The 111518-nt window shown below is 38.6% G+C and carries 75 protein-coding genes, 25 pseudogenes, 1 riboswitch and 3 other annotated features; of the genes and pseudogenes, 80 read left to right on the top strand and 20 right to left on the bottom strand.

The annotated features are described in order from the left end of the window. Window positions 1–382: 382 nt before the first annotated feature. From JCM21531_RS01955 to JCM21531_RS01855, 25 genes and pseudogenes are all read left to right on the top strand, one after another. On the top strand, window positions 383–940 hold the full coding sequence (locus JCM21531_RS01955) for an NAD(P)H-dependent oxidoreductase (RefSeq protein WP_243467071.1): 558 nt from the start codon (window positions 383–385) through the stop codon (window positions 938–940). Between the two features lie 22 nt (window positions 941–962). Continuing rightward, window positions 963–1262 (top strand): hypothetical protein, encoded by a 300-nt coding sequence (locus tag JCM21531_RS01950; RefSeq protein WP_038286983.1) that lies wholly within the window; start codon window positions 963–965, stop codon window positions 1260–1262. A gap of 81 nt (window positions 1263–1343) precedes the next feature. Beyond that, window positions 1344–1961, top strand: coding sequence for a HEAT repeat domain-containing protein (locus tag JCM21531_RS17550; protein WP_054846965.1), 618 nt, complete (start codon window positions 1344–1346; stop codon window positions 1959–1961). Between the two features lie 35 nt (window positions 1962–1996). Beyond that, window positions 1997–2440, top strand: coding sequence for a GNAT family N-acetyltransferase (locus tag JCM21531_RS01940; protein WP_038286981.1), 444 nt, complete (start codon window positions 1997–1999; stop codon window positions 2438–2440). A gap of 81 nt (window positions 2441–2521) precedes the next feature. Continuing rightward, window positions 2522–3112: a GrpB family protein gene (locus JCM21531_RS01935; protein ID WP_038286980.1), complete on the top strand. Its 591-nt coding sequence runs from the start codon at window positions 2522–2524 to the stop codon at window positions 3110–3112. 19 nt (window positions 3113–3131) lie between these two features. Then, window positions 3132–3581, top strand: a pseudogene (locus JCM21531_RS01930) (response regulator transcription factor); the annotation flags it as partial. 106 nt (window positions 3582–3687) lie between these two features. Next, window positions 3688–4407 carry a histidine kinase dimerization/phospho-acceptor domain-containing protein gene (locus JCM21531_RS20105; protein WP_243467070.1) on the top strand — a complete coding sequence of 240 codons (720 nt, stop codon included), beginning with the start codon at window positions 3688–3690 and terminating at the stop codon, window positions 4405–4407. A gap of 24 nt (window positions 4408–4431) precedes the next feature. Further along, window positions 4432–4941, top strand: coding sequence for an ATP-binding protein (locus JCM21531_RS20100; RefSeq protein WP_243467069.1), 510 nt, complete (start codon window positions 4432–4434; stop codon window positions 4939–4941). A 183-nt stretch (window positions 4942–5124) separates the two neighbouring features. After that, window positions 5125–5568: a pyridoxamine 5'-phosphate oxidase family protein gene (locus JCM21531_RS01920; protein WP_054846964.1), complete on the top strand. Its 444-nt coding sequence runs from the start codon at window positions 5125–5127 to the stop codon at window positions 5566–5568. A gap of 117 nt (window positions 5569–5685) precedes the next feature. Continuing rightward, window positions 5686–6495 carry an amino acid ABC transporter substrate-binding protein gene (locus tag JCM21531_RS01915; protein WP_038286977.1) on the top strand — a complete coding sequence of 270 codons (810 nt, stop codon included), beginning with the start codon at window positions 5686–5688 and terminating at the stop codon, window positions 6493–6495. 80 nt (window positions 6496–6575) lie between these two features. Further along, window positions 6576–7237, top strand: a pseudogene (locus JCM21531_RS01910) (amino acid ABC transporter permease). 14 nt (window positions 7238–7251) lie between these two features. Then, on the top strand, window positions 7252–8037 hold the full coding sequence (locus tag JCM21531_RS01905) for an amino acid ABC transporter ATP-binding protein (RefSeq protein WP_038286975.1): 786 nt from the start codon (window positions 7252–7254) through the stop codon (window positions 8035–8037). A gap of 276 nt (window positions 8038–8313) precedes the next feature. After that, window positions 8314–8685, top strand: coding sequence for a zinc ribbon domain-containing protein (locus JCM21531_RS01900; protein ID WP_038286973.1), 372 nt, complete (start codon window positions 8314–8316; stop codon window positions 8683–8685). A 409-nt stretch (window positions 8686–9094) separates the two neighbouring features. Then, a complete protein-coding gene (locus tag JCM21531_RS01895) occupies window positions 9095–10357 on the top strand; it encodes an AAA family ATPase (protein WP_038286971.1) in 1263 nt (420 codons plus the stop codon). Next, the gene (locus JCM21531_RS01890; protein WP_038286970.1) at window positions 10350–10937 is read left to right on the top strand and encodes a hypothetical protein; all 588 of its coding nucleotides are present in this window, start codon (window positions 10350–10352) and stop codon (window positions 10935–10937) included. The genes JCM21531_RS01895 and JCM21531_RS01890 overlap by 8 nt, the downstream gene beginning before the upstream one ends. Window positions 10938–11013: 76 nt before the next feature. Further along, window positions 11014–11142, top strand: a complete 129-nt coding sequence (locus JCM21531_RS23430) for a hypothetical protein (RefSeq protein ID WP_279378955.1) — start codon at window positions 11014–11016, stop codon at window positions 11140–11142. A gap of 42 nt (window positions 11143–11184) precedes the next feature. Next, on the top strand, window positions 11185–12108 hold the full coding sequence (locus JCM21531_RS01885) for a DUF2935 domain-containing protein (protein WP_038286969.1): 924 nt from the start codon (window positions 11185–11187) through the stop codon (window positions 12106–12108). Window positions 12109–12485: 377 nt separating this feature from the next. Continuing rightward, window positions 12486–12845, top strand: coding sequence for a BlaI/MecI/CopY family transcriptional regulator (locus JCM21531_RS01880; protein WP_038286967.1), 360 nt, complete (start codon window positions 12486–12488; stop codon window positions 12843–12845). Window positions 12846–12971: 126 nt separating this feature from the next. Next, window positions 12972–14150 (top strand): M56 family metallopeptidase, encoded by a 1179-nt coding sequence (locus JCM21531_RS17545; protein ID WP_094184716.1) that lies wholly within the window; start codon window positions 12972–12974, stop codon window positions 14148–14150. Continuing rightward, on the top strand, window positions 14123–14848 hold the full coding sequence (locus tag JCM21531_RS01870) for an SH3 domain-containing protein (protein WP_038286965.1): 726 nt from the start codon (window positions 14123–14125) through the stop codon (window positions 14846–14848). The genes JCM21531_RS17545 and JCM21531_RS01870 overlap by 28 nt, the downstream gene beginning before the upstream one ends. Beyond that, complete coding sequence (locus tag JCM21531_RS18845; protein ID WP_157833636.1) at window positions 14845–15000, top strand: hypothetical protein; 156 nt, start codon at window positions 14845–14847, stop codon at window positions 14998–15000. The genes JCM21531_RS01870 and JCM21531_RS18845 overlap by 4 nt, the downstream gene beginning before the upstream one ends. A 35-nt stretch (window positions 15001–15035) precedes the next feature. Then, window positions 15036–15392, top strand: a complete 357-nt coding sequence (locus JCM21531_RS01865; protein ID WP_038286963.1) for a hypothetical protein — start codon at window positions 15036–15038, stop codon at window positions 15390–15392. 44 nt (window positions 15393–15436) lie between these two features. Further along, window positions 15437–15598, top strand: coding sequence for a hypothetical protein (locus tag JCM21531_RS19110; protein WP_162149293.1), 162 nt, complete (start codon window positions 15437–15439; stop codon window positions 15596–15598). A gap of 148 nt (window positions 15599–15746) precedes the next feature. Continuing rightward, the gene (locus tag JCM21531_RS01860; RefSeq protein ID WP_038286961.1) at window positions 15747–16337 is read left to right on the top strand and encodes a hypothetical protein; all 591 of its coding nucleotides are present in this window, start codon (window positions 15747–15749) and stop codon (window positions 16335–16337) included. 155 nt (window positions 16338–16492) lie between these two features. Then, window positions 16493–17266 carry an SDR family NAD(P)-dependent oxidoreductase gene (locus JCM21531_RS01855; RefSeq protein ID WP_094184715.1) on the top strand — a complete coding sequence of 258 codons (774 nt, stop codon included), beginning with the start codon at window positions 16493–16495 and terminating at the stop codon, window positions 17264–17266. Between the two features lie 205 nt (window positions 17267–17471). On the opposite strand, the gene JCM21531_RS01850 is transcribed toward JCM21531_RS01855, so the two are convergent. The 3 genes from JCM21531_RS01850 to JCM21531_RS20095 form a co-directional block, all read right to left on the bottom strand. Beyond that, the gene (locus JCM21531_RS01850; protein WP_038286959.1) at window positions 17472–18053 is read right to left on the bottom strand and encodes a hypothetical protein; all 582 of its coding nucleotides are present in this window, start codon (window positions 18051–18053) and stop codon (window positions 17472–17474) included. A gap of 104 nt (window positions 18054–18157) precedes the next feature. After that, the gene (locus tag JCM21531_RS01845; RefSeq protein ID WP_243467068.1) at window positions 18158–19432 is read right to left on the bottom strand and encodes a hypothetical protein; all 1275 of its coding nucleotides are present in this window, start codon (window positions 19430–19432) and stop codon (window positions 18158–18160) included. After that, the gene (locus tag JCM21531_RS20095) at window positions 19414–19836 is read right to left on the bottom strand and encodes a hypothetical protein (RefSeq protein ID WP_243467067.1); all 423 of its coding nucleotides are present in this window, start codon (window positions 19834–19836) and stop codon (window positions 19414–19416) included. The genes JCM21531_RS01845 and JCM21531_RS20095 overlap by 19 nt, the downstream gene beginning before the upstream one ends. A gap of 445 nt (window positions 19837–20281) precedes the next feature. On the opposite strand from JCM21531_RS20095, the pseudogene JCM21531_RS01840 reads away from it, so the two are divergent. The 3 genes and pseudogenes from JCM21531_RS01840 (at window position 20282) to JCM21531_RS01830 (ending at window position 23584) form a co-directional block, all read left to right on the top strand. Beyond that, window positions 20282–21306, top strand: a pseudogene (locus JCM21531_RS01840) (DUF4474 domain-containing protein). Window positions 21307–21334: 28 nt separating this feature from the next. After that, window positions 21335–22231 carry a metallophosphoesterase gene (locus JCM21531_RS01835; RefSeq protein WP_038286957.1) on the top strand — a complete coding sequence of 299 codons (897 nt, stop codon included), beginning with the start codon at window positions 21335–21337 and terminating at the stop codon, window positions 22229–22231. Between the two features lie 25 nt (window positions 22232–22256). Further along, a pseudogene (locus JCM21531_RS01830) lies at window positions 22257–23584 on the top strand (glycoside hydrolase family 1 protein). On the opposite strand, the gene JCM21531_RS01825 reads toward JCM21531_RS01830, so the two are convergent. From JCM21531_RS01825 to JCM21531_RS01810, 4 genes and pseudogenes are all read right to left on the bottom strand, one after another. Continuing rightward, window positions 23565–23867 carry an AzlD domain-containing protein gene (locus JCM21531_RS01825; RefSeq protein WP_038286955.1) on the bottom strand — a complete coding sequence of 101 codons (303 nt, stop codon included), beginning with the start codon at window positions 23865–23867 and terminating at the stop codon, window positions 23565–23567. The pseudogene JCM21531_RS01830 and the gene JCM21531_RS01825 sit on opposite strands and share 20 nt — an antisense overlap. A 4-nt stretch (window positions 23868–23871) precedes the next feature. Further along, a complete protein-coding gene (locus JCM21531_RS01820; protein WP_038286953.1) occupies window positions 23872–24606 on the bottom strand; it encodes an AzlC family ABC transporter permease in 735 nt (244 codons plus the stop codon). A gap of 224 nt (window positions 24607–24830) precedes the next feature. Then, window positions 24831–26917 (bottom strand): annotated as a pseudogene (locus tag JCM21531_RS01815) (sodium-translocating pyrophosphatase). Window positions 26918–27249: 332 nt separating this feature from the next. Then, a pseudogene (locus tag JCM21531_RS01810) lies at window positions 27250–28184 on the bottom strand (TspO-related membrane protein). A gap of 393 nt (window positions 28185–28577) precedes the next feature. Here JCM21531_RS01810 and JCM21531_RS24230 point away from each other — a divergent pair. After that, window positions 28578–29683: pseudogene (locus JCM21531_RS24230) on the top strand (AI-2E family transporter). 97 nt (window positions 29684–29780) lie between these two features. Here JCM21531_RS24230 and JCM21531_RS01800 read toward each other — a convergent pair. Together JCM21531_RS01800 and sppA are read right to left on the bottom strand one after the other, a co-directional pair. Then, entirely contained in the window at window positions 29781–30554 is a 774-nt protein-coding gene (locus JCM21531_RS01800; RefSeq protein WP_038286949.1) for an RDD family protein, read from the bottom strand. After that, complete coding sequence (gene sppA / locus JCM21531_RS01795; protein WP_038286947.1) at window positions 30532–31512, bottom strand: signal peptide peptidase SppA; 981 nt, start codon at window positions 31510–31512, stop codon at window positions 30532–30534. Before sppA ends, JCM21531_RS01800 begins: the two co-directional genes overlap by 23 nt. 329 nt (window positions 31513–31841) lie before the next feature. On the opposite strand from sppA, the gene JCM21531_RS01790 reads away from it, so the two are divergent. The 12 genes and pseudogenes from JCM21531_RS01790 (at window position 31842) to JCM21531_RS01745 (ending at window position 53891) form a co-directional block, all read left to right on the top strand. Then, on the top strand, window positions 31842–32408 hold the full coding sequence (locus tag JCM21531_RS01790; protein ID WP_038286946.1) for a manganese efflux pump MntP: 567 nt from the start codon (window positions 31842–31844) through the stop codon (window positions 32406–32408). Window positions 32409–32486: 78 nt separating this feature from the next. Then, window positions 32487–32734, top strand: a binding site (T-box leader). Between the two features lie 65 nt (window positions 32735–32799). Further along, window positions 32800–33983 (top strand): annotated as a pseudogene (gene trpB, locus JCM21531_RS01785) (tryptophan synthase subunit beta). Continuing rightward, entirely contained in the window at window positions 33976–34746 is a 771-nt protein-coding gene (gene trpA, locus JCM21531_RS01780; RefSeq protein ID WP_038286944.1) for a tryptophan synthase subunit alpha, read from the top strand. Before trpB ends, trpA begins: the two are co-directional and overlap by 8 nt. 124 nt (window positions 34747–34870) lie before the next feature. Beyond that, window positions 34871–35818 (top strand): cation diffusion facilitator family transporter, encoded by a 948-nt coding sequence (locus JCM21531_RS01775; RefSeq protein WP_038286942.1) that lies wholly within the window; start codon window positions 34871–34873, stop codon window positions 35816–35818. Window positions 35819–36203: 385 nt separating this feature from the next. Then, window positions 36204–39857: a non-ribosomal peptide synthetase gene (locus JCM21531_RS20075; RefSeq protein WP_243467061.1), complete on the top strand. Its 3654-nt coding sequence runs from the start codon at window positions 36204–36206 to the stop codon at window positions 39855–39857. Continuing rightward, window positions 39788–41845, top strand: a pseudogene (locus JCM21531_RS20070) (SDR family oxidoreductase); the annotation flags it as partial. The gene JCM21531_RS20075 and the pseudogene JCM21531_RS20070, both read left to right, overlap by 70 nt. A 106-nt stretch (window positions 41846–41951) precedes the next feature. Next, window positions 41952–43175 carry an MFS transporter gene (locus JCM21531_RS01760; protein WP_094184714.1) on the top strand — a complete coding sequence of 408 codons (1224 nt, stop codon included), beginning with the start codon at window positions 41952–41954 and terminating at the stop codon, window positions 43173–43175. Then, window positions 43172–47689 carry a type I polyketide synthase gene (locus tag JCM21531_RS18195; RefSeq protein WP_094184713.1) on the top strand — a complete coding sequence of 1506 codons (4518 nt, stop codon included), beginning with the start codon at window positions 43172–43174 and terminating at the stop codon, window positions 47687–47689. Before JCM21531_RS01760 ends, JCM21531_RS18195 begins: the two co-directional genes overlap by 4 nt. A 5-nt stretch (window positions 47690–47694) precedes the next feature. Next, window positions 47695–48453, top strand: a complete 759-nt coding sequence (locus tag JCM21531_RS18190; RefSeq protein ID WP_094184712.1) for a KR prefix domain-containing protein — start codon at window positions 47695–47697, stop codon at window positions 48451–48453. Then, a complete protein-coding gene (locus JCM21531_RS18185) occupies window positions 48399–52361 on the top strand; it encodes an SDR family NAD(P)-dependent oxidoreductase (RefSeq protein ID WP_131464357.1) in 3963 nt (1320 codons plus the stop codon). Before JCM21531_RS18190 ends, JCM21531_RS18185 begins: the two co-directional genes overlap by 55 nt. A gap of 171 nt (window positions 52362–52532) precedes the next feature. Further along, complete coding sequence (locus JCM21531_RS01750) at window positions 52533–52883, top strand: FMN-binding protein (protein ID WP_369347553.1); 351 nt, start codon at window positions 52533–52535, stop codon at window positions 52881–52883. A gap of 43 nt (window positions 52884–52926) precedes the next feature. Beyond that, a pseudogene (locus JCM21531_RS01745) lies at window positions 52927–53891 on the top strand (FAD:protein FMN transferase). A 28-nt stretch (window positions 53892–53919) separates the two neighbouring features. Here the strand turns inward: JCM21531_RS01745 and JCM21531_RS20065 are convergent. The 4 genes from JCM21531_RS20065 to JCM21531_RS01735 form a co-directional block, all read right to left on the bottom strand. After that, entirely contained in the window at window positions 53920–54729 is an 810-nt protein-coding gene (locus tag JCM21531_RS20065; RefSeq protein WP_279378956.1) for a HAMP domain-containing sensor histidine kinase, read from the bottom strand. 85 nt (window positions 54730–54814) lie between these two features. Continuing rightward, window positions 54815–55174, bottom strand: coding sequence for a hypothetical protein (locus JCM21531_RS20060; RefSeq protein WP_243467060.1), 360 nt, complete (start codon window positions 55172–55174; stop codon window positions 54815–54817). After that, the gene (locus tag JCM21531_RS20055) at window positions 55108–55395 is read right to left on the bottom strand and encodes a hypothetical protein (protein WP_243467059.1); all 288 of its coding nucleotides are present in this window, start codon (window positions 55393–55395) and stop codon (window positions 55108–55110) included. Before JCM21531_RS20055 ends, JCM21531_RS20060 begins: the two co-directional genes overlap by 67 nt. 4 nt (window positions 55396–55399) lie before the next feature. Beyond that, window positions 55400–56098 (bottom strand): response regulator transcription factor, encoded by a 699-nt coding sequence (locus tag JCM21531_RS01735; RefSeq protein ID WP_038286940.1) that lies wholly within the window; start codon window positions 56096–56098, stop codon window positions 55400–55402. A gap of 169 nt (window positions 56099–56267) precedes the next feature. On the opposite strand from JCM21531_RS01735, the gene JCM21531_RS01730 reads away from it, so the two are divergent. The 3 genes and pseudogenes from JCM21531_RS01730 to JCM21531_RS24225 all read left to right on the top strand — a co-directional run bounded on the left by JCM21531_RS01730 (window position 56268) and on the right by JCM21531_RS24225 (window position 59624). Further along, window positions 56268–56954 carry a polyphosphate polymerase domain-containing protein gene (locus JCM21531_RS01730; protein ID WP_038286937.1) on the top strand — a complete coding sequence of 229 codons (687 nt, stop codon included), beginning with the start codon at window positions 56268–56270 and terminating at the stop codon, window positions 56952–56954. A 34-nt stretch (window positions 56955–56988) separates the two neighbouring features. Continuing rightward, the gene (locus JCM21531_RS01725; protein WP_038286936.1) at window positions 56989–57675 is read left to right on the top strand and encodes a DUF4956 domain-containing protein; all 687 of its coding nucleotides are present in this window, start codon (window positions 56989–56991) and stop codon (window positions 57673–57675) included. A 39-nt stretch (window positions 57676–57714) separates the two neighbouring features. Beyond that, window positions 57715–59624, top strand: a pseudogene (locus JCM21531_RS24225) (CotH kinase family protein). A gap of 18 nt (window positions 59625–59642) precedes the next feature. On the opposite strand, the pseudogene feoB reads toward JCM21531_RS24225, so the two are convergent. Continuing rightward, window positions 59643–61790 (bottom strand): annotated as a pseudogene (feoB, locus tag JCM21531_RS20040) (ferrous iron transport protein B). A gap of 22 nt (window positions 61791–61812) precedes the next feature. After that, the gene (locus tag JCM21531_RS01710; protein WP_038286933.1) at window positions 61813–62016 is read right to left on the bottom strand and encodes a FeoA family protein; all 204 of its coding nucleotides are present in this window, start codon (window positions 62014–62016) and stop codon (window positions 61813–61815) included. A 195-nt stretch (window positions 62017–62211) separates the two neighbouring features. On the opposite strand from JCM21531_RS01710, the pseudogene JCM21531_RS01705 reads away from it, so the two are divergent. Beyond that, window positions 62212–62684, top strand: a pseudogene (locus JCM21531_RS01705) (metal-dependent transcriptional regulator). Window positions 62685–62756: 72 nt separating this feature from the next. On the opposite strand, the gene JCM21531_RS01700 reads toward JCM21531_RS01705, so the two are convergent. After that, window positions 62757–62999: a hypothetical protein gene (locus JCM21531_RS01700; protein ID WP_243467056.1), complete on the bottom strand. Its 243-nt coding sequence runs from the start codon at window positions 62997–62999 to the stop codon at window positions 62757–62759. 183 nt (window positions 63000–63182) lie between these two features. Beyond that, window positions 63183–63314, bottom strand: a riboswitch (cyclic di-AMP (ydaO/yuaA leader). A gap of 234 nt (window positions 63315–63548) precedes the next feature. Here JCM21531_RS01700 and JCM21531_RS20035 point away from each other — a divergent pair. The 9 genes and pseudogenes from JCM21531_RS20035 to JCM21531_RS20020 form a co-directional block, all read left to right on the top strand. Beyond that, window positions 63549–64506: pseudogene (locus JCM21531_RS20035) on the top strand (glycoside hydrolase family 53 protein); the annotation flags it as partial. Between the two features lie 9 nt (window positions 64507–64515). Continuing rightward, window positions 64516–64740 (top strand): dockerin type I repeat-containing protein, encoded by a 225-nt coding sequence (locus tag JCM21531_RS24735; RefSeq protein WP_243467072.1) that lies wholly within the window; start codon window positions 64516–64518, stop codon window positions 64738–64740. A gap of 111 nt (window positions 64741–64851) precedes the next feature. Then, complete coding sequence (locus tag JCM21531_RS01690; protein ID WP_038286929.1) at window positions 64852–65298, top strand: C-GCAxxG-C-C family protein; 447 nt, start codon at window positions 64852–64854, stop codon at window positions 65296–65298. 437 nt (window positions 65299–65735) lie between these two features. Continuing rightward, complete coding sequence (locus JCM21531_RS01685) at window positions 65736–68162, top strand: dockerin type I domain-containing protein (RefSeq protein ID WP_243467055.1); 2427 nt, start codon at window positions 65736–65738, stop codon at window positions 68160–68162. A 399-nt stretch (window positions 68163–68561) separates the two neighbouring features. Next, a pseudogene (cls, locus tag JCM21531_RS01680) lies at window positions 68562–70108 on the top strand (cardiolipin synthase). A gap of 119 nt (window positions 70109–70227) precedes the next feature. Continuing rightward, window positions 70228–70365: a hypothetical protein gene (locus JCM21531_RS19440; protein ID WP_175577007.1), complete on the top strand. Its 138-nt coding sequence runs from the start codon at window positions 70228–70230 to the stop codon at window positions 70363–70365. A gap of 174 nt (window positions 70366–70539) precedes the next feature. Continuing rightward, window positions 70540–71244: a response regulator transcription factor gene (locus JCM21531_RS01675; protein WP_038286925.1), complete on the top strand. Its 705-nt coding sequence runs from the start codon at window positions 70540–70542 to the stop codon at window positions 71242–71244. A gap of 9 nt (window positions 71245–71253) precedes the next feature. Then, window positions 71254–72003: a HAMP domain-containing protein gene (locus tag JCM21531_RS20025; RefSeq protein WP_243467054.1), complete on the top strand. Its 750-nt coding sequence runs from the start codon at window positions 71254–71256 to the stop codon at window positions 72001–72003. Between the two features lie 44 nt (window positions 72004–72047). Then, complete coding sequence (locus tag JCM21531_RS20020) at window positions 72048–73022, top strand: sensor histidine kinase (protein ID WP_243467053.1); 975 nt, start codon at window positions 72048–72050, stop codon at window positions 73020–73022. A gap of 12 nt (window positions 73023–73034) precedes the next feature. Here JCM21531_RS20020 and JCM21531_RS01665 read toward each other — a convergent pair whose 3' ends face one another. Further along, a complete protein-coding gene (locus JCM21531_RS01665) occupies window positions 73035–73742 on the bottom strand; it encodes a thioesterase II family protein (protein WP_038286923.1) in 708 nt (235 codons plus the stop codon). A 221-nt stretch (window positions 73743–73963) separates the two neighbouring features. Next, window positions 73964–74200, top strand: a binding site (T-box leader). An 83-nt stretch (window positions 74201–74283) separates the two neighbouring features. After that, window positions 74284–74521, top strand: a binding site (T-box leader). Window positions 74522–74608: 87 nt separating this feature from the next. Between JCM21531_RS01665 and JCM21531_RS01660 the strand changes: the two genes are divergently transcribed. Further along, window positions 74609–76141: a 2-isopropylmalate synthase gene (locus JCM21531_RS01660; RefSeq protein ID WP_038286921.1), complete on the top strand. Its 1533-nt coding sequence runs from the start codon at window positions 74609–74611 to the stop codon at window positions 76139–76141. A 115-nt stretch (window positions 76142–76256) separates the two neighbouring features. Here JCM21531_RS01660 and JCM21531_RS01655 read toward each other — a convergent pair whose 3' ends face one another. Both JCM21531_RS01655 and JCM21531_RS01650 read right to left on the bottom strand, forming a co-directional pair. Beyond that, window positions 76257–77186: an alpha/beta hydrolase gene (locus JCM21531_RS01655; protein WP_038286919.1), complete on the bottom strand. Its 930-nt coding sequence runs from the start codon at window positions 77184–77186 to the stop codon at window positions 76257–76259. 49 nt (window positions 77187–77235) lie between these two features. Continuing rightward, window positions 77236–78569, bottom strand: a pseudogene (locus JCM21531_RS01650) (CCA tRNA nucleotidyltransferase). An 838-nt stretch (window positions 78570–79407) separates the two neighbouring features. Between JCM21531_RS01650 and JCM21531_RS01645 the strand changes: the two are divergent. The 9 genes and pseudogenes from JCM21531_RS01645 (at window position 79408) to JCM21531_RS24210 (ending at window position 89820) form a co-directional block, all read left to right on the top strand. Next, the gene (locus tag JCM21531_RS01645) at window positions 79408–79701 is read left to right on the top strand and encodes a YerC/YecD family TrpR-related protein (protein WP_038286917.1); all 294 of its coding nucleotides are present in this window, start codon (window positions 79408–79410) and stop codon (window positions 79699–79701) included. A gap of 122 nt (window positions 79702–79823) precedes the next feature. Further along, window positions 79824–80219, top strand: coding sequence for a hypothetical protein (locus JCM21531_RS01640; RefSeq protein ID WP_038286915.1), 396 nt, complete (start codon window positions 79824–79826; stop codon window positions 80217–80219). Between the two features lie 192 nt (window positions 80220–80411). After that, a pseudogene (locus tag JCM21531_RS24215) lies at window positions 80412–80887 on the top strand (DUF5317 domain-containing protein). A gap of 19 nt (window positions 80888–80906) precedes the next feature. Next, window positions 80907–83637 (top strand): annotated as a pseudogene (gene secA / locus JCM21531_RS01630) (preprotein translocase subunit SecA). A gap of 110 nt (window positions 83638–83747) precedes the next feature. After that, the gene (locus JCM21531_RS01625; RefSeq protein WP_038286914.1) at window positions 83748–85034 is read left to right on the top strand and encodes a bifunctional folylpolyglutamate synthase/dihydrofolate synthase; all 1287 of its coding nucleotides are present in this window, start codon (window positions 83748–83750) and stop codon (window positions 85032–85034) included. A gap of 49 nt (window positions 85035–85083) precedes the next feature. Then, on the top strand, window positions 85084–86241 hold the full coding sequence (locus tag JCM21531_RS01620) for a tetratricopeptide repeat protein (protein ID WP_038286913.1): 1158 nt from the start codon (window positions 85084–85086) through the stop codon (window positions 86239–86241). Window positions 86242–86313: 72 nt separating this feature from the next. Next, window positions 86314–87459: a patatin-like phospholipase family protein gene (locus tag JCM21531_RS01615; protein WP_038286911.1), complete on the top strand. Its 1146-nt coding sequence runs from the start codon at window positions 86314–86316 to the stop codon at window positions 87457–87459. 250 nt (window positions 87460–87709) lie between these two features. After that, complete coding sequence (thrC, locus tag JCM21531_RS01610) at window positions 87710–89209, top strand: threonine synthase (protein WP_038286908.1); 1500 nt, start codon at window positions 87710–87712, stop codon at window positions 89207–89209. A gap of 243 nt (window positions 89210–89452) precedes the next feature. Further along, a pseudogene (locus tag JCM21531_RS24210) lies at window positions 89453–89820 on the top strand (response regulator). Window positions 89821–89924: 104 nt separating this feature from the next. Here JCM21531_RS24210 and JCM21531_RS01600 read toward each other — a convergent pair. Beyond that, window positions 89925–91012 (bottom strand): annotated as a pseudogene (locus JCM21531_RS01600) (Gfo/Idh/MocA family protein). A gap of 310 nt (window positions 91013–91322) precedes the next feature. On the opposite strand from JCM21531_RS01600, the pseudogene JCM21531_RS01595 reads away from it, so the two are divergent. From JCM21531_RS01595 to JCM21531_RS01530, 16 genes and pseudogenes are all read left to right on the top strand, one after another. After that, a pseudogene (locus JCM21531_RS01595) lies at window positions 91323–92841 on the top strand (HD domain-containing phosphohydrolase). 197 nt (window positions 92842–93038) lie between these two features. Then, window positions 93039–93481: pseudogene (locus tag JCM21531_RS01590) on the top strand (ACT domain-containing protein). Window positions 93482–93493: 12 nt separating this feature from the next. Beyond that, window positions 93494–94740: pseudogene (locus JCM21531_RS01585) on the top strand (homoserine dehydrogenase). A gap of 116 nt (window positions 94741–94856) precedes the next feature. Then, on the top strand, window positions 94857–96206 hold the full coding sequence (locus tag JCM21531_RS01580; RefSeq protein ID WP_038286906.1) for an aspartate kinase: 1350 nt from the start codon (window positions 94857–94859) through the stop codon (window positions 96204–96206). 192 nt (window positions 96207–96398) lie between these two features. Further along, window positions 96399–102321 (top strand): annotated as a pseudogene (locus tag JCM21531_RS24200) (RHS repeat-associated core domain-containing protein). A gap of 31 nt (window positions 102322–102352) precedes the next feature. Beyond that, window positions 102353–102832, top strand: a complete 480-nt coding sequence (locus JCM21531_RS01570; RefSeq protein ID WP_038286905.1) for a hypothetical protein — start codon at window positions 102353–102355, stop codon at window positions 102830–102832. A gap of 39 nt (window positions 102833–102871) precedes the next feature. Beyond that, complete coding sequence (locus tag JCM21531_RS01565) at window positions 102872–103339, top strand: hypothetical protein (protein ID WP_038286902.1); 468 nt, start codon at window positions 102872–102874, stop codon at window positions 103337–103339. 316 nt (window positions 103340–103655) lie between these two features. Then, complete coding sequence (locus tag JCM21531_RS01560) at window positions 103656–104000, top strand: histidine triad nucleotide-binding protein (RefSeq protein WP_038286901.1); 345 nt, start codon at window positions 103656–103658, stop codon at window positions 103998–104000. A 171-nt stretch (window positions 104001–104171) separates the two neighbouring features. Then, window positions 104172–105023 (top strand): hypothetical protein, encoded by an 852-nt coding sequence (locus JCM21531_RS19975; protein ID WP_243467043.1) that lies wholly within the window; start codon window positions 104172–104174, stop codon window positions 105021–105023. Window positions 105024–105073: 50 nt separating this feature from the next. After that, complete coding sequence (locus JCM21531_RS19970) at window positions 105074–106231, top strand: S-layer homology domain-containing protein (protein WP_243467042.1); 1158 nt, start codon at window positions 105074–105076, stop codon at window positions 106229–106231. 270 nt (window positions 106232–106501) lie between these two features. Next, window positions 106502–107338 carry a tyrosine-protein phosphatase gene (locus JCM21531_RS01550; protein WP_243467041.1) on the top strand — a complete coding sequence of 279 codons (837 nt, stop codon included), beginning with the start codon at window positions 106502–106504 and terminating at the stop codon, window positions 107336–107338. Between the two features lie 109 nt (window positions 107339–107447). Next, a pseudogene (gene rfbC / locus JCM21531_RS01545) lies at window positions 107448–107998 on the top strand (dTDP-4-dehydrorhamnose 3,5-epimerase). A 32-nt stretch (window positions 107999–108030) separates the two neighbouring features. Continuing rightward, the gene (locus tag JCM21531_RS01540; RefSeq protein WP_038286899.1) at window positions 108031–108594 is read left to right on the top strand and encodes a hypothetical protein; all 564 of its coding nucleotides are present in this window, start codon (window positions 108031–108033) and stop codon (window positions 108592–108594) included. 127 nt (window positions 108595–108721) lie between these two features. After that, entirely contained in the window at window positions 108722–109051 is a 330-nt protein-coding gene (locus JCM21531_RS19965) for a hypothetical protein (RefSeq protein WP_243467040.1), read from the top strand. Continuing rightward, a complete protein-coding gene (locus JCM21531_RS01535) occupies window positions 109036–109932 on the top strand; it encodes an SGNH/GDSL hydrolase family protein (RefSeq protein WP_243467039.1) in 897 nt (298 codons plus the stop codon). The genes JCM21531_RS19965 and JCM21531_RS01535 overlap by 16 nt, the downstream gene beginning before the upstream one ends. A gap of 138 nt (window positions 109933–110070) precedes the next feature. Further along, window positions 110071–111462, top strand: coding sequence for a tyrosine-protein kinase domain-containing protein (locus JCM21531_RS01530; protein ID WP_038286897.1), 1392 nt, complete (start codon window positions 110071–110073; stop codon window positions 111460–111462). Window positions 111463–111518 lie beyond the last annotated feature (56 nt).

Below are 111518 nucleotides of genomic sequence, written 5' to 3'. Positions count from 1 at the left end.
CAAATAATATACATAAAGTTGAACTTTGGAATACATGTGGAAAACCAAAATATTGGACAGTTCTGTTTTTTATATGCGATAAACAAGACTTTCCTGAGCAAATTTCCAAAGTAATGATTTCAGAACCGGATAATGGTCTAAATTAGTTTGTAGATTTTAAGGCAGGTAACGTAAAGTTTATCGTATTTAAGGATAAGATTCTAAAGTATCATATTGGAAATCAGATGGAAAAAGATTATGTATGTAATGAATGCCGCAAAATGGGTATTTCAGACAATGAGATGAATTGGCCGGAATAACGGATAGAGAAAAGAGAGTATCTTTACGGTTCTTTCTAGAGTTGGGTGAAGTAAACTTAAAAATATGGTACAATAAATAAAAATTGAACATAAGAAAAGGAAAATTTTTCAAAGATGGAAAACTATGCCCCCATGCAGAATATACAATGCCTATTTGGAATGCAATGCTTAAGGCTGACTTGCTTGTTTTTGCTGCTCCGGTATATGCTTTGCACACCCGCGCTCAAATGAAAGCGTTGCTTGATCACTTATGTTGTCACTGGATGGTTCATCGGCCTGATAAAGCAATGTTTACAAAGCGTGCCGTTATTCTTATGAACAGCATTGGTGCTTCAAACAGGGAAGCGCAAAAGGATATTGCAACCAGTCTTCAATGGTTGGGAATTTCCGATGTAAGATGTCTTGGATTTGGGCTGATAGAGGGAGTTAATTGGAAAGAATTATCCGATAAGCGGAAAAATAAAATTAATCGAAAGGTCATTAATCTTGCTGAAAAGTACGTTTCGTTTAAACCCGGACACATGGGACTTAAGGTAAGAGTTCTGTTTAATATATGTAAAATGATTCACAAAGGACTGCTGAAAAAAGAAGAAACTCCTTCTGCTGACAATCAGCATTGGATTGATAACGGGTGGATATAATAAAAAAAGTGAGGGAAGTAAAATGAGATCAAAAGAAGACTTTTATTCTGTGGTGCAAGAAATCAGGTCAATTTTAAAAGATCCGGAAAACCTAAAATGTTCCTGTCCGAAAGTGAAATGCGAGTGGCACGGCAAATGCCAAGAGTGTGTGGCATTACACATATACTATAAAGACCATGTGCCTAATTGTTTTCAGCAATTTATAAATGACAAAATTAAGGCGATAGCTCAGATTGGCGAATTAATTGTACACGAAAAAGAAAAAACACCTTCCGAGTATTGGGATTATGTTCGTGAGCAGGATGAGAAAGCGAAAGAATAGGGCGTAGTGCCGGAAGTTTAATATTAAAAGATTTCTTCATTTAGTAATTCGATACACCTATTATAAGGAGCTTAAATAATTATGGACTTTCAACAAGCAGTATTGGAAATAAATACTGATAATAAAAAAGTATTACTTCAAGCACTAAAGGTAATATCAAGAGTAGCTTTTCACAACCCCAATGCGGTTGAAACAATAATTGCTGATATTAAAAATAAGTTACATCATAGTGATGAGGATATTTGCTCATATGCCTGTTGGACAGCCGGCCAAATCGGAAGAAACAGACCGGAGTGGTATAGTGATAAAATACGAGAAAATGCACTATTTGCATTAGGATGGATCGGAAGGGCTGATCCAAGATTAGTAGAGAGCAGAATAGAAGAAATAATACATATGTTTAGAGATAAATGTGCAAAAGTCAGGCACAGTATGATTTGGGCATCTGAAAATATAGCAAATACAAAGCCTGAGATTTTTGAAAAGTACATAGACATTTATGAAAGTTTACTGGATGATCCGGATACTGAGTATGTAAGAGGTGAATCACCGGAATTCTTTAGAGTAATGGGAAAATCAAGACCCGACATAGTAGAGAGATCTATAAAGAAGCTTGAGAAAAAGCTGGAGGATGAAGACAGAGTAACACGTATTCACGCAAAGGGTGCTTTAAAAGTTATTCTTAAAAACATGGAATAATGATTAAAAGGATTTTGACGTGTAGGAGGTCAAGAATGGAAGTTAAACATATTAAGGAAAATAAAAAGGATTTTTTAGATTTATTACTCCTGGCAGATGAACAGGAGGATATGATCGATAAATATTTAGACCGTGGAGATGTATTTGCCCTATATGATGGAGATTTAAAAAGCATCTGTGTTGTAACGCAGGAGGGTGAAAATATATTTGAACTGAAAAACATAGCTACATATGAAAAGTACCGTGGAAAAGGTTACGGAAGATACCTGATAAATTATATATTTGAGTACTACAAGGATAAGTGTAAAACATTTCTAGTTGGTACAGGAGACGTTCCTCGGTCAATTAGATTTTATGAAAGCTGTGGATTTAAAGTATCACACAGAGTTGAAAATTTTTTTACAGATAACTATGACCACCTTATGTATGAGGACGGGGTTCAATTGGTTGATATGGTTTATTTAAAGAAAGAGTTCTGAAGTATGCCTCTTACAGTTGCATAATCCGTAAAGCGGAATTTGAAAAATGTTTACAAAGAAGAATAAAGGTTGATAAGTAAAATGAAAAAACTTTGTGAAATGAACAACGAAGAGTTGAGGAGATTATTTCCGATAACAATTACTGAATACAATAAAGATTGGCCCAGGCTTTATAGCGAAGAAAAATTACATATTGAAAAAGCAATTGGAGTTGAAAACATTTTTAGAATAAACCATTATGGAAGTACGTCAATTCCCGGAATGATAGCAAAGCCAACAATTGATATTTTGCTTGAAGTATTTGAACATGTTGAGAATGACTACATAATAAGAAAGATGGAGTCCATCGGTTATATCTATAGCCCTCAGGTTGATAACCCTCCTCCGCATATGATGTTTCTAAAGGGATATACTCCGGAAGGATTTAAAGGTCAAGCTTATCATGTCCACGTGAGATATGCTGGAGATTGGGATGAATTATATTTTAGAGATTATTTGATTAGTAATCCTGATTTGGCTGAAAGGTACGGTAAGCTCAAGCTGGAACTTAAAAAGATATACGAATTTAATCGTGATGGATATACAGAAGCAAAATCCGAATTTATAAAAGAAGCGACACGGGCCGCGAAAAATGAATTAAAAGGAAAGTATGTACCGGCATTTAATTTATGAATCAAATAGGCCTCCTTATGATTTGCATTTTTTATTTCTCACAGCAAAAACAGAGGAAGCGGATATTATAAAAGGATTGGGCCTGGGAGCAGATGATTATTTGACAAAACCTTTTGGGGTTCAAGAGCTTCGTGCAAGAGTCGATGCCCACATTAGAAGGGAGCAAAGAAAAAAGATAAACTCGATTAGTGTAGGTAAAACTAGATTTTCAATGTCCGGTAAAGAGTGCTTTGTTATGGATAATAAGATTCCTCTTACCAAGAGTGAATATGAAATATGTGAGTATTTAGCCCTTCATCACGGTCAGGTCTTTTCAAAGGAGCAAATATTTGAATATGTTTTTGGATTTGAAAAGGAAAGCAATTTAAGCGCAATTGCTGAGCATATTAAAAATATCCGGGCAAAATTCATGCAATTTGGAGAAAAACCAATTAAAACAGTCTGGGGGATAGGGTACAAATGGGAGTGAAAAAAAGCAAAAATCTTCGAACGATTTTATTGAGTATGTTGTATCTCTTGGGGCTCTGATTATTACTTTGTTTTTAGTCAATTACTTCATGGTTGCTTCAACTTCTATGTTGTATCCCGCAAATTATTCTGAAAAAGTGATTGAAAAAAATTATGAAAAGCTAAAGAATTCCCCCAAGGTAACAATGGAGCTGTTAACACCAATGTGTAGTTTTGGTGTTTATTCAAAAGATGGACACTACTTATATGGAAATTTTTCTCCTAAAAATGAGAAAACGCTTTGGGATGCTTATAGTAAAGGGGACAAAACAGCAGTTTTGTCAAAATATATTGTTGGGATTGTGAGAGAAAACGATATATTGATTATTAGATACCCCTTAACGATGCAATTTAAAAATGACAAATTGAGAAGAGCTTTACCCAATGCAGAACTGGTTACTCTAATTTTGTTTCTGCTTCAACTGGTTACAATAATTGTCTTGTGGTCCAATCGATTTGCCAAAAAGGTCAATGTTGAATTGCAAACCCTTCTTGAAGCTACGGAAAAAATACAGGAACAGGATTTGGATTTTAGCGTGGGTAGCAGCAATATAGAAGAGATAGGTATGGTCCTTAACGGGATTGACAAGATGAAAAGCTCTTTAAAGATTTCGCTGGAGGGACAGTGGTTATTGGAGAAGCAAAAGAGGGAGCAGGTTGCAGCATTGGCCCATGATATAAGAACACCTCTCACTATAGTCAGAGGAAATGCCGAATTGCTTAAGGAAACGGAGTTGTCGGAGGAGCAAAAAAACTACTGCGAGTATATAGTCAAAGGCAGTCAGTAAATAGATGCATATATTCAAAAGTTATTGAGTTTTACAAAAAAGGAAATTGATAAAGAACAACCGGACGAAAATATCAAGGTTACAAAAGTTTTAAATTCTTTAAAAATTCAAAGTGAGGCTTTAAGTCAGGCAAAAAAGATTAACATAGTCTGGAAAGTAGATGTTGAAGACAATTTATATATTAAAGGTTCTGAAAATGAATTCGAACGTGCAATTATGAATATAATTAAAAATGCATTTGATTTTTCTCCGGAGGCCTCAACAATTACGATATATAGTGTTGCGGATAATTCTGAACTGACTGTCAAAGTAACTGACCAAGGCAAAGGCTTTTCTAATAAGGCACTAAAGTATGGAAAAGAGCAATTCTTTATGGAGAATGAAAGCAGGTCAAAAAACGGGCATCACGGGTTGGGATTATTTTTAGCAAATACCGTTATTACAAAATACAAGGGAGAACTTATATTATCGAATGACAAGAATGGCGGAGGGGACGTTACGGTTAAGATTCCTGTATTTCGAAAGGAAGAATAATCAAAGCTTTAATGATTCGTCTGTTTTTATGTGATAAAATAATTTTAAATGGCAGGTAAAAGAAGGTTAGGCTCATCCTTAATTCCTTAGCAATAGAATAAGATAATCCGATTTGAAAGGCATAAATTCAGTCAACGAATGAGTGAAATACTGAGATTTATTAACAAAAGTCAGGAGGTCAGAATGAATCAGGATATACTCAAGCGGGCAGGGGAGATTATTGAAAAAAACACAGGAGAAGGAACATACTGTGTATTGGCTCAGATAGATATGGATGGTTATCCTACAGTATCTACAATTACAGCTTCAAAAGCTGATGGAATCAACTGGATTACTTTCTGTACCGGATTAGGCGCACCAAAAACTAACCGGATTGATAAATGTAACAGGGCCAGTGTTTGCTTTAATTCAGATGACTACAACATTACTTTAGTTGGGGAAATCGAAGTATTGACCGATCCGGAGATAAAAAGAGAGATGTGGTATGACGGTCTTTTAAATCACTTCAGCGGACCGGAAGATCCTTCTTATTGTGTTCTGCGCTTCAAATCAAAACGTTATAATCTATTGGTCGACTGGAAGGAAGCAAGGGAGAATTATAATAAAGCCAATCCATACGAGGCATAGACTCCGGTAGCTATATATGAACATATTACGCTATTATGTGATTAAAAAGTCTTTGCTTTATTATGTTAACGTGATATAATGAAAAAGTATTTTTGATTGAAATTGGGGGAATTAAAGATGAGAAAATTAAAAATGAAGAAACTAATGTCGCTGCTTTTAGCGCTAACAATGGTTTTGGCTTTGGCAGCTTGTGGCAGTAGGGAAGCCAATAAAACACAGGATGGAAGTGATTTGGATTACGTAAAAGGTAAAGGCAAGCTAATCATTGGCTACACCAATTATGAGCCTATGAATTATACAGATGAAAATGGCGTTTTTACCGGTTTTGACACAGAGCTGGCAATGTTGACGTGTGAGAAGCTGGGGCTTGAACCTGAATTTGTTGAAATCAACTGGGATACTAAAGAAGTGGAACTGAATGCAAAATCTATCGACTGTATTTGGAATGGATTGACAATTGATGATGAACGTAAGGCCAAAATGGAAATTACCAAGCCTTATGTAAAGAATGCTCAGGTGGTTTTGGTGAAGGAAGGCACTGCTTATAACGGAACGGAATCCTTAATAGGAAAGACCGTAGTGGCTGAGCAGGGTTCGGCCGGTGAAAACACCGTTAAGGCTGATGATAATTTGAAGCAGGCAAACTTTGTTCCTAAGACATTGCAGACAGATTGCTTGATGGAATTGAAATCCGGTACTGCTGATGCAGCTGTGTTGGACTTAACTTTGGCAAAAACAATGACCGGTGAAGGTACTAGCTATAATGATATTGTTATTGTTGATTACTTGGCTGAAGAGGATTATGGAGTGGCCTTCCGCAAAGGTTCTGATATTTGCGCAGAAGTGAATAAGATTTTCGATGAATTTTTTGAAGATGGTACAATGGCAGCATTGGCTGAAAAGTATGGATTGGAACTTGCAAAATAAGTTTTTTATACATAACAAATTGAGCTAAGGGCAGAGGGATAATCCTCTGTCCTAGCGTTTGTATATTGGGGTAAAAAAGTATGAATGAGATTTTGGTAATTTTCGGTCGTTTGTCTGAGAGCTTTTTGCTCAATTGTAAGCTTTTTATATTAACACTTTTGTTTGCACTGCCTTTAGGATGGTGATTGCTTTTGGTTCAATGAGCCGTTTCCGTCCTCTTCGCTGGGTGGTGCGGACTTTTGTCTGGATAATCCGTGGAACGCCGCTGATGCTGCAACTTATAGTAATTTTCTTTGGGCCGGGTCTTTTGAATATGCCTTTTTCCTGGCCAAGCGGTGAATCGGGACGTTTTGTTGCTGCAACCGTTGCTTTTATTATCAACTATGCTTGTTATTTTTCGGAGATTTATCGAGGCGGTATTGAGAGCATACCAGTGGGACAATATGAAGCGGGCCAGGTTTTGGGCATGAAAAAAGGACAGATTTTCTTTCATGTAACACTGCTGCAAGTAATAAAGCGTATTGTTCCTCCAATCGGCAATGAGGTAATTACCTTGGTGAAGGATACGTCTCTTGCCCGTATTATTGCAAATAAAGAAATTATTATGATGGCTGGAGAATACACCAATAAAGGACTTATCTGGCCTCTCTTTGCTACAGGTATATATTTCCTTGTTTTTGGTGGAGTGTTAACCGTACTCCTTGATTGGGTAGAGAAGAAGCTTAGTTATTTCCGTGTTTGAAAGAAGGGGTTTTGTTGGCTTTTTTAGAAGTAAAAGGTATTGAGAAAAGTTTTGGAACCGTACAGGTTCTGAGAAAGATTGATTTTTCATTGGAAAAAGGAGAAGTAATCTCCATTATAGGTTCATCCGGCAGCGGAAAGACCACATTGCTCAGGTGCCTTAATTTTCTGGAGCGGCCTGATAAAGGAAGCATCATTGTAAATAATGAGGTAATTTTTGACGCAATGGACCCTGCCACTCAACGGGAAAGTGAAGTAAGAAAAAAACGTCTTCATTTTGGATTGGTTTTTCAAAATTTTAACCTGTTTCCTCAATATACAGTTTTAAAAAATGTTACATTGGCGGCAGAACTTTTAGCCAAAGAACGCCCTGACTTCAAACAGAATAAAAAAGCTATTTTGAAGGAGATTCAGGATCGGGGAAAAATGCTTCTTTCCCAGGTCGGTCTATCGGATAAGTTGGACTGCTATCCCCATATGATATCCGGCGGACAGCAGCAGCGTGTAGCTATTGCCAGGGCTTTAGCTCTAGAGCCGGACATTTTGTGCTTTGATGAGCCTACTTCTGCCTTAGACCCTGAGCTTACCGGGGAAGTGCTGAAAGTAATTAGGAATTTGGCGGATCGTAACACGACGATGATTATTGTGACTCATGAGATGGATTTTGCCCGGGATGTGGCAGACCGTGTTATCTTTATGGATGGTGGCGTGATTGTTGAACAGGGGCATCCACAGGAAGTGTTTGGAAACCCTAAAGAAGAGAGAACTAAGCAGTTTCTGGCCCGATATAAAAAAGATTAAGATAATAGCATATAGAATTGATGAATTTATAAGTTTGGATTATTGACGTGGAGGGGATACTTTCACGTCTTTTAATTTGGCCTCTTGGAATGAAATGAGAGAGGCAAAAGAGAAGGGACTCGATGTCCCGAGCTTTTATTTATAATTATAAAAGGAGAAAGTGTTATGGCGTTGTGGATTGCCTCCGATAAAACATTGAAAAATATATAGAAATTATTCTCTTTTAGTGGTTATATTATAAGTATAAAGTAATAATGGAGAGAAAGAGTGAGTCATATGTTCTTTTTCGCAATCTTTGGCATACAGGATAAAGATAAGTATATAGGTACCTACAACAATATTACTTGTTTGTCATGTGGAAGATTGGCCAGATATGAAATTTACAAGTATTACAGATATTTTCATATATTTTTTGTACCTATTTTCAGATGGAATGTTAAATATATTGTTAAAACATCATGTTGCGGCTGTCTTTATGAGTTGGATCCTTTCGTAGGAAAGGAATTTGAAAAAAATCCTTCCACAGAAATCAGGGAGGAAAATCTGCAGAAGATTAACTGTTATTCGCCTTTCAAATATTGCGCAAATTGCAAAACCGATGTACCTGCAGAATATAATTATTGCCCTTATTGCGGAGGGAAATGTTAGTTCTTAAAAGAAGAATAATTGTTGTTCTGCTATATGCAGATTTATACTCTTTCAAAAGAAACAAGATGGGTTCTTACTTATACCGTAGATATTTTTATAGTAAATATTGACTTTTTCACAGCGATTAAATTAATATGTTTATAATTAGTGTTGTACAATAAAAATGTAAATTTTTATACAGCTATCCCAATTTAGTAGTAGCAATATCCAATTATTTGCTTTTTAATACGTGACTCTAGTATCAGTAAATTAAATTTGTCATTTTTCTGTTGATTTGTAGTGTAAATTGAACAGCATGGAATATTGTGCACGCAAGGAGCCTGGGAACCTGCAGTTTACCGTTGATAAAATTGAATTCGCAAGATTTTCGAGTATTGTGTCTTAAAGTATATTGAGGAGGCTGTTTTATATGAGATTAACCTTAAAAAACATATGTAAAATAAAAGAGGCAACGGTAGACCTTAATGGTATTACTGTTATTGCCGGTGAAAATAATACCGGTAAAAGTACTGTTGGGAAGATATTATATAGTGTTTTTAATAGTTTTTATAAAATAGATGATCAAATATACAAAGAAAGAGAAGAAAGTATAAAACATATTTTATCACCGGTATCTTTTAATGCTTACATTAAAACGGAACACGGTAGTTTTATCGAGGCTTTTATAAGCTCCATAATTAACGACGAAGAGAAATATAAGAGCAATCCTGAATTACTAAAACAAGAGTTGAGAGATTTTGTTGTCCAGCTTGATAAACACAATATGCAGTCTTTGGCACAATTTCCTCAAGAAGAAATGGTAAACAGAATATTAGAAGTCATTAGCATTCCTCGTGATGTAATTCTAAAAACAATACTTACAAAAAAAATTAATACAGAATTCAACGGACAAGTTAATAATATTTATGCCAATAGCAAAGGTGGCATAGAACTTATAATTAATAACGAAACGATTTTAATTGAAGTTCAAACTCATAAAGTTCAATCTATTTCAAATGTACTCAATTTAAACACCGAGGTAATATATATTGATGACCCGTTTGTTTTGGATGAAGGTATGTATAGGGGATTTCCGTTAGGACGTTATATAGATCATAGGCACCATTTGAAATTAAAATTGTTTGATAATTCCAAAGATAATGTTATAAATGAGATGTTAACTGCAAATAAACTGGAAAACATCTATTCGAAGATTAACAATATCTGTAGTGGTGAGTTGGTTAAAAATAAGTATTCCAACTATGGATATAAAAAAACTGGAGAAGATGAAGTTCTAGAACTTAGAAACATATCTACCGGATTAAAAACTTTTGTGATATTAAAAACACTTTTGTTAAATAGGAGTTTAGAAGAAAATGGAACAATAATTCTTGATGAGCCGGAAATACATCTACATCCGGAATGGCAGTTAATTTTTGCCGAATTGATAGTTTTATTGCAGAAAGAATTTGGCGTGCGTATTCTATTAAACACTCACAGTCCGTATTTTTTAAATGCTATTGAAGTTTATGCTGCAAAGCACAAAATTGCGGATAGGTGTAAGTATTACATTGCTGATTTGGATGAAGATGCAGCAATTATATCTGACGTTACAGAGAATATTGAAGAAATTTATCGAAAACTAGCCGGACCGCTTCAAGATTTAGAAAATGTGAGGTATAACAATGATTAAGGTTGATGATTATGAAATTTTTAAGATAAATATGACCACATTAAAGGAAACATCGAAAGATAAGCATAATGATGGTTCTGAATATTCCATGACGGATTCATTATTAGAAGTTGTAGATTTTGATAATGTTAAAAATCATTACATTAGAGATTTGGACTTGGCTACTACTCCTAAATCAAATGATGCACTTTTGATTAAATCCGATGGAAAGTCGGTTTTTATTGAGTTTAAAAATGGCTGTGTAAAAGAATATGATATTAGGAAAAAGATATACGATAGTTTGCTTATATTAACTGATATTATTAATAAAGGAATCAGCTATACCCGACAACACACAGACTATATTTTAGTATATAACGGGGAAAAGAATAATACTACCGATGAAGATCCTAAGACCCGGGTGCAAGTATCGGAGTCAAGAGATAGAATTGCAAAAACATTTACTAAATGGGGTAAGACGAATTACATTAAATTTGGCTTACATATTTTCAAAAATTACTGTTTTAGAAATGTATGTACATATACTAAAGATGAATTTGAAAGTTTTCTAAGTTCTTTAAATGACGACAACCATTTTTAATAGCTGTGTATTTTAAAAGCAGGTGACACTACTACAAGAAAGATGATGGGCTAGTATATTTGATAACAGATTTCCGGTGAAACGGATGGGCGCATTGGATAGACTTCTTGCAGACTGCCGGCCTGAATATCCCTATGAAAGCTCGAAAACACTGATGTATTTGACAGAGGAAATTCCCGTAACAATTCACGAAAGGTTAACATAAATTAATACTAGAAATTAACCTTTTTATCGGGAGGCATAAACCATGCTTTCGAGCATTGAATTTATAAAACAGTCTTTAGGTTTACATCTATTCTTTGCAAGGATTATGAAAGAACACTCATTTTTCCTTGAAGTGGGGTTTGCACCGAAAGACTCGAGCTTTATTCAACAGGCAGATGCTTTTCGCAGGGAATTTGACGGAATTTTAGGAGAAACCGTTTCTCTATCAAACGGAGTTGTTAATCCCGAGATACTAAATTCAGGAGAGGTAATAACACCTTTTACTTTGAAAGCAGAAACGGCAACCGTATATTTTACAGGAGTACGTATACCAACTCAACTGACACAGGCAGAAGCAGGACTGGCTGGCGGTGGTATAATAACAGCCAACCCTGTGCTTGAACGATGTGTATCAGTGCTTAACCAAAGGGCAATAAATGCAACTGCTGCGTTAATACAGTTTAAAAAGGATATCTTATCTAATGCTATAAACTGCAAGATGTTTACATTTAACTATCCTTTATTGATTTTACACATAACACGTGAGGCGGAATTATACCTTCTGCAGCTTCGGAGACTTCAAAGAAGAGAAGAGGTAGATTTGGCAAAAGAAGCTTACGGATTGGAGTTTTTCTGGAACAGACAAATGGCAGAACATGCCAAGTTTATCCGAGGTTTGCTTGACCCTACAGAAAGCAATTTGATTAATCAAGCTAATGATTTCGGAAATGAGTTTGATCAATTGACAGCTGAAGCAAAGGCGGCAATGGATGCGACCATTCCACCGGCTAAAGTTACTGAAGAAAGCTTAAAAGCAACCGAGGATTTCCGAAACTTCAAAGCCCAAGGTACGCAAGGCCTGCTTGAGTGTAAAATAAAATCAATTATCATACCTCTTCTGGGTGATCACGTTCTGAGAGAAGCAAACCATTATTTGCGATTACTTAAAATTTTTGAAGGAAGATAATAAAGGTATTTGGAATGAAGTCAATGCCGTGTATTAAGAAAAGTCAAAACATTTTCAGTGGTGCTATATACCTTGAGCAATATAGCACCATTTTGTTTAGCCTCTTGGAATGAAATGAAAGAGGCAAAAGCGAAGGGAGTCGATGTCCTGAGCTTTTATTATTTTTTGAACCTTCAGTGAGATTTTCCTGTTTTTAGGAGAATACATTAAGGCATTATCCGTCAGAATTTCCGCTAACTGCATATGGATTTTTTATTCCCATTCAGGCAAGGCATGCTGAATCAAACACGCAAATTATTATATTATTATTGACATATTAGGTCTAATGCGATAGACTTATATTGGGTCTATCATAATAAACCTATGGAGGTATTTAAATGGAAAAATACAAGCTGTTTGATGCCGAATATAAATTCGTCAGTATTGTCTGGGACAACGAGCCTGTCAATTCCACGGAGCTTGTAAAACTGTGTGCGGATAAACTCGGTTGGAAAAAATCAACCACCTATACTGTTTTAAAAAAGCTTTGCGAGCGGGGTATTTTACAAAACAGGGATGCAACCGTTACCTCATTGGTTAAGCGTGAGGATGTACAGAAATATGAAAGTAGAGCTATGCTGGAGAGAACCTTTGACGGTTCGCTACCAAAATTTTTGACTGCTTTTTTGAGCGACCGAAAGCTTTCTGAGCAAGAAGCGGAGGAACTTAAGCGGATTATAGAGGAGGCGGTGAAATGAGTTTTTTGCAAGATTTATTTTTAGCTGTTGTGAACATGAGTATTACTGCATCCTATGTAGCCATTGGCGTTATCCTTCTCCGTTTTCTTTTTAAAAGCTCCGAAGATATTTTCCTATATTCTTTGGATGCCTCTTCTTTTCCGCCTGGTATGTCCATTTTCCTTTGAATCTGCTCTTAGCCTTTTCAATCTCATAAACTTAAATGCCAAGCCGAAAAGCGGAGTATCTCCGTATGTACCGCAAAATATGGGACAGATTCCGGTACCTTATGTACAGGCCGGTGTAGGAGGTGCTGACAGCGCGGTGAATGCTTCTGTTTCTGTGGCTGCCTCGGCGGCAAGCATAAATCCAATGGACATATGGATAACTGTTTTTAGTCTTGTCTGGATTTCGGGTGTTATTGCGTTGTTGGTTTATAGCATTTTTTCTTATGCAAAAACCAAAAGAAAGCTTGAGACTGCAACTTTAGTGGAGGGCAATGTTTTTGAGACGGATGCCATAGGTACAGCTTTTGTTTGTGGTTTTATCCGTCCGAGAATCTATGTGCCCACAGATATTAGGGGTGCCGATTTGTCGTACATATTGGAACACGAGCGGACTCATATCCGCAGAAAGGATTATCTTATAAAGCTGATTGCTTTTCTTGCCCTCATTCTTCACTGGTTCAATCCCCTGATGTGGTTGTGTTTTGCTCTTATGAACCGGGATATGGAAATGTCCTGTGATGAAAGTGTGCTTCGGAGGCTGGGTGAAGGTGCCAAGGGCGGTTATTCGAATTCGCTCCTGTCGATGTCGGTCAAGGGAAAAGAGGGGTTGGCAGTGGCTCCCTTGGCCTTTGGCGAGAGTAATGTAAAGACCAGGATAAAAAATGTACTCAATTTCAAGAAGCCTAAGTTCTGGGTTGTAATAGTTGCGGTTGCAGCTGTTCTTACTGCTTCGATTGTTTTTGCCACAAATGCATCTAAAGAAGGGAAGATTTCTGCAAAAGACAGAAAAAAACTTACGGAAGTTGTCAGCGAATACTACAAAAAATCGGATCCGGCCAACAACGGTTCTCTTATAATTTATAACATAAAAGATTGTGACAGCGGCTATTTGGTATTAACCGAAAAATATTCTGGAGAAGGAGAAAATTTTTCCCTTTTGTTTTTAATAGATTTTGATTTTAATATAGTGGCTAAAGCTTCGGGAAATATGCCAATAAGTCCGTGTTTTTCGGCAAATTTGGTGGAGCATCAAGGGAAAAGTATAGTATACGGCAATTTTGATAAAAAGAAATGGGAATGGGAAAGCGATACAGTGTAGATGTTGAAATTGACAGGATTAAAATATTCTTTGATGACGGATCCATAATTGAAGAAGCGGTTTCTATGGATAAGGGATATATAGTTGTTGCAGATACCACGGCAGGGATAAAGAATATTGAACTTTACAACAAAAAGGGTGAGCTTCAAAGCAACTTAAATGACACTATTTTAAATCAACAGGATTTAATAAAAGTGGGGAGCGATACTGTTTTTTATAAAGATGATGAATATGATGCAAATACCCAGTTTGACAAAAGCAAGGTGGAGAGTTATCAGCTTGCAACTGTTGTAATTCAGGACTGTCTTGCAAAGGCAGGGCCCGGTGAAAACTACAAGAGCATGGGAGCATTGGAGTATGGTGTTATTGTCAGGATAACAGGCAAATATGAGAATTGGGTTCTTTGTTCTGCTGACAGGATACCGGGAGAATTCTGGATTGAGAAGAGCAATTTAATCGATGAAAAAAAGCACACAGAAAGCAATTTCGGAATCATTATGGCGAATAGTGTAAAAGTAGGTTCGGCAGTGGAAGACAAAGGAAATTTGGTGAGAATATTAATAATAGATGAGGACAGAACATGTGTTGTTGCTTTAGGTACCGATACGGATGTGCCTGAGGTGGATGGATTAAAAACAGGGATTATATTCTTGCTAAAGATATTAAAGAGGGATTTTATTTTAGACAGGCTTTTTTGAAGAAGGGAACGGTAATCTATGATAATCCTTTTTCTCAAGCAAATGCTTTTCGAACAACAGACACAGAACTTTTTGTCAATATTGAAAAAGAGATAAACGGATGGGTTTTAATTCTTGGCGATTATACTTATGACAGAGTAGTCGCTGGGTAAAGAAAGAAGACATCTTTATTCCAACGCCTTACGAAATGACGGATGATGAGCAGAAAGCGTTTCAAGTAGTGCAAGAGTATTTTGCAGCTTTTGAGATAGCTGATTATGATGCAATGCGCATCCTAAGTACGGAAAACCATAATAATAATTTTATTCACGATGGCGACGTATGGGGGATGAAATGGGCTAGAGCAAAGAAAATAGAATTGGTAGAAGATGCGCGTTTTTTACGTATTGAAAATTCCGATTCGGTTTTAGCATTTATTGTATCAGTTGATATGGAGACTGTAGAAACATCTGCTCAATATCCGTCAACGCAAATCACTTTTTATGTTGTGGTTGTTAAAGGTGATGACGGAAAGTGGAGTGTTGACAAATATGAAACCGGATAAAAGCGGGGAGGTGATGTAAGCAAAAGTTTTGAGATGAGAGTACTATGACGAATGTGTATTTTGAAAGGCATGCGAAACCGGATTACAATGTTCATGATGATTTTGAAAAAATGAGAATGATAATGCCTTGGATTGTAAAAAAGCAGTTTGGAAAAAATATTTGTCGAAATATTGCAAAAATAGACATTTTCTTTTTGTTTTGTTAAAAATCCGATATGTGTTGATTTTTCCCCTATAAATGAATATAATTAACTTATAAATGTAATTATTTTAAAAAATATATGTGTTTTTTGGGGGCTTCCTGTCGAATAAAGCGGCGTTTTGCGCATATTCAATCATTTATGGGGGAGTTTAATGGAAAGGTTTTATATTTATATTGTTCTTACAAGGACAAATACAATAATATCCAGGCTCATTCAATTTTTCAAAAGAGATGAATTTACCCACGCTGCTATTTCTATGGATAGAGACCTTGCAAATATGTATAGCTTCGGAAGGAAATATGTGTTCTATCCCTTCATTGGTGTATTTAAGCATGAAAATTTAAATAAAGGGACATATAAGTACTGTAAAGTGTTGCCCGGTGCGGTAATTGAGCTCGAGGTGACAAAACAGCAGTACAAAAGGGCAAAAACCTTGCTGGAGTATTTTATTTCCAATGCCGGACAGTATAAGTACAACTATGTGGGACTTATAAATAGTTTAATAAACAGGGAAGCATGCCACAATTCAAGATTTGTTTGTTCGGAATTTGTATACTATATCTTGAATGAAAGTGGTATTGCAGACTTTAAAATATCAAGAAATCTTGTTAGACCTCAAAGTCTCCTCAAATTAGACGGGCGAATAATATATAAAGGTGATCTCAAAAATTCAAAATTGTTAAATAGATGCTTAAGAGGTCGGGAAATACATGTCAATCAAAAATTATCTGCTGCTTTATGATATGATTTTTAGATATTAATATTCTAAATGTAATCAATGTTTGATATTATACCTATATCTTATTTTGTTATTTTTTTAACAAAATTTAAATTTTTGTCCCAAATGTGGTATTATATTTATAGCAGTTAATCAAATATAGTTTAGAGGTGTTTGATATGCAGAAAAGAGATTTGTTTTCCTTAGAAGGTAGGGTTGCAGTAATAACGGGAGCTTCATCGGGACTTGGTGTTCAAATGGCTAAAGCTTTAGCAGCTCAGGGTGCTGACATTGCTATTTTGGCAAGACGCAAGGAAAAACTTGAGAAGGTAGCGGAAGAAATTCGGGCATTGGGAGTAAAGTGCCTTCCCATAGAATGTGATGTTACAAATATCGATATGATTCGAAGAGCAGCCGAACTTAGTGAGAAAGAGTTTGGAAAGGTTGACATTTTGATAAACAATGCGGGTGGCGGCGGTATAGCTTCGGCAGAAGAAACTACCGATGAAATGTGGTATAACACAATTGGTGTCGACCTCAACGGCGTTTTTATGGTTGCGCGGGAATTTGGCAAAATCATGATAAAGAATAACTATGGAAGGATTATCAACATTTCTTCCATATACGGTATGGTTGGAAATATGGCTCATCCAAGTACTGCTTATCACGCAGCCAAAGGCGGTGTGGTAAATATGACAAGGGCATTGGCTGCCGAATGGGCCAAATACGGTATTACGGTGAATGCGATATGTCCCGGCTACTTTGTTACGGAGCTTACCGAGGATACTCTGAACACCGAATACTTTTCTAATTACATGAAGGCAACTGTGCCGGTAGGACGTTACGGAAAAGAAGGGGAACTGGATTCGACTGCCGTCTATCTTGCATCTGATGCATCTTCATATGTTACAGGAGCCATTATACCTGTAGATGGCGGATACACATGCGTATAAACTTGAATCTCAATTATTTTTACTAATTTGCAAATAATCAAACTCCTTCTTGCTCTGCTATTTACAATTCCAGCCAAGAAGGAGTTGTTTATTTGGCCTCTTGGAATGAAATGAAAGAGGCAAAAGCGAAGGGACTCGATGTCCCGAGCTTCTATTTTATATTACGCAAAATTTTTATATCCTCTTTTCCAAAAGCCTAAGTTGGTTATTCTAAAGAATTAATAACGTTTAGCAAATCATCAATTTCAACCTGTTCTCCAAAGACATTGTAATAAATACCATCCTTTAAGAACATGATCTGGACATTAACAGCATCTTCACACGGGTCATATAACCAAGCCTTTGTTCCGTCTTTAAGCTGTATGCTATGGGTATATGCCAACATATGTTCCGGTAATGAAAACTCTCCATCCCATTCCTTTTGAAATATTTGGATACTTTTTCTTCCGGTATTATCTTTAAATTGCTTGACATAAATCTTGTCAAACTTTCCTCTTGAGCCGTTTTCAAGAAGGCTACTGTCAGTTTCTTTAAATCCTTCGGGAATAAATTTAGGCTCTTTTAACTTAAAATCTGCCCTTTCTTTTATCTCTTCTTTGTCTTTTATTGTTCTTTCCTCATACTTCATATCATATTTAGCGAGGTTGATATTTTGCCCGTCTGCTGATGCCTGAGTTTTTGGTTTCTCATTGATATGTACTCCAAAAGAGTTTATTTTTGTAGCAGCTGTAAACACTGCTGCTGCAAGGCAAAATACAAAAGTAATAACTACTTTTTTACTAATCATTAAGAGCTCCTCCTAATGTTTATATTTTTGTCTTGTATTAGACGTATATTTAATATTTTTGCTTCATAAAATTACGAATATCTAATGAAAATAGCTGTCCAACGCTAATAAATTGAGTAAACGGCAATACCGTTATTGTTGTACTTTGTTACAAAATTTTGACTAAGGAATTCCTCGTTTACTTTGTATTCTTTGCTTTCTCTAAGCTCAGGACTAACCACAATGTAGTCTATGCCTTCCTGTTCCATAATACTTTTTATTTTTTCAAAGCTTTTTTCACCTCTGAATATGATGTCTAGATTATTTAAACGTTCGTCAAGCTTATAAGCTGAGGATGCTGCATTATGTACATATATTTTACCGCCTGCCATAAGTATATTTGATACTGCATTGTCATAATATTGTATAGTCGGGAGGGTAAGGAAAACAGAACCCGGCTCGGTGTTTTCAATAATCCACTGCGTAAAGTCTGATTTGTCTGCTACATCGACTTTACGAAGATTTTTGACCGACATTAAGTCTAGTACACCGGCGAACATAAGGCTGAAACAGAGGGCAACGGACACAATTTTAAATATAAAGGGTTTAAGTTTGAAAAGTTCTACTAAATAGTAGGCAGCCAGACAATTTATAAATATGAGCGTTGAAATCATGAGTTTGTTGTTATCGTACAGTACTACGCCAAGCTGCAGTAAATTGGCCAGTATGAACGGTATTGAGAGAATTAGAAACAGTATTTTTTTTCTGTTGGATATAATAAGAAGCCCTATAACAACGATAATTAGTTTTAAGCCAAGGACCTTAAAATAATATTCTGTCAAATCAAATAAATCAAAGTGATTCAGCTCGTAGCCGATATGAAGCTTGGGATATTCATTAAGGCTTGAGGAGCCTGACTTAAATCTCATTAGCTGCGGCAGTGAAACAAAACCTGCAATGGCAGTAGTGACAAACATTGGTTCGAAGATGTCTTTTTTTCTTATATTTATAATAGTATATAGACCTAAAAAAGAGAGCAGGGCTGTATTTACAACAGAATTCCAATATGGAGTAAGACCTGCTGCGACTCCTATAAAACAGCTTGAAAAAAACCATAAACGATTATTATGTTGGTTTGGTGTAGTGCTTTTAGCTTCCGCAGGTTCTGAATTTTCCGTTTCTTTTTCATATAGAGAAATCACATATGTAACAATAAAAACAAGAAGCGCCAAAGAAAAAGCAAAGTGCCTCTGATTTACGAAAACATTCAGATTAAAAAGCCCCCAGCCTTCAAAATCAGTTTGGGCCAACCATCCGGTTTTTTCGTAAATTTTCTTAAATATATCCCATCCCCAATTGTCAAAAATCCATTTTAATCCGCTTAATGAACTGTGAAACAATAAAAAAGTGCTCCAAGTATTCCTACAGCATCATTTTTAAATACTGTTCTTCCGAACTGAAATATCATTAACAGCAAAAAGGAAAGGCTTAAAGAACACATAAGATTTAAAGCATGAACCGAATGCAAACCTGTTTGAGATATTTTACCCGCATAGTAATTAAATAAAAAATGATATTTTGCAGGGGTGTTGGCATAAAAAACATACTCTACGGGAATGTTTTGACCAAGGCTTGTGGAGCGGACAAATCCGTGGTGAAAGGTTATATCACTCCATGCGCCCCCGGAGATGGTTATATTTCCGTCTGATAACCTGAAGGTATTATAATTAAACCACGTTGAAAACAAAACAAAAGCAATAAAGCAAATTATCGCAACTTTATCACTACAAAACTCTTTTATCACTTTAAATAAATCTTTATGTATTTTTGCCTCTGTCTTGTATATGTATATTATAAAAGCAGCAGATATTATAAGGTAAACTATATTACTGATATAATAGTCGTTCAAAGTTTTAACAAAGAGTATATCCATCCAGTATAGTAGTGTGCCGGAAAAAAGACATCCTAAAAGAAAGGAACCTGAAATCATCATAATTGGCGCTTTTATTTGGGTGAATTTTTTTAACATGCAAAATCCCGTCAAAAATGATGCTATTAAAAGTAAAATGAACATGTTAATCGCACTCCCTGATTAGAATTTTATGAACATAAATATATAATCATTATATCAGAATTAACAGAAAAAATAATATTTTTTTGTCAAATTATATACATGTCAAAATCCATTAACATAATCATCCGGTTAAGAATATTATGTTAGAAAGTAATATTTTTGGGGTGAGATTTTTATGCTTGGAGAGGCAAGAAACTCAGTAGCATTTTTGAATTTTGACGTTTTGCTTATTGTAGGAATTGTAGTTGTATTGATTGTACTCGCTTTACTGATTGCACAGCTAATTAGAAAAAAGCTTTTATTCAAACTTGTCTCTTGGCTAATTGAGCGCATTGATGCACTTCTGTTTCTTATAGGAATAGGCAAGAAAAATGCAGATACGAAAAAACTGGATGAAACCTTTAGTATTGCCGGTTATGCATATGACGAAAAGCAGGATATTTTTTATTCTACCAAAGACGCATGGCAGAGAAAATTCGGCTACTGCCGTTTATATGATGAAGCGGCAGCACCCTTGGGAATGATAGTGGATTGTGACCCGATTTATTTTGAGTATAAAGGCAAAAGATGGTTAATTGAGTTCTGGAAGGGTCAATACGATCTGCTACCGGTGCCGAGGTGGGAATATATGCGACAGACAAACCGGATATAGAAATTCCGGGATTGTTTAAAGGAACTTTCTATGAAAGCATAAGTGATGATGAATTATTATGGATGTCATTTACTTTGAAAAAGAATGGAAAAGTACTTTTTGAGCGGGGAGACAGGCATTGGTGGTTGACAGGTTTTAGGCTTGGCGAATTCTCACAACCATGGGAATTGACTATGGATATTACCATAACGTTAAAAGACTCGGAAATGTGCTCTGCATTTATTAATGGATTAAAGAGGGCAGGATATACGGACAAAGATATAAAAAGATATGAAAACGCCGTAAGAATAACATTTGACAAGCCTCGCACTCCCCAGCCTCTTACACGTACAAAGATAACCGATGAAATCATACAGAAGAAAAACAAACTTTTATGCGACGTTTATAATGAAGTTACAAAAGGATGCGCTACTCTTGAAGAAAAGATGGCTGCGGTTCAAGAAAATGCACCTGAGTTGTATGAACATATTCTGGGATTGGGAAAACCGGAGCAATTATTTAATTCCTTTATGAAAATTCAAAGGCATTTAGAAGAAAAAACAATATAGGGTTTGTTGTACTTGTGGGGTGCTTGATATGTATGAATTCAAGAGATTATCCGAAGTTTTTGAGGCCTCAGAAGAGATTCCTTTTGACGATTTTTCAAAGATTATCATAATGAGTGATTGTCATAGAGGTGATGGAAGCTGGGCAGACAATTTCAGCAAAAACAAAAACATTTACTATGCGGCATTAACTTATTACTATCGCAACAATTACACTTATATAGAACTCGGGGATGGGGATGAGCTGTGGGAAAATGACAATATATGTGACATAATAAGTGAACACAAAGATGTATTTTCCCTATTGGTTAAATTTATTGACGATGGCAGGGCTCACTTTATATACGGCAATCACGATATTGAAAAGAGGAAATATGCATCAAGGTCCGTTAAAAGAAGAGGTTACCGGTATCTGGATGAAAGCGACAAAAGGATTATAAACGCATTTTTAAAAACAAAGGTGCACGAAGGTATAATTTTGCGCCATAGAGTTACAGGAGATAAAATATTTCTTGTGCACGGCCACCAGGCAGATTTTCCGAATGACATGTTATGGATGGTAAGTAGGTTTTTGGTAAGATATTTTTGGAGGCCTCTTGAATTAATTGGAATTCGAGATCCCAACAGCGCCTCCAAAAATGACCGGAAAAAAACGACTATTGCAAACAAGATGGTTGATTGGGTAAAAGTAAACAATCAGATGATTATTGCAGGCCATACTCACAGAGCCGCATTTCCGGAGGTTGGATGTCCGCCGTATTTTAATGATGGATGCTGTGTTCACCCTTATGGCATAACGGGAATAGAGATTGCATCGGGAAAGATAGCGCTTGTCAAATGGAGTGTAAAAACCAAGGAGGATGGTACATTGTACGTAGGCAGGGATGAAATGGAGAAACCGGTGAAATTAAAAGAATTTTTCAAATAGGTTTATAAAGTGTGGGGTGGCGATTATGGTTACATTTAAACTCAATGATGAATTTATGTTTGGAACAGCTACCGCAAGTACCCAAATTGAAGGCGGGGATACGGGCAATACATGGTACAAATGGTGTGAAGAAGGCCGCATTAAGGACTCCAGCAGTTGCATTACCGCTTGTGACCACTGGAACAGGGTAGAGGAGGATACGGAGCTATTGAAGGACCTCGGAGTTCAAACCCACAGGATGAGCCTTGAGTGGAGCAGGATAGAGCCTTCCCGGGGACAGTTTTCCGAGGAAGCTATGAAGCATTACAGAGATGAGATAAAGCTTCTGGTGGATAGCAACATCAAGCCTTTAGTTACGCTTCATCACTTCTCTGAGCCATTTGGTTTCATGATATGGGAGGGTGGAAGAAACCGGGTAATGCAGATATTTTTATAGAATACGCGAAGTATGTGGTTGAAAATTTAGGGGATCTTGTAAGTGACTGGGTAACCTTCAACGAGCCTAATGTCTATGTTGATTTCGGTTATGTAATCGGTATTTTCCCTCCAGGAGAAAGGAGCTTGTCTGATGGGCTTAAAGTTACGGCAGAGCTTATAAACACCCATGTAAAGCTCTACAATTTGATACATAAGATAAGAAAGCAACGTGAATTTAAGGGAAAGACAATGGTAGGAACGGCAATGCATCTTCGCATATTTGACGGAATAAGTACTACCGGAAAAATGATTGCTAAAGTTGTCGATTATCTATTCAATGAAATGTTTATGGAAGGCATGACATTAGGCCGTTTAATGTTTCCTCTTTCCCAAAAGGGTTCAACCCATAAAAAAGGCAGATATGCAGATTTTTTGGGAATTAATTATTATACAAGGAATATTGTTGAGTTTGTATTCGACCCCTCACTTTATTTTCACGAACTTGTGTGTGACAAGGATCTGACCAAATCGGATCTTGGATGGGATATATATCCGGAGGGTATATACAAGGTATGCAAGAAGTATTATGAAAAGTATAAACTTCCCATTTATATAACCGAGAACGGAATAAGCGATAAAAATGACAACAAACGACCGGACTTTATTGCAAATCATCTTTCCTATATTTCGAAAGCAATTAAAGAAGGAATTCCGATAGAACGGTATTATTACTGGACACTGATGGATAACTTTGAGTGGCTGGAAGGGGAGTCAACGAATTTTGGCCTTTACGACTGCAATTTCCGTACTCAGGAGAGGACACCCAGAAAAAGTGCCCGGCTTTATGCACAAATATGCAGAAGAAAGGAATTGACCGAGGAAATGATTGAGGATTTTAAGAATTACGGTAGGACTACTATAAAAACAATCCGGTGACATATACGGTCAATATTGCTCCTAGTGCTACTACAAAGAGACTTTTCTCCATATAAGCAAGAATTAGAGCGACAGCAGTGCCGAACATGGCAGTGCTGTAATTGTTTGTGGAATTAATAATGTCCGGAAAGGTAAGTGCTCCCAATACTGCATAAGGGACGTATTGCAAAAAAGACTTTATATAAGTTGACTTGATTTCTTTCCTAAAGGCAGCAATGGGAAGTACTCTGGGTAAATATGTAACAAGCGCCATTAATAAAGCGGCGATAAAAGCATACGGCATGATTCTATTCCTCCTTTAAAATAGTATTTTCTTCTTTTACAGGCCAGATTGCGGCTCCAATTCCGGCACCAAGTATAGTGGAAATAATAATGCCAAAACCGCTTGAGATAAAACTAAAGATTGGGATATATTTTAAAGCGAGATTTATTGCAACTGAAATAAGCACAATCATTAAAACAGGCTTGGATTTTTTTGCCGGCGGAACTATAATTGCAATAAACATGGCAAACAAGGCAATCCCCATTGCATTGCTGAGGGACTCGGGCAATGCCGAACTGGTGAAGGCCCCTAGAGCTGTCCCAAAACTCCAGCCGAAAATAGGTCCTGCAATAAGCCCCAACATATAGAAATAAGAGAGTCTTCCTTTTTCCATTGAAGCCACTGAAAAGGTTTCGTCGGTTATTCCGAAACCGAAAATAAGGCGCTGGCAAAGGGTAATCTTTGGGTCGATTTTTTGGGACAGGGATAGAGACATCAGCATATACCTGATATTTATAACAAAGGTGGTAAGGGCAATTTCGAGATAACCTGCACTTTGGATAATTAAATTTGTACCGGCAAATTGTCCTGCACTGGTGAGGTTGGACAAGGAAATAAAAACTGCCATAAGCGGTGGAAGCCCGCCGCTGACAGCCATAAGACCGAAGGTAAATGCTACCGGTATGTATCCCAATAGAATCGGTATGCCTTTTCTAAATCCGTAGACGAAATCATTCATCTTTGATTGACCTCTGTTCATAAATACAAACTCCCCAATTTATGACCTATTAAAATTATTTTTAAATATAATTTTCTTATCAAACATTAGGACAGACATTAGAACATTATAATACTAAATCGAAAAATTATCCATAGTATTTTTACTTAAAAATTGCAAAAAGCAAAATGTAAAAAGCCTCCCTTGAAAAAGGAAGGCTTTTATTAACCTACAACGTCCATTGATTGCAAATCCATTTCGGCATTTTAGAAGATTGAATACAGAAGGAACAATGACGAAAGCAGCGAAGAAACCAAGGATACAACGGTAATCTGTGTATTGATGGAAGGACCGGCAGTATCCTTGAAGGGGTCACCTACGGTATCTCCTACAACAGCAGCTTTGTGTGCCGTTGAACCTTTTCCGCCGCAATTTCCTGCCTCAACATACTTCTTGGAGTTATCCCAAAGACCGCCGGCGTTGGACATCAGAAGCGCAAGCAGGAGTCCGGAAGTGATGTTACCGGTTAAGAATCCTCCTATTGCCGATACACCGCCAATAAAACCTACAAGTATGGTCGAAGCTATAGCGACTAATCCGGCAGGTATCAATTCTTTAAGAGAACCTGTTGTAGCGATATCTATACATTTGTCATAATCCGGTTTTGCATTATCTTTTCCTTCTTTAAGTCCCGGAATTGAATCCCACTGACGGTGAATTTCTTCAACCATTCTCTGAGCATTTTTGTCAACGCCCAGCATAAGCATTGCGGAGAATACCGCAGGAATTGCCACACCTACTATGAGTCCGAAAAATACAGTAGGGTTCATAATATCAAAGTTCATAATTCCCTGGATACCAAGCTCTTCTGCAGCAGTGTTTACCTCACTCATGAAAGCACCCAGAAGAGATATAACCGTAAGTCCGGCGGCACTAATGGAGAATCCTTTTGTTACAGCCTTAACGGTATTTCCTGCCGAATCCAGTTCGTCGGCAATAGCGATAACCTTTTCGCCAAAACCTCCCATTTCAGCCAGACCGCGGGCATTATCAACAATTGGACCATAGGCGTCATTGGAAATAATCATTCCGACTATGGAGAGCATACCAAGGGCTGACATTGAAATACCGAACATTCCGTAACCGCTGCCTAAGGGTTCGCAAATATAGTAGGATATTAAAGCAGTTACTGCTATACCAATCAATGAAGGAAGGGTGCTTAACAATCCGTAAGAAAAACCTGAGAGTACGGTAAATGCCGGTCCTGACTTTGAAGCATTTGCGACAGCCCGAACAGGGGGCCTTGCGTCGTTTGTGAAATAGTCGGAGGTGATTCCTATGATGGTTCCGACTATAAGACCTACAGCAGTTGCACCCCAGATACGCCATTCAAAGCCAAAGATATAGGTTGACACAGCTGTAAGTACGGCAAATACGGCAGTGGTCACATAAGTAGAACTGTTGAGAGCTTTTCCGGGATCTCCATCTTTACCGATACGTGCTGTGGCTACTCCAATGATGGAAGACAAGAGACCTATAGCAGCATACGCGAAAACCATGGCTACGTTTTTGCTTTGAAGACCTCCAAGAGCGGTGGCCATAACCAATGCAGCGGCCATTGATGCAACATTGGAGTCGAAGAGGTCTGCGCCCATTCCGGCAACGTCGCCAACGTTGTCACCGACATTATCGGCTATAACCGCAGGATTTCGAGGATCGTCCTCTTCAAGGCCGAGTTCTACCTTACCTACCAGGTCGGCACTGATGTCAGCAGTCTTTGTAAATATACCGCCTCCTGCTTTTGCAAAGAGAGCCAACGAGCTTGCACCAAAGCTGAAGCCGAGAACAGAGCTCGCATCCTTGGTGAGCAACAGAACAAGAGTTACTCCCAAAAGGCTGGTACCGACAACAGCCATACCCATTACCGCGCCTCCGCGAAATCCGGTCATGAAAGCCGGTTTAACACCTTTTTGAGCGGCTTCGGCAGATTTTATGTTTGCAATGGTGGCAATCTGAATACCTATTTTCCGGCCAGTGCTGAAAGTACTGTACCGAAAATATATGATACAGCCATTGTGATATTATTGCTAAAACCGTGACCTGACCAGATTGGTTTTGGAAGAAAAATTACAATCAATACAGCAATAATTGCAGTAAAACGGGCAAGGACAAGATATTCGCGCTTTAAAAAAGTATTGGCACCTTGACGAATATATTCTCCTATTTCAGCGATGCGGGCATTGGATGAGGGTTGGGACTTTACCCATGAATACAACCATGCAGCAACCCCAAGAGAAAGAGCCGATATCAGGATTGCAACAATTTGAATTGTTTGAGTAGTAATTTCAACCATTTAGAGACCTCCTTGGTGATCTTAAATTCTTTCTGTTTTTACACTAAAACAGCAAAGTACATAAACCTTTAATCTTATTTCGGCTTCTCTTTTGAGAAATATAACCATGAAAAGCTAAAATAAGAATAAAGTTTGCTTTTGATTAAGCACCAGAAGCAAAAGTGCGGCCGATATTTTAAAATAAACCTCCCTTCTGTTTTATTATTATGATAAGCTTAAAATTATGATAGAATTAAAAATTATGTCTGCTTTTTTTAAAATTTTTACCATTCGTTATTATATCATAGAGAATGTAAAAATATTATTCAGCGATTATTTTTTTCTATTTCCCGTTATTTTAGTCGTTTAAATAAGCTGAAACTTTTTAACTTTTCTTTGTCGGAAACCAATATGTAAACGTCGGTAATAAGCAATAGAATAATGCTTATGATGAGAACAATAATAATACCGGGATATTTGCCGCCAAAGCCGTTTTCGGAAGTGTGCTTATCAAAATACCGGTGAAAGCCCAGATAATAGAGAGTCCGTAGGCAAAATCCTGATTTTTGAATATTATTATGCCGCAAATTAAAACAGTAAGAATTAAAACCAAAATGGTCCACAGTGATTCGGGAATGCCAAACATGTCCCATCCGATGCTTGAAAGAAATATGATAGCATTAGCAATTGTTGCCATTGTAATCCATCCAAAGTAAATACTGAAAGGAAGTTTCAAGAAGAGTTTTTCTCTAGTTATGAGACTGGCTTTTTTGAGCTTTAGATTAATATAAATCAAGCAAGCGAGAATAATGGCAATTAATATGAGAGACATGCCAATGGCGTTGTAATGCCATGCAAAAATCCATGCCGAATTTGCGATAGATGAAATAGAGAAGAAGATTCCGATATGCTCAATTAAATCTTTGCTGAACACTCTGTCCTTTTTCTTAAATGGGTCAAACTGGTAAACGGTATATGCCGCAAGCAAAAGGTAAATAACTCTCCATATGGAAAATGCCATGCCTGCCGGTGCAAAAAGGTTCGGATAAAGGTCCGATATTTCTCCTGTTGTCATTTTATTAAAAGGAATAGCATTAGCTAAAAAATTTATGAAAACCATTACAATGAATGAAACAGAAGTATGTACTTTTGTAAAAGTACTCACACTATTATTTTCTCCATTGTTGTCTAAGAGGCTTTCCCCGGAATTTTCCAAAGGGCTTTCAACGGTACTGTCCCCATTGGCTTCCAAATTCTTCTCGATTTTACCCTCCATATTTTCTTCCATATTTTACACTCCTTGTATGAACAGCCATATAAAAACATAATAAAACCCTTTTTTATAATTATAGACATAAAATATAATTATCCCGTGCTTATACTAACATATTTTATGATATAATACAATAAAATCGTAATATTTATAAATTTATATTATCCTTATACAGCAAAATTTCATATTATATTATTATTGATTATTTTGTCTGTATTTAATAGAATAGATTTTGAAATTATAGGAGTACATAATTATCTTATTATCCTGTCAAAATTGTTCATAATATAACCGGGCAATAGATGTCATCCGCTTTTTATAAGTGGCGGGTATCAAGTGTTATAATAAGAATAATATATAGGATAACTAGCTTCAATTCTCGAGGAGTTGATTTTATTGAGTGACAAAATGACAAGGAATCTGATAATCGTCATTACTTATGCGGTGGCATTGGTTCTCATTGTCATCAATTTCATTCCGATTATGCGTGGCATATGGAAATTTATTGTTTTGTTCAAACCGTTTTTTATCGGAATTGCTATTGCTTTTGTTTTAAACAGGCCATGCATGGCGGTTGAAAGGTTTTTGAATAAAAAAATATTCAAAAACCGGTTAAAGAGTGTTGCGAGAGGAATATCAATTACTGTTACATATTTGCTGGTACTTTTGCTGATTACGCTGATAATAAGCTTTTTAATACCCCAGCTGATAAAAAGCATACAGGTATTTCTAAGCAATATGGGGGCATACATCGACAATTTCCGGGATTTAACCAATGAACTTTCCGAGCTTTTGGGACTTGAAAAGATAGACCTGTCTTCTTTGGACAAATTAATACTTGAATACACAAACAGGCTCGGAAGCAGTATAACTGAGCTGATGTCGAAGATTATCAGCATTACGACAGGGGTTCTGTCATTTTTGGCAACACTGGTGATAACAGTAGTATTCTCCATATATATTTTAGCCGGCAAGGAAAGACTTATGGGGCAATGCAAAAAAGTTTTCAGCACCTATATCCCCGAATACTTATACAAAAAAGGAGCTTATGTATATCGTGTTGTAGTAGATGTGTTTAACAAGTATATATACGGCCAGCTGGCGGAAGCTTTATTTTAGGTTCTCTTTGCTTTATTGGAATGATTATATTCCGGTTTGAATACGCGCTGCTCATAAGTGTTTTAATTGCGGTTACCGCATTGGTGCCGTATTTTGGAGCATATATAGGAGGATTTGCTGCTTTCATGCTCCTGTTAATGATTTCACCCACCAAAGCTATATGGTTTTTGGTTTACTTAATAGTATTGCAGCAGTTGGAAAATAATTTAATATACCCAAGGGTTGTGGGAAGCAGTCTTGGTCTTCCCGGCATATGGGTTGTTCTGGCGGCAATCGTGGGTGCGGGAGTCGGAGGACCGATTGGTGTTTTGCTTGGGGTACCGGTTGCAACAATTCTCTTCACCCTGGTTAAAAATGATGTTATTAGAAGAGAGGAAAAACAGAAGATTAAATAAAATAGAACAAAGAATAAGCCTTTATTCATTTTCAAATTTTATGATATAAATGAATAAAGGCTTATTTAATATCAAGAGTTTATTAATTTTTAAATTTTTAGACTGCAACGGATTTTTTCAACTCAAAAGAGCTTTCCATCATGGGAGAAATCATTTCATACCATTCCCTGCAGACTTGACTTGAAGATAAATAATTATTGGCAAAATCAATGTTGTCGCATTCAAATACAAAAACAAATTGATTGCCGTTGGTAAAGACGGAGTGATTTCTATATCCGGCCTTCTTTTGCTCCTTTAGTATTTCCTCTGAAGGCTTTAAATGCGACTCTAAGAAATCCTTCAGAAATTCTTTTTTTACACTCCATGTCCAGGCATATTTTTCACCGGGAGCTTTTTCAACTAGTCTAACAGGTACCTTGAAGTTGTAAACAACTCTTGTGTCGCACAGGATGTCGTGAAGGCCCCGTTTTTGATCGTCAATTGCTATCATAAAATAGCCTATGAAAATAATAATTCCCGATAAGTATTTGCCAATTGTCTCTCTGTATAATACATTGATAAACGTTAATTTTTCGCCGTTGGCACTCACCACTTTGAGATTTAGAAACTTTTTTCCCAATGTGGAGCCGGAGTAGTATGTCATTAGAGTATAATATAGTACACTCAGCAGATAGATAACAATGTCAAAGATATTGAACTCAAACAGTATCGGTGTTTTGATGAAATCCGCAGGCCCAATCAGATAAGCGATAAACATCGGTATCCGCACAACTAACAGAGCAATTCCCACCAGCAGTGAATCAATGAGATATGCTGATAGACGGGCTCCAAAACCTGCATAAATAGTTTTAGTATTGTCCTGGCATTGCATAATACATTGGCACCCCATTTCCATTGGCCTTTATTAATTCAGCTATTATTTCCGTATCTGAGCGAGGTCTTAAACTGCTTATATAACCGAATAAGGAGCTTAATCCGAAAGGATCTTTCTTTTTAGGTGTATAGACTTCTACATTTCCCAGCTCCATGCTGAAAGCTTCCTTTACTTCTTCGTATGTGGCTATTTCGTCGATAAGATTCAGCTCGAGAGCCTGTTTTGCAGAAAGAATTCTGCCGTCGGCAATTCTTTTAACCTCATCCGCTGTCATTTTTCTGCCTTCCGCAACAATTTCGACAAATTGCTCATATGCTTCATCTACAAGGCTTTGCAGTATATCGCGCTGTTCATCTGTCAAATCCAGATCGGCAGCACCCATTGCTTTGTTTTTGCCGCTGGTAATATAGATGCCTTTAATTCCGATATTATCATACAACTCTTTAAGATTTGTCAGCGAAATAATAACACCAATGGAGCCGGTCCAGGCGTTCCGATTTGAGTATACTTTATCGGATGCCATTGAAATGTAGTATCCGCCAGAGCATGCCTGATTCGACATATAAGTCCAAACAGGCCTTCCAGTTTCTTCTCTGTATTCTTTTAATTTTAAATACAGTTCGTCACTTTCATATACACCGCCGCCGGGGGAATTCACATACAAGAGGATACCTTTGTTGCTTGCCGAATTTTTCATGTCTTCAATAAGCTCCAGCGTATCTTTGTGGTTATAACTATTTGACATAAAACTTGTGGTTGATCCGCTGTCCATAATAGTTCCTTCGACACTCACCACACCTATATAGGGAGTAAGAGGAAGACTGTTTGCGGTTTCATTGAGTTTGAAAGATGTTCCCATTTTTTTTGAAACAGTATTCATTAAAATGCTTGAAGAACAAACGAACACAAATACTACTCCTGCAACAATTAGTCCTATTAGCTGTTTCTTATTCATTGTTCGACCCCTTTTCTAAATAATTGCATTTTATCATAAAATTAATTATCGCATACTCTATTTTAGTAGTAAAGTATAAATTACATGACAGATATTGCATCAGGCAGGATATATTACAAATCTCAAACTCATTGAAAAGGTTTTGGCGATGCATATAGGTCCTGTATAAAGTAACAAGCAATTGTATAAAATGTCATATTGGAAATTGTAAAAATTATCTATGCAACTTGTCAAAATTATGCTAGTATAAATATTAACTGAAATTTGGCAGGGGAGTTTGAACAGCGTTTTATATACGGCAAGTTTGATATACGAAGGAGTATAAATGAATGGGAAGCATAGAATTACTGATTATCGCAATTGGTCTTTCAATGGATGCTTTTGCGGTTGCAATCTGCAAAGGTCTGTCAATGGAAAAAATGAGTTACAGGAATGCAGTTATAACCGGCTGTTTTTTCGGAGGGTTCCAGGCGTTGATGCCCCTTTTGGGTTATCTTTTGGGAACACAGTTTAAAGACTACATAACCTCAATCGACCATTGGATTGCTTTCGGATTGCTTTCGATTATAGGTATTAATATGATAAAGGAAGCAAGAAACACCTGTGAAGTATCTGACGATGACTCTTTTAGCCTTAGGAGTCTTACAATGATGGCATTTGCTACAAGTATTGACGCCTTGGCGATAGGGGTTACCTTTGCCTTTTTGCAGGTAAATATTATTCCTGCAGTTACAATGATAGGGATAACTACTTTTACTTTTTCATTCTTGGGAGTAAAAATCGGTAATGTGTTTGGGGCAAAGTTTCAGTCAAAAGCCGAAATGGTAGGCGGTTTCATTCTGATTGCAATGGGTTGTAAAATTCTTTTTGAACACCTCAGAATTATTCCTTTCTAAAGGCGTATCTGCTACTTATATAAATTTTGCTGTTGACAAAAATAGTTATTTAATGATATACTAAATCTTGATAATATTAATAAACCTATGAGCAAGAGTAGTAAGAATAGCTGTATGCACAAAGAGAGCTGCTGGTTGCTGGGAATGCAGTTGCAAAGGTTATTCCGAATGGACTTGTGAGGGAAGTCCGAAATTGTAAAAGAGTAGGCGCTTACGGGAGCCCTGTCCGTTATCAGTGGGGTGCATATGTTAGTATGCAAAATGAGAGGACGATTTACTCGTCAATTTGGGTGGCACCACAGAAGTTGAAGGCTTTTGTCCCTATCTAGGGGATGAAGGCGTTTTTTATTTTATATAGTTTATCTTATTTTTAAAAGGGAGGGTGACGTATATGTCAAAAGGAAGATTTGGAATCCACGGCGGGCAATACATTCCTGAATTGTTGATGAACGCCGTAATTGAACTGGAAGAGGCATATAATCACTTTAAAAACGATCCTCAGTTTATTGCGGAACTCAATGACCTGTTGAAAAATTATGCAGGACGACCATCTCTGCTCTATTATGCGGAGAAGATGACAAAGGACCTCAAGGGTGCTAAAGTTTACCTAAAACGTGAGGATCTTAATCATACAGGTTCCCATAAAATAAACAATGTTCTGGGTCAGGTACTTCTTGCAAAGCGTATGGGTAAGACCCGCGTAATTGCCGAGACCGGTGCAGGCCAGCATGGTGTTGCAACGGCAACGGCTGCAGCACTTATGGGATTGGAATGTGAGATATTCATGGGCAAGGAGGATACTGAGCGTCAGGCGTTGAATGTATTTAGAATGGAGCTTTTGGGAGCAAAGGTTCATGCGGTTACAAGCGGCACCCAGACGCTGAAGGACGCGGTAAATGAAACCTTGAGGGAATGGTCAAGGAGGGTTCATGACACCCACTATGTATTAGGCTCCGTTATGGGACCGCATCCGTTTCCGACCATTGTAAGGGATTTTCAGAGCATAATCAGCCGGGAAATAAAAAAGCAGATCATTGAGAAGGAAGGAAGACTTCCTGATGTTGTTATGGCATGTGTGGGCGGAGGCAGCAATGCAATTGGAGCATTTTATGATTTTATTGAAGATTCAAGTGTTCGCCTTATAGGATGTGAGGCTGCAGGACAGGGAGTGGATACCGACAAGCATGCGGCAACAATGGCTAAAGGTACTCTGGGTATCTTCCACGGCATGAAGTCTTATTTCTGCAGGATGAATACGGACAGATTGCACCGGTTTATTCTATTTCTGCAGGTCTTGACTATCCGGGAGTGGGCCCCGAACATGCATACCTAAAAGATATTGGCAGGGCTCAATACGTATCTGTTACCGATAATGAAGCTGTGGAAGCTTTTGAATATCTCTCCCGTACCGAGGGTATAATTCCGGCAATCGAGAGTTCCCATGCGGTGGCATATGCAATGAAACTTGCGCCGGCAATGAGCAAAGATCAAATCATTGTTGTATGTCTTTCGGGAAGAGGAGATAAAGATGTTGCGGCAATAGCGCGTTACAGGGGGGTGCAAATCTATGAATAAATTGGAGAGGGCTTTTGGCAACGGGAAGGCATTTATTCCGTTTATTACGGCGGGAGACCCGTCATTGGAGATAACCGAACAATTGGTATATAGGATGGCTGAAGCTGGGGCCGATTTAATAGAGTTGGGAATACCGTTTTCTGACCCGGTTGCAGAAGGGCCTGTTATTCAGGAGGCAGATTGTCGTGCCCTTTCGGCAGGTACTACAACGGACAAGATTTTCGACATGGTGGGACGCATCCGTAAATCATGTGATGTGCCTATCGCTTTTATGACATATGCAAATCCGATCTTTACCTACGGGACTGAAAAGTTTTTGAAAAAGTGCAGTGAAACGGGGATTGATGCACTCATTGTTCCCGATATTCCTTTTGAGGAGAAGGAGGAATTGGTTCCTTTCTGCAAAGAATATGATGTCAGGCTTATTTCAATGATAGCGCCCACGTCACAGGAACGTATTCGAACGATTGCAAAAGAAGCTGAAGGCTTTCTCTACTGTGTATCTTCAATGGGGGTTACCGGAGTCAGAGACAAAATCGGCGATGAGGCGAAAGAGATGATAAAGATTGTAAAAGAGGTTAAAGATATTCCCTGCGCCATTGGATTTGGAATCTCCACTCCGGAGCAGGCTGCTGAAATGGCCGGATCCTCCGACGGAGTTATTGTGGGAAGCGCAATTGTAAAGATTATAGCCCAATACGGTGCGGAATGCATACCCCACGTTGAAGAGTATGTGCGTAAAATGAAGAATGCAATAAAATAATGAACCGAGCACATCTGTGGGAAAGTGATTTTCTGCAGATGTGTTTTTTACACTCTGTAGAATATACTAATTATACGGGAAATAGTTTTGCGAACATCGCGATATTTGGAATGGAGGCCTTGAGTTGATTAAACTGATAATTAAGTGGTTCATTAAGGATTACCGAAATGTGACTGATAAAAAGATTAGGGAATCTTACGGAGTGTTGTCGGGAGTAATAGGCATTATTTGCAACATATTTTTATTTATTCTAAAAATAATCACGGGACTGTTCATAAACAGTATTGCAGTAATTTCCGATGCTTTTAACAATCTAAGTGACCTGGGTTCGTCATTGGTTGCCATATTTGGTGTCAAGCTCAGCAACCGGCCTCCTGATGATGAACATCCCCATGGGCATGGAAGGTACGAGTATATATCGTCTCTTGTGGTGTCATTTATTATATTTGCAGTTGGCCTTGAACTTTTAAGAAATTCCTTTGGGAAAATAGTCAAGCCCGAAGAAGTTACATTCAATGCCATATCTATTTTAATGCTTATAATCTCAATACTTGTGAAATTGTGGATGTTTTCCTACAATAGATATATCGGGGGAGTAATAAATTCCGGCATTAATAAAGCTACAGCTCAAGACAGTCTGAATGATGCCATTGCTACAACTGCAGTTCTTGCAGGAACTTTAATTGGAAGAGCTGTTCCCTTTCCTTTAGATGGAATCATGGGTCTAATCATATCTGTACTTATCATGTACACAGGTTTTGGTATTGCAAAAGATTCGGTAGACCTGCTTTTGGGATTGTGTCCCGATGAAGAACTCACCGAAAGAATAAAATCATATTTTTACAGAAGAGAAATAAAGGGTATTCATGACTTGAAAGTTCATGATTACGGCCCCGGAAGAATAAGTGCATCTATTCATGCAGAGGTATCTGAAGGGGAGAACATAGTTGAAATACATTCGGTGATTGATGAAATTGAGCAAAGAATAAAAAATGAGCTTGGGGTTGATATAGTAGTTCATATGGATCCTGTCGGGGATAAAAACGAGAGTTCTTCAGAAGACAAAACTTGACATAGTTTTACAAAAAATTACCAGCGCTGTCTGTTGACAACAAAAATGAAATGTTATAAAATGTAATGGAATAAATTAACGTTGGATATTTTGTGATATATAATGAAGTTTGCAGGAAAAAACCCATAAATCATACGATTTCTTGGCGGAAAGGGATGATTTATGGGTTGGCCAGTAGAATAGCTTCATGCTATTTTACTATGCTATTTTATATTATATCACAAAAAGCATCCGTGTAAACAGAATCTTTGATTAGCTTTTGCTCAAGATGGTCTACATAGGAGGTTCCAATCGGTTTTTGCGTTTTTTCACAGTATTCCGCAGCGTTTTTGGCTCAAATAGTTTTCAGGTTTTATTTCTATTTTAAATTTATAGGGGTGTGATAATGTTGAAATCTAGTAAGGATGATATCAAAGGTTCAATTTATGAATTGATTTCCAAGGTTACCGGATATGATGCCGCAGAACTGGATAACGACATGTATCTTGAGGTGGATCTGGGAATAGATTCAATCAAGATGATAACATTGATGAACGAACTCATGAATTTGGTTCCTCAGGACCAAATGGAGGAGTTTAGTGCAAAGTATCCTGTATCGTCAATTCTTTCAATGCAGACTGTAGGAGATATTGTTGAAATTTTTGAAAACTGGCATTCGGAGAAGAGTCCGCAGCATGCACATGTCGAAGATACGCAAAATGTCATTGAGCCGGAAATTGTTGTCGAAAAGCAGCCGGAATATCTGGAAATTGTAAATTCCCAATATCCTTTCCTCACATGCTATCAGGCGATTTCCACCCTTACAATCAGTTCGGCGATTGAGATTCAAGGAGAATTGAATATTTCATGTCTTCGCAGCGCATGGGAGGAGCTTATTCTAAGACATCCGGCACTGCGTGTTGTATTTGAAAAAGTGCCGGGAGCAAAGAACTTTAAAGGCTATAAGCAAAGACTGGTGGAGGGCTTTAACCTCCCGGATATTAAAGTGGAGGATATTAGCCATGTTGGCAGCGGTGAAAAGGAAAGATTCGTGAGGGAGAAAATTGAAGAAAGTCTGAATCAAAAGTTTGATATATTTCAATGGCCTTTACATAAGATAACGGTAATACGTACAGGCAGTGAAAGATATTGCATAGTTCTTTCCATCATCCATCTTATTACGGACGGTCTCGGAAATCAGCAAATATTAAGAGAACTTTTGGAAATCTATTCTGCAAAGCTGGCAGGGAAAAAAGCAGATTTGCCCAAAGCCATTTCGGTTTCCGAATATAGCAGTCTTGTAAAAGAAATGAATTCATGGGACAACCCTCAGGAAAACAGTGAATTTGAAAGCTACATCAGGGAGCAGGGAAAAGATTCGTATTTCTATAATCCGTACGGTAATGATAAAAAGCTGGTAATACCCGAGCCTTTTGTTCCAATAAAGACAAAGGTAAAGAAGTTTTGGATACCTGAAGATGTCACCGGAAAGCTGGTTTCCAATACAAAAGTATGGCGTTCTTCATTGTTTGTGCTCATCGTAAGTGCGTATCTTAAATCCATAAAGCAGCTTAATGAAAGTGAGAATAAAATAATTTTAAACCTGCCCACAGGCGGAAAGGTTTATCCCAATGCCGATGCAACGGATGTGCTGGGTTGCTTTGCCCAGAACATGGCATTGAGCTTTTTTGTGGAAAATCCTAATGAAGCATGGGATGATTTGATTGAAAAAGTAAACACTGAAATAAAGAGCAAGCTGTCATCGGGAATTGACAGGGCGCAGACCCTCAAGGCAGCTAATGCGGCAAAGGAGAATGAGATGCTGACAGACGGCCAAATGTCCCCGGCTATCGCAAAAGTCATCCGGGCTTCGGTCAAATCCAATCTTTATCTTTCCTTTGTGGGGGATACAAATATCAAAAAAGAATATAATGACCTTAAAATAAAAGATTATGAAGCCTACACATGCACCAACCCCGGAACTATTGATATCCTTGTGGAATTGTTCCATAACAAGCTGTTGCTGACATCGAATTATGACAGTTCCTTCTTCGACGAGGATTATATTGACAGGCATATGAACAACCTGATAAACAATATCAAGGAGCTTGCGGAAATCAGCACTACACAAAAGAATGTGATGAAGACAGAATGTCTTGCAACTGCTGCCTTAGACGTACAGAAGGATATTCTGGAGAAGGCAAGCGAGATATGCAGGAGAAAGCTCACAGAAGCCGATATTGATAAGGATATCGATTCGGAAATTGGAATGGATTCTTTAGGGCGCATCCGTTTGGTTGCAAAACTAAGCAAGGACAGGGAAAATATCGACAGAAAGGGACTGTTTGCCTGCAGGACCCTTCGCGAGATGGCATTGCTGCTTGACAGTAGGGGCGGTGCTGCTAATGAAAATATAGATAAAATCGAAATTCAAATTCCTTTCTTAAAAATAGCGGAGCAGTGCAAGCTGACTCCGGATGCACCTGCCATATATTTTCAGGGCAAGAGCGTAACCTATTCTGAATTGGAACGTGCCACAAACAAACTTGCCAACTGTCTGATAGATCAAGGAATAAAAAGAGGCTCTCTTGTGGGAATTATGACATTACCCGGACCTATGATGCTCATAGGTATGATTGGAATTCTCAAAGCGGGAGCTGCATATGTACCGGTGGATTCGTCTTATCCCGCCGAACGGATTCAATATATTATCAACCATTCGGATATTAATATACTGCTTACCGAGGATTCGTTAATCGGTCAGATAAATGATCTAATAAATAACTGCCCGGGTATCAAAAAGCTTATACTGCTTGATTCAAAAACTTACAGCAAAGAGGTGAAGGTTTCGGAATTAATCGAAAAGGAAAAGTGGATGGAGTATTCCGAGATTCCACCTGTGTATAGTAGCAGTCCGGAGGATTTGATGGTGGTCCTTTATACTTCCGGTTCTACAGGACGTCCAAAAGGGGTTATGCTAAACCATCTCGGCTATATGAACCGTCTGGTATGGCATCAAAAGATCTTTGACTTAAAGCCCGGAGAAAGGGTGGCACAAAAAACCTCTTGCTGCTTTGACATATCGATATGGGAGCTTTTCTGGCCGCTGATGTATGGCGGTACGGTATGCCCCGTAAGGAAGGATATTGTTAAAAATCCGTGGGCTCTTGCCGAATGGCTCATTGAAACTAAAATAAACATCATGCACTTTGTACCTTCGCTTTTCGGTGAATTTGTGCATGCATTGGAAGACGAAAATTACACCTTTAAGGATTTGCGCTGGTTGATTTTCAGCGGTGAGGCCTTACCCATGTCCTATATCAACAAATGGATAGACAAACATGGAATGACGGTAAAACTGGCAAATTTGTATGGTCCTACAGAAGCTTCCATCGACGTTACATATCACATTATTGACAAGAGGCCGGGCTCTGACGGAGAAAGTCAGATTCCTATCGGAAAACCTGTAGATAATGTTTATATTTTGAATCTTGATGAAAATATGAACAGGAAAAAAGACGGGGAAATAGGAGAGTTGTGGATAGGCGGTATTCAGTTGGCAAAGGGATATTTAAAGGATCCGGAAAGGACTTCTGAGGCCTTTAGACCCAATCCTTTCAAAGAAATTCCGGGAGAGTTTTTGTATAGAACCGGAGACTTAACGAGAGTAAGAGAGGATGGAAGCTTTGAGTACCATGGACGTATTGACAACCAGGTGAAAATCCGGGGATTTAGAATTGAACTAGGTGAAATAGAGGCAGTTTTAAGCAGCCACTCCAATGTAAATGAAGCTGCGGTGGTTGTAATTGACGAAGGCGAAGGACAGAGCCAACTTGTAGCATGTTTGTCGGGAAAAATAACGGAGGAATCCGAGCTCAAGGAATTTATCGGAAAAAAACTTCCGTATTATATGATTCCCCATAGAATAGAATGGTTGGAGAGCCTGCCGAAGAATCCCAATGGAAAGCTGGATAGAAGGCTATTAAGGATATGCTTAACAGAGTACAGGAAAAGGAAGAAGAAATTATTCTTCCCCTTGCACCGGCTCAACGCTGGCTGATGAGTTATTTTGATTACCCTTATGCCTGGACAGGCTTTACCCGGTTCTTATTTAAGCAGCCTTTGGATTTCGGTGCCTTTAACAGGGCTATCAACATCCTGACTAACAGGCATGACGCTTTAAGAAGCAAACTGTGCCAAAGAGGATTTGATTGGATGCAAAGGATATTGCCCCAAGGTGAGTATTCCAATGTGGAATATTATGATGCATCCGGCATGAACGAAAATCAAATTGATGATGCGGTGAAAGAGCTAATAAATGAATCTATCAAGGGTTTTGACATCGAAAAATGGCCGTTGTGGAAAATCATTGTGCTTAAAGTATCCGAGAGCCTGTTTGATATAGTTGTTGTAGGACACCATTTGATTTCCGATGTACTCACAAATAACTTACTGTTTAAAGAAATCTGGCAGATTTACCACAGTATCCTTGCAGGAGAAGAACCGAATCTTCCGCCGGTGAAATCTTACAGGGAATTTGTAGAGATTGTGGAGTCGGAGAAGAGGGCAAAACATAAGGAGTACATTGATTATTGGAAGAATATGTTCCCTACGAAGGAACATGCGTTCAAGATTCCTGTGGATTTCACGTTAGGACCCAATAATGAAGAATCTTCCGATATAGTGGAATTTACTTTGGACAAAGATGAAACTTCCGCAATATTAAGCAAGGCAAAGACGCTTTTTGACAGTAATGTCTATTCGATACTTTTGGCACCTTTATACAGGATGCTGGCAGAACAGTACAATCAGTCCAATGTGGTAGTAAGCCACAGAATGCATGGAAGGGATGTCGGAGGCAATAATGTATTTTTCGGTACGGCGGGCAATTTTGCAGTTAATTTTCCAATGGCTGTTGAGATAAGCCCCAATGAAGAATGGACCGATTTGGTAAGGCGAATAAGAGATGCCTTCGAAAACGTCCCGATGAATGGTCTAAGCTATGATGTAATATCGGAGGATTTGCCGATTTACATGTATCCCGATATAAAACTTACCCCCATAAGAGCAAATTATCTGGGGAACAGGGATTTGCCAAAACTCGATGTTTTCGAGTTTTCTAAAGAAGGAATGGATAGAAGATACTCGGTACCTGAGCAAAAGAGAATATCCGTAATTGAGTTCTTCTTCTCGATTGTAGACGGAAGGCTGAATGTGGAGATTGAATACTCCAAAAACTTATATGGTGCAGATACTATAAAACGCTTGGGAGAAAAGTATATCGAAGCCTTAAAGAAGCTTATAAATTTTGTTGAGGAATCTACCGTGGTTCCTAGGCTTGAGAGAATTCATACCGGTATAAGGAATGCTCGGGGCCTGCTATTTGACAAAGTGGTGGTTATAACCGGCGGAGGAAGGGGAATCGGAAGAAGCATTGCCCTTTCCATGGCAAAAGAAGGAGCAAAAGTTGCGATTATATCAAGAAGTATTGAGCAATTGCAGCAAACCGCCGCACAGCTGCAAGTCTTGGGCACGGATTGCACCGTTATACCGGCAGATGTCAGCAAGATGTCGGATGTAGACAGGGCTGTGGACACAATCATAAAGAAATACGGAAAGATTGATATTCTAATAAACAATGCCGGCATTACAAGGCTTGCTGCCATCAATGACATCGAGCCTGAGGAATGGAGAAAAATCATTGATGTAAATCTGTTTGGTACATATTATTTCTGTAGGGCTGTGATACCGCATTTTATAAGAAATAATCAAGGAAAAATTATAAATATCGGATCCGATTCATCATTTATCGGATATCCCTTATGAGTGCTTATGCAGCATCCAAGCATGCCATTCTAGGACTTACAAAGTCCCTGGCAGAAGAGTTGAAGCTTTACAACATTCAGGTTAATGCAATATGCCCTGCGTTAGTAGACACCGATATGGCGCCTAAGAGCTTAAAAAGCAGGGCTATTCCGCCGGATAAAGTATCTGACATTGCAGTATTTTTGGCATCGTCTATGTCGGATTGTATTACCGGTGAAGCAATAAAAGTATACGGTAAACAGGATATGTATTGGTTTGGGTCGCAGCAGACAGCGTTATTCAAGAATCTGCTTCAGGACAGAAGAAAAGCGACTTAAGGGGGAGCAAAATGTTGGAATATATAAAAAAGCTGGTTGATAAAAACAAGTGGGTTATGTATTGTGTTTCATTGATGATAGGGCTTGCAATGGGGATAATAAATCCCCTTGCAACCACTCATATGGCAAGAAATAACGCTGGGGATATTTTGGTGGGGATAATTTCTTCGACGTATTTTCTGTTTATGGCGATAGGTTCGGTGTATGTTTACAAAAAGCAAAGAGGCAGGGACTTAAGAATGCTTATGATTTTTGCCCTTGCTATGGCAGCAGTTTCTTCAGTTATCTTTCCCCTTTTCACCAACTTCATTTTGTGGTTTTTGCTTATGAGCCTTATGGGCACAGGCATTAGCCTTAATATGGTGGGGATTCAAACTGCAATGCACAAAGTAACCGACAGTGAAAACAAGGCGCTGGTCAGCGGAATTTATTCTTTTTGCTTCGCTTTTGGGTTTGTTCTAAGCGCTGTGATTGGCCCTGCAGTTTATGAAAATATTTCATGGATGGCGTTTTTAATGGGTTCTTTAGGCCTATGTATTGCAGCATTTTTAGTATATTTTAGACTGAAAAATTTGCTTGTCATACCTGAAAACGATGGTGAAAAGACTGAAGAAAGGGAAGTTTTTTCAAAGATAACTCTTGCGCTTCTCGGTGCTTTCGCTTACGGTTTTTCGGAAACAACCCTGGTATCCCTTTATCCTCTTTTCATGAGCCGTTTAAATTACAGTTCCGTTCAATCGGGATATGCTTTAGGAATATTTATAGTGGGAAGTATTATAGGAACTATACCTGTATCCTATTTGGCGGACAGAATAGGCCGTAAAAAGTGTCTGACATTGGTTATCTCCGTATCGTTAATTCCGATTGTAGGTATTATGGTGTTCGATAATTTTATCGCAAAAATGATATTCTCATTTGTGGCGGGTTTTACCGTCGGTCCGATCTATCCTCTTTCACTTGCACTATCGGTTCAGGACCTCACCGGTAAGGAACTGATTTCGGGCACAGCATTTTTTACCTTTGCCTACGGCATTGGTTCTACGACAGGACCGTTTTTATCGTCGGTTGCGATGAGGTATCTCGGAAACAAATATATATTCAGCATTACGCTGTTGTTCTTTGTGTCTATGCTGCTATATATGATTGGAGAAAGTATTCGACTTAGAAAAAAAGCAAAAAATGAGGACCTGGAACAATATGATGAGAGTCTTTCAAATGGGGGGTTGATAGAATGAAAAGTTCAAAAGAAAATAATAATAAGAGACTTTCCGAAGCAAAAGGTGCAGATATCACAGGGAAATATTTAAAAAAGGGCAATATTGCCTATTTACTCATCGATTCTGCGAAAAATCGGCAAGATGAAGGAATGACCTTTATTATGGATGATGACTCCGAACTGTTTATGTCCTATGAACAGATACGTCAGAGGGCGATTTTACGTTTGGGAGGAATGCAGAAAGCAGGATTAAAAAAGGGACAGTATGTTATACTTCTCTTGGATAATAATATCGAGTTTGTTATAACGTTTTGGGCGTGCATATTTGGAGGCATTATTCCTGCACCTCTTACTTATCCTGTTTCCACAAATAGTACAAGTACAGTTTCAAAAAAGATTGTATCGGTATGGGAAGTACTGGGAAAACCCTATATCCTTTCGGACAGAAATCTGGTGGAAAGGGCTGATGAATTCAGGCAAACAGTTGGAAACAGCGGTATGAAAATCTTTGATGTGACAGAGTATGATATTGATGCCGGTGAAGGAAAAATGGATCTTGCGGAAAGCAATTCCACCGCATTTATACAGTTTAGTTCGGGAAGCACCAGTACCCCCAAAGGCGTAATCTTAACCCATAGCAACTTATTAACCAATATTGAGGGAATTATATCTTCAGCAGGATTGACTGAAGAGGACAGTTCTTTAGGGTGGATGCCGTACCAGCATGATATGGGGTTGATTGGTTTTCATCTTACAACAACAGCTCTCGGAATTACCCAAATTAATATGACGCCATATAAATTCGTAAAAAAGCCGGAATTGTGGCTTGAGCTTATTTCCAAGCACCGTATAACTCTTACGGGCTCACCGAATTTCGGTTACAAGCTTGTGTTAAACCGCATTAAACGGGAACAGCTGAAACAATTGGATTTATCCTGCCTAAGATATATATTTAACGGTGCGGAACCTATTTCAGTTTCATTAATGGAAAAATTCATGGAAAAGCTTTCTGTCTGCGGGCTAAGGAAAAATACGATGTTTACAGTGTATGGAATGGCTGAGGCTTGCCTTGCAGTTTGCTTTCCTATACCCTATGAGGAGCCTGTTGTACACTCTGTGTCAAGAGAGGACCTTGTATCGAAGTCAAAAGTAACCTACAAAGATAGAGAAGATAAAGATGTATTGCTTTTAGCTGATGAAGGCTATCCAGTAAGAGGAATAGAGGTTAGGATTGTAGACGAAAAAGGAAATGTTGTAACTGAAGGAACTGTAGGAGAGATTCAAATTCGAGGCGGAAATGTCACATCGGGCTATATTAACAATCCGGAGGCCAATAAGGCATGTTTCCAGGACGGCTGGCTTAAGACCGGAGATACGGGTTTTATGATAAATGGCCGCGTCACAGTGGTAGGAAGGCTCAAGGACATAATTTTTGTAAACGGACAGAACTTTTTCGCCCACGATATTGAAGCGGTAATTGAAGAGATGGAAGGTGTCAAATTCGGAAAGACCATTGTCTGCGGATGGCATGATGAAAAGGAAGGAAGAGAAAAGGTTGCCCTGTTTTCCACCATGCGCATTAAAAAAGATGAGGCAGCTCCCTTTTACTCAAAAATTGTAAAGCATGTAAATGAAGTGTTTGGAATACCCATAGACTATGTGGTAAACGTACCTTCGATTCCTAAGACCACAAGCGGTAAAATACAGCGTTTTGCGCTGGTAGAAGCTTTTAGGAACGGTGCATACAAAGGAAAGGTTATGGAATGTTCCGATATGTTGTGCCAATACCGGGAAGAGGACTTGGACAGGCCGGAGAACGAGTCGAAACTTGCCCAAACCATACGCAGTATTTGGGCAAAGGCGCTTGAAAAACCTGAAAATACGATTCCTTATGACCAGCCTTTCCTTTCAATTGGCGGTACATCCATAAAGGCAATACAGGTTTTGAATTTGCTGGAGGAAGAGCTTGGCCTGAATTTAACCCATGACATACTTATTAAATGCCGTACTGTAAAAGATATGGAAGAATACATTGAAAATATGCAGAAAAACGGAAAATTACCTGTGGAAAGCGTATCACAAAACCATGAACAGAATGCAGGAATGGATGAAGATGATGATATTGCCGTAATTTCCATGGCATGCCGGTTCCCCGACTCAAAGAGCCCGGAGGAATTCTGGAGCAATATTGTAAAGGGAAAGAGCAGTATAGGCGAAATACCGCTGGAGAGATGGAATGCAGATGATTATTACAGTAAGGAACAGGAATTCGGAAAAACCTATTGCCGGACGGGAGCATTTATTGATAATTGCTATGATTTTGATGCTGGACTCTTCAACATAGCTGACGAAGAAGCGGAAATTATGGATCCTCAGCAGAGGATTGTTCTCGAATTGATGTTTGAGTTGATAGAAAGAGCGGGCTATTCCCGTCAATCGGTTGACGGCAAGAGGATTGCGCTATATCTTACAGCCAGCAACAACTCCTTTTATGAATACCATCTAAATACACTTAATAAAATGAGGTTGCAAAAATTTAAAAGTGTCTCGAAACTTTCCGAAGAGCAACAAGAGTCGCTTATGAAAGAATGGGATACACTGGGGGTTACTGAAGCCCATCCGAATATTTTGGTTGACAATATCCCGAACATGATTGCTGCAAGGGCTTCCCAGGAGTTTAATCTTAAAGGGCCTGCTTTGGTGGTTGATACTGCATGCTCATCTTCTTTGGTAGCTTTACATATGGCATGTGAGTCGATAAAAAGAGGCGAATGTGAAATGGCTGTTGCAGGAGGAATTAATCTTCTGCTGACACCGACATCCTATATATACTTCAGTAGCGCGGGCGCCTTGTCCAGAAGCGGAGAGTCAAAGGTATTTGACGCTGATGCCGATGGTTTTGTACCGGGAGAGGGCGCAGGTTTGGTTCTGCTTAAACCGTTAAAAAAAGCTATTGCCGACAAAGATGATATCCTTGCGGTGATTAAGGCAAGTGCAATAAACAATGACGGCCGCTCAATAGGAGTTATGTCCCCGAATCCTGACGGTCAAAGGGAGGTTATAGAATCCCTTTATAGAAAGAGCAATATGAATCCCGCAACTATTCAGTATGTTGAAACCCACGGAACCGGAACTAAAATCGGAGATCCCAGTGAGATAAGAGCTCTGGACAATGCATACAAAAATTTGAATCCTGCTTTAAACTCAATTGCAGTGGGTTCTATCAAAGCAAACATAGGACATCTTTTAAATGCTGCGGGTATTGCCAGCTTTATAAAAGTAGTACTGGCGCTTAAGAATAAGAAGATACCACCCCAGATAAATGTTTACACTCCCAATCCCATGATAAAATTTGAACGGACACCTTTTTATATTCCTATGGAAGCAAAAGACTGGGAGATTTCGGGGGAAAGTGCAAGGCGTGCTGCCATAAACTCCTTTGGTTTTGGAGGTACCAATTGCCATATAGTTGTTGAGGAGAATCCTGAAAATGCGGAAGTTGTTCCGAAAGAGCAAAATGAAATGCCAAAACATTTGTTATGCTTGTCAGCAAATACCCAGAATTCTTTAAGGCAGAAAATAGCCAACTTGGCAGATTTCCTGGAGAAGAATTCCGAATATTCCATAGGGGATGTATGCTATACCGAAAATGTGCTCCGCACATCTTTCAAGCACCGCTGCTTTACGCAAGCAAAGGATATGGAGGAACTCATAAAAAACCTTAGAAATATTAAACTTCAAGAAACTGTCCGGGACATTTCTCCGAAAGTTGCATTTATGTTTACAGGACAGGGATCGCAATATGTAAAAATGGGATGGGAATTGTACAGAAACCTTCCCGGATTCAAAAAATACATGGATATTTGCTCTGAGGCTTTCTTACCGTATATCAATGCAAGAATAACGGATTTGATTTACGGTGAAGAGGCAGATGACAAAATCCTTGCCCAGACTAATATAACCCAGCCGGTTATGTTTGCAATTGATTATTCTCTCGGTATGTTGATGCTGGATCTTGGAGTTAAGCCCCAATATGTTATGGGCCATAGTCTCGGTGAATGGGTTGCGGCATGTGTTGCAGGTGCGGTAAGCCTGGAGGATGCTGCAAGGCTTGTGTCCTTAAGAGGAAGGCTTATGAGTGAGTTGAAGAGTAACGGAGCAATGGCGGCAGTCTTTACATCCGCTGCCAATATTGATGTACTCCTTGAGCAATACAAGGATTCCCTGTGGGTTGCAGGATATAATGTAACACATCAGGTTGTATCCGGCAAAGCAGAAGCTATGGATGAGTTCATGCAACAGTTGCAGAAGAAAGGAATAGTTGCAAAAAGGCTTAATGTGTCCCAAGCCTTCCATACTCCATTGATGACTCCAATGCTGAATGATTTCAGGAAAGCTCTTGAGGCTACGACTTTCCACACTCCGAATATTGCGATAGTATCGAATATTACTGCAGAAAACTATGACAAACCTTTTACTGCAGAGTATTGGCTTGAACATATCCTTGGAGCAGTAAATTCGAACAGAGTATAAAATATATGTTTGACAAGGGTGTAAACATCCTTGTGGAAATGGGTCCGGATAAAACCCTCACAGGTATGGCAAAAGGGGTTATGGTAAAGGATAAGACAATTCTTTCTACAATGGACCGTAAAAAAGATAACTGGGATGTGCTCCTGGATACTTTGGGAAGGCTCTATGAATCTGGTATAAAACTGGATTTCGGAGTATTGTACGGCGAATGCGGATATAAAAAAGTATATCTACCGGCATATCCGTTTAACAGAAAAACATACAGGCCCTTGTTTGGAGAACAGGAAAACGAATTCGGCAAATACCAGAATTGGGTTTATGAATGGAGCTGGAGACGGGAAGATGCTGCCGTTGGCTGTGAAATAAAAAATGGCGCGGTTATTGTATTTGGCGATGAAAACATGAAAAATTGCCTTAAACCTTATTTCAATTCTGATAAAAATACTATTTACAGTGTTTCCATTGGAGAAGAATACAGTTATGACGGAAGAACAAGCTTCACAATAAATCCGGCAAAGCAGGAAGATTATATAAGATTGATGGAGGACATAAAGGGAAAAGTATCTGCAGTAATCCATATGTGGAATTACAGCAGCGCCAAAAATTCGCTCTCGGAATTGCTGGAAAATGATGAACTGTTCTATAAAAGTGCATACAGCTTGATTCTTCTTGGAAAAGCACTTATTCAAAGACAAAATGACGGTGTACGGTGCTTGCGGTTACAAACAAGGCCTTTTCAATATCCGATGAGGAAGGAATTATGAATCCGTATCAGTCCATAGCTGTTACTTTTGGACAAGCTATGGGTATGGAAATTAAAGGCCTTGTTTCCGGTGTACTTGATATGGATTATGGTGAATATACATCCTTGGATAATGCGGCCAAAGTAATGGTTGAAGAACTTAGCAAGATGCCGGATTCGGAGGCTATTACGGTTATCAGAAAAGGAATTCGTTTTGTGCGCTGCCTTAAAAAGACTGTAAGGACCAATTCGGAGAAAAATATATCCGTAAATGATGGTGAAACATATCTAATTACCGGTGGTGCAGGGCAGATAGGTGGAGAAATTGCCAAAGCAATTGCCAAGCTTGCACGGGTGAATCTGGTGCTTACGGGCAGGGGTGAGCTGGATTCGTCGGCCTTTAAAATTGATTTGATTCGCTCCATTGAAGAAATGGGTTCTAAGGTAATGTATTATGCGGTTGATGTGTCGGATAAAGCAAAGATGGAGGAAATGATAAGAAAGGTTAATGAGCAGTTCGGACCCATACATGGGGTTGTACATGCTGCGGGCATACTCGATGAATCTTCCTACAGGCTTTTGGAAAAGGACATAGACACTATTAAGAGAGTTCTTAGGGCCAAGGTTCAAGGAACAATTGCAACCGATACGGTGACAAAAAAAGAGCCGCTCAAATTCTTCGTATCAATATCTTCGGTTTCGGCTTCAAAGAAAGAATGGAGCGCAGGAATTGCCGATTATGCTGCTGCGAACCATTTCCTTGACAGCTACAGCATTTACAGGGCAAAAACCGATTCTCCGGGTAAATCCCTGGCTATTAATTATTCACTATGGGCAGGAGAAGGAAAAGGAATTGCATCGGGGGATATATACATGCTGGCTGTAAAATCCCAGGGGTTAAGACCCTTGCCTGCAGATGATGCCACAGAAGCATTTATGAGAGTCCTCAATTATTCCGGACAGAATGTTGTGCACATTATGGACCTTATGGAAGAGAGAAAAGAGGACAGGGTAGAAAAGAGACAACTTGATACTTCTTCTTATGAGAAAAAGAAGAAAATACCTTATATGTCGGCAAAAGAGATAAGAAAAATAATTTACGGTATAATTGCCGATGAGATTGGAATTGATGCGGATTCCCTTGATGAAAGCATGAATTTCCTTGATATGGGACTTGGCTCCGTGGATGCAACAAAGACCATTGACAAAATAGGCAAAGCACTCGGTATGGAGTTGTATCCCACACTAATATTCGAATATCAGACTCCGCAAGCCCTTTCAAGATATATTGAAGAAATCTGCGCGGATTCTGAAAGTGAAGTTGCTGCAACAGGAAAAGATGTATATATAAATACTGCTCAAGACAGAGATGATATTCAGGACATTGCGATTATCGGAATAGGGTTGAGAATCCCGGGAGCCAGCACACTGGATGAGTACTGGGACATACTGAAAAACGGAAGATGCGTTATAAGAGAAGTACCTAAAGGTAGATGGTCAATGGACGAGGACTACAGCAGCGACAGGAATTTACTGCATACCTCATATACCAAATTTGGTGGATTTATAGACCGGCCTTACGACTTTGATCCTGCGTTTTTCGGGATGTCCCCGTTAGAAGCGGAAGCAACGGATCCACAGCAGAGAATATTCCTGCAGGTCGCATGGGAAGCAATTCAACAGGCTGGCTATGGCGGCAAGTATAAATCCAATAAAATTGGAGTCTTTGTAGGATGCGAGCAAAACACCTATTCGGAGCATTTTATAGGATACAAAGCTTATATGGATATAAAAAAGAGAATTGAAAACAGCCTGGCATATAGAAATATGAGCAAGAGAGACCGGGATGAGATAATGAGAAACATAATTGAGGTTTTGGAACCGGGCAGAATGTCGGCAGATACGGTAGCCGGAAACGGATTGAACGAAATTGCTGCAAGAGTCAGCCATTGTCTGAATCTGTCGGGACCGAGCCTGATTGTCAACTCTGCATGCTCTTCATCCCTAGTAGCCCTTCATTTGGCCTGTGAGAGCTTAAGAACCGGCCAGGCGGATATGGCTATTGCAGGGGGCATAAATCTTAATTTGAGCGTAACTCCATTCATCGGTCTTTCCAGAGTTACGGCTCTGTCTCCTACAGGAGCATGTTATCCTTTTGACAGACGGGCAGACGGTATGGTTCTGGCTGAAGGTGCCAGTGCGGTACTGCTTAAACCTCTGAAGCATGCATTGAGGGATAGAGATAATATTTTTGCGGTGATAAAAGGATCCGCCATTAACAATGACGGACATTCACGGGGCATAACGGCACCACGTCCCCAAGGACAGGCCGAGGTTATAAGAAATGCCTATATCCGGTCCGGAATAGACCCTGAAACGGTTTCATATATCGAAACCCACGGTACGGGTACTCCTTTGGGTGATCCGATTGAAGTTGAAGGAATGACCTATGCAATGCGTTCCTTTACATCAAAGAAGCAATTCTGCGGTATAGGCTCGGTTAAATCCTCCGTGGGCCACATGCTGTCGGCAGCAGGGCTTGTAAGCGTTATTAAAGTGGTACTGGCACTAAAGAACAAGATGATTCCGCATACGGTAAACTATGAGGAACCAAACCCGAATATTGACTTTGAGAATTCACCATTCTATGTCGTGAGCGGAAAACCCATGCCGTGGATATCGGAAGGTTTGCCTTTAAGGGCAGGGGTAAATGCTTTCGGTTTTGGCGGAACCAATGCCCATGTGATACTTGAAGAGGCACCGGAAACCATGAGTATTTCTGCCCATGGAGAAGTTGAAAAACAGAAAAATGTTCTTTTGCTGACCGGTAGGAACCAAAAGGTAGTGAAAACTGTTGCAAAGAACCTCAGGGAGCATATGGAAAAGAATCCGGAGCTCGATCTTCCATCCGTCTGCTTTACGATGAATCATTCCCAAAAGGAGATGACATACAAAGCAGCTGTGGTTACCGACTCAAGGGAGCATCTATTGAATGTATTGTCAAAAATAGAAGCCGATTCGGAAAGTCCGGAAATAATTCGGGGTTCTTCGAATCCGAATAGATTGACGCCGCTTAACCTTATATTTGATTCAAGCTTTGAATTGCCCGAAGCAGATATTTGCGAAATTTCAAAAAGGTTTTCTGGTTTCAAAGAGGCATATGATAAATGCATGCAAACCTTTAAAGATATCGGATACACCGGAAAAGACAGCCGTAATGCGAAGGATATCGAAAGCTTTGCTCTGCAGCTTGCTTTTGGTATGATGCTAAAAAGCTTTGAAATCAGTATAAAGAGTATTATTTGTGAAGGTACTGCGGTTTTGGCAGGGGCTGCGCTGACAGGAATTCTTTCAATCAGGCAGGCAGCGGAATTTCTAATGAATAAAACCCATTGCCCGGATATCGGCGACGAATCAAATGATGCTGACGGTACATTGATAAAATGTCCTATCATTACTTCTTTGGGTATAATTAACAGAGAGAATTCTCAAAGGCTTATTAAAAACCTGACGGAGGCAATTGATGAAAAATTGTCCCGGGAAGCTTGTTTAGAGCTGCTTATTGATAGGGATGCTGTGGTGTATCTCGGAAATAGAGAGTCGGTAAGGAACATGTTTGAAGCAATGAAAATTAAGAATTTGCAGTGGCTGGAAATTGACATAGACAAGGCTCCTGTAGAATCGATACTGGCGATGATGGCAAAACTGTATACAATAGGTGTAAGTTTTAATCCTTCGGAATTAAGCATAAATATATCAAGAAGAGTGATCTTGCCGACATACCCCTTTGAAAATTCCGAATACAAGATAAGCTTTGAAGAAGATTCTGAGATTTCATTGAAAAAGCTCAAAGTCATCGAACCCTTAGAGAGTAAAAAAATAATGACCGGAATAGAGGAATTGAAAAGGGATTTAGGAAAGATTGGATAAGGAATTATCATTAGTTTTAATGTATATATTTACAACTCATGTTAGTTTGTGGTATATTGTATATTGTTATTGCTAGAAATTTAGTACTAATTTTAAGGAAAGAGGTAGAGAAGATGTACAAGAAAATTGCTATTGGAGTTGTAGGAGTTGTTTTGGTTTCGGCCTTGTTTTTTGGAGGCAGGTATTTATATCAAACATGGAAGTATAAAAAATTGTATCGGAGATAGAATTTCAAACCCTGACTTGTCAACTTTAAAAGATGGCGTTTATAAGGGATCCTTTGATGCAATTTTGGTAGCGGCCGATGTCACTGTAACAGTTGAAGGAAGCAAAATAAAAAGTATAAAGATTGAAAAACATAGAAACGAAAAAGGCAAGAGTGCAGAGGCAATAACCGACAGAGTGATAGCCGAACAATCCATTGAGGTTGACACTATATCCGGAGCTACAAACAGCAGTAAAGTAATATTAAAAGCAATTGAAAATGCATTGACTCAGAATAGCAAAAAGGATAACAAGTAGGCTGTATGGTTTAAGGACAAATCAAAGACTGACAGGAGTCGATATGGATTGCCTTGAAGCGCATGATTTTTTGATGAATACGGTAGTTGAGCAAAAAATATTCAAAGAGTCTTCGCATGAAGTATACAAAAAAGCTGTCGATGAAGTAAAGCGATTGGAAAACATGATGAGCTTCTTTATAGATACAAGCGAAGTCTCACAACTGAATAAATTGTCCGGTAAAGGAAAAGTACATATAAGTCCGGAAGTTATGTATGTCTTGAAAATGGCATACAAGTTTTCAAAGATGACTCAGGGGCTTTTGATATAACATTAGCCCCCGTAATTGACTTATGGAGACGTTCGGGGCAGCTTTCCAGAATTCCCGATAAAAGAGAATTGTCAAAGCTGTTGAAGTTGGTAGGGTACAAACAGATTAAAATTGATGACGCTAATGGTATGGCAGGCCTTGCACGGCAAGGAGGAGCTGTGGACCTTGGAGGTATAGCAAAAGGCTATGCTGCTGACGCTTGTATTGAGCTCTACAAATCAATGAATGTTAAGTCGGCCTTTGTTAACTTTGGAGGTAATGTAAAGACTCTTGGGAAGAAACCGGACGGGAATGATTGGGTTATCGGCATTCAGCATCCCCATAAGCAAAGGGGAAAGAAATTTGGCGTAGTTTTGGTTTCAAACAAATCCGTAGTCACATCCGGTGCATATGAAAGGTATTTTGTCGTAAATGGCAAGAGATACCATCATATACTGGATTGCAGGACCGGGTGGCCTTCGGATTCGGATCTTGAGAGTGTTACGGTGATTTGCGAGAACTCTACACAGGCTGACGCATTGTCTACGGCCGCTTTTGTAATGGGACTGGAGAAAGCTATGGAAATTATCGACAAATTTGATGAGACTGACGCTGTGCTTGTAACAAAAGACAAAAAAATATATCTCACAAAGGGAATAAAAAATAATTTCTATCTTACGGAATCCAGCTCTGAATACAGTTGTTACGCATTGGCTTAAAATTTATTACCCGGAAAGTCTTAAATTTCTAAAGCTTTTGATATTGCTTTGCGGGAAGCACAATGGTAAACACAGCACCGGATTCTGAATTTCGGGCAGTGATTTTTCCGTTGTGCTTTTCGATTATATTCTTGCTGATGGCCAGGCCAAGTCCGACGTTACCTTTTTTGCCTTTGTAAAACCTTTCAAAGATATTGGGAAGCTCGTTAGAATCAATTCCCGGGCCGTCATCCCGGATGACAATTTCAATCTTAGAGAAATCTATAATTTTGGGAATAATGCTTACAGTATTGTTGGCATATCGGATGCAGTTGCCAATGATATTTGTAAATGCGCGAAACAGTTTGTCTTCGTCTGCGTAAATTAGCACTGCATCGTTAATGTTTTGAACTTCAAGAGTGATGCCGCTTTTTGATGCAATGCCATACATGCGTTCCAGGCATGTGTTTATAAAATCCCTGAAATCAAGGTCGGAAAAGCGGTAGTTTTCCTCAATTGTATCAAGACGCGAAAGGTACAGCAAATCTTCCACAAGATGGGTCATTCGTTTTGTTTCGTCAATAATAATGTCTGCGGCAGTATTTTTGTCAACCACCTCATATTTTATCCCTTCCGCATAGCTTTGAATGGACATGAGGGGAGTCCGAAACTCATGGGAAGCATTTTGAAAGAAGGTTTTCTGGGCTTTATCATAGGATTCCAGCTTTTCAGACATTATATTAATGCTGTTTACCAATTCTTGCAGTTCTGCATCCACCGGCATTTCGATTTTTACGCCGAAATTTCTCTCCGCAATAGCCCTAATATGCTGATTTAGGGAAGAGAATGGAGATGATATTTTTTTTGCCGAGAGCGAGGAAAATATGGCAAAAATCAGTGCCGATAAAAGTACAATGACAAAAAGTATTGCGTTTATACCCAGCTTAAGTTGATTGATGTTGAAGGCTCGAATAAATAATCAACCAGCCCAAACCAAAGGAGTTTTTATCGGAAACCGGTTTGACAATGGAGATATAATCGGTATTGTTTAAATTAAAGTAAACATACTCCTGGACTTTGGAACTGTCGGTTTTTCTTATTTTATTTATTACTTCGTTTGCTATCTCACTGGAGGCCGTAAAATATTCTCCCACAGGCGGAGTGATTACATCCATGTTGTTGTCTAAAAGTATAAAATCGGCGTTCAGAATGGAAAGGGGTTCCCTTAAGGAGCGGTCTAAGAAGAAATAGAACCCGAATAATTCATTGCCTTCCCGGGGAAAATCGTTTTGCCTTCCCGGCATAGGACGGGGTTTTTGCAATCCCTGAGGAGGCAAAAGTCGGGGCCTCTAAACAATGCAGTATCTTCAACCTGTTGAGCAATTGTACTTAGCTGTTCTTTAATATCGTTTTCTATATAGGATTGGATGGTAATGTTGAACACAACAGTTGTCAATGTCAACAGAACCGAAATTGCAATAATGTTGTATTTGAAAATTCTCCATTTGATTGTATTTTTCTTCATAAAATCATCCTTTTTCATTTACTTTGAAACCAAAGCCCCATACCGTTTCGATTTTGAGAGCAGAACCGCTGTCGGAAAGCTTTTTTCTAAGTCTTTTTATCATGTCATCGGTAGCTCTCGTTTCTACGAAATTTTCAAAGCCCCATACCTTGTCTAAAAGTTCACTGCGGCTTACCGCCTTGTTTTTGTTTTGAGCAAGATAATAGAGCAGATTAAATTCCATACCGGTAAGTCCGATATTTTTCCCGTTAAATTCAGCTTGTTTTTTATCGGTGTTTATAACAATATCCCCAATCCGGATTTCTTGTACTGTGTCGTTTTTAGTTTTGTCCAGTTCTATTCTTCGGAATATGCTCTTAATCCTTGCAATGAGTTCCATAGGGCTGAAAGGCTTTGTAAGGTAATCATCGCTGCCTAAAGTAAGACCTGCTATTTTGTCCGGCTCGGTATCTTTGGCGGATACAATTATAATGGGCACGGTACTTTGCCGGCGGATTGTTGAGCAAAGGGAAAAGCCGTCTATTTCAGGCATCATTATATCTATAACAAGTAAATCGGCGGGTTTTTTATTGAAGGCTTCCAATATTGAACGTCCGTCATTAAAGGTTTCAACGTCATATCCCTCTTTGACAAGAAAGGACTTTATAATATTGCATATATTTATTTCGTCATCGGCAATATAAATCAGTTTTTTGGTTTCCATATAAAATCCACCTCAAAATATATTTTATCACGGTCAAAATGAAATATCATGGTTTTTAACTTTGTGCCATATATTTGCCACATTTTTGCGGAGATTTATATTAATGTAAGGTGCTAAAATTATTTTGTAGGCAAATAGGATTGATTATAGGTTTGAGGGGGGTGATTCAATGGAAAAAGTAAAATTCCGCCATGAAATAAAGCATTATATCAATTCCGGTGATTGTCTGTTATTGCAAAGGAAACTAAAGTGTGTTATGAAGCCAGATTTAAATGCAGGACCTGACGGGTCTTACCATATACGGAGCTTATATTTTGATACTCCGGAGGACAGGGCGCTGAGGGAGAAAATTGACGGATTGGATAATCGGGAAAAAATCCGTATTCGTCTGTATAATCATGACGATTCGTTTATAAAGCTTGAGAGGAAGATGAAGGTAAACGGCCTTACAGCCAAATTCAGTGTAAATATTACAAAGGAACGGTGCAAGGATATATTAAATGGAAATATTGAGTGGATGAAAGACACAGAAAATCCGGTATTGATTGAGATATATCATAAAATGATGCATCAGCAGCTAAAGCCGCGTACTATTGTGGATTATACCAGGGAAGCCTATGTTTATGAGCCGGGAAACATAAGAGTCACAATTGATAAATCCATTAAGACGGGGCTTATGAGCAATGATTTGTTTAACCGTGAGCTCCCTACAATGGAAACCCTTCCTAGGCAGCTGGCGGTGCTCGAAGTAAAGTACGATGAGTTTTTGCCTGAAGTAATCTGCGATATTTTACAGCTCAGTGACCGTCAGAAACTTTCGGTATCAAAATACGCTCTTTGCCGGATGTATTATTAATAAAATGAGATTTTAATAAAAGAGGAGGAAAAACATGAGGAACCAGATAAACTTCAATGATATTTTCAAGTCAAACTTTTTGGAAAAGGTATCAAGTGTCTCACTGCTGGACGCTGCTATTGCTTTTGGATTGGCTTTTTGCATCGGACTATTCATATATTTTGTGTACAAGAAAACATATAAAGGAGTTATGTATTCCCGAAGCTTTAGTATTTCATTGATAGCCCTTACAATGATAACCACTCTGGTTATACTTGCAGTGACATCCAATGTAGTGTTGTCCCTCGGTATGGTAGGTGCTCTGTCAATTGTAAGATTCCGTTCGGCCATAAAGGATCCTATGGATATTGCATATCTTTTCTGGTCCATAGCTGTCGGTATCGTATTGGGGGCAGGACTCATACCTTTGGCTGTGTTCGGTTCACTTTTTATAGGAATAATACTGGTGTTGTTTGTAAACAAGAGCAATACCGACAATCCTTATATTTTGGTAGTGAACTGTGAGAATGATAAAGCTGAAAGCAATGTGATGAATATAGTAAAAGACAAAGTGAAAAAACATGTTGTGAAGTCAAAAACTGTGACCGGCGGTAAGGGAATAGAGGTTGCAATTGAAGTGCGTCTTAAGAGTATGGAAACGGAATTTGTAAATGAAATAAGCAGGCAAAATGGAGTTTTAAGTGCTGTGATGGTTAGCTATAACGGGGATTATATGAGCTGAGTATGATTTTTGCAAGCTAATATGAGAGAGGTGATATGTTTGGATGAAAATGTAAGTAAAAAAACAATTCTAAAGATAGTGTTAACGATATTGTGCATAGCTCTCCTTATAACCGGTATGGCTCTTGTTCCAAAGGCTTTTCCGGATGTAATACGGGCTGATGCCCGGCCGGAGTATATTGACAGGTTATTTAACAAGAGCATTGTAAACGAAATAAACATTGAAATAGATGAGAATGATTTTGAGTGGCTGTTGGAAAATGCTACTTTGGAAGAGTATAGAAGCTGTAATATAGCAATTAACGGCGAGACCTTTTATAACGTGGGTATTCGGCCAAAGGGAAATTCCAGCCTTTCGCAAATTGCAAGAAGTAATTCGCGGCGTTTCAGTTTTAAGCTTGATTTTAGTGAATATGTCCGCGGACAGTCATACCATGGGGCGGAGAAAATAGTTTTAAACAATATTATGTCGGATAAAACCTATATGAAGGAATATCTTTCTTATGAGCTGTTTGATTTTATGGGAGTTCCTTCGTCGGCATGTGCGTATTCCAATATAAAAGTAAATAATGAGGATTGGGGATTGTATCTTGCTGTTGAAGTGGTGGATGAGAGCTTTATTAAAAGGCATTTTGGAAGCGTCAGCGGCAATTTGTATAAACCCGAGGCTATGGATATTGGAGGAGACTGGGGCGGACAGCAGAATGGAGGACCGGGAAGATGGGAGATTTTAACGGCAACGCAATGCCTTTCCCCGGAGGACGAAGAGGACAGATGCAAAATGAAGCAGGAATGGATCAAATGCCGAATATAGATGAAAGAAACAGGATGCCGAATGGAGCCGGAGCTCAGGGGAGATTTAATGGAGGGTTTAGAGGCGGATTTGGCGGAATGGGTGCAAGAGGCGGTGCCAATCTGAAGTATACAGACGATTCTCCATCAAGCTATTCGGTCATAAGAGAAGGCGCGGTTTTTAAAACTACCACCGACAAAGACTTTGAAAAAGTGATTGAGATGATTAAGAACCTTAATGAAGGAACCAACCTTGATAATTATCTTGATGTGGACGAAATCCTGAGATTCTGGGCAGTGAATACTTTTTTGGTTAATCTGGACGGTTATAGCGGCGGTATGTACCACAACTATTATCTTTACGAGGAAAACGGAAAGTTTACACTTTTGCCTTGGGATTTCAACCTGTCCTTTGCCGGTTTTGGAATGAATGATGCTTCCCGCGCGGTAAATTTCCCGATAGATAATCCTGTAACGGGAAGTCTTGAAGATGCGCCCCTTATAGGCAAGCTTTTGGAGGTGCCGGAATACAAGGAGCGTTATCACGGCTATTTAAAAGAGATATTGGAAAAGTATATTTATAGCGGGGTATATGAAAATTCAATAAACAGAATAAATGCACTTATCGGCGATTATGTGAAGAATGATGCGACGGCGTTTTATACGTTCGAGGAGTATCAAAAGGGTGTACAGGCGATTTTGACCTTTGGAAAGGACAGAGCTAAAAGTATTTGGGCTCAGCTTGACGGAACCCAGCCTTCAACCTCATACGGCAGCATAGAAACTACATTGAATTTATCGGATATGGGAGGTATGGGCGGTATGGGCGGAGGTATGCAACCGCCTCGTAATATGCAAATACCGGATGGAATGCCGATGCCGGATGGAGCGCAGAGACCAGGCAGGATGCAAATGCCGGATGGAATGCAGATACCCGGCAGAATGCAAATGCCGGACGGAATGCAGATACCCGATGGAATGCCGATGTCGGACGGAATACAGCCACCTGGCAATATGCAATTCCGAGGTGGGTTCGTGATGTTCTCCGACAACCGGCAATCTAAAAATCAAAGCGCGGTTTTAATATTGTCGGTTGCCGCATTTGTCCCGGGGTTGATTTTTGTTGCAACATTTAAAAGAAGAAAATATAGGACATAGGAGAGTGTATACTCTCCTTTAAACCAGTGCCAAAAGTCTTGCCAGATTTGCAACTATAAAGCAAATTACGATACCTGACAGAGTTGGAACTAAAAATGATACAAAAGTCCACTTCCAACTCTGGGTTTCTTTTTTAATAGTCAGACAGGTAGTACTGCAGGGCCAGTGCATTAGGGAGAACAGCATGACACACAGTGCTGTGACCCAAGTCCAGCCATTGTCTACAAGAAGCTGTTTTAACTGGTTTAAGCTATCTAGCTCCATCATGCTTTTAGATGACATATAGCTCATAATAATTATCGGAACCACAATTTCATTGGCTGGGAAACCGAGAATAAAAGCCATCAGGATGTAGCCGTCCAGACCGATCAATCTGGCAAAGGGATCGAGAAAGCCTGCGCAGAGAGACAATAGACTTTGGTCTCCCATATATATGTTTGCCATAATCCATATCACAAGCCCGGCAGGGATGCTACCGAAACGGCTCGCCCCAGCACGAAGAGAGTTCTGTCAAATATTGATCTTATAATTATCCTGCCTATTTGAGGCTTCCGGTACGGCGGAAGCTCCAGGGCAAAGGAAGATGGAAGCCCTTTTAGTATTGTTTTAGACAGCAGCTTTGAAATAAGCAATGTCATTACAATGCCCAAAAGTATTACTCCGGTTAGAAAAAGTGTTGAAAGCACAGATTGGAAAAAACCTGCGAAACTTCCCACAAAGAACATGGTTATTATGGCAATCAAAGTTGGGAACGGCCGTTACAGGGTACAAAATTGTTGGTTATTACAGCTATCAGCCTTTCCCGCGGCGAGTCGATTATTCTGCATCCGATAACGCCGGCGGCATTGCAGCCGAATCCCATGCACATGGTTAGGGATTGTTTGCCGTGGGCACATGCTTTCTTAAAGAAATTATCAAGGTTAAAGGCTACTCTTGGAAGATATCCCAAATCTTCGAGCAGTGTAAACAGCGGGAAGAATATGGCCATTGGAGGAAGCATTACCGATACAACCCATGCAACAGTTCTGTAAACTCCTGACACCAATAACTCGTGAACCCATTGCGGTGAACCCACCCAGACAAAAAAGTCGTTTAGCCGTTCCTCAATCATAAAAAATAAAGTTGAAAGCATTTGTGAAGGGTAATTGGCTCCTGTAATTGTAATCCAGAAAATTACTCCAAGCATGGCAATCATGACAGGTATTCCGAAGACCCTTGATGTCAATATTTTATCTATTTTTCTGTCTACATGGTCGTATTGATTGTTTTCAAAAGTAATTACGCTGCTGCAGACTTCTTCTGAAATTTTCACCAGTCTTGTAACAATTTTGTCTCTAAGCTTCTCCTCTCCTATACCGTTATTGGAAAGATGTTTTTTGCCGTGTCGACAAGGCCGGCGAGCTCTATATTATCCAGAAGGTTAAAACCAAGGAAATTATTCAATGATTCCAGTAAAGTATTATCACCGTCCAAAAGCTTAAGTGCTATCCACCTGCTGCTGATTTTTTCTCCGGCTATATCTTCAATCTTTGGCTGAACCATTTCAATTGCTTCTTCTACGATGTCATCGTAGGTGATTTTTATAGGGTGGACAGTGATATCTTTAGTTGAAATATCGTAGACTGCATCCATTAACTCACCAAGTCCTTTGCTGCTCCGGGCATTTGTTGGAATGACGGGTACCCCCAGATGTTTTGAAAGTTTGTTGTAGTCGATTCTGATTTTTTTTCTTTCCGCTTCGTCAATTAAGTTGACGCAGACCACAACTTTGTTTGTGATTTCAAGAGTTTGAAGAACCAGGTTCAGATTTCTCTCAAGGCATGTGGCATCGGTTACGACAACAGTGGCGTCAGGTTGACCGAAGCAGACAAAGTCCCTTGCCACTTCTTCTTCTACCGAGTTGGCCATGAGAGAATATGTACCCGGAATGTCAACCATAATGAAATTTTTATCTTTATGCCTGTATTTTCCCTGAGCGTTGGTGACCGTCTTGCCCGGCCAGTTTCCCGTATGTTGGTTTAGTCCCGTAAGGCTGTTGAATACCGTACTTTTGCCAACGTTGGGGTTGCCGGCGAGGGCAATGACTTTGTCGACAGGTGTGCTTTTAACTATAGTAAGTTTATTCTCCAGGACACCTATTCCTGTAGATTGACTTGTAAGCCCCATTTTTTAAACCTCCCGAATTAATCTAATTTATTTCGACCATGATTTTACTTGCTTCTTCAGAACGAAGGGCAATTACTGCACCTCGAATGTGATAGGCGGTAGGGTCGCCGGAAGGACTTTTTTGCAAAGCCTCCACAATTGTATCTGAAACCAGCCCGAGATCCAGCATTCTTCTGCGGATTGAACCGTCTAAGGTAAGGAATTTCACTTTTGCCTTTTTTCCTATGGCAAGGAAGCTAAGGTAATTTGCTTTCCAGCCATAATAACTACCTCCGGAATCTGTTATGTTTATTTGTTATATTATCAAAATAAGCTAAGAGAAATTTTGTTTCTCAAGACTAATATATGAAATATAAAATATCAGTGTTACGAATATAAATTAATTAATAAAAAATATCCGCTTAAACGGGACGGTGGTAAAATGAGAACCAATGAATTTCACACAGTCAGGGGATATCAGCTTATAGAGCAGGAGAAAAAGCTTTTGACATCTGCCATGGAAGATTATCTTGAGATGATTTTTAGGAATATAGGAAACGAAGGTATATGCGCATCAATACCCTGGCGGAGATGTTGAACGTAAGACCCTCATCGGCAACCAAAATGGTTCAAAAACTTTCCCAGAAAGGGTTTGTTGAGTATAAGAAGTATGGTATTATTACTCTTACTGAAAAAGGAAAGACATTAGGGGAGTTTCTTTTGCAAAGGCACAATATAATTGAAAAATTCCTTAAGGGTATCGGAATTCGTGACAACCTTTTGATAGAAACGGAGCTTATTGAACATAATCTCAGCGTTGACACTTTAAGAAGTATTGATGAGCTGAACAGCTTTTTTGAAGAACATCCTGAAATTATGAGGAAATTCGAGCATTATAGAAGTACAAGGAACTAATATTTTATTGACAATAAACCAGCAAAACATACTTGGTGCCAAAGATGTTTTGCTGGCTTAACTGCGTTTTGTTCATTCTGATAAACTTATCGGATATATTTTTCCGATAGGAACAGTGAACATAAAGCCTATTCCGGTTCCGGACACTTTTCCTATAACACCTTGAACAGCATTTACTGCTTTTTCAATCAATTCCTCACTTTCCAAAACAGTAAATATAGTTTTGTTGTATGGGCGTACCGCTTCCAGTAGTGTTTTTAGAGCACCAAATAGTGAGATTTTGTTATTCTCACTATTTACTAGGGCACTTGCCATTCCCTGACTGTCCAAAATTGTAGCACCACTTACTCCTACTTCAACGAACTTGGCTAAAATGTCGTCTAAATAATCAACTTCATTTAATACAATGAAAAGAGCGTAAATATTGCAACACCTCCCTTTATATATATATTAAACTCAAATGAAGAAAGCGCATCAACTGACTCAAATTGAGTTTCGTTATACGCATGGTGTACTCCTATGAAGTTAGTTGACGGGTTAGGACTTCCAAGTATCCCTTATTAATAATTTAAGATTTACCCCTGAAAGATGGGTTCCCCACTGCCCAAAGGCATTCCGAGCTAATAATGTGAACATAACATTAATGTAGAAAAATGTCAATACATTTCGTCGAAGCAAAAGCTGTAAACGCATTATACAACATCCAATTTTATATGACATTCAATATATGATACAATAAATTTGAATATTTATGTAATTATATATAATCCGAAAGCAATCAAAAGATGAAAAAATATAGGGGGGTGCTTTATGTTACTAAAGGCTAAAAAAACTGTTATTATTTTTATCTCGGTTTTGGCTGTTATGTTGTTTTCAATACCCAAAACTTATACGCAAGCGGCTGAAAAATTTGCAAAGGGAGCTGATGTTAGCTGGCTTCCGGAGATGGAGGCAAATGGCTACAAATTTTATAATGGCAACGAGATTGAGCAGGATTGCCTTCAGATTTTGAAGGACCATGGGATAGACTCAATCAGACTCAGGGTATGGGTCAATCCTCCAATGGTTACTGCAACAAAGACGAGACTATAAAGATGGCAGTCAGAGCCAAAAAGATGGGATTTAGAATAATGATAGACTTTCATTACAGCGATTCGTGGGCGGACCCGGGAAAACAGACAAAACCGTCAGCATGGGCCCGGTATGATTTTAACGGCTTGATGAAGGCTGTATATGACTATACATATGATGTTATGAGCGGTTTAAAAGCCAACGGCATAACTCCCGAGTGGGTTCAAGTCGGAAATGAAACCAATAACGGCATGCTGTGGGAAGACGGAAGGGCAACAAACAGTATGAGGAATTTTGCATGGCTTGTTAACTGCGGTCATGATGCTGTAAAAGCAGTAAGTCCTCAAACTAAGGTCATAGTTCATCTTTCCAACGGTTATGACAATGCATTGTATAGATGGATATTTGACGGCATTACTGCCAATGGTGCAAGATTTGATGTAATAGCATGTCGCTGTATCCTACTGCTTCGGACTGGCCGGATTTGACAAAACAATGTCTTAGCAATATGAAAGATATGATATCAAGATACGGAAAAGAAGTAATGATATGCGAGATTGGTATGGATTACCGGGATGCGCAAGCTTGCAAAGACTTTATAACGGATATAATTGAAAAGACGAAATCCCTGCCGGATAATAAAGGTCTTGGGGTATTCTACTGGGAGCCCCAATGCTATGACTGGCAGTATTATAATAAAGGGGCCTTTGATTTATCCGGTAAACCCACAATTGCGCTGGATGCGTTTTTGCCTTCAGATATGCCGGGTAATCTCATATACGGAGATTTGAACGGTGACGGACGTGTAAATTCTACGGATTTTAGTTTACTAAAAAGATATTTACTTGGCAATATAAGTGTTTTTCCCCATGAAAGGGGAGCGGAGGCGGCTGACCTGAACTTGGACGGTCGTATCAATTCAACCGATTATTCTATATTAAAAAGATATTTACTTAATTCAATACCGTCGCTTCCGGTTAAGTGAAAATAATATGCGGACATGTCTATATCCATAGGTCTGGCATTGTTGTTCGCGTTGGTATATAATATTAGTATGGAGAAATTGCAGCATAGGGGTAAAAATGGAGGGATTTTTTTGGGCAGCAAATCTGAGAGGGCTGTTGAGTTGTTTAAAGAAGGATATAATTGTTCACAAGCGGTTCTTGGAGCATATTGTGAAGAGGTTGGACTGGACATAAAGACTGCATTAATGCTTACATCTCCCTTTGGAGGCGGCATAGGAAGGTTAAGAGAGGTTTGCGGAGCTGCCTCGGGCATGTTTATGATAGCGGGATTAAAGTACGGATATGTTGACCCGAAGGACATGAAAGCGAAAAAAGAGCATTATGAGATGGTCCAAAAGCTTGTGGAACGGTTTAAGGAAGAGAACGGTTCCATAATATGCAGAGAACTTTTGGGACTGGATATAGTTCATGATAAACCTGAGCCTGAGAAGAGGACGGAGGCGTATTATAAAAAAAGGCCCTGCGCAGAGATAGTAAGAAGTGCGGCTGAAATTATCGGTGAGTTGCTGGAAAAATAATTTTGGCAAATGCAATTTATTAATTTATTGATAATATTAAAAAATATTTAATTACATATTTTACCAATGAAAATCCAAAAAAGAAAGAGAGGGTTATTTCCTATCTTTCTTTTTCTTTTTATAAAAACAATTGATAAAAGGTAAAGTACATCAAAGGGAAATAAAAGCTCGAATTTATATAACAAAGAAAGGACGTATTTTATATTTAAACATAGATAAGCACCTGTTTAAATGACAATGGAGGGAGGTTGTTTTGTCGGAAGGGAAAATAGGGAAGCAGGCCGTTTTTAGAGAGAAAGAAATTTAATCAGTTTTTTAAAGGGAGGATGCTTAATGATTAAAAAATTACGGGCAAAATTAAAGCTGTTGTTTTTGCGGCTGCACTTGCAGTCACGGCAATATTTGCTCCGGCGATTTCCAGCCAAGCCGTCAGCAGTGTGCCTTACAAGTGGGACAACGTGGTAATTGGCGGTGGCGGAGGATTCATGCCGGGCATAATTTTCAATGAAACGGAAAAGGATTTGATTTATGCACGTGCAGATATTGGAGGTGCATACCGCTGGGATCCTTCGACCGAGACATGGATTCCTTTGCTGGACCATTTCCAAATGGATGAGTACAGCTATTACGGAGTTGAAAGTCTTGCAACTGACCCTGTAGACCCGGACCGTGTTTACATAGCAGCAGGTATGTATACCAATGACTGGCTGCCCAATATGGGGGCAATTCTTCGTTCAACGGATAGGGGAGAAACGTGGGAGAAAACCATTCTGCCTTTTAAGATGGGAGGAAATATGCCTGGAAGATCCATGGGAGAACGCCTGGCAATTGACCCCAATGACAACAGTATTTTATATCTTGGAACTCGATGCGGAAACGGACTGTGGAGGAGTACCGACTACGGTGTGACCTGGTCCAAAGTAACAAATTTCCCCAATGCGGGAACATATATTTACGATCCGAATTTTGATTATACCAAAGATATTATTGGAGTAGTGTGGGTTGTTTTTGACAAGAGCAGCAGTACACCCGGCAAACCTACTAAGGATATATATGTTGGTGTAGCCGATAAGGAAGAGAGCATTTACCGCAGCACAGACGGAGGTGCTACTTGGGAAGCTGTTCCCGGACAGCCTAAGGGATTACTTCCTCATCACGGAGTTTTGGCATCCAACGGAATGCTGTTTATAACTTATGGCGATACCTGCGGTCCTTATGACGGCAACGGAAAAGGTCAGGTTTGGAAGTACAATACCCGTACCGGACAATGGATTGATATTAGTCCGTTACCTTATTCAAGCCAAGACAATCGTTTTTGTTTTGCCGGACTTGCGGTGGACAAGCAGAATCCTGACAATCTTATTGTAACTTCAATGAACGCATGGTGGCCGGATGAATTTATTTTCCGCAGTACTGACGGAGGAGCTACATGGAAAAACATCTGGGAATGGGCATTCTATCCTGAACGTATACTTCATTATGAAATGGATATCTCTGCGGCACCGTGGCTGGATTGGGGAACTGAGAAGCAGCTGCCGGAAATTAATCCGAAGCTGGGATGGATGATAGGTGATATAGAGATTGACCCGTTTAATTCCGACCGTATGATGTATGTTACCGGTGCTACCATCTATGGTACGGACAACCTCACCGATTGGGACAAAGGCGGAAAAGTAAAAATCGAAGTAAAAGCGACAGGAATTGAAGAATGTGCAGTTTTGGATTTGATAAGCCCACCGGAAGGTGCACCGCTTGTGAGTGCGGTTGGAGATATTGTTGGTTTTGTTCATGATGATTTGAAGGTAGGTCCGAAGAAATTCCACGTTTCTTCTTATTCATCAGGTACAGGAATTGATTATGCTGAGCTTGTTCCGAATTTTGTGGCTTTAGTTGCAAAGAGCGATTCCTACGAAATTAAAAAGATTTCCTTCTCTTATGACGGCGGAAGGAATTGGTTTCAGGCACCTAGCGAAGCTCCAAACGGTGTGGGCGGCGGTTCGGTTGCCGTTTCAGCCGATGCAAAATCGGTTATTTGGACACCGGAAAATGCAAGTCCCGCAGTTACGACGGACAACGGAAACTCATGGAAGGTTTGTTTGAATCTCGGTAACGGTGCTGTAGTAGCATCTGACCGTGCGAACGGTAAAAAATTCTATGCTTTCTATAACGGCAAATTCTTCATAAGCACAGATGGCGGATTAACCTTTACCGACACAAAAGCACCGAATCTTCCCGAATCGGTTAATAAAGTAAAAGCCGTACCGGGCAAGGAAGGACATGTATGGCTTGCTGCAAGAGAAGGCGGATTGTGGAAGTCCACAGATGGTGGAGCTACATTTGAAAAAATCTCCGGTGTTCAGACTGCACATGTGGTAGGATTCGGAAAAGCAGCACCGGGACAGGATTATATGGCAATTTACATTACCGGTAAGGTTGACGATGTTTTAGGATTCTTCCGCTCCGATGATGCCGGTAAGACATGGGTACGCATCAACGACGACGAGCATGGATACGGCGCTGTTGATACTGCGATAACAGGAGACCCGAGAGTTTACGGACGTGTATATATTGCCACTAACGGAAGAGGTATTGTTTATGGAGAACCGGCTTCAGACCAACCGATACCTACTCCAACCCCAACTCCTGTTAAAGGCAAGGTGGGTGACTTGAATGGTGACGGGAAAGTAAATTCAACAGACTTTAGTTTGATGAGGAGATATATTCTCAAGGAGTTAAACGATTTTCCTGTTGAAGACGATATTTGGGCTGCAGATATAAACAACGACGGAAAGATTGATTCTACCGACTTATCATATTTAAGGAGATATATACTCCGGATTATTACAGAGTTACCCAATAAATAATGAGGACATTGACTATCTAAAATATCGTATTTACCCTGCAAAGATTTCTTTGCAGGGTTTTTTTAAAAAAAGTTCTCAATTTCGAATAAGATTTGGGTTTGGAAGTGGATAATAATGAAGAATATACTTGTGACATTGTATTTAATTATCTAAAGCCTTAAAAAGCAATGCGAAAGAGAAACTTGATGTTTTTTTAAAAGAATCAACAGAATTGCATTAAATGCGTATGATAATATAAAAGAATACTATGAATTTAGGCATTTTACCGGTGAACTTCAAGCTAAGTCCCATAGAGGTAAGTTTCATTCTTTCTACAAACATTACGAAAAATAGGCGATAAATATAGTGTATTGATGTTTTTTGCATTTATTATTAGTAAATCAAGGGGCTGAATCCTGAATGTGGTCAAGGATAAAATCTATTATAAAATTTTTATATCATAGAGTCGTTCTAATATCTTTGGCAATAGTGATACAATTGATTGTCTTAATAAATGTTATATTGAAGTTCAATGACTATTTCGTATTCTTTTATTGGGCAAGCCTCATTATGAGTGTAGTTGCAGTATTCTGGATTGTGAACGGCAAGAGTAACCCCTCTTACAAGATTGCCTGGATTATTCCGATACTTTTGTTTCCTATTTTCGGAGGATTGTTTTACATTTTTTTTTTTGGAGGGAAAAAGCTTAGTAGGTATGAAAAGGAAAAGTTGAGGTCCATTGGGTTCAAAGTAAAAAATGCCCTGGTACCGGACCCAATGGTTTTGAGCGAAATTATGCTCCATGACGACGGTGCGGCTGTTCAATCAAGGTATATTCAAAATATAGCCTACTATCCTCCCCACAAAAATTCTACCGCAGAGTATCTTTCCATCGGAGAGAAAAAATTTGAAAAGCTTAAGGAAGAGCTTAAAAAAGCGGAGCATTTTATATTCATGGAGTATTTCATTATTGAAGAAGGTATTATGTGGAACAGTATATTGGATATACTGGCAGAGAAAGCAAAAAAAGGTGTAGATGTTCGTATTATTTACGACGATATGGCTGTCTCTTGCTTCTGCCGCGAAATTACAACAAAAAGCTTGAGAGCATGGGCATCAAGTGTTGTGTATTTAATCCCATATCCCCGATATTGTCTGCCAGGATAAATAACCGGGACCACCGGAAAATAGCAATAATTGACGGGCATACGGCATTTACCGGGGGCATTAACCTTGCGGACGAGTACATCAATGAAGTAAAGAAGCACGGGTATTGGAAGGATACCGCTATAATGATAAGAGGGGAAGCAGTATGGAACATGACGGTAATGTTTTTGTCCATGTGGGATTATCTTAGTGGAATTGATGAGGATTTTGACAAGTTTCGCTATAAATTCACAATCAAAGACCAAATCTACGATGGGTATTTTCAGCCCTTTTCGGACAGTCCCTTTGACGATGAGACCGTTGGAGAAACGGTTTATTTAAATCTCCTGAACAAAGCAAGGAGATATGTTTATATCACTACCCCCTATCTTGTTATCGATTATAAAATGACGCAAGCATTGGCATCGGCAGCAAAATCCGGAATAGATGTGCGGATTATAACTCCCCATATAGAGGATAAATGGTATGTCCATGCCGTTACAAGGGCAAATTATCGCTTTTTGGTTGAAAGCGGCGTAAAAATCTATGAGTACACACCGGGATTTATCCACTCCAAAACTCTGGTTTCCGATGACGAATATGCAGTTGTTGGCACGATAAATATGGACTACAGGAGTTTTTATCTGCACTTTGAGTGCGGTGTCTGGACATACAAAAGCAAAAGCGTGCTTGACATAAAGGGAGATTTCTTGAGCACCCTTGAGGTGTGTACGGAAATAACAATGGATATGATTAACAAAACAAAATGGTACAAAACCTTGATGGGTACCCTTCTGCGTATTTTTGCCCCCCTTATGTAGAAGATTTACGGAAGTAGTCAGGCTGTAAAGAATATAAACATAAATATTTGTGACAGACAAGTAACAGCACTGATAGGAGCTTCGGGATGCGGTAAATTCACTTATAAAAGACTCTTTACATGATGAATGATCTGATGTCTAATGTTAAAATTACGGGAAATGTTTACTTTGACGGTTTGAACGTCTCCAAGGAGTATGATATAGTGGAATTGAAAAAACGCTATTATTACTTTAAAAAAGTGGTATATAGAGCGTGAAAAAAATCTTTAGGGATTAAGGCGTTATTGATGAACTGGAGAAAAAGATTGAAAGGCGAAAGATTTGAGGACTATAGGCGCAGCTTTAAAGATTATTATTGATGCTTATGTTAAGCAATATATGGAACAAGGCATAATAGGGAGGACAAACTACAGGAAGGTGCAGTGTATGATATGGCAAAAAAGTTAATTTATATAGTTGAAGACGAAAAACATATTCAGGAGCTAATCAGATTTAATCTTGAAGAGAACGGATACGAGGTAGAATGTTTTGAAGATGGGGAAACCATGTTCGAGGTTGCGGAAAGAAAAAAGCCGGATCTCTTTGTTTTGGATATAATGCTTCCGGGTATGGACGGATTTGAAATTTGCAGGCGAATTAAGGAAAACTATGAGCTCAAGAAAACACCGATAATTATGCTGACTGCCAAAAATGACGAGTTGGACAGGGTTTTGGGTCTTGAACTCGGGGCAGATGATTATATTTCAAAGCCCTTTAGTGTCCGGGAATTTATTGCAAGGGTAAAGGTTGCCTTCAGAAGACAGGCGGATTCTTTTGAAAACGACATTAAAAGAGTTAGTGTCGGGAGAATATCGATAGATTTTGAAAGACGGGAGGTCTACAAGGATAGTCAAATAATTGATATGACCTTTAAAGAGTTTGAGCTTTTGAAGCTGCTCATTATAAATAGGGGCAAAGTTCTTTCCCGGGATATGCTCCTTCAGAAAATTTGGGGATTTGACTTTATTGGAGAAACAAGGACTGTGGACGTACACATAAGGTATCTGAGACAAAAGATTGAGGATGACGGCAACAATCCAGTATACATAGAGACTGTAAGAGGTATAGGTTATCGGTTTAGTGATAAAGAGGCTTAGGGAATAGTTATGAAAAAGAAGATTTTTAAATACTATTTGTTTTTAATTCTTATAATTTTATCATTCACAGTTATTTTTATTCCCCAGATTTCGAAGAAGTTTTACACTCGGGAAGTGGAAAACAAGCTGGAAAGTATAGCTTTTTCAATTGAGTATTATTTGTTGAATATAGGCAAAAATCACGAAATTGACTATGACTTTATTGCAAAGGATTATGCCCAAAAGCACAATCAAAATTCCACCTTTGAGGGTGAGGAGCTAAGGATTACCTTTATTAGTTTTGAGGGAAAAGTATTGGGTGATTCTGAGGCAAATTTCAATCAAATGGAAAATCACTTGCTAAGAAAAGAGATTCAGGAGGCCATTAAAGGGAATGTTGGGAAGGATATCCGCAGCAGCAGAACTTTAAAGCTGGATTTACTCTATATGGCAATTCCTGTGGAAGAATTAGATATAATTGTCAGGGTTTCTGTTCCGCTTATTCAGATAAAGAAAATTGACAGATTAATTTGGTTCTATTCCGTATTGATTTTTATTGGGGCTTTGATAATAGCAGTGATTGTATCTTTACGGATAGCAGGACTGGTAATTCGTCCTTTAAACGATATTATTTCGGTATCGAAGGAGATAACAAACGGCAACTATTCCAAAAGAATTGCGCTAAAGTCTAAAGATGAGCTGGGCCAACTTGCCGTCCATTTTAATGAGATGGCTTCAAAGCTTGATAAGACCATATTTGATTTGAATACAAAAAAATAGAGCTGGAGTCTATTGTCGAGAGTATAACAAATGGAATCATTGCAGTGGACAACAATAACAAAGTAATACTGATAAATCCCGCAGCTTCCGGTGTTTTTAATTTGGATGCCGATGCAAAAGTTGTGGGTGACGATATTAAACATCATATCAGAAATAATCAAATAAACCTTCTTTTGAGAGAGGCTATCGAGAAAAACAAACCACTGGAATCGGAGGTTATTATTGATGACAGAGTGCTTTTGGTAAGCACTTCCCCCATTAGACCCAAAAACAGCGACCTTGACAATTCCGGAGGCATTGTATTTATTCAGGACATAACGAAAGTAAGGAAATTGGAGCAGCTTCGAACTGAGTTTGTTTCCAACGTTACCCATGAACTCAAAACACCGATAACATCAATCCGGGGGTTTATCGAGACTCTTAAAAACGGCTCTATCAATAATCCCGTGGTAGCAACAAGATTTCTGGAAATTATCGATATTGAAGCAGAGAGACTTCACGAATTGATTAATGATATTCTATTGTTGTCAGAGATAGAGACAAAGATGAAGGACACCAATCTGGAAAGCTTTGACCTAAAAATCATGGTGGATGACGTGTTTAAAGTTATGGAGAATATTGCAAAGGAGAAGAGCATCAGCCTGATTAACGAAGTAAAGGACGAAATATTTATGAAGGCAAACATAAACCGGATGAAGCAGCTGGTGATGAATCTGGTGGATAACGGAATAAAGTACAACCGTCAAAACGGCACAGTATTGGTTGACGGGCACAGGGAGGAAGGAAAGGTTGTTATTTCTGTAAAAGATACAGGAATAGGAATTCCCCAAGCCCATATACCGAGAATATTTGAACGCTTTTACAGAGTGGACAGGGGAAGGTCCCGTGGTATGGGCGGTACCGGGCTGGGACTTTCAATAGTGAAGCATATTGTGAACCTTTACAACGGAGACATAAAGGTGAATTCCATTGTTGGCGAAGGCACCGAGTTTATTATAAAAATCCCGCACCAGGAATAGGCGCGGGTACTGTTATATAATTTGAGATATTGTGTTGTTTATTATATTTAATATTTCCGGTTTAAAATCATTTATAAAAAAGTGTCCCCCGTCAAATTCAAAGAAATTGCATGATTTGTCGGTACATTCTCTCCATCTGCCCAGAACATCGGGATTGGCAAGCTTGTCCCATTTACCGTTTAATACGGTTATGTCACAGTTTAGCTTAAATCCGTCGTCAGTATGCTTGTATAATTCGACAATCCGGTAATCGGCCCTTATAATAGGCAGGAAAAGAGACAGCAGTTGCTGGTTGCTTAAAATCTCATTATTCATTCCTCCAAATTCCTCAAGCAGCTTTATAAATTCGCTGTCCGACAGTAAATGGTTTTGAGTTTTCGAAATTATAAAAGGAGGCATTCTTCCCGAGAAGAAGACATGCTCCGGTTCGCGCAATTTAAGCATTCTTGCTTTTCGCACCAATTCATAGGCAAGGATGGAGCCCATGCTATGACCGAAAATACAGTAGGGAGAGTCGCAAAGTTCGTTTTGAATCCGTGGGAAAATATCCTCTATGACTTCTTCTATACTATTATATAAAGGTTCGTTAATCCGTCTGCCTCTTCCGGCAAGATCCAACGGTCTAAGTTCTATTTTATCACTCAAATATTTCTTCCAGCCTATGTATGCGGCAGAAGAACCGCCGGCATAGGGAAAGCAAAACAGCTTTATTTTATTCAAGGGTTATTCCTCCAGACATCTATTCGATTTATTTGGCTGCTTAAGAATACAGCACAAATTGATTATACTATAAAAAAATCATTTAGTGAATTTATTTGCCGGAAAGTCTACGGGCGAATAATTCATTTGAAATTGCAGTCTGAAAAATTTCTAAATTGCGAAAGATTTCTATTGACAATTGGAGAAAAATAAATTAATATTTATATTAAGTATATTGATATCCAAAGACAATGAAGGGAAAAAAATGTACTTGATTGTCCCAGAGAGTCGGGTAGGTGGGAGCCGGCACATTAGAGTACATATATAGCTCATCCCGGAGTTTCAATCCTGAAAAAGCAGTAGGGATTGACGTTAACTACGTTACAGTTTGGTACAAATAAGTACCTAAAAATGAGGGTGTGACTTTTATGTCATACCGAATCAGGGTGGTACCGTGGAGAATACCCTTCGCCCCTGCGTATTTTGCAGGAGTGAAGGGTTTATTTAATTTATACAAGTAAATAAATAGTTCCGGAACGTAATTTTTAATTATATTAATAACCGAAAGACGATGAAGGGAAAAAAATGTACTTGATTGTCCCAGAGAGTCGGGGTAGGTGGGAGCCGGCACATTAGAGTACATATATAGCTCATCCCGGAGTTTCAATCCTGAAAAAACAGTAGGGATTGACGTTAACTACGTTACAGTTTGGTACAAATAAGTACCTAAAAATGAGGATATGATTTTTATGTCATATCGAACCAGGGTGGTACCGTGAAGTTGACCCTTCGCCCCTGCACATCTTTGCAGGAGCGGAGGGTTTTTTGCTAAAGAAAAACGTTGAAGATAATTAAAAATAATTGTTTGTTTTAAGGAGGGCATCAAAATGAGAAGAATCAGAATTTTTGACACAACTTTAAGAGATGGAGAGCAAACACCGGGAGTAAATCTTAATATACAGGAAAAAGTAGATATTGCAAAACAATTGGCACGCCTTGGAGTAGATGTTATTGAGCCGGGTTTCCCGTTGACATCTCCGGGTGACTTTGAAGCTGTGCAGAGAATTGCCAGAGAAGTTGAAGGGCCTTATATATGCGGCTTTTCAAGGGCAATTATAAGGGATATTGATGAGACTTGGAAGGCGATAAAAGACGCCCAGAAAAAGTGCTTCCACATTTTTATATCCAGTTCCGACATTCAAATAAAGCATCAGTTGGGAAAAACGGAGAAAGACGTCCTTGAAATTGTAAAAAACACTATATATCATGCAAAGCAGTATACCGACGAGATAGAGTATTCGCCGATGGATGCATCAAGGACCAGAATGGAGTTTTTGTATGAACTTATCGAAGCTGCAATAGACAACGGTGCCACAGTTATAAACATTCCGGATACTGTTGGATATTCCACTCCGATTGAGTTTGGTGAACTTATAAAAAGTATTAGAAGCAATGTAAGAAATATTGACAAGGCTATAATAAGCGTCCATTGTCATAATGACTTGGGTATGGCGGTGGCCAACTCTGTTGTTGCGGCTATGAATGGCGCCCAACAGATAGAATGTACCATCAACGGTGTGGGTGAAAGGGCAGGAAATGCTGCTTTGGAAGAAGTTGTTACCCATATTGAGGCAAAGAAGAATTACTTGGGATTTGAAACGGGAATTGATCTTTCGCAATTGTATAAGACAAGTAAAATTGTTAGCAAATACATGGGATTGCCTATACCGGTGAACAAACCTATAGTTGGTAAAAATGTATTTACCCATGAGTCGGGAATACATCAGGACGGTGTGCTTAAAGAAAGATCAACTTATGAGGTAATCGATCCGAAGGTTGTGGGAAGAGATGACAGTACTATTCTTCTTGGCAAGCACTCGGGAAGACACGCTCTTAAAGTTGAAGCTCAAAAGCTCGGATATGACTTGGATGAGGAGCGTCTCACCAAACTGTTTAGTGATTTTAAAAAGCTTACCGACATCAAAAAGAATATAACTACAGCAGATTTGGAGTCTCTTATAATTGAATCTGCTGCAAAAGCTGTGGAAGAGACATATGTGCTTGAAAAGATAAGAGTTGTGAGCGGTAACATTGAAACACCCAGTGCAAAAGTGGTGGTTAAAGACTCAAACGGGAACATGCTCGAAGCTGAGCAGAACGGAAACGGACCGGTAGATGCTGTTTTCAAAGCTATAAGTTCTGTTATTAAAGAGTCAAATAATCTTACATTGTACAAATACAGTGTATCGGCTGTAACAGAAGAAATGGATTCATTAGGAGAAGTTTCCGTAACCCTTAAGGAGAATGAAAGATTATATACCGGTGTAGGTACACATACCGACATAATTACTTCAAGTGCCATTGCCTACATTGACGCAATTAATAAGTATATTGCCGCAAAAGAGAAAGCAAATAATTAAAAATATAAAAATATAACCTTAATCAAACGCTAAAACTTTTTGAGACGCAAAACCAGCCTTCATATCCACTGTTTTCTTTGACAAAAACGGATGGAATGAAGGCTGGTGTTTCATTTTAAAGTAAAGGATTTCTGTTGTTCATCCATGTTATTATATCTTGTATTACCTCATTCCGGTTGAGTTCGTTCACAAGCTCATGCCTTGCATCCTCATAGAGTTTGTATGTAACATCCTTTATTCCCATTTTTTCATATTGCCTGGCGAGTGCCGGGATGTCGCTTCCCCAGTGGCCTACAGGGTCTTTATCGCCGGAAATGATAAAAATGGGGGTGTTTTTTGGTATTTTTTCTATGTTTTCTTTTCTGTGCACTTCCCTGATACCGCATAAAAACTCATAAAAGAAATTGTTTGAGCGGGGGATGCTGCAAAGAGGGTCGTTTATAAAATTCCGAACTGTTTTTTCATCCCTGCACAGCCAGTCAAAGTTGGTTTTCGGACTGTCGATTCTACTGTTGAAACCTTTAAAAATCATTTTATTTATATAATAACTTTTCTTTCTGTCCACACCTTTATTTATGAGCCTTTTAATTATAAGAATCCCTGCTTCAACAAGGAACTTTTCATAAACTCCGGTTCCTGCCAGAATAGCACCGTCAATCCGGTTGGGATATTCGTAGAGATATTGCCTCAATAAAAAGCTACCCATGCTGTGTCCGAAGAAAAACACCGGGATATGGGGATTTTCTTTGCGGATAATCTCTGTCAGATGCCAAGAATCTTCCACCATCAGATTCCAGCAGTTGTCCCCAAAGGAAGCAGGTTGATTTAAAGCTTTGGCAGTTTTTCCATGGCCCCTGTGGTCGTTGGCATAAACCGCGTAACCGGATTTTAAGAGGTCCTTTGCAAAGTTTTCGTATCTGCCTGCATGCTCTCCGATACCGTGGGCAATTTGAACAATCCCTCTAATAGTGCTTTTTGGAACCCATTTGTAAACGAAAATGTCAATATTGTCTCTGGCCTTAAAGGTAAAGGTTTGAGCAATCATAAGGATACCTCACTGAAATTTTAATTTTCAAAATGCCGGTTCATATATATCAATTTCTATGTTTTATAACCTTTGTTTTTATATTTCCAACGGTTTCAATCAGTTTTTCCCTTGTGTTCATTTCAGGATTGTCAATTACGATATTATAGAGTTCTCTTAGAATTATTCCTATTTCTTTGCTCTGTTCAAAACCCATTGCAATAAGGTCGTCTCCGTTTAGGGCAAGGTCCTTTAGGCTTAGGATTTGTCCTTCTTTCTCAAGATTAAAAAAGATTTCCCTTATTTTTTTCAGTGCGTCAAGTCTTTCATCCAGAAACTTGGGGTTTTGTCCCTTTTTATCTGCTTCCTGAACCTTTAAAAGGTCTAAAAAAATCTCTTTGCCCACAGCGCTTACAGCTTTTCGTACCGACTTGTAATGCGGCTCTATACGCCGGTCGTGATGCTTTACAAGCCTTAGAATTTTGTTTATGGTCTTGTTGTCAAACTTAAGCCTCTTCATAATTTTCTCTGCAATATGCATGCTTTCTTCCGGATGGCCGTAAAAATGGTCAATTCCGTTTTGGTCGGTGGTTTTGACAACGGGCTTTCCTATATCGTGAAAAAGCATGGTCCATCTTAAGACAGAGCTGTTTTCAACATTTGATACTGTTTCTAAAATATGCATTCCCACGTTATAAACATGATAGGGATGATTTTGCTCCGTCTTGAAGCATCTTTCAAACTCCGGAAGTACATACCTAAGAAGGCCTGTTTCTTTCAAAATCAGAAAATTCTTGGGTCTTTCAGAGGTCAATATTTTTGACAGTTCATCCCGGATTCTCTCCGGCTTATTCTTTGTATCAATCGGCAGTTTTCTTTTATGGTCAAAAGAACCGCGCTATCAATTTCAAACCCTAGTGTTGAGTTTAAGCGTATTGCTCTCAACATCCTTAGGGGGTCTTCACGAAACCGGTCTTCGGCAGAGACTACAGCACGTATGATGGATCTTTTCATATCCTGTATACCTGAAAAAGGGTCAATTATACCCTCTTTTGGATGATAAGCTATTGCATTTATTGTAAAATCCCTAAACCCCAGGTCCTCCTTAATAGTAGCAGTTTTGACGGACGATGGTGCTCTGAAAGAGGTAATTTCATAATTGCAGCCGTTTATGACCGCAGTAACCGTTCCGTGTTTAATGCCTGTCTCAATGATTTTGCCGAACATGAGCTTTACATCTTCAGGCTGTGCATCGGTAGCGATATCCCAGTCCGAGGGTTGTTTACCTAAAAGGACATCCCGGACACAGCCTCCCACTATATAAGCTTTAAACCCTTTTTTGTTGAGGGTATCAATAATATATTCCACATCTTTAGGCATATTGATTTCACTTTTACTGTTCATTGCTTTCTCCTCGTGTGAAAAATCTTATATGTAATTATTATACTATATATTTTGCAATAAGCATTTTCATTGACTTCGGATATCGTAAAACATATAAATATTTTTTCACGGGATATTTATATGGTATTCATTTTTTTGTTTCTTGAAATACATATTTTGGTAACCGATGTATACGAAAATAGTTGACTAAAGATTTTAAGATTGCGTTATTTGGTCCAATAATTAAAAAAAGACCCCGTGCATTCCAATGAGAGAAGGGAGAATGCAACGGGATTTAGGGGAGTAACTTTTAATAAAATTACTATAATCAATATACATCAAATTGATAAAAGATGAAACACAACGTGAGAAAATCACAAAATTCGACAAAATATTTAACAAAAAAGCATCAAAACGAAATTATGTTAATTTAGGAAATGTCACAGATAGTTGATTTTTTAGTTAGAAAAAGGAAACTATTGGGTAGTATAATAAACAAAAGTTTAAAAAATTTATTGAAAACTCAAAAATCTTTAAAATTACGATAGGAATTGTGAAACAGCAGGATAAACGAAGAAAAATCCACCAATAAACGTCTTTGAAAGAACGTAAAGACCCTGCAAAAAAAAACCTCATTTATAATGAGGAAATAAGAGTATCAAGAATCTCAATTTAATTATAGCATATATTCATGCTGAGTTCTATAGTTTTTTTCATTTGTGTTACAGAATTATTAAATTTATGTTAAAAATAAAAAGGTTAACGTATCAGCAAGGTTCTTGACTGTTTTTGAAAAAGCTGATATTGTAATCTCAAAGGAATTTGTTTTTTTAGAATTTAACAGGAGTTGAGGCGGTTTATGAACTCTAAAATCAGAGATGAATTGACGGATAAGCTTTTTGAGGCCATTCTGCTCCTTGATAATATAGAAGAGTGTTATGATTTTTTTGAGGATATTTGCACTATTTCTGAAATAAAGGCTCTTGCCCAGAGGCTTGAAGTTGCAAGGATGCTTAGGGAGGGCAAAACATATACGGAGATAAGTGAAAGGACTGGAGCGAGCACTGCCACAATAAGCAGGATAAACAGGGCGTTAAATTACGGTGCGGATGGTTATAAGACCATTCTTGACAGGATGTACAATAAAAAATAAGGGCATTTGCTTAAATGGAAAAAGCTGCATTTTACAATACGGTTGATTATGCTTTTAAAATCGGATATTATTACATTATTGCAATAATAGATATATTAAAAGAAATATAGAGGAAGGTAAAAATGTTCAGAAGGCTTTTTATCAGCTTGCTGATTTTGTCGGCGTTGACTTCGGACGGAACAGTAAATATAGCCGGATATCTGATTGATCTTTATCAATATGACGGGATAGATCCGGATCTTATTATATTGGAAGGCAATATGCCCGAAGAGGTTGCTCTTGAAGATACCGGGGGCAGTGATTTGCTTTATCCCGGTGCTTGTTGCATAACTTATTCGGACAGTTCGGAAGATGACGAAAAAACCAAATATAGTTTTGTGCTTTTTAGCAGTGAATACGATTATAATGCCTTTTTATATATTCCCTCAATACAATGGATGGAAGCGAATAGTCTCTATTTTTGTGTTGACGAGGATATAAGTCTTTATATGTCGGATTTGTCTCCTCCTTGTGTTTAGAACTCATATCGTCGGATAAGGGTACTTTTCTTGAGATTTTAAAGAGGACATTTTAATAGTGTTTATGTGGGGTGGTAGCTTGCTTTATCTAACTGTCATGCTTCTAGCCTTTATTTTAGCGCTGGCAGTCCAAGGAATGGAAGGAAAGTCTTGTGGTTTTTTGATATCAAACTTCGCAAGACGTGGCTGGCAGTGGTTGCCTTTGTCCTGCAGACTGTAACAAGGCTTTTGGGAGTTTGCGGGGTGGAGAGTGCCGTAAAATACAGCTTTATTATTCAGACTTTGGTATTTATTTTATTGTTTCTCTGTTTCTGGTTCAATAGAGAGTATCTCGGCCTGTGTTTTGTCGGTCTTGGAGCGTCCATGAATGCATTGGTAATGCTTATAAACGGCGGAAGGATGCCAGTGAGCTTGAGGCAATGCAAAAGGCCGGTGTTAAGGAAGTAACTGAAATGATTTTGTCCGGCGCTGACAACAAGCATGTAGTTATAAGCAGCACCACAAAGCTTAAATTTTTAGCCGATGTTATATACCTGCCCGGGTTTATCGGAAAAGGAATGGGAGTAGTAAGTATCGGAGATCTGGTTGTGGCATTGGGATTGTTTATATTCATCTTTGAGTTGTTTACGTATCCGTTGATGGCATTAAAAAAGAAAAATGAAAAATAATATATCTGGAGGTTTTTATATGCTTAAAGTATTCGAAAAGATATTTGGAAGTTATAGCGATAGAGAGCTTAAAAGGATTAAGCCTATTGTTGATAAAATAGAAGAGTTGGAACCGGAAATTCAGGCACTGAGCGACGAACAGCTCAAAGCCAAGACACCTGAGTTTAAAAATAGGCTAAGTCAAGGAGAAACTTTGGATGATATTCTTCCGGAAGCTTTTGCAGTGGTGAGGGAAGCTTCAAAGAGAGTTTTGGGGATGAGGCATTTTAGAGTCCAGCTTATCGGAGGAATTGTACTTCATCAGGGAAGAATAGCGGAAATGAAAACCGGTGAAGGTAAGACCCTGGTTGCGACTTTGCCGGTATATCTGAATGCCCTTGAAGGAAAAGGCGTGCATGTTGTTACCGTAAATGATTATCTGGCAACCCGTGACAGTGAATGGATGGGAAAGCTGTATAACTTTTTGGGATTAAGTGTAGGACTTATTGTTCACGGACTTACCAATGAACAAAGAAGAAGAGCCTATAGCTGCGATATTACCTATGGGACCAACAATGAATTCGGCTTTGATTACCTAAGGGACAACATGGTTATTTACAAAGAAGATATGGTGCAAAGGGATCTTCACTTTGCCATCGTGGATGAGGTTGACAGTATTTTGGTGGATGAGGCCAGGACACCTCTTATTATCTCCGGAGTCGGGGACAAATCCACAGACCTTTATTCCAGGGCCGATGCCTTTGCAAGAAGGCTTAAAGTAAAAGTGTTTACGGAGCTGGACGACAAAGAACAGACAGATGATATTGAGGCCGATTATATTGTGGATGAAAAGGCCAATACGGCAACTTTGACAGCCAGTGGAGTGAAAAAGGCAGAAGAGTTTTTTGGTGTTGAAAATCTTTCGGATCCGGACAATATGACCATATCCCATCATATAAACCAGGCGTTGAGAGCCATGGCTCATGAAGAGGGACAGGGACTATGTAGTAAAAGACGATCAGGTAATTATCGTAGATGAGTTTACCGGACGTCTGATGTACGGAAGAAGATACAGCAACGGTCTTCATCAGGCTATTGAGGCAAAAGAAGGGGTAAAGGTTGAAAGAGAAAGCAAAACCTTGGCCAGCATTACATTCCAGAATTACTTCAGAATGTATAATAAGCTGTCCGGTATGACAGGTACGGCTCAGACTGAAGAACAGGAATTTCGCAGCATCTATAACATGGATGTTATTGTAATACCTACAAACCTGCCGGTAGTGAGAACAGACCATCCTGACAGCGTATACAAAAATGAGAGGGGTAAGTTTAATGCTGTCATAAATCAAGTAGTTGAGTGCAACCAAAAAGGCCAGCCGGTGCTGATAGGTACCATATCCATTGAAAAATCCGAGCTTTTGAGTTCCATGCTTAAAAGACGGGGTATTACTCATCAGGTGCTGAATGCCAAATACCATGAGAAGGAAGCTGAAATAATTGCCCAAGCCGGAAAACTGGGGGCTGTTACCATTGCCACCAACATGGCCGGCCGCGGTACCGATATTTTGTTGGGCGGTAATCCTGAGTTCATGGCTAAACAGGAAATGAGAAAGAAAGGTTTTAGTGAAGATATTATCAATCAGGCTACAGGATTCAATGAAACCGATGATTTGGATATTATTGAAGCGAGAAAAGTATTCCGCGAGCTTTATAATGGATTTAAGAAAATTACCGATGCTGAAAGGGAAAAGGTTGTTGAAGCAGGCGGATTGTTTATTATAGGTACCGAGAGACACGAATCAAGGCGTATAGACAATCAGCTTAGGGGACGTGCGGGACGTCAGGGAGACCCTGGAGAATCAAGATTCTATATATCCCTGGAAGACGACCTTATGCGTCTGTTCGGTTCGGACAGACTCATGGGAATGGTAGAGGCTCTGGGCTTGGAAGAGGATCAGCCTATTGAGCATAAGATGCTGACCGGCGCTATTGAAAACGCGCAAAAGAGAGTGGAAGGCAAGAACTTTGCCATAAGAAAGAATGTCCTCGAGTACGATGATGTTATGAACAAACAGAGGGAAATTATCTATCTCAGAGAAGAAAAGTAATTAAACGGTGAAAACATTAAGGAAAGCATCATAAAGATGATGCAGGGTATAGCAGACAATATTGTAAATCTGTTCTGCAGTGAAAACCCCCATCCGGATTTCTGGGATTGGGAAGGCATAATCTCTTATACTGAGAAGGCTTATGTTCCGGAAGGAACCTTGAACTTCTCCAGAGAAGAGATGGAAGATCTTAATAAAGAGAAGCTTAGAGAAAAAATACTCGACAGCATGCTCAAAAGATATGAGGAAAAAGAACAGGAGTTCGGCACAGAGCTTATAAGGGAGCTGGAAAGAGTTGTTCTCTTGAGAGTGGTGGACCAGAAATGGATGGATCATATTGACGACATGGAACAACTGCAGCATGGGGTAAGGCTTAGAGCCTATGGACAGAAAGACCCTGTCATAGAGTATAAGTTTGAAAGCTTTGAGATGTTTGAGGAAATGAACAGAAATATTCAATCGGATGTGGTAAGAATAATACTCAATACGCATATTGACCGCAACCGCATGCCGCAGCGTGAGAAGGTGGCAGAACCGGTAACAGCCTCTCACGGAGTAGATGTGAAAAAGCCTGTGGTAAGGAAAAGCAAGATTGGACGAAACGAGCCTTGTCCATGCGGCAGCGGAAAAAAATACAAAAAATGTTGCGGAATTGATGATTAGTCTTAACTTTTAGAGAAGCAAGGCAAAAGGGGTTTTGCAAAAAAGGCATAAACCCCTTTTTGCAAAGCTTTAGCGGCGAGAGGTATAAATTTTAAATGGAGGAGCAAATTATGAACTATGAACAGGCGTTGGAATATATCCATGGGACCTATAAATTTGGAATTAAGCTCGGTCTTGACAACATTCGGAAACTACTTGAGCTGATGGACAATCCTCACAAGAAACTTAAATACGTACATGTTGCCGGGACGAACGGAAAAGGCTCAACAGTTGCATTCATCAGCAGTATATTAAAAGAGTCGGGCTATAAAGTTGGCATATATACCTCGCCGTATATTGAACGTTTTACAGAAAGGATTAAAGTTAACAATGATGAAATTTCAAAGGAAGATTTGGCAAGAATCACCCGTTATGTAAAGGAAAAGGTTGAGCTGATGATTTTAGAAGGAGGAAATCATCCTACCGAATTTGAAATAGTAACGGCAATTGCTTTTCAATATTTTTATGAAAAAAACTGCGACATTGTTGTTCTGGAGGTAGGGCTTGGAGGCAGGTTTGATTCTACCAATATAATAGATGCTCCTTTGACGGCAGTTATAACCACAATAAGTTATGACCATATGGCGCAGTTGGGAGACACGCTGGATAAAATAGCTTTTGAGAAGGCTGGAATTATAAAAGACGGCACCGATGTAGTTCTGTATCCTCAAGTGCCGGAAGCCGGCAGAGTTTTTGAAGATATCTGCCGCAAAAAAGATGCCCGGCTCCACAGAATGTCTTTTGAGTCTATAAACATGAAAAACGTTTCGATAGAGGGACAGGAGTTTGACTATGGGCGGTTTAAGTCTTTAAAGATAGGACTTTTAGGAGAGCATCAGGTAAAAAATGCTGTAGTGGCTCTCGAAGCGGCTTTGATTTTGGAACAAAAAGGCTATGACAGAATTTGCGAGGATTCGATAAGAAAAGGACTGGCTTTTGCAAAATGGCCGGGAAGGCTTGAAATTCTTAGAAAAGAACCGATATTTTTAATTGATGGGACTCACAATCTTGAAGGAGCCCAAACTCTTTCAAGGTTTTTGAAAACATATTTTCCCTGCAAAAAAATAGTATTTATTATGGGTGTTTTAAAAGATAAGGATTATAAGTCAATAATTGAGGTATGTGCACCTCTTGCAGAGGATATAATTACTGTGACACCCAATAACGATAGAGGTTTACCTGCCAAAGAGCTGGCACAAAGTCTGGAAGGCTATTGTAAAAATGTATTAATTAGTGATACAATTGTAAATGCAGTGGAAAAAAGTCTCAAGATTACTCCAAAGGACGGACTGATTTGTGCCTTTGGCTCGCTATATTATATTGGTGAAGTGCGAAGCATGTTATTAAGCCTCGAATAGTGGATTGGGCAAGTTATAAAGCATAAAAATTAATGCGGGGGTTAATTTTATGATGGATTTTAAAAATGAGCTTCAAAATTATTCAATGATTGATTTGGATAGGTTATCCGAGACCAACCCGAACATGCCTGATAATATTAAAAACTCTATACAGCTTTATAATAAAGCTTTAGAGGATTTTCGTGCAAAAAGCGAGGATATTGCCATAATAGAGCTTAAGAAAGCTATTTCTTTAAATCCTGATTTTCATGAAGCAATGAATTTATTAGGTATATTTTATATGTATATCGGAGAGAACGATAAAGCTGCAGAGACTTTTCAAAAGGTTATAGATGCTGAAAAGAACAGTGTAATGGCAATAAAATATTTAAAGGAAATTGACTCTAGTTATGAACCTATTGCAAATAAAAAGGAAAAGAGCAGAAAGGCAAAGGAAAAAAGAGGAAGGAGCAGAGGGGCAAATCAGCTTTCGGAAGGAATTGTAAATAGAAGCACCACCTCTTTTTCTCTTAAGAAACTGTTGAAAATTTGGGAATACAAGCCCATGGATACGGCAAGATTGTTTATAGGACTTTTAATCGGTGCTCTGCTGGTTTTCCTCCTAAGTTACAAGTATTATTTTAGGGAGGAAAATAATGAGCAACTAAATCAATTAACGGCACAATACAATGATCTTATTGAACAAAGGGATGAAATCGAGCGAAAGTACAATGAATTAAATGAAAAATATCAGGGATTAAACGGTACATTTGAAGAGGTGAAAAAACAGGTTGACTATTATATGAACGCTTCAAAACTCCTTCAAATTGAGAAACATGCTTCTCAAAACCAATATCGCGAAGCGGCGGATCTGATATTGCTATTGAAAAACACCAACTTTACAGGGGTAGAAAAGGAAAAGTTCGACAAGTTGTCTCAGGATGTTATGCCTAAAGCTGCTCAAAATGAGTATAATCAAGGAAGGGAATTGTACAATAGAAAGAATTATCAGGAAGCTGTTGAGAAATTTGAAAGGTCTCGCTCTTATAGTGATAATTGGAGATATGCGGTAAATAATCTATATTATCTTGGAGTGTGCTATCAGGAACTAAATAACAACACAAAGGCTTTGGAAATATTCCAGGAAGTAGTCAGCAAATATCCTGCAACTTCCTATGCAGGATACTCAAACGACCGTATAAATTTTATACGGAGCAGCCAGCAGTAAAGACGGTTAATATTTATTGATTTTAAATAATATATATAACATAGTTATATTCCTTTGAAAGGCAAATCTAGCATGAATGAAGACATAAGGCTGGCAAATCTTGTATTGGGAGGCGGAGGAGTACGGGGCATTGCATATATAGGAATGTATGAAGTGGCAGAAGAGAAAAGTCTCTATTTCAAAAATATTGCCGGGGTATCTGTAGGAGCCTTGGTAGGTGCTTTTATCGGTGCCGGATACAATTCTGTAGAATTAAGAAGAATTCTGTATGATTTTGATTTTGAAAAAATAAAGCTAAGGGATATTTCCCGGGAAATACCGGCGGTTAAAAAATATATGGAATATACTTCCAGAAATACGTTTCAGAGGGATAAAAGCTTTAAAACCTTTCTAAATATGCGTTGGGCAGAAAGTGATAATAATTCAGCAAAGAATTATAGATTTTTTGAAACAGATGAGGAATTTACCGGGTACAGAAGGGACCTTTTAAAGAATATTGTAACCTACAGTAAACAAGGGAGCCTCTTTGACGGAGACTATCTTGAAGAATGGGTATATAAAATACTGAGAAAAAGAGGCATAAAAACCTTTGCGGATTTGAGATTGGGCAAACCCGACTGGTCAAATCCCAACGGGTACAAGGTCAGAATGACGGCAGTGGATGCAAACCGCGGGAGGATTGTGGTTCTTCCGGATGATATTTCCTATTACGGCATTGACCCGGACCGGCTTGAAGTCGCAAAAGCTGTGAGAATGAGCACAAGTGTTCCCTTTGCTTTTAAGCCGGTGGAAGTCTTAAAAAAGGATGGCAGCAGTATAAAAAAGCATTACTTGATTGACGGCGGAGTATTGGACAATTTACCCATATGGCTTATCCAACCTTCCATGTCAATTCCGTTGATTGCCTGCGAGTTAAAGGGAAAGGAAAAATTGATTAATGTTATGACTCCTTTTAACATACTAAAAGGACTTATATCTACTGTACATGATTTCGGAGTCCCTGACATAAAGCACTACAAAAACAGCTATCTTGTAAGAATATATACAGGGGACATTTCTTTTTTGGATTTTGAACTTAGCGACAAGGAGAAAAAATATCTGATTGATGCCGGAAGGTTGGCTGCACTTTATACATTTCAAAGGGTTTTCCGGCCAAAATACATGCAAAGATGCGGCTTATTTTGTGTCCTAAGAAGGATTTTGGGATTGCATAGTTGATTATAGTTATTTTAAAGATTTGTAGAAAATATTCTTTATTTTTTTTCAAATTTATTATATTATTAAAATTAGTGAACAACCTGCAGAACCGTTTAATAATGCATATATCTTGGGGTTTATAAATAAGTTACCGGCTTGGTTTATCATTTGTATTGTGATTCCACACGTATTTAGCTTTGTTATTACAATGATAGAATTGCTTTATACAATTTAGAATATTGACGATCTACAATATATGGGAGGAAATAAAATGTATTATGAAAGTACACGAGGGGGATTAAAGTCCGTATTATCTGCTGAGGCAATAAAGAGAGGTATAGCGCCTGACGGCGGATTGTTTGTTCCCGAAGAAAAAATAAGTCTTACCGATAGTGAAATAAGCGCCATGGCTGATATGAGTTATCAGGAAAGGGCGTTATATATATTGAAGCACTTTCTTACAGATTATTCCGATGAAGAAATAGCGGATTGCGTTTACAGTGCTTATACCGATGAAAAGTTCGATGACAAAAGAATAGCGCCATTGGTCCAACTCAATGAAAACGTTAACATTTTGGAGTTGTGGCATGGACCTACATGTGCGTTCAAGGACATGGCTCTTCAAATCCTGCCTCACTTCCTTGTGAAGGCAGTCAGAAAGACCGGAGAGACCAGTGAAATCGTAATTTTGGTTGCAACTTCCGGAGATACCGGAAAAGCCGCTTTGGAAGGGTTTAGGGATGTTGAAGGCACAAGAATAATTGTGTTTTATCCTCAAGACGGTGTGAGTCAGGTTCAGAAGATGCAAATGGTTACCCAGGAGGGAAAAAATGTTTACTCCATAGGAGTGGAAGGAAATTTTGACGATGCTCAAAGCGGTGTAAAAGCGATTTTTACCGATGAAAGCCTTATGCAGAAAATGGCTCTGGGGAATTTTAAATTTTCATCGGCCAATTCCATCAACTGGGGAAGACTTGTGCCTCAGATAGTATATTATTTTTCTGCATATGCGGATATGTTAAAGAACGGTGAAATAAAAAAAGGAGACAAGGTTAACTTTGTTGTACCGACAGGAAACTTCGGAAATATTCTTGCAGCTTTCTATGCTATGCAGATGGGGCTTCCTGTAAACAGGCTCATTTGTGCTTCCAACGACAACAATGTTTTGACCGATTTTATCAATACGGGAGTATATGACAAGAACAGGGAGTTTAAGAAGACCATTTCACCGTCTATGGATATATTGATATCAAGTAATCTCGAAAGACTCCTCTTTGAGTTAACCGGGCACGATCCTTTGCCGATAAACAATTGGATGAACAGCTTGAAAGAAACCGGAAAGTATAGTGTTGATTATGCAGTGAAGAAAAGGATATCGGAAGTTTTCTGGGGTGGATATTCAAGTGAGGTCGAGACATTAAAGACCATAGAAGCAATATATAAGGAATACGGATATGTCATTGACACCCATACAGCTGTAGGTGTTGATGTGTACGATAAATATGTAATTTCAACCGGTGATATGACAAAGACGGTTATTGCATCGACGGCAAGCCCCTTTAAGTTTAACGAGAGTGTAGTAAAGGCAATTTTGGGGGATGAAACATTAAAGGGCAGGACGGAATTTGAACTTCTTGAGATTCTATCGAAGGAGTGCAAGCTTAAGATACCGGAAGGATTGAAAGATCTGGATAAGAAGCCTGTTCTCCACAAGCAGGTTTGTAGCAAATCCGATATGAAACAGCAGGTTGAAGGAATTCTCGGTCTGTAAAAATTGATTATATTTCGTTTCACCAAAAGGCGAAACCCGAATCCAATCAAGATTTCATTTATACTGTAAAGTAATCGTAGCATGGCATTTCGTGTTTTTTTCTAAAATCTCAATCAATTACACCTCCTCTTTCATAGATTAATATTTAGAGGGAATTAATAAAGATTGTTTTTTAAGAATATATAAAAAAAATATATATAAATATAAATAAAAAGAAAAGAAAGAATAGAGGTGTTGTGCAGGATGCAGAAGACAAAAATACTAGTTGTTGATGACGCCTTTTTTATGAGGAAACTTTTGGGCAATACCCTGATGGATATTGGGTATAGCAATATTGAGTTTGCCCAGGACGGTTATGAAGCTGTTGACAAAGCCAGAGAAATGCAGCCTGAGGTTGTTACCTTGATGTTTCAATGCCCGGTATGGATGGGCTTGAGGCAATCAAGAAAATTTTACAGGTGAGCTGCGACAGTAAAATAATAATGGTGTCGGCAGTGACCTCTGAGAAGGTAATACGGCAGGCCATAAAACATGGGGCGGTAGGTTATATTCCGAAGCCCTTTAGCCGAAAGGATGTGGAAAATGGCCTTAAACAGTATATACATACATAAGTGAAGGATGACTAGTACCGAAAATTCATGGGCGCATTTATATATATAATCAAAAATGCGCCCATTTTTTAGCCTCTTGGAGCGAAATGAAATTTTAATAACTTTTACTGTATAAAAGGATGTATCTTTACATCATCATCTATAAACTCCAACTGTCTTTTTGGTGCTTCTTCGTCCACATATATAATCTCCTTAAAGGATATGGAATCCAAAATGTCAAATACCATTTTGACATCCCCGTACTCCATCTCAGGGGTTACAGATATTTGCTCCGTGCCGTTTAAAGCGTTGTAGTAGTTTAGGAGCTCATTATAGAATCCTCTTTCAGGGATAAAGTTTACATGCTCTGAAGTCCCGTCATGATATGACACATTTATTATTCCGCATGTTTTATCTTCAAGGTATATTTCGCCTTTGGTGCCGAAGATTCTGAAACCTACCGCGGGCTTTTGAGTCTCAACGCCAGACGGATAGTACGTATAATAGCCTATAACGCCGTTTTTAAAGAGAATATGGGTGTTTACCGACACATAGGGGTTATAATCTTCTGACTGCGGTTTTCCGAAGGCTTGCACACATTCGACCGCTCCGAAAATATGCCTCATTGCCGCAATATCATGCAAAGCAGCATCTAGAAAAGCACCCCCGAAAAATTTGGGATGCTGTCTCCATTCGGTGGCAGCAAAGGTATCCTTTGTCATTTCGCAAGGGAAACAGGATATGTTGTTCTTTATAAAATATACCACATCTCCGATTTTTCCGCTGTTTACTATATCCCTGATTTTATTATTTTCGTCGCTGTATCTGTAGTTTTCGGCTATCATAATCTTGACATTGTACTTTTTTGATAGCTCCAGATATTTTTTTGCATCTTCTCTGTTTGATGCAAGAGGTTTTTCGCAAATAAAGTCCCTGCCCGTTTTTGCAACTGCTTCCGAAACCGAATAGTTGGATTCAATAGGAACAAGGATGTCTACTGCATCGATATCCTGTCTTTTTAGCATTTCATTGTAATCATCGTAAACCCTGTCCATACTTAAGTTTATTTTTTTGCAAATTCTTCGGCATCTTCGCGGGTCCTATTGCATAGTGCAACTATTTCATATTTATCTCCAAGTTCTTTAATAGCGGGATAATGAAGCCTTTCCCAGGCCAATCCCGTACCTATTACAGCAAGACGAATTTTTTTCATTTTTTATCTTCCTCCGTGTTGTTTTACTCGGATACTTTACTTTTGTTTTGCTTTTTATTTAAGTGCTTCAGCACCTTAATCATATTATTTCGGATATAAATCTAATTTATTCGAAGGGTATTGGAACTTATGAAGTTTAAAGTTCAATAATCGTAGTAAATATTATCTGTAATAAATCTTGCGAAAAAGTCGATATATTTATTGAAGCATGCAAATATTTGTAATTTACATAATCATAAACGTACTCGGTTTCGCTTTACGGTATGTAAATTTCTGCAGCGTGGATTTGGGCTTTGAGGGAGGGTAAAGTGTGAGAAAAGCCAAACTTGAAAAATCCTCGGACATTAAGATAATCGTGGTTGATGACGAAAAAGGGATATTGGATTCGTTGTCGGTAATTATAAAGCGTTTGGGATACCAGTATGAAGGAGTGAATAATCCGCTTGAAGCAATTGAGAGAGTCCGTGAAGAAGAATTTGATCTTATGATACTGGATTTTTTAATGCAACCCATACTGGGGGACAAAGTGGTGGAAGAGATAAGAAAATTCAATAAAGACATATACATTCTGCTTTTAACCGGTTACAAGGATGCAGCACCTCCACTTAAGGCAATAAAATCCCTTGATATACAAGGATATTGTGAAAAAGCGGATAATTTTGACCAGTTAATACTTTTAATAGAATCTGCAGTCAAATCAGTTTATCAAAAAAGAACCATTAAGAATTTTAAAGACGGTTTGAATAAAATTCTTGTTACAGTACCGGATATATACCGGCTTAAGTCAATAAACGAATTACTTGAAGAGATTCTTGGCCATATAATGTCTTTTGCCCATTGTAAAAATGCGTTTATTATTATTGACAACCTTATATGGAGCGGCAAAAATGAAAGCTTGTTTAAAGGAATTGGAACTTATGATGTGAGCCTGGATAAGTTTATAGAAATGCTGGAACCGTCTTTTTTGGAAGAAATGGGACGTACCAGGACTTTGAAACAGGTGGTCTATCTTGAAAATGGAATTATTCTTCCTCTTATGAGCGACACTATCCAGACCCTTGGGGTTGTTTACCTGGAAACGAATAAGATTCCCGTTGAAATGGAGCTTCTCAGGATATATGCAACCCAGGCGGCAACATCAATAAATAATGTTTACCTTCATTCAATAGTAAGCATGAAAAACGATGAACTGGACAGGACGTACAACGAGCTGAAGCAAAGGTACTTGGATGCGATACAGGTTTTACGTTTGACAGTTGATGCAAAAGATGTGTATACGAGGGGACATTCCGACCGGGTAGCATATTATGCCGTTAAGATAGGCAAAAGTTTCAATCTGGACGAAGAATCCTTGGAAAAGCTCAAAACAGCAGGTATATTCCACGATATTGGAAAAATAGGAATCGCCGACGACATTCTTTTTAAGACCGACAAGCTGAATGAAAGTGAATATGCGGAGATTAAAAAGCATCCTATAAAAGGGGCTAACATATTATCGGCGGTTTCCATGTTTAAGGATATAGTTCCTTTAGTGAAATATCATCACGAAAGGATAGACGGGCGCGGTTATCCCTTTGGACTTAAGGGAGATGAAATACCTTTTCTTGCAAGAATCATATCTGTAGCAGATGCCTTTGATGCTATGACTTCCGACAGACAATACAGGTCTAAGCTGGATTTGGCTGAGGCGAAAAATCAGATTATAGCCAATTCCGGGACTCAATTTGATTCCGATGTGGTAGAGAAGTTTTTTGGTATTGCTGAATGACTACGACGCTATGCAAAAAGAGATAGAGGATACCTTTAAATCAAAAGAGTATGGTATTTGATTAGAAATGTTTCTTTATAATAGATTCTTTTAAAATGCAATTGGAGAAAGTGGTGTCAAATATGGGAAAATACCCCGTTTGTGGGGTGTTTTTTTGTTTATTAAATTTTTAACAAACCTCTTGAATTTATTTTTTGGTTATGATACTATTACACAATAGAAATACACTTGTTCACCGTACAAGGACACGGAGGGAGTATGAAAAAAGCATCAAAATATTATTTGGTGGATGCTTCAGTTTTGCCGGAGGTTTTCTAAAGGTTGTTGAAGCAAAAAAGATATTGTCCAGCGGAGCAATCAAAAATGTAAATGAAGCTGTCCGTAAAGTAGGTATCAGCAGAAGTGCTTATTATAAGTACAAAGACTATATTTTTCCTTTTTATGAAACTTCACAGGGAAAGGTTATAACTCTTTTTTTTACAGTGGAAGATTATGCCGGAATCCTGTCAAGTATTATAAACAGGATTGCCGATTCAAAAGCAAACATTATAACTATTAATCAGAACATACCTATAAACGGTTTGGCGGATGTTACCATTACTATCGAGACAGGCCAGATGATAAGGGAGATAAAAGACTTACTGGATGATATAAGCAGTATAGAAGGCGTAAAAAGACAAGAGATACTTGCTAGAGAATAGAGGGGGTTTTTTATGATTAATATAGCAGTGTTGGGATATGGAGTAGTCGGCTCCGGAGTTGTGGAGATTATAAAGAAGAACAGCGTCAGCATCTCAAAGAAAGCAGGTCAGGAGATTTGCGTAAAAAAGATACTGGATATAAGGAATTTTCCGGACAGTCCTGAGCGTGATTTGTTTACAATGAATTCGGAGGAAATTTTCGATGACCCGTCCATAGGAATAGTGGTTGAGACTATCGGAGGGATAGGTGCTGTATACAAATTTACAAAGGAGGCTTTAAGCAGAGGAAAAAGTGTTGTAACCTCAAACAAGGAGTTGGTTGCAACCCATGGCCCCGAGCTTTTAAAGCTTGCAAAAGACAATGGGGTAAACTACCTGTTTGAAGCAAGTGTGGGAGGAGGAATTCCCATTATCAGGCCTCTGAACCGCTGCCTTGCTGCAAATGAGATACACAGTATATTTGGAATACTGAATGGAACTACAAACTATATATTGACCCAGATGAAAAGGCAGGGAAAAGATTTTGACGAGGCATTAAAAGAGGCTCAGAATAAAGGATATGCAGAAGCGGATCCTACTGCGGACATCGAAGGGCATGATGCCTGCAGGAAAATTGCGATACTTTCATCCATTGCATACAATGAATTTGTTGATTATAAAAAATACATACGGAAGGTATAACAAAGATAAGCCTTGCGGATATGAAATATGCCGAAAGCATGGATTCAACCATTAAACTTGTCGCTATGAGCGAAAAAATAGGGGACGGCATTATGACAAGGGTAACTCCTGCTATAGTAAAAAGCAGCAATCCCCTTTACAATGTTGAGGATGTTTTTAATGCGATTGTTGTAAAGGGCGATGCAATTGGAGAAGCAATGTTTTACGGTCCGGGGGCAGGAAAGCTTCCTACAGCAAGTGCTGTTGTGGCAGACGTAATTGAAATTGTGAAGCATTGGGGTACCAGCAACAACTATGACTGGGTTGTAAAAGACGGCGGCAATGTTATTGATTTGGGAGATACCGGGACAAGGTATTTTGTAAGGCTGAAAGTGGAAGATGAGTTTGAGGCAAGAAAAGCGGTGGAGAATACTTTTGGAAGTGTTGAATGGGTAAAAACGTGTGATGTAAGTGAGAAGGATGAAGTGGCATTTGTTACTGCCTGCGGTTTGGAAAAAGACCATTGCAATTCTCTTGAATCGCTTAAGGGAAATAAGGCTGTAAAGCATGTGGCAAATACCATAAGAGTCTTGGATTAATATTATTACCGGTGTATATTAACATAAGCAAAGTTAGATAATTATAATAATAGTAGGAATAATTATTTTGTGTTTCTAGCTAAGTTTTGCATAAATTTAAATTGGAGGTTTTTATTATGAAAGTTGCTAAATTTGGCGGTTCGTCACTGGCGGATGCGAATCAGATTAGAAAAGTGTGTGATATTATTTTGAGTGACAAGGACAGAAGACTGATTGTCGTTTCTGCTCCGGGTAAGCGCAATAAGGAAGATACAAAGGTTACAGACCTTTTAATTGCCTTGGCAGATAAATATTATAAAGAAGGAAAAGCTGATGCTGAACTTCAGGCTGTTATTGATAGATTTGACGATATTGTAAAAGGGCTTGAGCTTTCTTCTGATGTTACACAAATGGTTGCCGATGACCTGAAAAAACGTCTTGAATGCAGTAACGGCGATAAGGATAAGTTCATGGATACCATGAAGGCGGCTGGAGAAGACAACAATGCAAAAGTGGTTGCTGCGTATCTTATAAGCAAGGGGATTAATGCAGAGTATGTAAATCCCAAAGATGCGGGACTTTTGCTGAGTGAGGAATACGGAAATGCGCGGGTATTGCCGGAGTCATATGAAAATTTGAAACTTTTAAGAGAAAGAAATAAAATAATGATTTTCCCGGGCTTTTTCGGATATTCAAAGAAGGGGGATGTGGTTACATTCCCAAGAGGAGGTTCGGACATAACAGGGGCAATATTGGCTGCAGCGGTAAAGGCTGATGTGTATGAGAACTTTACCGATGTTGACTCGGTTTTTGCTGCGAATCCGAATATTATAGACAATCCAAAACCGATTTCAACTTTTACATACAGAGAAATGAGGGAGCTTTCCTATTCCGGTTTTTCCGTGCTTCATGAAGAGACCCTTGAGCCGGTGTACAGAATGGAGATTCCTGTATGTATCAAAAACACCAACAATCCGTCTGCACCCGGAACTACCATTGCGCCGACAAGGAAACTGGACAATGGGCCCGTTATCGGAATAGCAAGCGGTACCGGCTTTTGCAGCATTTATATAAGCAAGTACATGATGAACAGAGAAATTGGCTTTGGTAGAAAAGTACTTAGTATTTTGGAAGATGAAGGACTGTCCTATGAGCATATTCCTTCCGGGATTGATAATATGTCTATTATAATCGAGCAAAAGCAGCTTGATAAAGTTAAGGAAGAGCGTGTTGTCAAGAGGATAAAGGATGAATTGAAGGTTGATGACATAAAGATAGAATATGACCGTGCCCTGGTTATGATTGTCGGAGAAGGCATGATGAGCACGGTGGGAATTGCGGCAAGAGCTTGCAGTGCTTTGGCAAAAGCAAATGTAAATATAGAAATGATAAATCAAGGTTCATCGGAAGTAAGCATGATGTTCGGTATAAAGGCTGAAGATAATGTTAAAGCAGTAAAGGCGCTGTATGATGAGTTTTTTAACTAAACTTGCTGAGTTTGAAGGGCTGTGACGTGAGGTCACGGTCCTTTTTTAGCATTAATAAAATTATAAAATTTATTGATAATAACCGTGATAAAAATAATGGAAGCACTAGGAGCTGAAAAAACTAATAAATTGAAACTTGAAATAGCTGGTGATATAATTATTATAAAATGAATTGATGTAGGAGTGAGGTCATTGAGAATAAAAATATCGCCGGAAGATATGACCAGGGTGGCAGATAATCTAAAAAATTTGTCAGATAAATTTGATGATATAATACGAGACATAAATAGTATAGTGAAGTCTATTGACTGGGAACTAAGAAGCAGAGAAGGAATAGATCAAAAAGCATCGGATGCGATTAAATCTGCCAAAAAAATATCCGGTGGCCTTGATTTGATGGCAAAGGATCTTGAATTTGCCAGGGACAGTATGATTGAGGAGGATAAAAAAGCATCAAATATTACTAGTAAAATGAAGAGTGCGGCCTTTGGTGCTTCTGTGGCAGCAGTCTCTGCCGGAAAAGTGAATGCTGCTAATGTAAATTATACATCAGACTACAAAAACTTAGGTCCCGGACGTGCAAGCTGCCCGAATACATTCGTTGGTGACCCTATAAACGTAACAACGGGAAACTTTTATGTAACCAAAAAGGATATTCAAATACCTTCAAGAGGTATTGCTCTTGAGATAAGGCGATATTATAATTCCATTGACAAAACCTACGGAATTTTGGGCAAGGGCTGGAGAATAGGATACGAAACCAGCCTTATGAATATAGAGGATAGTCAGGATATATTGGTGGTGTATCCCGACGGAAGCATTAACATTTTTGAATATAATGAAAAAGACAGCAAGTATACGGCTCCACGGGGAGTTTTTGATATACTCCGAAAGAATGAAGATGAAAGCTATGCATTGAAACTTCATGATGGAACTACCTACAGATATGACAAATCCGGAAATCTTATATCAATAAGTGACCTCAACGGTAATTCAATTTACATAAAATACGATAACCAGGGCATGATTTCATCAGCAGTATCCCCGGGCGGAAAATTCTTGGCTTTTTTATATGACGGAGCAAGATTGAGAAAAATAGCCGATCACACGGGAAGGGAAATAACTTACTCCTATGATAAATCCGGCAATCTCACACAAGTAAGATATCCTGACGGAGGAGTTCTTAAATATGGATATGACACAAAAGGCATGATATCCATAACCGACCAAAACAAAAATACATATGTTCGAAATACATACAACGAAGCAGGCAGGGTTATAAAGCAGCTTGACTATGAAGGAAACGAGCTGATTATAGAATACTACCCGGAAGAATGCAAGAATATATTTAAATGGCAAAAAAGCGGTATAACCCGTACATACAAATATAACGAAGAAAAGCAGCTTACGGAAATCATATACGATGACGGTACTAAAGAAATATACACCTATGATGAAAATAAAAACAGAAGCAGTATAACTGACAGAAATGGCAGGACAAAGCGGTTTAAGTATGATGAAAGGGGAAATCTGACGGCAGAAATAATGCCGGAACCCTTCAACTACACTATAAGATACAGCTATGATGAGAACAACAGAAGAACGAAAATCAGTACTCCGGCAGGCGGCCTTGCAAGATTTGAGTATGATGCAAAAGGAAATCTCCTAAAACGTATTGTAAAAATAGACGGCAGCAATAATTCTGAGACTGTATATACATATGACGAATTCGGAAGAGTTTTGACAATTACAGATGCCGAGAATAACACTACATCTTTCGAATATAATGATGAGGATATAAACAAGCCTTCAGCAATAACAGATGCGGAAGGAAACAGATATACCTATGATTTTGACGCCGTCGGAAGAGTTTTGGCAATAACAACCGGCTACGGAACAGTAAAATTGAATATAATGAGCTGGACAAGGTGACAGGCCTGATTGATGCGGAAAATAACAAGATCAGGATTAAATATGATGCCGTCGGAAACATGGTTGAAGTAATTACTCCCGAGCAATACGCAGAAAAAGGTGATAAGGGGAAAGGTTACACCTTTGCGTATGATGCAATGGACCGGATGATAAAGCAGATTGACCCATTGGGAAATGTATTTTCGGTAAAATATGATGAACACGGAAATAAAATTAAGGAAGTTAACCCTAATTATTACAATAAAGAGGTAGATGACGGCATAGGAATTGTCTTTAAGTATGACTCCAACCATAGGCAGATAAATACCGTTTTCCCTGATGGAAGTAAGTCCAGAATAAAATATGACCTCGAGGGAATATAATAAAAACCATATTGCCGCGCGATTACAATGAGGAAACCGATGATGGCCCTGGAATGCAATTTATATATGATGAAATGAACCGAATTGTTAAGATTCTTGACCCGAATGGAAATGTATTTGCAAAGTATGTCTATGATGAAGACAGCAGGGTAATAAAAGAAATTAATGCAAAGGGATACGGAAGCGCAGACAATGATGAAGAACGCTGGGGCACATTGTTTAAATATAATCTTGCCGGATGGCTGGTTGAAAAAAGGACTCCGCTTCAAAATATAGATGGGCAGGTCTTTTACAATGTGACAGAAAATGTTTATGACAGAAACGGCCGGATTGTACAGCAAAAAATCTCTCCTGAGTATGTAACCAAAACCGGATATCCGAAGAACTGGAACATCATAAGCTACAAATACGACAAAAACGGGAGAGTCATTGAGGTTTCCGACAGCATTGGCTCCAATATTCAGTATGAGTATGACTGTCTTGGAAAAAAGACTTTAGAAAAAAAGAAAATAAATGATCATACATACAAGATAACACGATTTGAATACAACAGTGCCGGAAGACTTAAAAAAGTATCCGAAGAGTACGATGGAAAAGATCTGACAGGCGGAGAAAAGGGAACTGTGACAGCAGAGACCTTGTTTGAGTATGACAGAAACGGCAATGTTACAGGCATTACTTCTCCTGAAGGCTATAGAAAGAGATTCACCTACGATGCTGCAAACAGGAGGATTGGCGTTGAGGCTTATTTGCCGCCGGAGGGTGTAAAAATATCCGGAAGTGCCGCCAATGCATTGTTAAAGACTACAGTTAGAAGGATACTGTACAGCTATGATAAAGCAGGAAACCTTGTAAGGCAAACCCTTCCCAACGGAAGTACCATTGAAATCGAGTACGACGAAATGAATAGAAGAATCAGGGTAAAGGATGCCGATGGAAATACAACAAGGCTGTTCTATGATACGTCAGGTAATTTGATAAAACGTGTACTGCCTGAAAATTACAATCCTGAAATCGATGACGGCCCGGGAACATCTTATCTTTATGACTCTATGAACCGACTTTTACAGGTCACAAATGCAGCGGGAGTTGTTGTGGAAAGAAACGTGTACAACACAGCGGGAGAGATAATAAAGAAAATTGGCGCTAAAGGCTACCTGGCGGCATCCGATGATAATGAGAGATACGGTGTGGAATACGGATACGACATAGGAGGAAGACTTAGGTATATTACAACGCCTGAAGCGAAGGCAAAGGGAATTATAAGCCAGCAATATAACTATAATTCTTTGGGGTATATTACGGAAATTATTGACGGAAAAGGAAATGCAACAAGATATGCACTTGATTTGTGGGGAAAAATTAAAGAAGTTCATGAAGCCAGCGGTTCTGTTTTCAGATACGAATACGATTATGCAGGCAACCTTACAACAGTAATGGATGGAAACGGAAATACCACGCGATACAATTACAACAGCCTTAATCTTCTTTCGGAGATAATTGACCCGCTGGGTGGAAAAATTTCTTACAAATACGACAAACAGGGAAGAATGGTTTGGACTTCCAATAGGGATGGAAAAGCCATATATTACAGATACAACTTTGACGATAAGCTCGTAAGCATTTGGAGTGAGGACGGAATTCTTGAAAAATATGAGTATAATCTTGACGGAAGCTTAGCGGCATCTATAAGTGACAGGACAATTTATTCGTATACCTACACTCCGTCGGGAAGACTTAAGAGAAAGAATACAAACGGTGTTGGTGTATTGGATTATGAGTATGACAAGAACGGACGGTTAACAAAGCTTACCGACATAAGCGGAAAAACTATAGAGTATACTCATGACATTCTTGGCAGACTTACAAATGTGATAAACGCAGGAAGGCAAACGGCACAGTATGAATACAATCCGGATAATACCGTATCCCGAATTTTATATGGCAGCGGAGTTTGCTCAAAGTATGACTACGACATGGATAAAAGGATAATCGGGCTTCTAAATGTTGATCCTTTCGGTCAAGAACTCTTTAGAGGAAAGTATTCCTATGATGCCAACGGAAACCGGATAATGCAGGATGAAAACGGCAAGGTGACGTCATATAGCTATGATAGCATAAACAGGCTTGAGAGAGTTTCTTATCCTGATGGCAATAGCGAGAAATTTGTATATGATAACGCAGGAAACAGACTTGCCAGGGAATTCGGTGAGCTGATTGAAAACTATAAATATGACGAAAACAACAGGTTGATACAAAAGGTGTTAAATGACGTTGTGACAGAGTATGAATATGATGCCAGAGGCAATCTTGTAAAAGAGATTGAAGGAGAATCTGAAAGAATATTCGAATATGATGAGTTTAATAGACTTACAAAGGTAATAAATGCAGACGGCACATATATGGAAAACATATATGATGCCGAAGGCATGAGAGTGCAGACCATAGAAAACGGTGAGTACCGAAGGTTCATATTTGATGGAAAGGACGTCATATCCGAGGTCGGTGAGGATTGGGAGATAAAGAGCAGGAGCATAAGAGGACATTCGTTATTGGAATTGGAAGATGAAAATAATAATTCCTATTACTATTTGCATAATGTACATGGTGATGTAACTAATCTTACGGACAGTTCGGGAAAGATTGCAAACAGTTACGATTATGACGCTTTCGGTAATACTGTAAGTGCGAAAGAGACAGTACACAACAGGTTCCGTTATGCGGGAGAACAGTATGATAATATGACGGGGCAGTATTACTTGCGGGCGAGATACTATAATCCCTCTGTCGGACGGTTTACGCAGGAGGATACATGGAGGGGCTTCACCTATAATCCCGCAAGTTTGAACCTCTATACATATGTTGAGAACAATCCTGTAATGTTTGTTGACCCTACAGGACATTGGCCTAAATTTATTGATAATGCGATAGATTGGGTCGGTGACAAGGTAAGTGATGCGGTTGACTGGGCAGGAGACAGGATAAGCGATGCGGTTGATTGGGTAGGAGACAGAGTGAATGATGCAATTGATTGGGCAGGCGACCGAATCAACGATGTCGGCAACTTTATAACAGATACGGCAACCAGTGTTAGAGACTGGTGGGTGGAAAATAATGTTGGAGCATACGTTGTTGGTGGCTTGAAGATATTGGGTGCGGTTGCTATAGGTGTAGGCGCAGTTGCGTTTACTGTTGCAACTTTTGGAGCTGGGGCACCGCTGGCTACTTTGGCAGCTGGAGCGGCAATTGGTGCAGGAGTAGGTTTGGCAGCAACTTATGTAACGGATGTTGTTTCTAACTTTGCCCAAAACGACTGGAAATGGTCGGCATCCAATTTCCTTCCATCCTCTTCACCGGGGACATATATAGCGAATATGTTATCGGGTGCTATTGGCGGAATGCTGACGGGAGGTATTGGTTTTGGGGCAACTGTAGGGATGATGGTCATTGATGCTGGGGTAACTGCAAGTGTAGCCACATTTATAGATTCAGGGATAGAGGATATACGTACAGGAAAAATAAACGAGATTGATATGGGGAAAATCTTACAAGATACTTTGGTAAATTTTGCCGGGAATGTTGTGGGGTGCATCGCTGGAAATCTTATCCCAAATGTCGATGTGCCTGCATCGAAACAAAAAGCAAGATATATATTAAGAAAAGCAGGTAAGGTATACAACGGATCTGCGGCTAGAGCTTTTATGAAGAAAAAGGCATTCCAGAAAGAATTGGTTGATTTATTAAAAGACTTTGTTGATAAGGTGGTAGGAGGACTAACATCGGAAATGATAGAAGGAGAGGACAAATGCACTGCAAATTAGAATTAAAATAAAAAATTAGGGGGATTCATTTGTGGAGGAGTTATACAATAGATTACTTTTTAGTGAAATGATATTTAAATTATTTTTTGGTGGTCTAGCCATTGTGGCATTGATAGTTTTATGGTTTGGTGGTGACGTTATTAAAGTAAAGCAAAAAGGTGTAGTTGTGCGAGAAATAAAATTAAAAAAATGGTCAAAGTTTATTTTAAGAAGGTTAGTACCGTTAATATTCTTGCCGGCTTTTGGAATAAGCATAATAAACTCTACTTTGGATTATGTGAAGAAAGACTATCTTTATGGAGAAGGGAAAATGACACGTTATGAAAAATTACGGTATGCAGAACATATTTATATTGACAGTAAATACTACAATTTGCCAAGGATTTATAGAAAATATTTTTCATCAAAGAACGTAGGAACAACCTACAAATTTGTATATGCAAAGAGGACAAAATTGATTTTGGATATAGAGGCGTTAGATGACGAGTCAGATAATAAATCTATAGAGTAAGAGCGTGACAAATAGTACTATAAAATAGGGAGGCTAGTTGTGGAAGAAGTATATAATCAAATACTTTTTAGTGAATTTTTATTTGGTATATTTGCGTTTGTGATAGGCCTTATTGTGGCATTGGTTTTATGGTTTTATGGTGATGACGTTATCAAGGTAAAGAGAAATGGTGTAGTTGTAAGAGAAATAAAACTGAAAAAATCTGCAATGTTTGTTTTTAAACGGTTATTACCATTGATAATATTATTAGCAGTTACAATAACTGGGATATATTCTACTTTAGATTATGTAAAGAAAGATTACCTTTATGGTGAAGGAACAATGACATATTACAGAAAAGCATCGAATACAGTACGTATTGAAATTGATAATAAGTACTACAGTCTGCCGAGAACTTATAGAAAAAATTTTTCATCAAAAAACATAGGAACAACTTACAAATTCGTATATGCAAAGAGAACGAAGTTGATTTTGCACATAGAGGCTGTAGAAGATAGAATAGACTAACAGGCATTTTATAGGACGGGAAATAGATTTTACTTGGAAATACGGTATTGTTTTTTTGTAATCAGCTTGGTATATATTGCGAATAAAAAAACTTGCATACAGCGAACTTATTTTAATGAACTTCAAAAGCAAATTTACACAAAAGAATTATGCAACAATACTAAATTCATATAATAAAATAATAAAGTATATGAAAAATATAAAAAATAGTACTGGCACATATATCATATTTATGGTATTATAATGCTATAAATTATGGAATATAATTTCCATAATTTTGTAATATAGAGACTATTTTTGTGGGGAGATGTATATCTTGGACAATTGTGTATTCTGCAAAATAATCAAAAGAGAGTTACCCTCTACAATTTATTATGAAGATGACAAAGTTATTGCCATAAAAGATATAAATCCTGCTGCGCCGGTACATGTGCTGATTATTCCGAAAGAGCATATTGTTAATGTTAAAGATATTAATGAATCGAATTCTCAAATATTAATAGATATTCACAAAGCAGCAAACAAAGTGGCAGAAGATTTGGGAATTTCGGAGAAGGGCTATAGATTGATAACCAACTGTGGTGCGGCGGCAGGCCAGACGGTTTTTCACCTCCACTACCATCTGTTGGGTGGAGTTGACATGGGTCCTAAAATTCTGTAAGACGACAGTTTTTATTGCAATAATATACCAGCTGTGATAATATAGTCACAAAGGGTATGCTTGATTATTTTATATATTTATTTGGAATATGTTGTATATTAAGTGTTGGGTTTTGAGTTGGGGCCCAACATTACAATAAAAAACCTAGGAAGAGTTTATAGGGGGGCAAAAATGAAAAAATTCCATAACAAACAGCTTCAAAACATCATCTGTAGTATTATTGCGATTGTGATGATTTTTGGTGTTATTGCAACGGTGGCATATGCAGAAGTGGTAGAGCCAGATGCGTTTCAGAAGGTTGTATTACAGGTGATTAGTCTTACAGAAGCACAAAGAACGAATTTCGTCGACAATGTACTTGACAGAATTACTACTGCTAACTATAAAGATTATGTAGACGACGCAAAGGCTATTCTTCGTTTATCAATGTCAGATTCGGATATGGAGAAGGTATTAAAGAGTTATGCTTATTATCCGGATAGCCACAAGAGCAATTTGAAAAACTTGATAAAAGTTTTTGGATTGCCTTCGAAACCGTACAATACGGCATCTTTCTCAGATATTGAGAGAAGAATTAACTTCGGTATAACAGGAAATTCTGATGACAGCAGAGGTTTCAAACTATTTGTTGAAATTTTCAAAGTTATCAGAACTTTCAATGTTTCACCAGTATTCTATGATCACTCTGATGATTTTTATAAAATTGACATCAGAGTTAGTGGAAACAATACGTTGAAGAATGAGATTAATGCTCTTATATCTTCCGTAGAATCTCTTGCAAATAAAGGTATAGAAAGCTTTGATGATTTTGCTGAATATATTGAAAATGAAATCAATACTAATTCTTATGCACAGATATTTGCGTTTAAGGCGTTCCTGAAAGCTGAGCTTGGAACTAGCGCATATGAAGGTACTTTGCCGGAACCTTACGGAATTGATCCTCTGCAAAAAGTTTTCCTGGCAGTTATCAATCTTCCGAAACAAGATAGAAAAGACTTCGTAGAAAGGTACTTGTTAAGGTAACTCCAAGCAATTATACCGAATATGTTTATGAAGCAAAGAGAATCCTTAAAGTGACAATTTCGGATGCAGAGATGAAGGCTGCACTTAAAGTATATGCAGGTTATTCTGCAGAATATCGTGCACAGGTTGAAGGCATGATATTGGGTTTTGATTTGGCGGCAGTTAATATTGACACTACCGGATACGGTGATTTGGCAGCCGTCATCAACTTTGAAGTTACAGGAAATGCTCAAGATGTTACAGGAACAAAATTTATTGTTGGTATGTTGAATTACCTGTCGACATTTACAGGTCCAATGGTGTTTGACGGGGCTGAAGATCCTTACAAAGTTGACTTCAATGTTCAGAATAACACTGCTATGAAAAAGCATCTTGACGGATTGATTAAACTGATTAAGTCATTGGAGAACAGGGGAGTGACAGACTTTGAATCTTTCCTTGTTGTAGCTGAAGATATAATTAATACCAATGACAATATTCAGATTTATTACTTCAAGAAACAGTTGAGTGACTTGTATGGAAGAAGCGTTTATGATGGTACGCTGCCATATCCGTCAGCGGCTCCTTCACCAACGCCAACACCGACACCTACATCCGGTGATGGTGGCGGTTCCGGTGGCTCCGGTGGTTCCGGTGGCTCCAGTGGAGGTTCCACTAGTACACCAGCTCCTACGCCAACACCTACTTCAGTAGTAGAACCGACACCTAGTGATTTGCCGGCAGCTCCATTTAATGATGTGGCTGGCCACTGGGCAGAAGAATTCATTACCAAGTTGGCAGCAAGAAATATAGTAAGCGGTTATCCTGACGGAAGCGTTAAACCTGATATAGAGATATCAAGAGCTGAAATGGCTGTAATTGTTGTTAAGTCTGTAGGTCTTGAACCGGTTGAAAATGTATCGCTGAAATTTAAAGATGCAGACCAGATACCTGCGTGGGCTGCAGGCTATGTACAGGCAGGAGTTGAGGCAGGTATCATTGCAGGATATGAAGACAATACATTTAGACCGTCAAGAAACCTGAGCAGAGAAGAAATGGTTGTATTGATATTGAAGGCTTATGAGTTTGGAAGCTCTGAAAATCCTGAGTTCAACTTTATAGACGCAAGTGAAATTGGAGACTGGTCAAAACCATTTGTTGCAAAGGCTGTTGAATTAGAATTTGTTGTGGGTTATCCTGACAACACATTCAACCAAAGAAGAGTGTAACCAGAGCTGAAGCATTTACAGTTCTCATAAAGGCAATAGAGGCAAAGGAAGCAGCCGATGCTGGCCTAGATGCTGAAGCTGCTGAAGAAGCACCGGCTGAGAGTGGTGCAGATGAGTCTTCAGAGGGTTAATCATTTGTGATTGATTGCAATTGCATATTAAAATTAAGGATCAAAAGGCGGGGCATAATTGCTCTGCCTTTTCTGCCTATAATAAAAATTAGAAACTGTCTTGTGGAAGTTTTAAGTAGATGTTATAATTATTTTGTAATTGAACGGAATTGTTACCAGCATAATAGAAAAGGACGGAAGTGAGATGGTTGTAGATATTCATTGTCATGTTCTTGATGGGATAGATGATGGACCAAAGACATTAGAAGAAGCCATATCGTTGTGCAGAATGCTCCAGATAAGGGGTATTGACAAAGTCATTGCTACTCCCCACTTTATTGGAGATTATGATTCGAAGGCAACTCCTGAAAATATAAATGAGAAGATAACTACACTAATGAACGAGCTGAAGAAGGAGAACATCAAGCTGGAAATTTATCCGGGGATGGAAGTCTTTGCATCTAACGACACTGTTGATAGGTTGGAAAAAGGTGAGATCCTGACATTAAATAATTCCAGATATGTGCTTATAGAATTTTCCTTCGAGAATATTCCCAAGTATATGTCGGAGCTTTTGTTTTCTATGCAGCTTAAAGGATATATTCCAATAATTGCCCATCCTGAGCGCTATAACGTTCGATACAGAAAGAGCGGGATTATAAAAAAGGCCGTTGAAAACGGCTCGCTGCTTCAAGTAAATTCGGGAAGCATTATGGGAGTACATGGTTCTGAAATCCGAGAAGAGGCAATCAGATTATTAAGAAGCGGGATGGTTCATCTTGTAGCCACTGATGCCCATGGAGACAGAAGACCGATTTACTCCATATCGGAAGTCGAAAAAGAGCTTACTGAAATTTGTGGAGCTGTAAATATGAGAAAACTTCTTTATAAAAATCCTCATAGAGTTTTTGAAGATAAAGATGTGGAGGAAACAACTGTTGTAAAAAAGACTTTTTCATTTGCCAACCTTTTTAAAAATATAAGGTCTTATGACTGATTTCATCATAATTTGCAGAGCAGTATGGGCAAATTGACAAAATGTATAAATTTTTGTAATATAAAAATATAGGCTGCTTTACATAAATATTATGTTGGGAGATTTTTATATGAATAGTTTTACCGTATCAAAAACTCCAATAGAAGGACTTATAGTTATAGAACCGAAAGTGTATAATGACACTAGAGGATTCTTCATGGAGAGCTACAACAAAGAGTCATTTGCAAAGTTGGGACTTAATATGCAGTTCGTTCAGGATAACCATATAAAGTCAAGAATAGGAGTATTGAGAGGTATACATTATCAGAGGAAATTTTCACAAGGGAGGCTTGTAAGGGTAATTAAAGGAAAAGTTTATGATGTGGCTGTAGATTTAAGGAAAGAAAGTCCAACTTTCGGGAAATGGTATGGAATAGAGCTTTCTGCTGAAAACAAAAAGATGTTTTATATACCGGAAAACTTTGGCCATGCTTTTCTCACATTGGAGGACGACTCAGAAGTTCTTTGCAAGACTACAAATGTATATCATCCGAGTTTGAAGCGGGAATCATATATAATGATGCTGATTTGGAGATAGTTTGGCCTCAAATTGATGGTGACATTGTTTTGTCTGAAAAAGATAAAAACCTGCCGACATTTAAGAATGCAGAGTTGGACTGACATTCCAACGGTTTTAAAGGAGAAGAAGTAATATGAAAAAAGGGATTGTTGTCATACTGGTAGTCCTGCTTACAATAGGTGCAGGATTTATTGTTCCGGTAATGATGAATAGAGATGTCGGCGGAGTAAACAACAAGCCAGACAATACGGCATATATACCTGCCGGAACACAGGAGCCTTTATCAACCCAAAAAGCTGATAGAACAGCGGATGTGGCTTTTGGAAGTACTCCAACACCAACCGGCTATATATTGCCGTCTGACACGCTGCAAGAGTCATCAGAAGAGACTGTGACCGGAAATCAGGGTAAGACGCAGACTTCCGGTGCTAAAACTTTGGTTAAAGGCTCACAAGAGTGGATAGATAAAAAGATCGAAGAACACAGGGATGAAATACTGGATGAAGACCTTGCCGACTTCAGAAGAATTTTTCCAAAGGTTGATATCGGGTATGTACAGAGCCTGGGAAACGGTGGATATACCGACGAGGAGATGGAACAACTAAAGTCTTATCTTTATAGAACTCTTGGAGCAGGAGATTATGAACGGGCGAAAATATTATTTTATAGATATTCGTATATACTTGAAGAAGATTAATAGTTTTCAGTATAAAGGCATCTACGAAATGTAGATGTTTTTTGTGGAAAAGCTTTTCGAAAATATATCTTGTAAACAAAAGTAAATTATTGTTTGAAAATCTCCAGATGTTGTAGTAATATAGTAAATGACTAAAATATTACTGGAAAGTGGTGGCATAATGTGGAAAAATGCAATTTATCTTTTTTGTTCAATTTTTATTGTAAGCGCAATTATCCTCATTTCCGGGAAATATCTCGATGATACAAGTGCAAAGAGTACAGTAGAGCAAAGCAAAAGTCTTGAAGATCAAGTAGGTGAGTATACTGAGCTTGAAAAAGCCCAATCAAGAAATGTGTACGCGAAACTTATGAACAATAAAGAAATAAATGTACTAATTATTGGGGACGGCATTGTTCAGGGCGGTCCGGAGACTGACGGCAATAAAAGTGGTATAATCTTTTGGCAAAAAGAATAAAAGAGGAGTATGGAGCCGATTCAACTTTTAAAGTTATTGCGACACCGGGAGGTACTGCGTTTGGAGGATGGATTGATTATCTTACGGACAGCAGTGCTCAAGAGTATGAGCTCGTATTTTTGTGCTTTGGCGCCAGTGACGAAAAGGAGTTAAAATTCAATCAAACGATTTTCGGCAACATTCTGGAAGGATTGATCAGAAATATAAAGAAAACAAAAGCAAATACGGAAATAATTACAATTATTGAGAATAGTATAAAGAGCGAAGCATACATAAATACATTAAAAAAAGTGTCGGATTATTACGACATAACATATGTAGATACAATAAAAGCTTTTATAAACTCACGACAGGGAATTGATGTTCTGACCGAAGACGGTGTAAACCCGAGCGAAAAAGGTTACTCAATATACATCGACGCAGTATTCGATTTGATTAAGTCTAATATTGACAATAAGAGAGAGCCAGGTTTTGACGAAAGAAAACCGCTACTGTTTGAAGAAAGCAACAGATTTTATACCGCAAAGATTACTACGGAATTTTTAACAATTGGTGGCTTTTATAATAGTGTGGTGGCCTGTGACAAGATTTTTATGAAAAGCAATCGCAGTAATGACTACATTACATATGAGGTAAAAGACAGTCAAGTACTTGGTGTGACATTGCTGGGAGGTCCCGATTGCGGGATTGTAGACATTTATTTGAATGACAAATTGATTCAGACATATGATTGCTATGCTCCGTATGAGGCTTTAAGACATGTGCTGATAAGTGATAATATAGGGGTGGGAACGCATAAAATTAGAATTGAAGTGTCCAGCATAAAAAATGCAAAAGCAAGTGATTCAAATGTTTATATTCATGGGTTAATTACTAACTAAACTGCAGTACATGTAAAATTTGTAAGACTACTATATTGACAATAAAATGCCCACTATGTAAAATGGTAATGTTAGGGGCTTATTATTTGTCATTTCTATAATGATTATGCTAACGATATATGAAAAGGGGTCATATATATGGAAAAGGATGATATCTTAGAAATCGATTTGCGTGAGATAGTATATATCCTTCTTAAGAAGTGGTATTTTATTGTATTGTGCTTTGTTCTTGCAGCAGGCTCAGCCTTTGTTGTTACTCAGTTCTATATCAAACCGGTCTATAAAGCTGAAACAACGTTGTTTCTAGGTAAAGAGAAAGACCAGGTTTCATTGAGCTTTGCCGATATTCAAGTTAATAATCAGCTTGTTGTAGACTACAGAGAAATACTCCAATCGAGACGTGTGGCAGAGACTATTAATCAAAAGTTCGGCGTTGGTATTCGCGAATTTCAGAATAATGTAACGGTCAAAACTGTAAAAGACTCAAGATTGTTCAGTATAAGCTATGAGGATACTGATCCGAAACGAGCTGCTGATGTGGTAAATGAGCTGGCATCAGTCATTCAAAAGATGGCAGATGAGATTATACAAGTCAAAAATATTAAAGTTATAGATACTGCAAAAATACCGGAGAATCCCATAAAGCCCAACAAGAAAATGAATGTGGGAGCGGCGGGATTACTTGGACTGGTATTGGGAGTTGGATTGATATTTTTGCTTGAATTAATTGACCATACCTTTAAAAAGCCGGAAGAGGTCGAAAGAATACTCGGTATCAATGTTATCGGTACAATACCGGCATTCGAAGGAGGCAAAAGAGGAAAGAAAAAAGCCAAGGACGAAAAAGAGCTTCAAGAGGAATATCTTAAAAATCTTATTGTACATAATAATCCAAAGTCAGCTTCTGCTGAAGCATTCAGAGAGCTTCGCACAAATTTGCATTATTCAAGTGTAGACAGAGAAGTCAAAACTATAGTGGTAACAAGTCCGACTCTTGGAGACGGCAAAACGGTTACAGCTGTAAACCTTGCAACAACTCTTGCACGTTCAGGGAAGAAAGTTCTTGTTATAGATGCCGATTTAAGAAAGCCAAAGGTACATCATTATTTTGGTGTAAAGAATAAAGAGGGCTTAACCAATCTGCTTACCGAATCAAAAGAAGAGATAAAAATCAAAACAACTGAAAAAAGTGATATTTCAAACCTGTATATAATTACGAGCGGTCCGATTCCGCCAAATCCTGCGGAAATGCTTAACTCCAACAGGATGAAAAGCCTTTTGGAAAAAGTTAAGGAGGAATATGATATTATCGTCATTGATACTCCTCCGGTCGGACAGGTTACAGATGCTGCAGTTATTGCCGGAATTACCGATGGGGTTATGCTTGTATTGGCAAGCGGACAGACAAGGATAGAAATGGCAAAACGTGCCTATAAATCCCTTGAGAGTGTAAAGGCACAATTTGTAGGTGCAGTTCTAACGAAATTGGATACTGAAAGAACCGGTTATTACAGTTACAAGTACGATTGATTTATAGAGAGAAGATATGCAGTACTAAACTATATTATTGTATTTGATTTGTATGG

Source organism: Acetivibrio straminisolvens JCM 21531, assembly GCF_000521465.1.
GTDB lineage: Bacteria > Bacillota > Clostridia > Acetivibrionales > Acetivibrionaceae > Hungateiclostridium > Hungateiclostridium straminisolvens.
This window is presented reverse-complemented; position numbering and strand designations above follow the sequence as displayed.

Bases quoted from the DNA above. Each gene is read 5' to 3' on its own strand.
- JCM21531_RS01950 (WP_038286983.1), top strand. From the start codon at position 963: ATGAGATCAAAAGAAGACTTTTATTCTGTGGTGCAAGAAATCAGGTCA.
- JCM21531_RS17550 (WP_054846965.1), top strand. From the start codon at position 1,344: ATGGACTTTCAACAAGCAGTATTGGAAATAAATACTGATAATAAAAAA.
- JCM21531_RS01940 (WP_038286981.1), top strand. From the start codon at position 1,997: ATGGAAGTTAAACATATTAAGGAAAATAAAAAGGATTTTTTAGATTTA.
- JCM21531_RS01935 (WP_038286980.1), top strand. From the start codon at position 2,522: ATGAAAAAACTTTGTGAAATGAACAACGAAGAGTTGAGGAGATTATTT.
- JCM21531_RS20105 (WP_243467070.1), top strand. From the start codon at position 3,688: ATGTTGTATCCCGCAAATTATTCTGAAAAAGTGATTGAAAAAAATTAT.
- JCM21531_RS01920 (WP_054846964.1), top strand. From the start codon at position 5,125: ATGAATCAGGATATACTCAAGCGGGCAGGGGAGATTATTGAAAAAAAC.
- JCM21531_RS01915 (WP_038286977.1), top strand. From the start codon at position 5,686: ATGAGAAAATTAAAAATGAAGAAACTAATGTCGCTGCTTTTAGCGCTA.
- JCM21531_RS01900 (WP_038286973.1), top strand. From the start codon at position 8,314: ATGTTCTTTTTCGCAATCTTTGGCATACAGGATAAAGATAAGTATATA.
- JCM21531_RS01895 (WP_038286971.1), top strand. From the start codon at position 9,095: ATGAGATTAACCTTAAAAAACATATGTAAAATAAAAGAGGCAACGGTA.
- JCM21531_RS01890 (WP_038286970.1), top strand. From the start codon at position 10,350: ATGATTAAGGTTGATGATTATGAAATTTTTAAGATAAATATGACCACA.
- JCM21531_RS01885 (WP_038286969.1), top strand. From the start codon at position 11,185: ATGCTTTCGAGCATTGAATTTATAAAACAGTCTTTAGGTTTACATCTA.
- JCM21531_RS01880 (WP_038286967.1), top strand. From the start codon at position 12,486: ATGGAAAAATACAAGCTGTTTGATGCCGAATATAAATTCGTCAGTATT.
- JCM21531_RS17545 (WP_094184716.1), top strand. From the start codon at position 12,972: ATGCCTCTTCTTTTCCGCCTGGTATGTCCATTTTCCTTTGAATCTGCT.
- JCM21531_RS01870 (WP_038286965.1), top strand. From the start codon at position 14,123: ATGGGAATGGGAAAGCGATACAGTGTAGATGTTGAAATTGACAGGATT.
- JCM21531_RS01865 (WP_038286963.1), top strand. From the start codon at position 15,036: ATGACGGATGATGAGCAGAAAGCGTTTCAAGTAGTGCAAGAGTATTTT.
- JCM21531_RS19110 (WP_162149293.1), top strand. From the start codon at position 15,437: ATGACGAATGTGTATTTTGAAAGGCATGCGAAACCGGATTACAATGTT.
- JCM21531_RS01860 (WP_038286961.1), top strand. From the start codon at position 15,747: ATGGAAAGGTTTTATATTTATATTGTTCTTACAAGGACAAATACAATA.
- JCM21531_RS01855 (WP_094184715.1), top strand. From the start codon at position 16,493: ATGCAGAAAAGAGATTTGTTTTCCTTAGAAGGTAGGGTTGCAGTAATA.
- JCM21531_RS01850 (WP_038286959.1), bottom strand. From the start codon at position 18,053: ATGATTAGTAAAAAAGTAGTTATTACTTTTGTATTTTGCCTTGCAGCA.
- JCM21531_RS01835 (WP_038286957.1), top strand. From the start codon at position 21,335: ATGTATGAATTCAAGAGATTATCCGAAGTTTTTGAGGCCTCAGAAGAG.
- JCM21531_RS01825 (WP_038286955.1), bottom strand. From the start codon at position 23,867: ATGCCGTATGCTTTTATCGCCGCTTTATTAATGGCGCTTGTTACATAT.
- JCM21531_RS01820 (WP_038286953.1), bottom strand. From the start codon at position 24,606: ATGAACAGAGGTCAATCAAAGATGAATGATTTCGTCTACGGATTTAGA.
- JCM21531_RS01800 (WP_038286949.1), bottom strand. From the start codon at position 30,554: ATGCAATGCCAGGACAATACTAAAACTATTTATGCAGGTTTTGGAGCC.
- sppA (WP_038286947.1), bottom strand. From the start codon at position 31,512: ATGAATAAGAAACAGCTAATAGGACTAATTGTTGCAGGAGTAGTATTT.
- JCM21531_RS01790 (WP_038286946.1), top strand. From the start codon at position 31,842: ATGGGAAGCATAGAATTACTGATTATCGCAATTGGTCTTTCAATGGAT.
- trpA (WP_038286944.1), top strand. From the start codon at position 33,976: ATGAATAAATTGGAGAGGGCTTTTGGCAACGGGAAGGCATTTATTCCG.
- JCM21531_RS20075 (WP_243467061.1), top strand. From the start codon at position 36,204: ATGTTGAAATCTAGTAAGGATGATATCAAAGGTTCAATTTATGAATTG.
- JCM21531_RS01760 (WP_094184714.1), top strand. From the start codon at position 41,952: ATGTTGGAATATATAAAAAAGCTGGTTGATAAAAACAAGTGGGTTATG.
- JCM21531_RS18195 (WP_094184713.1), top strand. From the start codon at position 43,172: ATGAAAAGTTCAAAAGAAAATAATAATAAGAGACTTTCCGAAGCAAAA.
- JCM21531_RS18190 (WP_094184712.1), top strand. From the start codon at position 47,695: ATGTTTGACAAGGGTGTAAACATCCTTGTGGAAATGGGTCCGGATAAA.
- JCM21531_RS20060 (WP_243467060.1), bottom strand. From the start codon at position 55,174: ATGCCGGGAAGGCAAAACGATTTTCCCCGGGAAGGCAATGAATTATTC.
- JCM21531_RS20055 (WP_243467059.1), bottom strand. From the start codon at position 55,395: ATGAAGAAAAATACAATCAAATGGAGAATTTTCAAATACAACATTATT.
- JCM21531_RS01735 (WP_038286940.1), bottom strand. From the start codon at position 56,098: ATGGAAACCAAAAAACTGATTTATATTGCCGATGACGAAATAAATATA.
- JCM21531_RS01730 (WP_038286937.1), top strand. From the start codon at position 56,268: ATGGAAAAAGTAAAATTCCGCCATGAAATAAAGCATTATATCAATTCC.
- JCM21531_RS01725 (WP_038286936.1), top strand. From the start codon at position 56,989: ATGAGGAACCAGATAAACTTCAATGATATTTTCAAGTCAAACTTTTTG.
- JCM21531_RS01700 (WP_243467056.1), bottom strand. From the start codon at position 62,999: ATGGCAAGTGCCCTAGTAAATAGTGAGAATAACAAAATCTCACTATTT.
- JCM21531_RS24735 (WP_243467072.1), top strand. From the start codon at position 64,516: ATGCCGGGTAATCTCATATACGGAGATTTGAACGGTGACGGACGTGTA.
- JCM21531_RS19440 (WP_175577007.1), top strand. From the start codon at position 70,228: ATGATGAATGATCTGATGTCTAATGTTAAAATTACGGGAAATGTTTAC.
- JCM21531_RS01675 (WP_038286925.1), top strand. From the start codon at position 70,540: ATGGCAAAAAAGTTAATTTATATAGTTGAAGACGAAAAACATATTCAG.
- JCM21531_RS20025 (WP_243467054.1), top strand. From the start codon at position 71,254: ATGAAAAAGAAGATTTTTAAATACTATTTGTTTTTAATTCTTATAATT.
- JCM21531_RS01660 (WP_038286921.1), top strand. From the start codon at position 74,609: ATGAGAAGAATCAGAATTTTTGACACAACTTTAAGAGATGGAGAGCAA.
- JCM21531_RS01655 (WP_038286919.1), bottom strand. From the start codon at position 77,186: ATGATTGCTCAAACCTTTACCTTTAAGGCCAGAGACAATATTGACATT.
- JCM21531_RS01645 (WP_038286917.1), top strand. From the start codon at position 79,408: ATGAACTCTAAAATCAGAGATGAATTGACGGATAAGCTTTTTGAGGCC.
- JCM21531_RS01640 (WP_038286915.1), top strand. From the start codon at position 79,824: ATGTTCAGAAGGCTTTTTATCAGCTTGCTGATTTTGTCGGCGTTGACT.
- JCM21531_RS01625 (WP_038286914.1), top strand. From the start codon at position 83,748: ATGAACTATGAACAGGCGTTGGAATATATCCATGGGACCTATAAATTT.
- JCM21531_RS01620 (WP_038286913.1), top strand. From the start codon at position 85,084: ATGATGGATTTTAAAAATGAGCTTCAAAATTATTCAATGATTGATTTG.
- JCM21531_RS01615 (WP_038286911.1), top strand. From the start codon at position 86,314: ATGAATGAAGACATAAGGCTGGCAAATCTTGTATTGGGAGGCGGAGGA.
- thrC (WP_038286908.1), top strand. From the start codon at position 87,710: ATGTATTATGAAAGTACACGAGGGGGATTAAAGTCCGTATTATCTGCT.
- JCM21531_RS01580 (WP_038286906.1), top strand. From the start codon at position 94,857: ATGAAAGTTGCTAAATTTGGCGGTTCGTCACTGGCGGATGCGAATCAG.
- JCM21531_RS19975 (WP_243467043.1), top strand. From the start codon at position 104,172: ATGAAAAAATTCCATAACAAACAGCTTCAAAACATCATCTGTAGTATT.
- JCM21531_RS01540 (WP_038286899.1), top strand. From the start codon at position 108,031: ATGAAAAAAGGGATTGTTGTCATACTGGTAGTCCTGCTTACAATAGGT.
- JCM21531_RS19965 (WP_243467040.1), top strand. From the start codon at position 108,722: ATGACTAAAATATTACTGGAAAGTGGTGGCATAATGTGGAAAAATGCA.
- JCM21531_RS01530 (WP_038286897.1), top strand. From the start codon at position 110,071: ATGGAAAAGGATGATATCTTAGAAATCGATTTGCGTGAGATAGTATAT.